This is a genomic window from bacterium (assembly GCA_035505375.1).
In the GTDB taxonomy this organism is placed as follows: domain Bacteria; phylum Hydrothermota; class Tepidihabitantia; order Tepidihabitantales; family Tepidihabitantaceae; genus UBA2258.
In genome coordinates this window covers 1-115343 of sequence record DATJQV010000069.1, presented here as the reverse complement: position 1 = coordinate 115343, position 115343 = coordinate 1, and the positions used below count along the sequence as shown (strand labels likewise).

Genomic DNA, 115343 nt, shown 5'->3' with positions numbered 1-115343 from the left:
GGGCAGCAGACGGGGGAACGAGGAACGACGGCGGTTCGGACCGCGGACATTGTCGTGTATCTGGAGAAACGGTTCGCGCCCCCGCCGGTCGACGAACGGTTGAAGCTGGATGACGAGCCGGGCGATGCAGTAAGTCCAAGCAAGGAAGAAACAACCGCAGATGGCGCAGATGATCACGCGGGGTCCGGATGAATCGGAAGACCAGAATTCAGAATGCGGGACGCCGGACAAGGACATCCACAGATTACACAGATCCGCAACGCGCTCCTCACCCCAACCCTCTCCTCAGCGAGGAGAGGGAGAGGCTGCCCGAGGCTTGTGGCTTCCCTGGCTTGACTTCAGGCCAATGAGCGTTAAGATGGACGCCGAGGAAACTGTCCAATGAAGCCTGACCGCAAACCCATCAGACCGCAGCCGGCTAAGCCGGCACCGAAGAAGCCGCTCCGTCCCATGATCAACCTCAGGAAGAAGAACTATGCCATCATGGGCGCCGGGCTCGCGACTATCATCGTCGGATTCATCACACTCGCATCGGGTTCAATCACGCTGGCGCCGATACTCCTGGTCCTCGGTTACTGCGTCCTGATACCGGTCGGGTTGCTGGTGAAATGACGCGGCGGCTGGCCGACTCCAAGGCAGTCACCGCCCTCGTCACCAAGCTCGCTTCACAGATAGTCCGTCACAATCGCGGAGTCAAAGACCTTGCCCTGGTGGGCATCAAACGCCGGGGAGTGCCGCTGGCCGAGCGGCTCGCCGCGCGGCTGTCGGTCGGGAACAACTCCCGGCGAAAACGGGGACAGTCCCCCGGAGCGCGAGGACGCGCGGTACAGTCCCCATTTTCGCCGATACCGGTCGGGGCGATTGACATCACGCTCTACCGCGATGACCTGCAACTGGTGGCCGAAACACCGATCGTCCGCGGGTCGGAGATAGGCTTCGACATCAACGGCAAGACGCTGGTGCTGGTGGACGACGTGGTCTTCACCGGGCGGACGATTCGGGCGGCACTGAGCGAGCTGCTCGACTTCGGCCGGCCCAGGGCGATACAACTGGCGGTGCTGGTCGACCGCGGGCACCGCGAGCTGCCCATCCAGCCCGATTTCGCAGCCAGAACCATCAAGACCGAGCGGTCTGACCTCGTCGACATCTTCCTGAAGGAAACAGATGGGCGAGATGAGATTGTGCTGACGAGGGTCGGGTCAAGCCAAAAGCCAGAAGCCAAGAGCCAAAAGCCAAGATGAAGCTGAGGTCAAAGCACCTGCTCGGCATCGAGGGTCTTGACCGTTCCGAAATTCTGACAATTCTCGACCAGGCCCGCACATTCCGTCAGGTGCTCGACCGGCCGATTCCAATCGTGCCGGCCCTGCGCGGTCGGACCGTGATCAACCTCTTTTTCGAGGCCTCGACCCGGACTTCCACATCCTTCAACCTCGCCGCGAGCCGCCTGAGCTGCGGCTGCGTCAACTTCTCGAAGGCGACCTCGTCGGTCTCCAAGGGCGAGACGCTGCTCGACACCGCCCGCAACATCGAGGCGATGGGCGTGGACGGCATCATTATCCGGCACTCGTCGCCCGGCGCCCCGCACTTCCTCTCCCGGCACGTGAAAGCCTTCGTGGTCAACGCCGGGGACGGCGCGCACGAGCACCCGACCCAGGCGCTGCTCGATTCCTTCACCCTGCGCGAGAAGCTGGGCAGCCTGGAAGGGAAGCGGGTGCTGATTGTCGGCGACATCGCCCACTCGCGCGTCGCCCATTCCAATCTGCTCGCCTTTGCCAAGCTCGGGGCAAAGGTCGCGGTATGCGGCCCGCCGACTATGCTGCCGTCCGACATCGAGCAGTACGGCTGCGAGGTCTTCTACCGCCTGGACCGGATTCTGTACGAGGTGGACGTGGTGAACATGCTCCGGGTCCAGCTCGAGCGGATAACGTCGTCGAGTTTCCCCACCGTGCGCGAGTACCGCGCGCTCTATGGCCTGACCGCGGAGCGGCTGCGTAAGCTTGCGCCCGAGGTCGTCGTAACGCACCCGGGGCCGGTGAACTGGGGCGTGGAAATGGACTTTGAGGTGGCCGACTTCAGCCGGGCACTGGTGCTCCCGCAGGTCACGAACGGAGTCGCGGTGCGGATGGCGGTGCTGTACCTGTTGGCAGGCGGAGAGCAGGCAGAATGAGGGAGAACCGGATAATCCAGAAACCAGAATCCAGAGTGCAGAAGTGCGGAACGGCCAGCGGTGAACGAGAGACGATGAACGAACAGACTTTGAACCGAGTGCTGCTGCAGGGCGGGACGGTGATTGACCCGGAGACGCTGAAAGAGTCCCGCGCGGATGTGTTAGTGGTCGGTGGCCGAATCGAGAGGGTCGGAGCCGCCATCACCGCGCCTCCCGGCACCGAGGTCATAGACTGCCGCGGCAGGCACATCGCGCCGGGATTCGTCGACATGCACTGCCACCTGCGCGAGCCCGGGCGCGAGGACGAAGAGACAATCGCCAGCGGGACCGCGGCGGCTCTTGCCGGCGGGTTCACGCGCGTCTGCCCGATGCCGAACACCGAACCGCCAATCGACACCGAGGCGCAGGTCCGGTTTGAAATCCGCCGGGCAACCGAAGCCGGATACGCGCGAGTCCATCCCATCGGCTGCTGCACCAAGGCCAGGCAGGGCAAAGAGCTGGCGGAAATCGGCACGATGAAGGAAGCCGGCGCGGTGGGATTCTCCGACGACGGCTCGCCGGTCGCGGACCCGCAGGTGATGCGCCGCGTGCTCGAATACTGCAAAGCGTTCGACGTGCCGGTCATATCCCACTGCGAGGTCAAGGAACTGGTCGAGGGCGTCGCCAACGAAGGGCGAGTCTCGACCCGGCTGGGAATGAAGGCTGGGCCGGACGTAGCCGAGTCGGCGCAGGCGGCGCGTGACGTCCTGCTCGCCGAGTTTACGCACGCGCGGCTTCACATCGCCCATGTGTCGGCGCGGGCAACGGTCGAGATTATTCGCTGGGCCAAGGCACGCGGGGTGCAGGTCACGGCTGAAACCTGCCCGCACTACTTCACCCTGACCGAAGATGCCCTTGCCGACTTCGACTCCAACTACAAGGTCAACCCGCCGCTCCGGACTGAGATCGACCGCCGGGCCGTGATTGCGGGGCTTGCAGATGGGACGATTGACGCCATCGCCACCGACCATGCGCCGCATCTCAAAGGCGAGAAGGACGCCGAGTTCGACGCCGCACCGCCGGGCATCATCGGCTTCGAGACCGCCTTCAGCCTGGGTTACGATCAGCTCGTCCTCGGCAAGGCCCTGTCGCTCGCCGACTACATCGCCCGGTTGACGGTCGCGCCGCGCCGGATCCTGAACCTGCCGCCGGCCTTGATTACCGCCGGCTCCGAAGCTGAGCTGGTCGTGCTCGACCTCAAGGCAGAGTGGACATACGCTCCGGAACGGGTCCTCTCGCTCTCCCGCAACTCGCCCTTCCTCGGCCGGACCATGCGCGGCCGCGTCACGGCCGCCCTGCTCGGCGACAAGCTCTTCCGGGTCTAGCCCCTTCGCACATCCTTCCGCCCGAAAGCACCGCGCCCGCTGACCGCCAACCGCTCTCCGCTTCGGATACCGGTCCGGCAATCTAGAATCGGCAATCGTCAATCGAAAATGGGTTAACCGCCAAGCTCGCCAAGACCGCCAAGGCCTGAGTCAGCTAGTCTACAAATCTAGAATCTAGAATCGGTACGCTGTCAGCCGCAAGCTGACCCGCCCGCGCGCGTCAGGGGCTTCTATGAGTCCCCGGAATTCGTTCGCTACTTGATCGTGGCCGAGGTCAGTTCCTGGTCAAAGATCCGCTCCTTGCCGAGGAAGGTGGCATCGTAGTACGACTTCACCATACCGGTGCCCCGGGCGTACCATTCGTAGATGTCGAAGGTCACCGGGGAATGGACGGTCAGCTTCAGTTTCCACGCCTTCCGGTACGTCCCGGCCGCGACCGTAACGTCCTCCTGGCCGACGACCGTCACCCCGGTGGTGCCTTCCAACCAGGTATCGCCCGCTACCGGGTCCGACATCAGCACGGGTGTGCCGATGGTGTCGTCAAGGCTCTTGTAGGACATGATCGTGTCACCGACTTCAGCCATGTAGTAGTCACCGGTCGCGGAGACGGTCGTGTCCGGTGTCCGGGTGTGGATGGCTGAATCATCCTTGAACTCCACGACCTCTCTGCCATTGGCCAGACTGGCTTTCTGCAGCGCGGTTCGCGTGATGGTGGTTGTCGACACGGTATCCAGCGGCCCGCCGGCGGGCCCGGAGAGCGTAATGGTTGTTGTGTTCCACACGCTGCCGATGGTCATCGGGTGTATGGGAGCGAGCGAAGGACTGCAGTTCGGGCCCAGAAGTGCAGCGCCCGTGACCGCGGCAATAACTAACAAACGTACTTTTGTCATAACAGATTCCTTTCGGACGCAGTCTAGCGGGTGACGACTCTATGTCAATGCCGGTGCGCAGCCTCCGCGCCGCTGTCGGCCGCTGGCCATAAGCTGTTAGCTGTGAGCCGTAAGCTGACCCGCCCGCGCGCGTCAGGAATCGCCTGCTGCATCGCCGGGTTTGCTTCCCCATTTGACCGCCGGGCAGCAGCGACCTATACTGGTCACGATGAAAGCAGCCTATCAGGAATTCGACATCAACTACTTCCAGGATGAGGATGGCGTCTTCACCGCCACGGTGCCAGCGATTCGCGGCTGCGTCGCATCCGGCAAGACGCTGGAGGAAGCCTATCGCAACGCGGTTGACGCCATCGAGAGCTGCCTGGAGGCTCGTCGCAAGGTCGCGGCCCTGAAGCTCAGGCGGGTTCGCTACGGCGGGCTGAACGTGTACCGACGTCCGGTACATGCCTAAGCTCGTCCGCGTCTCCTACCGCGAGCTGGCCGCGAAACTCAGGCGCGCCGGCTACCGGGAAATCCGCACCAGCCGGCACCCGGTCTACTACCTCTCCGAACGCGACATCACCATTCCAGTGCCCCGGCATCCGGGAGACGTCCCAATCGGGACCCTCCGCGCGATTGTACGTGAGATGGGCCTGGGCGTAGAGGAATTCAACAACCTATAGCCGGTTTCCGCTGACCGTCCGCTGTCCGTTCCATGACTCGACTCCTACCAGTTCACTCTAATGAATCGCGGAAGCTTTGGGGTCGGCGGAATTCTGCATTCTGGTCTCTGGTATCTGACTTCTGAATTATCCGGTGCCCGCCGGACTGCCCTTACGGCCCCGCGCGCGTCAGGAATCGCCTGCCGCGTCGCCGGGGACCCGCGGTTCATTTGAATGAACTGCGTGGGATGGGCGGCAGGGACTAGAAACTAAGGAGTGAGGACTGAGGAGTGAGGACCGAGGAGTGCGCCGCGGCAGGAATCGCCTATCGCGTCACCGGGGCTTCGCTCAACTGGTAACTGGAACCTGGCAACCGACTCCGAGTCGCCCTGAGTCAGACGAGAGGGTCTCTCATGACTGGTCACTCGCGGCGAAGCCGCGTTGCGTCTTGACATCGGCCGGAAACAGGGGAATTGTCCCTCGCCGGTCCTCCGTCTTCTGTCCTCAGTCTTGGTTCGTCAAGCGGCGGCGAACTGGCGGACTTCGACCTGCGTGCCGTTGCGCGCGGTCTGCTCGGCTTCCTTGAGCAGCCGGTCCGCCACCGCAGAGTCAACGTATTCCTCGCCGCAGTTGGGGCAGACCTGAGCCGGTACGCCTTTGTAGACGACCGTCAGGCCGCCACGCACAAGCGTGACGGTTGCTGTACCAGACCGGGTCTCTCCCTGTTTGCAGATTACGCACTTCATAGTACCAGTGGTATTATCGGCTCCCGCCTGACAGAGTCAACGGCGCCCTGTCAGAATGGGCACGGGAACTCGCGGCGAAGCCGCGGCCTCGTGCTCCCGAACTCCCGGAAGGGCTCGCGGGAATTCCCCAAACAACAGGGTGACTGTTTCGCCTGCCGCGTCACCGGGGACCCGCGGTTCATTTAAATGAACCGCGTGGGGTGGGCATCGGGCTGATGTTGGGAACGTGAATCACCGGAACTGTGGAATCAGAAGATAGGAGATGGGAACTGGAAGCTGCGCGCATCCTGCGCGCCGCTGTCGGCTGTTAGTCGTCAGATGTCGGAACTGACCTTACGGCCCCGCGCTTCAGGAATCTCTTTCGTCCCCGGAAGTGCTCCAGGTTTACCCTGCCTCAGCATGAGCGTGGTTCGATGGGGGTCGGCACTCCGCTGCCGACGTACATGAGTCCTTGGAGCGTACACGATCCCGTTGCCGAGGTCTTGGGCGACACGAGGACAGCGAGGAGGTTGAGCGATGTTGCACCAGGGACCTCCGACATGGTCTTCCTCACGAGGTTCAGGGCCATAGGCACATCGCGCTGGGTTGGAGCAAATCCTGGGGTCGAGTATACAAAGACTCGGAGTGGGCATGCGGCCACAAGCAGCTTGTTGAGATCCTCATGTATCTTGTTCGGCCACCCGTCCCGGCTGCCGCAGCCCCATTCGCTTTCCAGCGCCAGCACGAGCCCGCGAAACTCCCCTGACCTCGGGTTTCCATCGCACCAGGTGAGGTCGAACAACCACTCTCCTGGGCCAGCGGGAGGTCGCTCTTTCGCGCCCTTGACCCTCCAGTTCACGACATGGCGCCCGTCCGCGAGCGCCTCCATACAGTGGAAGACAGTCTCCGTCCACTTGTTCTCCCTGCTAGTTGGCTTCCACGGTAGATGTGCCTCGGACAGCGCCATGCTCAGGCCATCAAAGATCTGCTCGAATACAATCTGCACCTGTTCGTGAGTCATGTCTTCCTCTGTGGAGGGTCGAGGACATCTAGATCTCGGTGACGAGCATCTGCTTCTGGTTGCATCAAGGCACGGCGGGGTTCGGTGCGCTCGATCATGGCTGGATTGTAGGCCTCGCGGGCGGGCGTGTCAGATGGACGAACGGAATCTGGTGGACTTCACTGTTACGTGTCACTTCGCTTGGCGGAGCGTCCGAAGCGCCATCGTGGCTTCCTGAAACTGCTGGGCGAGTCGCTTGCCCGCACGAAGAACCCCACGCAGGACCAGTTCGTCGGCCACCGACTGAGCCTGTGCCCAGTCGCCAGTTGAGAGCAGCTTGCTCACTTGTCTAAAGCAACGACTCACGTCCTCAGCCGACGCATCAGACACGACAACTGAGACCTTGCGCGCGTCGCGCGGTTCCAACTTCAGCGCTCCTCCCGCGTAGACCCGGCCAGCCAACTCTGCGCTGAGCGAACCAAGGCTGCTCACGACGGACAAGGCTACGAGTTCCGCCTGTGTCGTGGTCATCGGCGGCTTCCAGTTGATCCTGTAGAGCGTATTTGTGCAGTCCAGGCGCCAACCATTCAGGATGAGTCGGGGGTATGGTCCCGAAAGCGGGGTCAGGAACGCATCCGGTGGAACCTGCGGACCAAGGACAAACCAGGGCTCGCGTGCCTTGCACTTGTAGGCTGTCTTCGCGCGCCGGGCCGCTTTCGATTGGAGGTAGACTCGGACCCCTGTCCTTTCATCGCCTTCCCTCAGCAGAAGAAGCTCGCATGGCTCGCCGTTTCGCCGCAGCGCCTCAAACGACTTGCGATCGGCAACAAGGCCTTCCACGCCCCGGACACCGGACAGAATCCTGTGTCTCTGTCTGGGGCGTGCCTTCAACTCACGCATGTGGCTCGAAGGGCGGACGAAGTAGTCGTTGGCTCCGGTAACCACGCCGAGCGAAATGTCTGCAATGTCACCAAGTGAGCGTACATGCGGGTCGGAACGGACTTGTTCCATCAGTTGCGATGAGTTCTCGGCGACAAGCTCACGACGCCACGCGTTCCTGTCGTTGAGCAAGGCGTGACCGTTCCACTTAGCCGGGACTTCGGATACAGCGGCTGACAGCGCATGAGCATCCCGTGCGCGTTCTACCGAAACGCCTTCATGGGCGTTCGACCAGCCATCGGCGAGGACAACGACTGACCGCTCTTCCGCTCCCTCAAAAAGCCTCTGGTCCATGATGATGACCCTGGTCCTGCCGAATCCCTGGAACAGCACAGCTCGCACCGTGTCGGCATAGTCAGTCGTGAGCAGTGACATAGGCAACACGAACGCCAACCTGCCACCCGGCTTGAGGCAGCGGACAGCATGCAACACGAAGTAGCCCCAGTAGCTCGATTTCTCCGACAGGTCGCACCCGCTCGACAGGGCCGCGTCACGGGCAACAATGCGGCGCGCCCCCTTCAATAGGTGATGGCGAACGTATGGCGGGTTGCCCACGACGACGTCGACGACAGGGCACTCATCGCTGCCTGGGGTCGTTGCCAGGAAATCCCGTGGGACGTGGAACCTGCCGGTTGCAGGCTGGCCTCTCATAAGCTGCGTCAACGACGTCAACGCTCGTCTGTCTTTGTCGAAGCCATGCAGGTTCTCGACCGGGCGGCGCGAACCAAGTGCTGCGAGCCGCTCGGCAGCGGCCTCCAAGAACGCGCAACCGCCGAAGCTGGGGTCCAGAACCGTATCCACCTTGCTCCTCACAGCCCACCGGCATAGCGCGGCGGCCACCCCATCTGGCGTGTAGTACCTACCGAGGCGCTTGATGTAGCCGGGCCGAACCGCTGTCACGAAGGTGCTGTGCAACAGAAGGAGTGGAAGCTCTCCGAACCCCGGCCCTGTCGGGTCAGCTCATGTAGCCGCTCCAAGTACTTCCCGAGGTAGGCGTCCTCAGAGGCCCTGAGAGCGATAGCCCAAGAGTCCTCTTCTGCAACGCTGTCATGCACCATCGGGAAGAAATGATACAGCACGAATTCGCATGTCTGGATAAGCCCCATGGGGTGATGGAAGAACCTAGGCAAGGTTTGATCTTCAGGGAACCGGAATTGCTCCTTGCCTTCCCGCCTACTCCCACCAATGTGAAAATGGCTCCAAGGCTCGCGAGCGCTACTGGCGGCGTCGAAGTGGAACCTGTGCATCACACGTCCCATGGCCGGGTCGATCTCGCGATGAATGCAGTTAGCGTCAAGGCTTTCCACAAACCAGACGGACTCGTCCGGCGTCCAGATCCGGACCACCACGCTGTGCCCATCAGCTGGCCTTCCTTCCTTGGGGGCAGGGAACACCCCCGAGATATCGACAGTAGTGTCGAACTTGACGTCTCTACTGTCGGAGGTTGTGCTTCTCCGGAAGCGAAGTGGCCTCTCTTGGGGGATTGTGAAATGCCACTTCTTCGGACTACGACTAACTTCTACCTGCGCGACGATAGAATCCAGGACTAGCCCGGCCGAGCTGTCGAGGACTTCCAACTCTGTCAATCGCTCTCGTATCGCTTTGATCTCTGCAAGCACGAGGGGGCTTGTGTAGCCGCTCACTGCGTCTTGTTGCGGATGTGGTCGATCAGTGACCTTGCATCAGGCGCGACCAGGGAAGGGTCAAACCCCTTGCGGGCCTCCCTGATGGCCCGGTAGGAAACGCGAGCCTCGTCCATAATCGCAGGCCGTGCATCGGGTCGGTAGGGCAGGGAGTACTCGCGTCTGACTGGTTCGCGAAGCACATAGCAGACGCAGTCCGCCGGTTCCTCTCCGGAGGAAGTGCAGTGCGAGAGCTTAGTAGCCCGGTTCTTCCTCCGCCACAGTTGTCCAAACGCCATGGGGGGACCAGGTTCCTTTGCGTCCAGCATGTACGTTGTCGCCTTCCTCAGGAGAAGCGACTTCCACCAACGTTTCGACTCCTCGAAGAACGGACCGCCATAGCGAGCTTCAGCAAAGAACTCGGCGACTTTGCTTGACCCAAATGAGCCCAGCGACAGTCCGAGGAAGCAAGCCGCTGTCAAATCATCATAAAGGATGCCCGGGTAGGCCATCAGCGTATGTCGAACCCACTGTGCGCCTTCGGTCACATCCCACCGGTTGGCGACGAGCGAAGGAGGAGGATCCGCCTTCAACAGCACGTCGAAGTCCGCCTCTCGCGCGCCCAAGAGAGCAAAGAGGCCTTGGCGCGTACGCATCCTCTTGGCGGCAAGCCGGCGATAGCCCGATACAACGGCACATATCTTGGCGACCGTGCCGTCGGGGTCACCGTGAATGTCCTCCTTGATTAGGAGGCCGTCAAAAGAACGCGGGGTGGCTTGGATGTGGATCAGCGGCTCTTCCTTCGTCAGTCTTCCGAGCGAGATCAAGAACACGGGCGTATCCGGCATCCGGTCCTTCTCCTTAAGTAGAGCGGCCAACGAGCTGCCTTGGCTCGGCAATACGTGCTGGCCTCTAGGGGGTCTAACGAGCCTGAAGTCAACAAGGACCACATGCGGCTTCTTGCTCAACGCATCGCGGACTGTCAGCTCCGGGCCGCGGTAGACGACCTCCACGACCGTCAGTCCTCCTATACCTTCCAGTGTCTCACGTATGTCAGCCATTTCGCGCGGCGTGTCCTCGATCAGTACGGCGCGCAGCGTTTCGTCACGGGCATCATGCTTCATATGGGATCCTCGCTTCGACTGCTGTGTTATACCCAGTGTCTGGTTCGACGAACCGGGCTTCTCCGCCGTAGAGCTCCACGAGGTCGCGTACAATTGTGAGCCCCATTCCGGTTCCCGTGCCGAGTTCAATGTTGGGCTCGCTCTCGCTGACGAATGGCATGAAGTAGTCAACCCACTTGTGGGGATCCGCTCCCTTGCCTGTGTCCGAGACACGAAGGACCAAATTGCCGCGGGAATCCTTGGCCGAAACGAACACTTCGCGCCGCTGGGTGTCCAAGACTGCTTTCAGGGCGTTCGTCAGGAGGTTCAACAGAATCGCCCCGAGTTCACACCTGTACATCGGCGGTGACACCAGCTCAGACGGAACCCCATTCTCAAGCGTGACGCCGTGTTCCTTGGCGAATGACTCAAAGGCCGCGAGGAAGTCGCGCACTAGTTCCCTGATGTTGTGAGGGATGCGCTTTGTCCGTGCTTCCTTGCCGGCCATCATCCCGAGAAGGTCGGCGAGCTGCCTAGCGTCGTCTAACCACTTGCCCAGCCCGGTCAGTTCCTTCTCAAGCTCAGGTCTGTAGGATCCCGGCAGGTGTTCAACGAGTCTGCCAAGTCTGTTTGACTTGGCCCGCAGCCCGGTCAGCACCTCAAGTAGCTGGTGGTCGATGACGCTTATCATCGTCCCGGTGGAAGCCAAAACGCGCAACATCTGTATCTCGCCGATCCGTTCCTGTTCCTCCTCGGCAATTGCCTCGGAGGCAGCATCCAATAGGTGCAGAGCCTCGCGCGTCTTTTCTACGCCGATCTTCTCACCTAGCGTCACAAGACTCGTCTTTGTCGTCTCCAGAAGCTGCGCGGGCGACTGCCTTCTCACGCGGCGCTGCACACGGCGTACAGCCCGACGAGCTACACTTCGGCGGGCGTACTGGACCGTAAGCCAGTCGATGCCAAGCCGTACAAACTTCTTGAGTTCCTCGAACGCTGCATCCTCAACCAGACCTTCCCGGTCTGCTGCTATCCTGAACTGCGGATGCTTTTCGCGCAAAAGCTGAACTTGCCCAAACAGCTGCATGTTTCCTGGCAATAGGAGCATCGGACGCTCCAGTCCTTCCACGGTCCCCTCGAGCTCTTCCGGGGTAGTGGTCCACCTTCTGGCTCTGTCCTCGTCTAGGTGGAGCCAGTCATCACCTTTCGTTCCGTATGGTGCTATGCGGAAACGGTCCAGTCGGATGCTCACGCCGCCGTACTCACGACCCAGCAGCCTCGCTTCTGGTAGGCTGAAGGCAGTTTCTTCGTATTCATCAGATGTGAATGCGAAGTAGTATGCCACCAAGTTCACATGCGCTATTCCCGGGTACGTCTGACCTGGCGGAGTCCAAGCGAATTCCTGGGCCTTGATTTCGTCGTGCCCACGTCGGAATGTGACGCGGAATCGAGCTTTCCCGTCCGCATCGACTTCTCCCCTTAGGACCGCCACCGCCATCTTCAGGAATTCCTCGTCTAGGCCTCCAGCGAACTTCGGAAACTCAGGTGCGTCAAATTGAACCGAGAATCCAGGATCCGCCAAACGCCCCGTGGCGTGCGTGGAGATCGGGCCAAACAGAGGATTGACAACACGAAGGACTTCTCGCTGGAGTTCCTTCATCGCATCTTCGGTCCACGCGTCTCGTGCTTCAGTCATCTTGAGAGTCAGCCCCGTAGCCACGTTCGGTTCCACCGATGTTCGTTCGTAGACGACCGGCACGGACTGCACATCCATGCCGGGCTTGAACGCGGCCCAGTCGAAGTGAATGGTGGTCTGCTCGCGGGGTTGGCCTACTCCCGTGTCCACGACGGAAACCAGTTCCAGTTTGTTCGCGAGTCGTCGCGCGGCGAACCTGCCGATGCCCTTGGCACCCGCCCGCGGGCGTTTGTATCGCGGTGACTCGGGGTGGAGTTTCTTGTCGGTCGTGGCGATTCTCATCCAGGTTTCCTGGAGTCGGTCGAATGGTATGCCGCTGCCCTCGTCGACAATTGTAATCTCGCCGCCTGGTCTCTTGACGTTCTTAAACTCGACAATCGCGTACGTGGAATCGGCGTCGTACGAGTTCTTTACCAGCTCGGCCAAAGCCACCCAAGGCTTGCTGACCAGTTCTTCTCCGAGTTGAAGAAGTAGTCCGCTGTCGACCTCAAATCTGAACTCTCCCTGCTTCAATTGAGTGTCCTCTGCCCGCTGGTTTCCGGCAGGGGGTTGCTGTCCTTTCATGCCCCTGATGATATTCGCAGGTCGTGCTGGGTCAAGCGCAGTTCAGGTCAATCATGGAGGATTGGCGGGCGATTCCATCCCTGTCATGGCCGATAGCTGTGTTCAATCGAAGGACCTTAAGTGCCGGACTACGGCCTGAACGCGGGTAGCCAAATCCCTCGGCAATTGTATGGCCATTGCAGAAGTGAGGATAGATAACACGCGGCATAAGTCAAGCGGACGAGGGCAAGACAGCTACCGGCTGACAGCCGACAGCCAGCGGCCGAAGCCAGAGTCAGACATCAGAATGCGGGATTCCGCGATTCTCGGCCAGCCATGTCGCGCGGTTCGTCATGAACCGGGTGCAGTGTGGCGAACCGCGGCACGAGGTTTATATACTTCTTGGGCTACAGGCCGCCGGGACTGACTTCGGGCCGAAAAGAGCAAAAAGAACTGTGGGTTTGGTGATTCTTCCCGGTAGGGCGTAAACTCATCACTCTCAGTCGGTTAAGTCCTGTCGGTTAGCGGAAAGGCCGCATATAGGGGTCGCCTGGGGGCTAGCCTTCCAAGGAGCGTTCGAAGAAGCCCTGAAACAAGCCTTGAAATGAGCTTTGAACTGAGCTTTCAGAAGAGCTTTGACGCGAGCTTTCGACTGAGCTTTGTAGCGAGCCATGTGAGAAGCAATGCGCTGAGCTTTGAGATGAGCGATGCGCGAAGCGATGTGACGAGCATTGAGATGAGCGATGCGCGAAGCGATGCAGTAAGCCTTCGAGTAAGCGTTCTATGGTACTTTCTCGCGAGCTTCCAGACGAGCTTTCTGACGAGCCTTCATCGTAGCTTTGAGCTGTGTGCTTGAGGGTCTAGTGGGCAAGGAATCAAGGACAAGAGGACCCCAGAGACCGGAAGGCGGAAGTGGTAAGTCAGGCGTCTAGGATTCCAGGATTCGAGGGGTCGAGTGAGGGACCAGGGACAAAGGGATGGAGCGGTTGAAGACCGAAGTGCTGGGTCAGCGGCCCGCGCGCGCGGCGTGGGCAAAGTCGTTGAAGCAGGTGCGCCGACGGGCGCGGCTTGACTACGCCGGCATTTAGGCCACAATTCCGTATGGCATCACGAGAGCGAGAATTCGTGTATCGCGACGGCAGACCGGCGGCCGTGATCCTCGACATCGCCGAGTACGAGGAGTTGCTTGAGCGGGCAGAGGACTTGGAGGACCTGCGAGCCCTGAGACGGATGCGTGAGCGTCCGCTGCGGTTCCGCAGCCTGTCCGACGTCCTTGCCCGGTGTCCGCAGGACGATGCCGCCGACTTCACCGCCCGCGACGCGCAGCCGTCGACTCCCCGTGTACGTCGTCCTTCTCGAATCCGCCGCTGAACGCAGCCTGCGGCGTCTCGACTCTTCTGTTTTCCGGCGTGTGGGGAGCGCGCTTCGATCCCTAGCCGACAACCCGCGTCCGCATGGCTGCCGGAAACTCACCGGTTCGCACCGCGACTGGCGCATCCGGGTCGGGGACTACCGTATTGTCTACGAGATAGACGACGACGTGCGCGAAGTCAGGGTAATGCGTATACGTCACCGCCGCGAAGTCTACCGCTAGACCGCAGTCCGTTTCAGAGTCAGGTTGCGGGAGCCCCGTTGGCAGCAGCGACCTGTGCTCATCTGTAGTGGCAGATGGTCCGTGCGGGCTAGAGCGTGGCGAGCTTGGATTCGAAGCCGGCGACGAGGAACTTGCTGCCCTTCTTGACAACCTTGTGGCCTTCAGCGGCAAGGAGTTTCTTCAGGGCCGGGATGCCGCCGGGATACTTGGGGTTCAGCTCGCCGCCGGACTTGAGCGTGCGCCAGTAAGGCGTGATGTCCGTCCGGCCCTCGGCCTTCGCTTCTTCGGCCGCGTGTGCGGCAATCCAGGCGAAGATGCCGGTCGTCATCGGGCAGGCGATGTCGGTGCCGTGCTTCTTTGCGAGGCAGGCACGGATTTCGTTGATGGTCGCGAGTTTGCCCTTCGGCACTCGGCGCATCACCTCGTCTACTTCTGCGGGAGATGGAATGACCATCGTCTTGGGCAGGTCTTTGGCGTCGGCCAGCTTCTCTCGCCAGGTCTTGTTCATCGGTTCATGGTAGGCCGGGCTGGCCCGGATGTCAAATCCGAATACCGGAGACCGAGATTGAACCACCAAGAACGCCAAGGTTCCGAATTCCGCTCCTCAGATTCCTCCTCAGCCCCTAACCTCAGAATCTGCGGATCTCCCATCCCACTCCGGGCCATCTGCGTCATCTGCGGTTGCACAGCCGAACTCGATTCAGCCTTTCCGGCTTCATCCCTGCGGCGGCTCTGCCGTTTGACTCCGCTCAGCCAGCCGGCTATCATCAGATGCGAGCTACTGAGATGAGGAGATATCTTGCCTGAGAACCCGGAAGAGCCCTGTCTGCAGCCCACACCGATGCCGAGTTTCGACCCGTTTGGTTGGCTGAAGGGTCGACGCCAGCTAAGTCGCGTGCGGCACATCGGTGCCGTGCTGGTGCGCTACGGGCTCGCCGAGCTGGCGGCTCGGCTCGGGCTCGAAGGCCGGCTGAAACTGGGGCACAAAGCTTCGCCCGACGTGGCCGTCCTCACTGAGCCGGAGCGACTGGTCAAGGCGCTGGAAGAGCTCGGGCCCACGTTCATCAAGCTCGGACAGATGCTTTCCACCCGACCCGACATCCTGCCTCCCGACTACCTGAAGGCGCTGACGAAACTGCAGGATAACGTCCCGGGTATCTCGTACGAGGAAGTAGAGCGCGTCATCGCCACGGAGGCGTGCCGTCTACCCGCCGATATCTTCGCTGAGTTCGACCGCGCGCCGCTCGCGGCTGCGTCCCTTTCGCAGGTCCACCGCGCGAAGCTCAAGACCGGCGAGGAGGTCGCGGTCAAGGTCCAGCGGCCGGGCATCGCGGCGATGATTGACGGCGACCTCGCCATCCTCGCGTCGGTCGCCAGGTTCATCGAGCGGCATCAGCCCGACCTCGCTGTCCATGACCCAGTTGGCCTTGTCGCCGAGTTCGACCGGAGCATCAGGCTCGAACTCGATTTCGTCCACGAAGGCCAGAACGCCGACATCTGCCGCCGCAACTTTGCCGACGACAAGAGGGTGGCAATACCGAAGGTCTACTGGGACTACACCACGCGTCGGTTGCTCGTGCTGGAGCTCTTCACGGGCGTGAAGGCAACCGACGCGGCCGGACTCCGGCAGGCGGGCGTCGACCGGCACAAACTCGGGCAGTCCGGCGCCAGCGTGTATATGAGGATGATATTTGAGCACGGGTTCTTCCAGTCCGACCCGCACCCCGGCAACCTCGTCGTGATGTCCGACGGCAGGCTGGGCGTGATCGATTACGGTATGTTCAGCCGCATCGACGACGACACGCGCGACCTGCTCGTAGACGTGCTGCTTGCCGCCTACCGGCAGGACAGCAACCGTTTGTTGCGGCTGGTGCTCAAAGTGGGCTCCAAGACCGCGCAGGTCGAAGAATCCGCTCTGCACACCGACATCAAGGACCTGCTCGACCGGTACTACGGCGCGAGTCTGCGCGAACTCTCGTTCGGCCGGGTATTGCGCGAACTGCTCGCCGTCATCCGCCGGCACCGTATTGCGGTCCCGGCCGGGCTCGCGATGGTCGTACGCGGCCTCGCCACGGTCGAAGGGCTCGGCCTGCTCATCGACCCGGATTTCAACTTCGTGGAGGAGATGAAACCGTTCCTCGAACGGCTGGCATGGCGCCGGTTCGGACCGCTGGGCTGGTTCAAGGACCTGCGTCGGTACGAGGCCGACTTCGAATCGCTCGCTCGCGACCTGCCCGCCGACCTGCGCCAGATAAGCGGCTGGCTGAAGAAAGGCGAGATCAAGCTCCAGATCGACCACGAGGAGCTGCGCCAGGTGGCCCGCAACCTGAGCCGTTCCAACAACCAGCTTGCCGCGGCCATCGTGCTGGCGGCGATAATCATCGGCGCGTCGCTGCTCGTGGTGGCGGCGCCGACCGCGCTCAAGTCCCTCGTGCCCGTCATCGGCATCGCGGCTTTCCTCGGAGCGGCCGCCATCGGCGTCTATCTGCTCGTCGCCATAATGCGCCGGTAGAGAACCGCTCTGACAGGAAAAGCGGGAGCTTTCGCTCCCGCACTCCAAAGAAACGCCTTCAGTAACTACTGGATGAAGCCGTGGGCCTTGAAGCGGTTCACGATGGTGTCCTTCGGTACGAGGCCGACGCTGCGGGAGAGTTCGTTGCCCTTGGCGTCGAGGAAGACCAGTGTGGGTATCGCCTGGACGTTGAACTTCTGGGCGAGGTCCTTGTTCTGGTCCACGTCAATCGACTTGATCTCTACTTTACCAGCGTACTCGGTCTCCATGGCCTCGATGGTCGGCTTCAGTTGCCTGCATGGCGGGCACCACGTTGCCCAGAAATCCCAGAGTTTGGGAAGGTCGGTACTCGCCTGGGTCTGAGCAACTGCCTTCGGCTGAGCCTGGGTGGCGGCTTGAGGCTGAGCCGGCGGAGCGGCCGGTGTCTGGGCCTGGGCTTGAGCCGACGGCGGTGTCTGCGGCTGTGACTGGGCCTCAGTCTTGACCGGTGGCTGCGGGGCCGCACTGGAACTCGGTTTTGGGGCACAGCCTATGAGAACGACCGTGGCAAGGACTGCCAAAAGGGTCAACGTACGCATCAAGTTTCTCCTTTGTGAGTGATCTTAGGTCGACAAGAGGGCAATACGGTCAGGACCACGCAGCCGTTAGACGCCATGGGGTGGTGGACGGTTCTATTTCTGCTCCGGCGGCGGCGGGTTGCCCTCCAGCAGGACGGTATTCGAGTGCAGTCCGACCACGGCGAAGAGCGGGATGTTCCACAGCCACTCGTACCAGGTATAATAGCTCTTGACGCGCAACTGACCCAGATTGGCCATGCTGACCCAGGCAGCGGTGTTAACGCTGTTCAGCGGGATGAGTCCCCACAAGAAGGACCACTGCCGGAGCGTTATCTTGACCGTTGCCGGTTCGTTCGACATCAGCGTGACGGTCTTGCCCGGCGGGGCTTTCACGTACACAACGCTGCAGTTGACGAGCAGCAGACAGGCCAACGCGAACAACGCGAGTCGATACATAGAACCTCCTGGAATGTCAGTCTACGCCCGTCGTCCGTGTTGTCAACGGGCAATGACAACACGCGCCGGCAGCCCCGTGCCGGCAGAGCGCACGAAGTAGATTCCGGGCGCGAGCCCGGAGACGTCATTCGGGCCGGGTCTCAGGTCCAGCACCTTCCGCCCTGCGATGTCCAGCAGCTCGCTAGTCGCCATTCGCCGTTCGCCATTCGCCAATCTCAGAACGCCGTGAACTATGGTTGGTCCGACATTCATCATTCGCACTTCGTCATTCGGCATTTCCTCGATGCCGGTCGCCACGTGGCAACTGTCGAGGACCCAGTTGTCAGGGTCGGGCGTGATGCTCAGCGGCTGCGCTGTCAGCACGAAGGTATGGACCGCCACGGTGTCCTGCGGATAGAAGGTGTACATCACGCTCTCACCCGCGCAGTTGAGGCGTACCGGGTACGGCATATGGAACAGCCGGGCCGAGTTGGTGTCGTTGTGCTGGGCCAGCCTGGCGATGACATGCCAGTAGGGGCCGACCAGCTGTTTGTCCCAGGTGATGGTGTACTTCGGATAGCCGCGGTCGTAGACCCATTCGTTGAAGAACCTGGCAAGGCTCTGCCCGTAGAAGTGCTCGTTGATGCGCTCGAAGTCCGCGGTCGAGGCGGTGCCGTACTTGAAGCTGTCCCCGTAGGCGCGCAGGGCCTGGAACATGACGCCGGGGCTCTGCCATGCCGTGTCACCCTCGACGAACTGCAGCATGCGCAGCACCCATGAACCCTTCGAATAGATGACGCCGCTGTTGTAGACGTCGGCCGGAGCCGGGTTGTAAATCGGGAAGTCGCGGCTGCGGTGCTGGTTGAAGTAGTCGGTCGCCTTGGACACGATGTAGGAGTTGAACTGGGAGCGGCTGTTCATGTGGCCATCGTAGAGGCACTCGGCCCAGGTCGCGAACCCTTCGTTGAGCCAGACGTTCGCAAAGTCCACGCAGGTGACCATGTCGCCCCACCACATGTGAGACATCTCGTGGGCCATGCCCACCGGGTCGCCGCTGCGCAGCCATTGGGTGTGGATCATCGTCATGGTCTGGTTCTCCATGCCGCCCCACGGGAATCCGTAGTAGCCCGGGACCATGCCGTACTTCTCAAAGGGGTACGGTCCGAACCGGGTTGAGTCCGAGAAGTAGGTCATCATGTCGGGGACCTTGCCGAAGTTCGTCACGGAGGCACTCGAGTCCTCGGGCCAGATGAAGTACTTGGACGGCAGAGTATCCCCGGTCTGCAAGAGGATGTTCTGCTGCCAGGTAGCGAACCGCGAGGCGGAGAAGACGATGAGGTAGGTCGCGATGCTGTGGGGATGGTGCCAGAACCAGGTCTTCGTGTGTCTGGCGGTGTCGGCCTTTGCCGAGTCGAGCAGGCCGTTGGCGCAGGTCTGGAACGAATCGGGCACGGTGAGGTTCAAGTCGACGCCTCGTTCGGCCTTGTCGCTGGGTTCATCATAGCACGGCATCCAGTAGCGGGCCAGTTCGGGCGCGGTGCAGGTCATACAGTACGCGTGGGTGACGGTTGGCGGCTTGGCGAAGTAGTAGCCGGTGTCGGCGGTGGCGGAATCGCGGTGGTAGAAGATGTCGAGGACAGTGGAGTCGCCGAGGGGAAGCGGATTGTCCAGTTCGACCGCGAGCAGGCCCGCAGGCGTCGTGAAATTGAGCGGTACGCCGAGACGCTTCGCCGAGTCGCAGACGAGGTTCACGAAGTTAAGCGTGCAGACAAGTACCGTCGGCACGTCGCTGCGGATGGAAAGCGCCTCGTGCGCGACGTATGACTGGTTGGTCATCGGCAGGTTGATGTCCAACCGGTAGTGGCGTACGTTGTACGAATGGAGTGACTCCGCAGCCGGGCCAATCCTCGTTTCTCGTTCGTCGTTTGTCGTTCTTCGTTCCACGAGGGCCCCCGGCTTGCCCACGAGCCACGGTTGGTCGAACCAGGCGCCGGACTGGGCAAGCCCTGCTAGTGCCAGCACCGACAGCAACGCCAATGTCCTCATCTCGACTCCTCCCTCCTCACTCCTCTCTGCTCACTTCTCCAGTAGCTCCGCTATCTGCACAGCGTTGGTGGCCGCGCCCTTGCGCAGGTTGTCGGTGACCACCCACATGTTGATTTCCTCCGGCTCAGCGCCCTGGCGAACTCGGCTCACGAAGACGGAGTCGTTGCCGCGACATTCGGCCGGCGTTGTGTAGTCGTGACCCGAGCGCAGAACGACGCCTGGCGCAGACTTGAGAACGCGCGTGGCTTCCTTGTGCTTCACTTCCTGGCTGAACCGGCACGTCACCGCCAGCGAATGTCCGACGGAGACCGGAACGCGCACGCAGGTCGAGTTCACCTTCAGGCCGGGCAGGCCGAGGATCTTGGCCGTTTCCTTGATTGTCTTTGTCTCCTCGCCGGTATTGCCGTGCGAGTCGAAGTCGGCAATCTGCGGGACGATGTTATCCGCGATCTGCGGGCCGAGCGGGCTGTCCTTGGCGTCGGGTTTCTGCTTGAGGGCGACGAACTCGGTCTCATACTGAAGCTGTTCGGCCGCGGCCTTGCCGGCACCGGAAACCGACTGATACGATGCGAGCCAGATTCCCTCAAGTCCGAACTCCTTGTGCAGCGGGTTGACCGCAACCACCAGCGGGATGGTCGTGCAGTTCGGATTGCCGATGATGTTTTCATGCCCCCTTAGCGAGTCGGGGTTGACCTCGGGCACGACCAGCGGCACGGTGGCCTTCAGCCGGAACTCGCTCGACTTGTCGATGACCGGGCAGTGCTTCGCGACCTGCGGCACGAGCTTCCTGGCCAGGTCGGCCTCAAGGCAGAAGAAGGCGACGTCAAGGCCCTTGAACCCGTCCGGGTCGACCTCTCTTACCTCGTACTCCCGGTCACGGAACTTCAGCCTGGTGCCCGCGCTCCTGGCCGAGGCGAAAAGCCGCAGGTCTTCAATCTCGTGCGGACCGGATTCAAGTATGCGCAGCAGCGTCTCGCCCACGAGCCCGGTCGCGCCGGCAATTCCGATTCTCTTCATGCCTGCCTCCAATTCGTAATTGGGAATTGGTACTTGGTCATTCACCTACTCCTCGTATCCTTGTGGGTGTTGCCGGTGCCATTCCCACGCATCGGCAATCATCTGTTCGAGGTTCTTCTCCGGCCTCCAGCCCAACTCGCGGCGTATCTTGTCCGACGACGCGATGAGGACAGGCGGGTCGCCGGGGCGGCGCGGCCCGACCTTTAATGGTAGCTTGCGGCCAATGGCTCTCTCGGCGGCTGCGAAGACCTCGAGGTTCGAATAGCCGTTCTCGCTACCGAGGTTGTAGACGACGCTCCGGTCCTCGATGGCTGCCATCGCCAGTAGGTGGGCGCGCGCGAGGTCGTGGACGTGGATGTAATCGCGGATGTTGGTGCCGTCCCGGGTTGGATAGTCGTCGCCGAACAGCTCGAACGTCTTGCCCGCGTGGAGCGCGCTGTGCAGAATGTCGGGAACAAGGTGCGTCTCCGGTCGGTGGTCCTCCCCGAGGCCCGAGTATGCACCGGCCACGTTGAAGTAGCGGAGCGCGGCGTGGTGCATTCCGTACGCCTTGCCGTACTCCTCAAGCAGGGATTCGAAGACCATCTTCGTGCTGCCATACGGGTTGACGGGCCGAAGCGCGTCTCCTTCGGTGATCGGCGTCCGTTCGGGCGCGCCGTAGACCGCCGCGCTCGAGGAGAAGACGAACCGCTTCACACCCGCGCGGCCGGCGGCGCTCAGCAGGTTCGTGCCGAAGGCGACGTTGTTCTCAAAGTAAAGGTCCGGCTTCCGGACTGACTCGCCGACCTGCGAGAGCGCGGCAAAGTGCATCACACATTCGGGCTGCGCCTCCGCAAAGACGCGGTCCAGCGCCACGCGGTCGCCGACGTCGCCGACAACCAGCCGCGCAGGGGCCGTGACAGCGGCGCGGTGGCCGCGCGAGAGATTGTCGAACACCGTGACATGATGACCGGCTTCAAGCAGCACCTTGGTCGTCACGCTGCCGATGTAGCCGGCCCCGCCGGTAACGAGGACTCTCATCAAGCTAATATACCAATCGGCTCAGGCGCATGCAAGAACCGGGAAAGGAATTAACCACGAAGACACCAAGGCACCAAGCAAAGGCCCTGAGTTCCGGACATCAGCTTCGTGTCTTTGTGCCTTTGTGGTTGAGTCGGGTCAGGTCAGAAGTTGCGGAAGAAGCGGTGGTCGGGCTCGAACGATTCGAGCTTCACGAAAGCAGCGATCTCCGGCCGGTTGGCCAGGGCAGACACGACAACTCCGAACGGCGCTCCGCGCAGCCAGTGCCACTTGGCAGTGACGACCCGGCGCAGCCATTTGAAGAAGCCGGTCTTCGTGCTTGAGCGTACCGGTAGTTCCTTGTACCGCCGATGTGTCGTGATGAACTTGATTACCTTCTGCTTAGACGGCCACGACTGGTCGTGGAGCAGCACGACGCCGCCGGGCCGAAGCATCTTGTCAATGTAGAAGAAGTCGAGCAGGGTGTAGTCGAACGTGTGCCAGCCGTCGATGAAGCCGAGGTCGAGCACAACACCCTTCTCAAGCAGCTTCGGCAACATCAAGTGCGAAGGCCCCTCCAGCAACTCGAAGACTGAGTCCAGCCCGGCCCGCTTCAGACTGGCAAGGGCAGCACCGCCATGAACCGTATTCTGCTCCGGGTCCACGCCGTAGTGCTTGGGGCGAAAACGGGGACTGTCCAGCGCGTCGTTCGTTCCTACGGTGGCGAAGCCACACGCTCCATGTGACTGTCCCCAGTTTTCGCCGCGGACTGTCCCCGATTCTGCGCAATCTGCGGCCGTCTTTCCTTCCGTCAGCGCTTCGCAGATGGCGAGAGTGGAAAGGCCGAACGCCACACCGGTCTCAAGCGTCGTCTTCGCCTTCACGAACTTGACCATCTCCTGCAGGATGAGCGCGTCCTCGCGCGGCACCGCGCCGGTCACCTTGCGCTCCTTGCCCATGAGGTCAACGCACTTGCCCGTGCGATAGATGTCTTCCAGAACGGGATTCACTTGCCCTGAGTATAGGCTGCCGCTTCTGCTTGTCCACATCTCGGCCCGCGGCCCGGAGTCGGCAGATGGCGCTGTCCCGCGCCGAGTCGTGCGTTGCTCTGTGGGACTGTCCCCGCCTTTCGCCAGACTCCGCAACTCGCCGCCGAAGTCACCCTGAGAGCCGCTCTGCGAACCGTCTTGCGAGTCGCTCCGCACACCACGCCGGCAGTGGCTATGAGAATCAGCCGGCAAGCGCCAGTCCGATTCAGTCCGGCAATCGCCTTGGCCGTGCCTTCGCAATTCGCCCGGAAAGTCGCACTCCGTCTCGCGTCCGAAACCACCCGCAGAATCGCCACGGAGGTCTATCTGCAAGTCCCCATCCGAACCACCCCCCGAACCGTTCCCGGAACGGTTCCCAGGGCGACTCCGGAGGCCTCATTTCCAGTCGTTCTCACGGCCTAACGCTATCTAAGTCAGCAACTTAGTCACGGAGAGGCGGAAAATGGGTAGCGTCCCCATTTGTGGTGCTGCGGGGCGCTGTTGATCCCGCATTCCAGAGAGGTTTAGGTTCAGGCCCGGGCGCGGTGGCGGAGAAGCCAGTGGGTCGCGATGAGGATGAGAATGATTGCCAGCAAGCCGGCGACGAACGGCAGGAGCAGGCTCAGAATCGACATCCCGACTGAGCCGCCGGTTTCGAGCGTGGCCGCGAGCGGGTGCGCCAGCCCGGCAGTCGCGTAGGTCGACGCCCGGCGCAGAGCGACCGTGGCAAGCTGGATCGCGGCGGCTACTCCGCCTCCGGCGATTGCCGCAAGGGACCAGCGTAACACCGGGCTCATCCCTGTTACGACCGAAGCCGTGACAACGATGCCGGCGACGATTGCGACAGGCGTCGCCGCGATATCGAGCAGGTGGTCGAGCCAGGGCACGTAATAGGCGACGATTTCGAGTAAGGTTGCGACCCCGAAGATGATGAGCGCGGGCCACGAGCCGAGCCAGGCAAAGTCGGGCGCGAGTCTAAGGTGCCCGGCCAAGGCAGCGATGCTGATTACGAGGAACGGCACGAAGACCCGAAACCCACAGGCTGCGGCAAGGCCGATGCCCAATAGAACGTAGAGCGCGTATTGCATATCCTGCGTGCCAGATTGCCACAGCTTTGCCGCGCTGTCAACCCGCGCGGCTTGAAGACTGCAGGCACAGGACTAGAATAGCCGCATGGCAGCGACCGACGGCGGTCTTGAGCTGAACCGCGTGAGCCTGCGCGAAATCGCGCGGGTGTTTGCGAAGGTTGGGACAGTCGGGTTCGGCGGCGGGGTCGGGATGCTTGCGCTGCTGCGGCAGGAAGTGGTAGAGAAGCGGCAGTGGGTTGACGACGCGGAACTGAGCGTCGCGGTGGCGATGGGACAGATGCTGCCCGGGCCGTTTGTCTCCAACTATGCCGAGTACATCGGCTACGAGTTGCGCGGGTTGAAAGGCATGGTTGTGGCGGTCATCGCGCTGCTGGCGCCATGTTTCGTCCTGATGTGCGGGCTTAGTTTCCTCTATTTCCGGTTCGGCAGCGTGCCGTTGGTGACGAAGCTGTTCGGCGGCGTTCAGCCGGTGGTCGTAGGAATCCTCGCATGGGCGACGTGGTCGATAGGTAAGGCTAACATCAAGACCTGGCAGGCGGTAGTAATCGGCGTCATCGCTGCGGCTGCGCTTTTCTCCAAGGCCGACGTGCTGCTGGTGGTGGTGGGGTGCGGAGTGCTGGGAGTACTGCTGAACAGGACGAAGGCAGAGGCTAGAAGCGAGAGGCTAGAAGCTAGAAGTGACGAGGGAGGGGAGGAGAAGGAAGAAGGCCAAGAACCAAAAGCCAAAAGGCAAAACGGGGGACAGCGAAAGGCGAAGGGCGGGAGGCGAATGGCGTTCGCGCCGTGGATCCCTGCAATCCTGTTTGCCACTGTGGCGGTTGCCGCGGGACCGACGGCGTGGCAGAAGGCGGTCGGGCTTAGCTATGTCTTTCTGAAGGTCGGCACTGTCATCTTTGGCGGCGGGTTTGCGGCTATTCCTTTCCTGCAGCATGAGGTTGTGGAGGTGCATCACTGGCTGTCGATGCGGGAGTTCATCGACGGCGTGGCGCTGGGACAGATTACACCCGGGCCGGTGGCGATTACGGCGGCGTTCATCGGGTACAAGGTGCTGGGTCTCTGGGGTGCGTTGATAGCGGCTCTCGGCACTTTCCTGCCGTCGTCTCTCATGCTCTGGGGCTTGATTCACGTCTACCGTCGCATATCATCTAATCCGCTCGTCCGCGGATTTCTCTCCGGCGTGATGCCGGCAGTGACCGGGATGTTGCTCTCGGCCACGGTGTTTGTGGGCCGGAGCGCGATTCACGGACCGGTTCATGCGGGCCTTGCGGTGGTTGCGCTTTGCCTGCTGCTCTTCGTCAAGGTTGAGCCGGTGTGGCTGGTGCTGGGCGGAGCGGTGGTCGGGATGGTTCTATAGGATCGGGCGAAGTTAGAAGTCAGAAGCTAGATGCTAGATTTCAGAAGTGCGGAGGCGGAGAGGACATAACCGCAGATTACGCAGATGGCGCAGATTCCTGGCCCGGAGCGGCATTCGTCCAGCATCGAGCATAATGCGTCTGGCGTAGTGCATGGGTTTGAGTTTGACTATGGGAGGAGCATGGCATAACATCTCTGTGGTATGACTAACACCGCCCGACGTGTCCGTTCAGTTCTCTTTGTATTCCTCACATCGATTCTGACAGCGGCAGCATTTTCGCCAGTCGCCAATCGCCAGTCGCCAACCGCCAATCCCAAAGCAATGTCGAGTGCGCCCGCCGTCCGGAAGGCGGGCGAGACGAGCAGCGGCTCGAGGTCGCTGAGCAGCGCACAGGCGCAGGCGGTGCAGGTTCTGAGTTCCAGCACACGCGGCGTGGAATTGGAATTTACTGCCGACAGCTTCGGCATGGCCAACACTGCGACGGGGGTGGCGGTTTCGGCTCCGGGCTTTGAGCGGTCAGCCAAGCCCGGCGAACCGGACCTGCCGAGCCGCACAGTCTTTGTCGGAATACCGCAGTCCGGGAACGTGAGGCTCAGCGTTGCGACGGAAGGTGACGAGACGTCGGCGCACGTGCAGGTCAGGCCGGCCGTCGGGTTTTCGGAGCGGAAGCAGGAGACCGGATACAACTTGCAGGCGCGCAACGGGCTGTGGCCCACGGCCACCGCCGAGATCCTGAGCATCGAAACGCTGCGCGGGGTACGGTTTGCCAGGATAAAGGTCAACCCGGCCCAGTATGATGCGGCCTCCGGCACGCTCCGGATGCACCACAGGGTACGTGTGGCTCTTTCGTTCGACAATGCCGCGGTTGCGGTTGACCGGCCGGACGCGCTGGACGGCGTCATCAGCCCCATGCTCGTGAACGGCGCTGACGCCATTCACTGGAAGCTGGACCTGCCGACGCAGGATTCCGTCAACTTCTTCACACGGTCGAACGTCTGGTGCCGGATTAAGACCGAAAGCACGGGCATATACCGCATCAACCCGGCTGACTTGCAGGCGGCCGGGTTCCACCCCGAGTCAATCGCGCCGGCGACGATGAAGCTCTACTCCATCGGCCCGTACACAATCAACGGCCCATACCCGGACACAATGGTCGAGGTCCCGGTATATGTGAAGGACAACGGCGACACGAAGTTCGACAAGGGCGAGTACCTGGCATTCTACGCCGAATCGCCTTCGTACTGGCAGGTCAATGATACGTCCTGGCGCACGAACGACACGCTCTGGCGCACAAACGTGTTCACGGACACCAACTGCTGGTGGCTGACGTGGGGCGGCGAGAACGGCCGCCGCATGGACAGCGTTTCGGGCGCGGGCGCAACCAGCCCTCAGACGGACGCGTACGAGCACGCCCGGCTCGAACTGGACAGCCTGTGCCCGGCCCGTTCCGGCCTGCTCTGGTTGTGGAAGGACATCGTCAAGACCGAGGGTCTGGATACGACCGTCCCAATCCAGCTTGCGATACCGCAACGTGACACCATTCGCTGGCTCAGGGGCCGATTCTACGGCAACAGCGCTTCTGCCGGCGCCCATGCCAATGCCCGGATCTATCTGAATGGCCTGCTGGTCGACTCGCTCAGAGTTGCCGAGGCGCCCAGCACGCCGCCGGCCGTCGACTTCTATATTGACAGCCTGCCGGCAGCGGCAGCCGCGCGCGCGGGACAGTCTGACACGCTGTCTATCGAGCTGTACGGCGATGACGCGGCCGAGGTCTACCTGGACTATCTCGAAGTCGGGTATTCCGAGAAGCTGGCAGTCACCTCGTCCAACCCGCAGCTTGAGTTCCTCGCGGCGGAGGGCAGCGGAGCCCAGTTCGGAATCGATGGCGCGTCCGGCGACGCCCTCATCCTGGACGTGACCAACCCGTTCAGTCCGAACCGTATCACTAATACTGATGTCGCCGGAAGCCGCCGCGGCCTGCGGCTCAGCGCCGGTGGCTTCAGGCGACTGTGGTGCGCGCTGCCTTCGGGCCTGTTCGCACCGCAGGTGGTGCGCCGGACTCCCGGCAACCTCCGGACCGCAGGCGATGCGGATTATTACATCGTCTGCCCCGACGAGTTCTACCAATCCGCGAAGCTGTTTGCCCGGTATCGCGAAGGGAACGTTGCTGGAATACCGAACGCGCGCGTGGGCATCGCGAAGCTGTCCGACGTGTATGACGAGTACGCGTTCGGCATCGCGGAGCCGGGCGCGATAAAGCACCTGCTGCAGGCGAAGCGTCCGGCCTATGTGTTACTTGCCGGCGATGGGACATACGACTACCGGAACAGGCTGTTGCTGCGCACCAGCCCGGTGTTACCTCCACGTGAAATCGGGTACGACATTGACCCGGAGGTGTACGGCGATGCTGCCTATGCGCTCGATGCGTGGTACGCCGACATTGACGGGAGTGGTTCTGCACCGGACCTGATACTCGGCCGGGTCACAGTCAGGAGCGCGGTCGAGTTCCGGCAGTTCCTCGACCGGATCAAACGCTACGAGACGCAGCCGCTCGGGTACTGGGCGAAGCGGTATCTGCTGCTGGGTGACGACGAGATCGAGGGCAGCTACGACCGGCCGGACCCGCTCCGTGATGATCACATCCCCAGCTGCGAAGCCGAGGCGCAACGCGCCGCCGGTCTGCTCGATCCGGTGAAGGTCTACCTGACCGAGTACCCGTTGACCAGCACCAATCTGAAGGCCGAGGCCAGCGCTGAGTTCATCCGGCAGCTCAACGCCGGCGCGCTGCTCTTCTGCTTCTTCGGTCACGGTGCCGGGTTCCAGCTCTGCCACGAGCAGGCGCTGCACATCACGAATACCGTGCCGCTGGTGAACAACGGCTCGCGCAGTCCGCTCGCATTCTACGGCTCATGCGGTGTCGGGCGGTTCGAGGACACGCGCTACGAGGCAATCGCCGAGGAACTGGTACGGAGAGACGGCGGGACGATTGCCGGTGTCGGCGCGACCAAGGCGACATCGTCCGGCACTAACGAAGAGCTGGCCAGACTGATGTTCCAGCGTGTCCGGAATTATCCGGATGACCCGATCGGACCGGCGTTCTTTCAGGCCTACACCCAGGAGAACACGCTGTATCACCTGTTTGGCGACCCGGCGACCGTGCTCAGGATGCCGCGCAGCGCCACTGGCCCCGATGTCCGGCCCGACACCTTCTATCCGGGCGGCAGGAACACTTTTCAGGCGGCCGACAGCGTCCACCGGAAGGGTTCGTACGAGGTCTCCGCGCACGAAGCGACGTGGCACCGCTATTATCACTCGACATTCACGGATGGCGAAACTTGGTCAGTGAACTATAACCTGCCTGGATACGAAATCCACCGCGCGGCGGGCACGTTCGACTCAAGCAAGATCGTCGGGTCTTTCATCGTGCCGAGGATTCCTTACCCGGAAACGACCTATGTCGCCAACGGGTGGTACGCTCGTCTGCCCAGCACGGGCCGCGTGAGCCTGCTGAGCTACGCCGGTACAATCGGCCTGTCCTTCGAGCACGACTCAATTCCGCTCGATACTGCGGTCACTACCACGGATAACCAGCCGCCGCAAGTGGGTCTCTACGCGGACAACATCAGGTTGGTGCCGGGCGACACTAACCGCGTTCCCAGCAGCTTCAACCTGATCGGGCGCCTCAGCGATGCCTCAGGCATCTTGATCGTGCCGGTCGTCCCGGGCACGGACCCCGCAGTCCAGGACGTCGCGTTGAGCATGAAGATGGAAGGTACGACCACACCGCTCTCCAGCTACTTCCGCTACGACGACAACTCGACCACCAGCGGCCGGTTCACCTACCCGCTCACGATGCAGAACGCGCTCGACTCGCTGATGGTGACTGCGTCGGACAACATGGTGGACCCGAACAACCCGGCACGGAACCGCACGCGCGTGACGGTGCTGCTCAACTCGGACTCCAGCAATACGCTAAAGCTGACCAACTGCCTGGTCTATCCCAGCCCGACCACCGGCGCCGCCAAGTTCACGTTCAACCTGAGCCGCGCCGCGTTGGTGTCGGTCAGGATATACACGATTGCCGGTCGGCTGGTTCGCGTCCTGCAGCCGATTCCCTGCGGGTTTGACTACAACCAGATTCAATGGGACGGACTGGACAAAGACGGTGTGCCGCTGGCTAACGGTGTATATCTCTACAAGCTGGATGCCGAGGCGACCGAGGTGTCAGCCTCCGGCTCCCAGTCTTCTTCGGCCTCTTTCCGGGACAAGTTTATCATACATCGGTAGCCGCGGCTTCGCCGCGAGTGACCAGTGACCAGTTTGCAGTTCCCAGTGTCGGCACTTCTGCATTCTGACTTCTGGTATCTGACATCTGACTTCGGCTGGCTTTCTTGACTCCGACCCTCATCCGGCTAGACTAGCCAGCGTGGAACGTCTCCAGGTTCTGGTTGCCCTGAAGCGTCGCAACAGGTTTCTGAACCTGTCCGTTCCCGCTCACGCCATCTACCTCGGTATCGCCGGGGTGGTGGCGCTCCTCGTTTGTGGGTCGCTCCTCGGGTCGTTCGCCGTGTCGAGCCTGACCGACAGCGGCCGAGCCGGACGTCTCGCCCGCGAGAACACCAGCCTCAAGGCACAGGTTGCCGCCTATGCCGCAGCGATGGACACGTTCCGCCAGTTCGTCGTCAAAACCGAGCAGATGGACAACGTGTTGAGGGCGTCGGTGAATCTGCCGCTGATCCCCGGCGACATCCGATTGATGGGCATCGGCGGAAGCGTGCCAACCACCCCGGCGCCGCAGGTTGACGCAATGCTGCGGCGGGTGCGGTTCGAGCAGCAGTCGCTGGCCGACATCGAGGGCGCGGTGAAGCAACAGGAAGCGCGCCTCCAGAACGTGCCTTCCATCTGGCCGGTGCAGGGCTGGGTTGCGTCAGGGTATGGTTACCGGCCCGACCCGTTCACCGGCGCGCGGACCCTGCATCCCGGCTTGGACATCGTCGCGCCGCCCGGGACGCCGGTCGAAGCGACCGCAGCCGGACGTGTCACCTTCGCCGGCTGGAAGAGCGACTGGGGTCGGTGCGTCGAGATCGACCACGGCGGCGGCATCAGGACGTTCTACGCGCACTGCCGGACGCTCAAGGTGAGCGACGGTCAGAAGGTGTCGAGAGGCGATGTCATCGCCACCGTGGGCAATTCCGGGCGTTCGACCGGAACCCACCTTCACTACGGTGTTCTCGCCGGCGGCAACTGGGTGAATCCGGAAAACTACGTCCTCACCCAACTCAGCGCGAACTAGCCCTTACTTCCGCAACAACACAACCGGCAGCTTCTCGGTACGGCTCGTCCCGCTGCTGCTGTACTCGACCCAGACCGCATAGATGCCGATTGGTGCCCGCGCACCGGATGAGCTGAGCCCGTTCCAGTAGACCACGCCGTTCTGGTTGGGCGGACGGCCGCTGAAGAGCGTTGTGACCTGCCTGCCGCCGAGGTCGAAGACCGTCACCTTGAGCGTTCCGTTCGCAGCGGGTACGCGGTAGATAACGGCGAGGGTGTCTTCGAAGCCGTCGCCGTTCGGGCTGAAACTCGACCGGTTGAGGTCGAACAGCCGCTGGGCTCCGCCGGGCATGATGGTCAGCCTCGCGAAGTTGTTGGTCGAGTCGCCGTCAGTGTTCGGCAGTCGAGCGCAGAGGTCGGACGTCAAAGAAGGACAGACCAGGCGGACCTGCAGCGAAGTGTCACGCCCTCGCGACAAAGGGTGACCGGCCACTCTTGTCTCAAATTGGCCGACATCGGGTCTTGCGTCGCCATTGCGGTCGAGGAACACCGAGATACTCCACGTGTCGGCTTGCTTGAAGCCGGCATTTGTCACCTTGATGTCGGCGACGAGGGTGTCGCCCGGCTTTCGTGTCGACGTGTCCGCGAGCGTGATGCCCGTGACGGCCAGATCGAGGAATGTCGTGGTGCTATTAGCGGCTCCGGGAGTGCAGCCGGCCGTGTCGCGGCAAGGAACCCAGTTGCTGACCGTATCCGGGCCGGCCAAATCGATCCTCTCCCACGAGATTCCATCGCCGGCGTCGTGCGGGAAAGAGTCGTTCGGGTCCCACGGCGTGCCGAAGGTGCTCGTGTCAGCGAATCCGTACGCGGCCGATGCCGCAAGCGTTACCGGGTCGTTACTCTGGAGTTCGTCTCCAATCGTGGTATTACCCACCGTGAGAATCAGGGCATTCGCTCCGAAATGGTACGGCTGGACATAGCCACCAAGCGGCATCGTGTCGGTGTATTCCGGGTCGAGAATCACGGCGTAGCAATGCGGGTCCAGCAATGTCGTGCCCAGACGCAGCGACCCGGGGTTCAGGATTGAGGAGTCGGTCCAGGCGCGGATCTTGTCTACGGCGTCGCCGTCATCTATTGTCCAGTCGAGCAGGTCAATCGCGGTGTCGCCCGCGTTGTAGAGCTCGACGAACTCATTTCGGTCTTCGGGGTAGTGAGAACCGGTGATGCCCCTGGGGTCGGCCATGACCTCGGTGATGGCAATGCGGCCGCCGGCCACGAGCGCCAGAAGCAGGGCTATTCCCACTCGGGAGGATAGATACGGTAGACCCTGTTGTCAACAGCCGCGCCGACAACGTGAAGGCCCTCAACAACGCCCGGGCTCCAACCTGCCGCCGGTTCGACCCCTCCGGCTCTCGCGGCAGCCCGCCTGCCGCTGGGCCGGAGCTTCAGCAGACTAGGGCTTGGCGGTCGGCGAAGATGGCGGTGCGTTACGCTTCAGGAAATCCAGCAGCGCACGGCGCCCGGCAGGAGTGGTCACGTCCCGGTAGAAGTTGTTTCCCAGGGTCTTGCCGGCGCCGGTCGGCACGACGTAGTTGTTGATGATGGTCACCAGGTCCCACTGGCCCGGTTTCCCTGCATAATCCGGGTAGCGCTGCTGCTTAAGCTGGTCGGCGGACATAGTCTGAGCGTCGTTGAAAGCGCCGGTTATGTAGACGCACTGGCTGTCGTTCGCGCACTTCATCGTGGCTCCGTCGAAGTAGGCAACCACCGCGTTTGTCTTCGACTGGCACCCACTCATCGCTACCGCGACCAGCAAGACGACGGCCCCAATCGCCGCGAATCTCCCAGCCGCTCGTTCAAGACGATTCATCTTGCCCGCCGTTTGTATGTTGAGTTCTAACACGACGCCTCCTTTGCCAACTTAACTTGCCTTTCGACATATGCAACCTTGCTCTTTCTCTTACGCCGTTCGTTCAACCCTACCACCACTTTAGACGCTACCGGCGGCGCGGCGGTTCCTGGTCCATCTGCCTCCCGGCACGCCTTGACACGGTCGCGCCCTTTGGTATTATTGACTCCGCTGGGAGCCGCCAACCCCAACAGCAGAAACCCGTTCGGCTTGAAGCCTGCCAACACGTCATCCGGGCGACTGCAGGTCACAAGTAGAGATTTATCAAGGAGATAGCAGTATGGCAACAAAGAAGCCGGCCAAGAAGGCCGCAAAGAAGCCGGTGAAAAGACCGGTGAAGAAACTGGTCAAGAAGGCGCCCAAGAAGGGCTCCAACTTCATGCCCACGCCGGGCAAAGTCGGCAAGGCCGCCGACCTCGCGGGCCCGGGAATCAGCACCTACGAGGCTGTTGACAAGGTGCTGCCGGTTAACTACCGGCCGATTCTCGACAACAAAGAAACCCAGCGCGCGCTCTACGCCGTGAAGCGCTACATCGAGGACGGCCTCGCCGAGGCCCTGAACCTGCAGCTCGTGCAGGTGCCGCTCATCGTCGAGAAAGAAAGCGGCATGAACGACAACCTCGACCGCGACGGCTCGCGCACGCCGGTCGACTTCCCCTGCGGGCTCGGCATCAGCCCGAGGATGAACGCACAGGTCGTGCAGGCGGCGACGAAGTGGAAGAGGTTCGCCCTGAAGCAGTACGGCTGCAACGTCGGCGAAGGTATCAACACCGACATGCGCGCGGTCCGCAAGGACTACTTCCTCGACCACGACCACAGTTCCTACGTCGACCAGTGGGACTGGGAGCGCGTCATCACCGCCGAAGACCGGAACCTCGAATTCCTCAAGATGATCGTCCGGAAGATCTGGAAGGTCATCACCGGGGCCGAGGACTTTGTGCAGCAGATGTACCCGCAGCTCAAGGACCCGCGGTTCCCGAACCTGCCCAAAGACCTGCCCTTCATCCACGCCGAGGAAATCCTCGAGCGTTACCCGGACCTGCCGCGCAAACAGCGCGAGACCCGCATCCTGAAGGACTACTCGCCGGCCGTGTTCATCATCGGCATCGGCTGGGTCCTCAAGGACGGCTACCCGCACGAAATGCGCGCCGCGGACTACGACGACTGGGTCACGCCCACCTCGCAGTGGACCGGCAAGGACACGCACGGTCTGAACGGCGACATCCTGGTCTGGAACCACCTGACCCAGCGCCGGCACGAGCTTTCCTCGATGGGCATCCGTGTGACCAAGGAGACCCTGAAGGAACAGCTCAAGCTGTCGGGCCAGCTCGACCGGCTCACTCTGCCCTACCACAGCATGATAATGAAGGACCAGATTCCGCTGTCCGTCGGCGGCGGCATCGGCCAGGGGCGCGTGCAGCAGCTGCTGCTGCGCAAGGCGCACATCGGAGAAGTGACGGTCACGGTGTGGCCGAAGCAGCTCCACGACGTCTGCGAGAAGCACAACATCTTCGTGCTGAAGTAGAGACAGCATTCTCCACTCACAAGGGGCGGCTTCGGCCGCCCCTTCTCCTTCCACCTCGTCCATTCGGCTTCGGACACTTCTGACTTCACCTGCCCCGCAGGCGGCGATGCCGCCCCTCGCTTCGCCTCGGCGTGGACGGACCCGCCGGTGTCTACGGCGCATCTCACTCGGCTGAACATAAAGCTGGACATCTCTCGTGGCTTCCATCAGAATAACCTCGTCTGGCTGTCCTGTTCAGCAGTCAGCCGGATCAGCGGGTCCTCATATAGGAATTCTACGCGGCGCCGTTGTTCGCCCCACGAAGCCGGGCTCAAAGGTCGCCGTCCGTCGACAAGAAGCACAGGAGAAGAAACAGGATGAAAAGAGTACAAGCCCTGGCGCTGGCCGCAGTCGCCGTGCTGCTGATAGTTGTTGCCTGCAAGCTGCCGGATACGGCGCCGCCGACGGTGAGCATTACGTATCCGGCCCACGGGGCGCCGCTCGCCAAGGACACGATTCGAATCAAGGCCTACGCAACCGACAATGTCGGGGTCACGAGGGTCGAGTTCAGCGTCGATGGTTCGCTCCTGGACACGCGAACCAGCGGCAGTGACGACACGTTCAGCTACCTCTGGGACGCGACCTCGGCCGCAGCCGGTGGGCATGGCCTGGTCGCCACCGCCTATGACGCCGCGAACAACCACAGTCGGGATTCGGTCTATGTCACCATCCAGTCGTCCGATACGGTTCTACCGACTGTCACTATCACCTATCCCGCCAACGGCGAAACGCTGTCGAAGGGAGCGATAGCCGTCAAGGCGCACGCGACCGACAACGTCGGCATCACCAAGGTCGTATTCAAGGTGGACACCACGACTATCGCCACGGTGACATCGGGTGCGAACGACACTTTCACGACGAGCTGGGATGCTGGGAGCGCCGCGTCCGGGGGCCATGCGATTACGGCGAAGGCCTATGACGCCGCCAACAACACAAAGCAGGATTCTATCTACGTTACTCTGACCGGGGGCGGTGGCGCGGGGACCCACCACGCCGGCGAGATCAGCGCCAGTGAGACCTGGTACCGCGCCGGCAACCCGCACTTCATCGACGACGACGTCTACGTGGACAACAACGCCACCCTGACCATCCAACCCGGCTGCACCGTCAAATTCACATCCGGCACCCAGCTCTATTGCGGCGACGCCAGCGCGGGCGCGATTGTCGCGGTCGGCAAGACGGACTCGACCATCCTGTTCACGTCCAACGCCACGTCGCCTGCGCCCGGCGACTGGAGCCGGATCAGCTTCTACGACAACACCATGCCGGCCACGCGATTCCTCTACTGCACGATTGAATACGGCGGCCCTCCCGGTTCCGGCCGCGGCGAGCTGTACGTGTCGGGTTGCCGGGCAGCCCGGGTCGACGGCTGCAAGATCTGGAAGAGCGGGGACGATGGAATCGTCTGCGCTACGAGCGGTTCCAGCTTCACGTCGTGGACCAGTGACACGATCACAGCCTGCGCCCTGTATCCGATTGACGTCTGGCCCAATGACGTCAAAGACATCGGCGCCGGCAACGTTCTGACTGGCAACACGAGTAACGCCATCTATGTCGAGGGCGGGATCCGCACAAACGCCATCGTGAGCAACGGGACCTGGAGGAACTTAGGCGTACCCTACATTCTGTCGGGTGACGTTGAGGTCGCTGCCCCGACGGGTCCGGTGCTGACCATCGAAGCCGGCGATACCATCAAGCTGGCCAGCGGGGTCGAGCTCTATTGCGGAAACACGAACCCCGGCGCCATCGCCGCCGTGGGCACGGTAACATCGCCGATTATCTTCACCAGCGCGGTGCCCTCGTCTCAGTTCGGCGACTGGAGGGACATCGGGCTGTACTCCGGCACTACCAATGCGACTCGGTTCGTATACTGCAATTTCACCTACGGCGGCGAAGCCGGTTCGGGCCATGGCGAAATCTACATAGAAGGCAACACCAACGCTACGATGGACCACTGCGACATTCGCTACAGCGCCGACTACGGAATAGCCTGCGGCACGAACGGCTCCTGCTTCAAAACACTTACCAATACGTACATCGGATACAACCTATCGTATCCGATTGACATCTGGCCCAACGACATCCGGCATCTGGATACGACCGACGTAGTACAATTCAACAATGGGCACAATGGCGTCTGGGTGGAAGAGGGAAACGGTTCAAACGCCATCACAACCAGCGAGACTTGGCCCCTGGTCCGGACGATGGATGGCTACGAGCTGTCGGGCGACATCGAGGTCGCCGGTCCGACGGGGCCGACCCTGACCCTCAAACCAGGCACGACGGTCATGATGGCGAACGATGTCGAGCTTTACTGCGGCTACACCGATGCGGGCGCCATCAACGCCGTCGGGACCCCAACCGCGCCGATCAAGTTCACCAGCATCTTGGCATCGCCATCTCCGGGCAGTTGGAAGGACGTCGGGTTCTACGACGGGTCCACGAACCGGTGCAGCCTGGCGTATTGCACCATCAAGTACGGCGGCAGTGAATCCTCCTTCGATGGCGACGTCCACATTGAAAACACGATCCTGCCGGTAGTCCAGCATGACTCCATCGAGAACAGCGCGGGCTTCGGTATCTACCTCGACGGTCTGTCGTATCCGGACACGTCCCTGCTCAGATCCACCAACACTTTCATCAACGACCCGAGCGGCGATATCCACATTCCATAAGCACGATTCGACTCTCTTTGCGGGGCGGCGCAAGCCGCCCCTTGCGTTTACGTCGCGGACGCGAAGACCCAATGTGCGGTTTCCCGGAAAGCTACCGGGCGGGCAACTCCGCAGGTAATCCGGAAAGCAACGGCCGGGGCTACCTCGGGAGCAACGAGGACAGCAACCCGCGGAGCTACTCGGACCGCAACCTTCCGACCAACCCGGAGAGCAACGGACGGACTAACCCGGAAAGCAACTCGGACAGCAACCGGCGAAGCAACCCGGCAAATTGCGGACAGGGTTCATTGGGGAATTGCGGTGGAGATAGCCCTCCGAACGATGTGCGGAGCAACCCTGTCCGCAATCTCCTCAACGACGTGGGGGGCTATCCCCTAGGCGGGGGTGCATGTTGGCCAGCGACAAGCCGAAAGCACCAAGCCACAAGCAGATAGACCTGAAGACCCGCTCCCGACGAATGATACAAATCCGACTCATCGCCGGTCCGCAGCCGTGGCAAATCTCCAATCGACAATCCAAAATCCAAAATGGCCATCGTGCCCGCTATCAGCCGCGTCCAATCCGCAATCGACAATCTAAAATCTAAGATGACCATTGTGTCCGCCCTCAGCCCTGCCCAATCTGCAATCGACAATCTTCAATCTAGACTCGCCGGTGCGCCCGTCCGCAGCCACGCACGATCTTCATTCGACGACCTGCATTGCACAATGATGCGCCGGTGGACCGGCCCCGCAGTGGCTGCGCTCACTTGACTATGCGCGGCACGCGCCTAACATTCTCGCACCCATGGGCAAGCTGAATGGCGCGAATGGAAAGCAGAGCAGGCCGACGCGCGAGAAGGTTGCGCGTGAGTCTTCTGCAATTGTCCCGGAGCAGGTTGAGAAGCTGAAGGAGCTGTTTCCGGAGGCGGTCAGCGAGGGCAATGTTGACTTCGACAAGCTCAGGCAGACGCTGGGCGATGAGGTTGACGCCGGGCCGGAACGTTACTCGTTCACGTGGGCCGGGAAGCGCGACTCCATCAAGCTACTTCAGGTCCCCAGCCGCGCCACGCTTGTGCCTAGCCCTGACGAATCCATCGACTGGGACACGACCAACAACGTCTTCATCGAGGGTGAGAACCTCGAAGTCCTGAAGCTACTCTACAAGGCCTACTACGGCCGGGTGAAGATGATATACATCGACCCGCCGTACAACACCGGCAAGGACTTCATCTACCCGGACAACTTCGCCGACCCGCTCGACACCTACCTGCGTCTGACCGGCCAGAAGGACTCGGAAGGCAACGTCCTCACCAGCAACCCGGAAACCAGCGGCCGCTATCACTCGTCGTGGCTCTCGATGATGTACCCGCGCCTGTTCGTGGCCCGTCAACTCCTCCGCGACGACGGCGTCATCTTCGTCAGCATAGACGACAACGAAGTCTACAACCTCCGCGCGGCCATGAACGAGGTCTTCGGAGAAGAGAACTTCATCGCCACGGTCATATGGCAGAAGGTCTACGCACCCAAGAATACCGCGCGTCATTTCTCTGAGGATCACGACTACGTTGTTGTCTACGCCCGGGACGGAGCGTACTGGCGTCCTGGCCTTCTGCCTCGAACAGCGGCGGCGGACGCCAGGTACATCAACCCAGACAACGACCCGAGGGGTTTGTGGAAACCCAGCGACCTCACCGCCCGTAACTACTACAGCAAGGGCAAGTACGAGGTGAAAGGCCCCACCGGCAAGAAGTTCACGTCGGGCATGGGGACCTACTGGCGGCAGACCTACGAGAAGTTCCTGGAACTCGACAGAGACAAGCGCATCTGGTGGGGTTCAGGCGGAACTAACATGCCTGCGCTGAAGCGCTTCTTGACTGAGGTACAGGCCGGTATCGTGCCACAAACCCTCTGGACCTACGACGAGGTCGGGCACACGCAAGAGGCAAAGAAGGAGCTTCTGGAGTTCGTGAAGTTCGAGGATACGGACAATGTGCTTGACACGGTGAAGCCGACGCGGCTGTTGCAGCGGATGCTGAAGCTGACGACAAGCCCGACTGAGTTCGACATTGTCGTAGACTTCTTCTCAGGCAGCGGACCACTTGCGCACGCGGTGATGAAGCAGAATGCCGAGGACGGAGGGAACCGTCGCTACGTATGCGCGCAGTTACCCGAGCCGTTGCCAACGCCGGAGAAGCGGCTCAAGACCATCGCCGACATCGGCAAGGAGCGGATTCGGAGGGTAATTGCGAAGATGAAGAATGAGCAGGCCGTGAAGCTCGCTAGCGATGGGCCGCAGGACTTGGGGTTCCGGGTCTACAAGTTGGCCGAGAGCAACATGAAGCCGTGGAAGGGCACGGATGAGAAAGACCCGGAGAAGTACGCCAAGACGATGGAGATGTTCCTTGACCCGCTGGTTGAGAGATGGAGACCGGAGAACGTGATAGCGGAAGTCGCGCTGAAGGAAGCCGGGTTCGGCCTGAACTGCCGGGTCGAGGCAGCAAAACCACAGATGAACACGGATGAACACAGATCGGTTGAGGCGCGGAAGGACAATCGGAACGCCGGCAAGAAGGACAAGGAGCCGGACGTCTTCAAGGTGACGGACGAGGACAAGGAACAGTTCTTCTACATCTGCCTCGACGACAAGGTCAGGTTGGAGGACGTGAAGTTCCTGAACCTGACCCGCGACATGCTCTTCGTCTGCCGCGACGTGGCCCTGGACGACGAAACTGCAGCCAACCTGGCCCTGCAGTGCAGGTTGAGGACGATATGAAGACAACAAGACAACTATCGAAGAAGACCGATTCTTCTGCAAGACCGCTGTTGTACCGACTGAAGGTCACGCTGCTGGACTCGAAGCCACCGATATGGCGGCGGCTGCTGGTCCGGGGCGACACAACGCTCGGGCGTCTGCATAGGATTGTCCAAGAGGCGATGGGTTGGTATGACGGTCATCTGCACACTTTCACCGTCCGTGGGAATACCTACTCGATGCCTGACCCGGAGTGGATGGAGCCGATGCGAGACGAGCGGAAGGCGACACTGGTGGGCCTCAGACTCACGCCGCGGAGCCGATTCCGGTATGAGTACGACATGGGCGATGGTTGGGAGCACGAGATTCTCGTTGAGGCAGTGACCGAGGCCGAGTCATCACGGCCTCGCCGTGCGGTCTGCCTTGACGGGAAGCGGGCATGTCCGCCCGAGGACGTCGGCGGGACCGGCGGGTACGAGTACTTCCTTGAGGCAATCCGCGACCCGAAGCACAAGGAGCACAAGGATATGCTGGAGTGGATTGGCCGCGAGTTCGACCCCGAGGCGTTCAGTGTCGCAGAGACGGATGAAGCATTGAAGGGCCTGTAGCCGGGCGGCGAAGCTGGCGGTGAAGCTGTACACAGAGTTGGTCGGCGCTCAGATGCTCTTCCGCTTCGACGCGAATCATGAATACCAGCTACAGGCGATGTCTGCTGCGGCTGGCCTGGTTCTGCGGTGCACGTTGAGGACGACATGAAGCTGCCGACGAGTGACCATCGCGCACCGCGGAATCGTACTCTGACCCTGACCGAACAGGAGCGGCTTGGACTCCTTCCAAGGCTTGTCAGGCTGAGTGGCCCGGTGGAGTTCGACGGGATTCAGAACCGGACAATCAATCAGGACCTGACTGACGTCTTAGCCTGGCTGCCGGCTCATTTCGTAGACCTTCTGTTCCTCGACCCGCCGTACAACCTGACCAAGTCGTACAACGGGAACACGTTCTCAAGACAGGCGGCCAACGAGTATCGGGCATGGTTTGAGTCCTGGTTCGTGCCGCTGCTGAGGACGCTGAAGAGCAGTGCCTCGGTCTATGTCTGCGCCGATTGGCGCTCATCCGGCATCGTTCAGTCCGTCTTGGAGACGCATCTCAAGGTACACAGCCGCATAACCTGGGAACGTGAGAAGGGCAGGGGGGCTCGAACGAACTGGAAGAACTGCGTTGAGGACATCTGGTTCGGGACAGTCTCGGACGATTACTACTTCAATGTGGACGCAGTCAAGCTGCGGCGTCGCGTGATTGCACCGTACAGGGATTCGGAAGGACGTCCCAGAGACTGGACTGCAGACCCGACCGGTGGTACGCGCGATACGCATCCGTCGAATATCTGGACGGACATGACAGTCCCGTTCTGGTCCATGCCCGAGAACACGGACCATCCCACACAGAAGCCGGAGAAGCTCCTGGCGAAGATAGTACTTGCCAGCAGTCCTCCCGATGGAGTCGTCCTCGATCCATTCCTCGGTTCCGGTACCACGTCGGTGGTGGCGAAGAAGCTCGGCCGGCGCTATGTCGGCATTGAACAGGACGCCGACTACTGCTGCCTGGCTGAGAAGCGGCTGGCACTCGCCGAACGTGACCACACCATCCAGGGTTATGCGGGAGGCGTGTTCTGGGAACGGAACTCGGCTCCGGCCGCGCGTAGAACTACGCTGTACAGGCAGCCAGCCGACATGCCTCTTATGTTCGATGCCAGAGCGAAGGAGCCCCATGATGGAAAGAAGTAAGGTGTTCGCCCCGCAGGAGCACCGTCGGATCGAGAGAGCCGTCGTCAAGTTGCTTAACTCGCAGCCCGATTTCCTGTCGCCACGGACCGCAGAAAGCACGCGGGCGGTAGGTGACGCCATCCAGAACATCTTGTCTGAGCAGTTCCAGACGCTGCTGGGCAAGCACTGCGCGGAGTACTCGGCTCAGTTCGCCCGTCGAGCCATGGCCGACCTGGCATTCAAGGACTGCGACGGCTTCTACCATGTCGTTGACGTTAAGACCCATCGGCTCGGGACGCAGTTCAACATGCCCAACCTTACGTCGGTCGAGCGTTTGGCTCGGTTCTACGAGGACGACCACAACTACTTCGTCTTGTTGCTGGTTAAGTACGCCGTGACCGACGTGCGTTTCCGTGCGGAGGAAGTGCACTTCGTCCCCATCGAGTTTCTGTCCTGGGACTGCCTGACCCTCGGCGCGTTAGGCTGGGGTCAGGTCCAAATCGCCAACGCCAACGTGATCAAGGTCAACGAGGGTTACTCGCGGAGGAAGTGGATGCTCCAACTCTGTGACGCTTTGCTGGAGTTCTATCCTCGTGAGATTGGCAAGGTGAAGGAACGAATCGAGCACTTCAAGCGCGTTCGCAGCGCGTGGGAAAACAAGCCCGAAGACTAGGTCGCCTCTATCAGCCTGACAAACACCAATTCTGGCACGAACGCGAAGGCGTTTCGTTCAAGCGGCAGGCGCTGAGGGGCGATAGTGCTCTTCCGCTTCGACGCCAATCAGGAATACCAACTTCAGGCCATAGCCGCGGTGGTTGATCTGTTCGAGGGCCAGATGCGCGTGGAGAAGGACCTGTCGTTCGAGTTGGGTGCGACTTTCCCTGCCGTACCGAACCGGCTGGAGTTGGACGAGGCTGCGGTGCTCGCCAACCTGCAGAAGGTGCAGGTCGTGAACGGGCTGAAGCCGGACGAGCGGCTGGAGTTGATAGAGGAGTCGATTGAGGCCGTGTCCGGGCCGAAGCAGGCTCGGTTCGGGAACTTCTCGGTCGAGATGGAGACCGGCACGGGCAAGACGTACGTTTACATCAGAACAGCGTTGGAGTTGTACCACCGATACGGAATGAGGAAGTTCGTCGTGGTCGTGCCGTCAGTGGCCATCCGCGAGGGCGTGCTCAAGACGTTTGAGGTCACCCGGACGCATTTGCGCGACCTCTATCAGAACGTACCGTACCGATTCAGCGTCTACGACTCGGCCAGCTTGGCACAGGTGCGACAGTTCGCGGTGTCGGACTCGGTCGAGTTCATGGTGATGACCATAGACTCGTTCAACAAGACCTCGAACGTGATTCGGCAGAGCCGGGACCAGTTGAGCGGAGAAGTGCCGCTGCACATGATTCAGGCGGCAAGACCGATTCTCATTCTCGATGAGCCGCAGAACATGGAGAGCGAGTTGAGCGTGCGGTCACTGGCTGCGCTTGACCCGCTGTTTGCCCTGCGCTACAGCGCCACGCACCGGAATCCATACAACCTCGTCCACCGCCTGACGCCTTTCGAGGCGTACCGGCAGGGCCTGGTGAAACGAATCGAGGTGGCGGGCGTCGAGCAGATAGACGACGCCAATCTGCCCTACCTGCGACTTGAGGGCATCCGCACCGAGAAGACCCGGCTGTCGGCCCGCATTGCCGTGCAGAGGCTGATGGCCGACAAGTCGGTCAAGGAGAAGGTCCTCACGGTCCGGCCGGACGACAACCTGAAGGAACTGACGGGCCGGGATGACTATGCCGGGTTCGCAGTCGATGAGATAACGAGCCGGTATGTCCGGTTCGGGAACGGCATTGAGTTGAAGCCGGGCGAGTCGCAAGGCGCGGACCGCGAGGCCATCTTCGCGGCCCAGATCGAGGATACGATTAAGGAGCACTTCCGGAAGCAGCGCCGGCTCCGGGACAAGGGTATTAAGGTGCTTTCGCTATTCTTCATTGACCGCGTGGACAACTACCAGAGCGAGAATGGCGTCATCCGCAGGCTGTTCAACCAGACGTTCGAGCGGCTAAAGGCTGAGCATCCTGACTGGCGCGACACGAAGGTGGAGGACGTGCAGGCTGCGTACTTCGCCCAGCGCCGGCATCGGGGCGGCGACATAGAGTTGCAGGACTCGACGTCGGGCAGGTCCAAGGCGGACGAGGAAGCCTACGACCTGATAATGAAGGACAAGGAGTCGCTGCTGTCGTTCCCGTTGCCAGAGGACAGCGAGGAGGCCAGGCGGCGCAAGCAGGTCAGTTTCATCTTCTCGCATTCGGCCTTGCGCGAGGGCTGGGACAACCCGAACGTGTTCCAGATATGCACGCTCAACCAGACCGCGTCGGAGATCAAGAAGCGACAAGAGGTCGGACGGGGCGTGCGACTGGCGGTGAATCAGGCCGGAGAGCGTGTACGGGATGAGGACGTGAACGTGCTGACGGTCGTGGCGAACGAGAGCTACGAGAAGTACGTGGCGAGCCTGCAGCGCGAGACCGAAGAGGAGTATGGCAAGGATGGCCTTCCGCCCAAGCCGCCGAATGCCCGGCGTCGGACCGTGGCCAAGCTGCGCAAGGCGCACATGCTGAAGCCGGAGTTCAAGGAGCTTTGGGAGCAGATCAAGCACAAGACCCGGTACAGCGTTGGCATTGATACGGAGCGACTTATCTCCGAAGTCGTTGCAGAGCTAGACCAAGTTGTAATTCGCAGGCCGCGGATCGCCATAACCAAGGTAGAACTGAAAGCCGAGAAAGTAGGACAGGGAGACGAGTTCCGATCGCTGGTGACGAGTGGAGCACAGACGCTTGTTGATTTGTCCGGTCGTTATCCGCTGCCCAACCTCGTGGCCAAGATGTCGGAGTTACTGGAGGGGATGACACCACCAGTCAGAATGACGCGAGGGACGTTGCTGGCTGTCCTCCGGCGCACGGCACAGAAGCAGGCGGCGGTAGACAATCCGCACGAGTTCGCCACAGTGGCAGTGCGCATCATCATGGCTAGGTTGGCTGACATGCTGGTCGCCGGCATCAAGTACCTGAAGGACGGCACATGGTACGACATGAAGCTGTTCTACGATGACGAGGAGGTCGCAGCGTGGGAAGACAACACGGTTCCGGCTGGCGAGTCCAGCCTGTATGACCGGGTTGTCTTCGAGTCGGACATCGAGCGCAAGTTCGCAGAAGACCTCGACGGGATGGACCAGGTCAAGCTCTATGTGAAGCTGCCAAAGTGGTTCAAGGTCCAGACGCCGGTTGGCGAGTACAACCCGGACTGGGCCATAGTCTGGGAGTCCCGTGATTCGACAGGAGAGCCTACAGCCGACCCACGGCTGTATCTCGTGCGCGAGACCAAGGACCCCGGTTGGCCCGCGCATGCCAGGCAGGAGGAGGTACGCAAAGTCAGGTGTGGCGAGGCGCACTTCAAGCACGCCTTAGGCGTTGACTATGATGTGGTGTCCACGGCGAACCAACTTCCGCGAAAGTAGTGCGAAGGGTCGTGGTGAGACAACACTAAGTACCGTCTGCCAAGGGCGCTGACTGTGGTTTCCGGTGACTTGACGGTTCGTATCATCGGGCATGGCGCCGCAACGCGGGATTTCAGATTTTCGATTGTCGATTGCAGATTGTGAGGTCCGGGTGATATGACAGTCTCGATTCTGGCTGTAGTTGCGTTGCTCGGAGCCGCCGGGGATGGGGCTACGTACATTCGTGCCGGGAACGTGTTCGACGGGGAGAGGTTCATCGGCAGTCGGGTGATAGTTGTCGAGGACGGTCGGATAGCGGCGGTCGAGGAAAGCGGGTTCGTTATTCCGGCCGGCGCTGAGACGATAGACGCCACCGACGCTACGGTCATGCCCGGGTTGATTGATGGTCACTGTCACTTCATGGAGCCACCGAAACCATACACTGACAACCTCGAGAGATACGGTCGGGGCAGGCTGGAGGCCGAGGCGATGTCGGCTTTCGCTAGCAGCCGCCGGCACTTGTTGCTGAATGGCGTGACCACGATAGCTGACATGGGTGGTTCACTCTCCGCTTACCAAGGGCTGCGGGCAGCCTTGGACAAGGGGAGAATCACCGGGCCCGAGCTCTATTTCTCCGGGCCGCAGATAACCGCACCCGGTGGCCATCCGGCCGGCACGACATACAGGGGCGAGCATGATCTGATTGACTTGGCAACGTTCCAGACGAACGACACAGCGGCAGTGCGCAAGAAGGTCGCGGCAATGGCAAGCGAGGGTGTGGACTTCATCGCGATTGTCTATGATGGGGAGGGCGAAAAAGGGGACAGTCCCTCGGAGCAGCTCACCGAGTTCGCTGCGGTACAGTCCCCATTTTCGGTGCGGAGGGTTCCGCGGTTGAAGCTGGAGGTCGCGCGCGCAGCGATTGCCGAAGCGCACCGGCACGCGCTCAGGGTGTTTGCCCGGGTGGGTTCGCAATCGGAAGCGCTTGACATGGTCAACGCCGGAGCGGATGGCATCGAGCAGGGATTCGAGACTGTGACCGAGAGTCTGTTTGTGGCGATGGCCGCGCGCGGCGTCTACTTGACTCCGGCTTTCTGGGCCGGGTTCAGGCGCACGCCGTCAGAGGGCGTACACATGCAGTATGCCATCAGGCATGCGTCGAAGGCGGGCGTGCCGCTCTGCATCGGCACCGACTTCCCGGAATCACACGAGACCCACTGCGGCGATGACGTTCTTGCTGAGATGCGGATATTCGAGATCGTCGGGGTTCCGCGCCCGGTGGTCATTACTGCCGCGACGGCCGTCAATGCGAGGAAGCTTGGCCGAGAGAATGAGCTGGGTCGAGTTGCGCCCGGGTATCGTGCCAACCTCGTCTTCATGCGCGGTTCGGTTGACACGGGAGAGCTGAGCGCGAACCGAATCGAGCGAGTGATGCTGCACGGCCAGACTGTGGTGCAGAACGGGCGGGTGTGCGCAGACTGCGAGAGCCGGTTCCGCGAGAACTCGCTTTCGTACCTGGGTTATCCCTACTGGGACCCGCTGCTGTCGTGGATGGCCGGCGGGACCGCGACCGACTACGATTTCCTCCGAACCGGCATCACTGCCGAGGCCGACTTCATGTACAGCATCCGCAATATGTGGTTCGCGAACACGGTGCTCGACCTGCCCAGCCCCATTCCGCGCACGGCGCTGCGCGCCGGCATGCACTTTGACGACGAGAACCGGCTGTTCTACGGCCTCGGCAACGACACGCGACTGGACGAGACGACTGAGTACTCGAATTTCATCTTCAGAGAGTGGGCCAGCAGCAGGATGCGGATTTCCGGACCGTGGAAGGCACTGAGCTACCTTGTATTCGACCAGACGGCGGTCCGCCCCTATCCCGGAACCGACATCGGAGCCACGAAGACACGAAATGACACGAAACTGATTGGTGATGACGGTCAGCACACCGTCACATTGCCGGGAGCAGGCCAGGTCTTGCCCGACACGTTGGCCGGACACAACGGGGGAAACGAGATTGCATTGACGCTGACCCTGGCCCACGATACTCGGGACCATCAGGACAATCCGTGGTACGGCCACTATGTCGGTCTCGGCGCGCAGGTTGCGCCCAAGCTGCTGCCGAACAGCCACAGTTTCGAGAAGGTTATCTTCGACGCGAGGGGATATGTGTCAGCCGCGCACAGGCACATCCTGGCGGGCAGGCTGCTGTGCCAGCAGGCGTTCGGGGACGTGCCATTCTACTACCTGCCCGAGTTCGGCGGGGACACGCTGGGACGCGGCTACATGCCTTTCCGGTTCCGCGACCGGGCATCGGTCATCGGGCAACTGGAATACCGGTTTCCGATATGGTCACTTGTGAGCGGCGTGGTCTTTGCTGACTTCGGCCAGTTTCAGCCTTCATTCAGCCGGATGAACTTGGGCGGCTTCCATCCATCGGTTGGGTTCGGGCCGAGTTTCAGCTTCGGACCAAACGAGAGCCAGATTGTGGGCGTAGATGTCGGGTTCACGCCTGACGGTTGGAACCTGGTCATGCACAGCGGCCACGTGTTCTAGGAGAGGGATGGAATGATCGAGGGATAGAGTGAGTTTTCAGACGGAGTCAGAAGTCAGAAGCTAGATGTAAGAAGTCAGACGTGCGGAGGGAAGGGAAGGGGCGGCGCGTGCCGCCCCTTGCTATCGAGAACGGATACTAGCCGCGGGTCGTGAAGCTGATGTTGTCGAGCAACAGGGCCGGGAACCGACCCATCGGCGCGTCGTGGACGGTGTCCTCGACCGCGACGACATTCTTCATGTCTTCGTAGACGTTACCTGAAACCATCGAGTCCTTGACCACGCCGACAATCTTACCGTCCTCGACCCAGAGCCCGGGTGCAAGCCCGACCGAGTAGTCGCCGTGGAGACGGTTGCCGGAGTGCGCTCCCATCACGTCGGATGCGATGACCCCACGACCGAGGAGCTTCACCATCTGCGCGAGCGAGTGCTCGCCGGGGGAAATCGTGGCGTGCTCGAGCGACGGCGACGGCGGCGAAGTGATTCCGCCACGATATCCGTGCCCGGTCGGCGCCGCGCCCGTCTTATGTGCGTAGAACCGGTCATTGTAGAAGCTCTTCAGCACACCATGCTCGAACAGTGCCAGGTCGCGACAGGGCGTGCCTTCGTCGTCGAGTGAGCGCGCGCCGGGCAGGCTGTCGTTCAAGGGCTCGTCCTTGAGTGTCAGCCTGTCGCTGAGCACCTGCTCGCCGATGCGGCCGGCGAGCGGCGACACCTTTTCGTACACGAAGCGGGCGTTGGTCGCCGTGAGCAGGCGCCAGGCCAGCGCGAAGACGGCGTTCGGCAGGAAGAGCACACGGGTTCTACCGGAGACACCCTTCGCCTCCTTTTCCGACGCGTTGTAGATGTCGGCAATGAACCGGAGGTCTTCTTCGGCAAACGGGACCGGTGCCTTGGCAGAGAGTACGCGCCTGACTCCCGAGTAGGAGCCGGGGTACAGGACACCGGCCATGGCGAAGTAACTCGTCTGATGCGTGGACGCATCCACGCCGCTGCTCGTCATTACGCGCAGGTCGCGGGTGCTGTGGGCAGCCATCACGTTGACCTGGCCCTTCACCCGTCCTGACAGCCACTCGGTCATCCGGCGGCATTCCTCGGCCAGCGCCGCATTGCCGCCGGCAGCCTCCTGCGCCGTGGCGAGCTTCGGCAGCTTCACCGGCTTCGGCAGTTCGCCGGGAGCCTCGACTCCGCCGGCCAGTGCGGCCAGGGCGTCGCGCACAAGGCCTTCGCGGTCAATCAGGTTGCGAGTGTATGCGAGCCCTTGCTTCCCTTCCTTGACCAGGGTCAGCGCCGTGCCGGAACTGAGACTGGTGTCCGCGGCCTTGAGCCGGCCGTTCTCGAACTCCACCCCGTCACTTGTGTCGCTCGTGCCGAACACGGTCGCGGCATCGGCATTCTTGCGGGCGATTTCCAGCAGTCGTTCCATTATCTGCCTCCCACTACCAGGCTTTCCACGAGCACGTGGGGCGCGCCGTTGCAGGACCGGTTGTTCGTCTGTCCCTTGCCGCAACCGCCGACCTCGCGCAGGGTCAGGTCATTCCCCACCGCGCTGATGTTCTTCAGGGTTGCATACAGGTTGCCCGAGATGTTGATGTCGCGGAGCATCTTGCCCGGTTTGCCGTCCTTCACCTCGTAGCCGAACTGGGCTCCGAAAGTGAAATTCTCGCCGGTAGTCTGGCCGCCCATGTGGTTGCAGAGGTACAGTCCGTCGCCAAGTCGGGACAACAGCTCATCCTTGGGCTTGTCGCGCGGCTCGATGAAGATGCAGCCCATCCGGATGATGGGAGGGTAGCGGTAGTCCTCAGCCACGCAGTGGCCGGTAATCGGCTCGCCGAACTCGGCAGCGGTCCGGCGTGAGTGGAGCCGGCCCGTGAGTACGCCGTCCTTCATTAAGGTAACGGGCCGGGCCGCCACGCCTTCGTCGTCGTAGCGGTAGAATCCAAGCTGGCCGGGTCGGGTCGGGTCGTCGGTTATCGAGAGCACGTCGTTGCCGAGTTTCGCGCCGATCGTCATCTTCTCGCGCATCGTCGGCGAATCCTCGATGAGGTCGGCCTCGGAAAAGTGGCCGAACGCCTCATGGGTGAAAACGCCGGCGAGCGACTGGTCGAGCACCGCGCGGTACTCCCCGGCCTTGACCGGCTCGGCTTTGAGCAGGTCGACGCATATCTTCACGCGGTCGGCCATTTCGGCTTCCCGTCCGCGCAGGCGCGCCATCCCGTCGCTGCCGCCGAACCCGAACCGCACGGTCTGAGTCAGGCTGCCTTCCTTGGTTACTATCGAGCCGAGGATTCGCGCGGTCACCAGTTCCTCGCGCAGGCGTGCGCCCTCGGTCGACACGAAATACTTGTCGCGGATCAGGTCCCAGTAGCCGGCCTGGGTCGTGGCCACCTTCGGGTGCTCGAACGCGATGTCGTTGTAGCGCCGCACAAGTCCCAGCTTTTCCTCAATCGGAACCGAACGCGGGTCTTCGTTCAGCTTCGGGTGGAATTCGTCTCTGGCCGGCGGGGCCGGTGCCAGCCGTACCGGCCTCGCACCGCCGCGGGACAGGACTTCCGCATTCTCAAGGGCCGAGCGGCAGGCCCGTTCCGCGTCCTCAGGTTTGGTGAACGAGACCTGAGACCAGCCGCCGTCCTTCAGGACGCGCCACACAAAGCCGTCGGTCGAGCTCGCCGACAGCCCGGTCAGCTCGCGGCCGCTGAAATCGATGCTGGTTTCGCGCACGAGTTCGTAGCGCAGGTCGGCATAGTCGGCGCGGACGAGCCCGAGCATTCTCTGCAATTCGTCAAACACGCAACCTCCTCAGAACTTGGTTTGCACAGGATAGAACGCGGCGAGGCGGAGTCAAGTTACGCCCGCGGCGACGAGCCGGCCGAGGCCGGACGATACTGTCCTTGACCCGTCCATGGCAGTTGCCTACAATCCCGCGATGATACCGTCTAGCGGTGAACTCTGCGTAGATAGTTTAAGACGACCGAAGCGATGAGGAGAAGAATGTGAACGAAGCGAAGACGGGTGCAGGGAAGATAATACTGACAGTAGTGGTGGCGGGATTGTGGGTCGGGCTGTGCGAGTTCGTGCGGAACCAGCTCGTGCTCGTGTCAAAGTGGCAGAACTACTACCGGGGCATGGGACTTGAGTTCCCGTCCAAGCCGGTGAACGGGATGATGTGGATGGTCTGGTCGTTCCTGATGTCAGGTACGACCTTCGCCATTTCCCGGCGGTTCAATCTGCCGCAGACTACGCTCATCGCGTGGGTGATGGGCTACGTGATGATGTGGGTCGTCATCGGGAATCTCTCGGTTCTGCCCGTCAGCATCCTGCCCATCGCGGTTCCGTTCAGTTTCGTCGAGGCGCTGGGCGCCGCGTTCATCTGCCGCAAGCTGGCCAGACCGAATCAACCTTGAGCCGCGCGGGGGCCGGCCGGCGAGTGGTCGTCAATGACCTGATGCAAAAGGGGTATGTATACCATCTCACCGAGCCGGCCGGCAGGAACTTCCACCCCGAGTTCAAGCCCGAGCTGACCCCGAGGAGGATGCTCGAACTGGGTGTGTTCGGCGGCAAGTACATGACCGACTGCCGGGCCGAGTTCCCGAAGAGCTGGTTTGCGCGAGCCCGACTCTGCTCCGAGCAACACAAGCCGGAGCTGAACTTCTTCAACGTCAATGCCTCGCAGCCGCTCTCAGTTTGGCGGAAGAAAGGCTGGATTCACCCGGATGACCCGCGCGGTTGGTTCCAGTGGTACTGCCGCTATTACATGGGCCGTCGCGGACCTGACGACGATCGGCAAATCGGACGCTGGAAGGCGATGACGCGGCACATCGCCCAGCTCACGAAGCACTGTCCTAGGGCCGACCTGACCTGCAGGCCTCGACAGCGACAGGCATTGCTCAACTGGGCATATGACAGCCGTCGTCTATAGCCCCAGTCGAGCGACACCGTCCCGTCATCAAGACGCTGACCGGTTGAGCCGGTCGGGAGGCCGGGGTTCCCGCTGCGCACGCGGCGGCGCTCGTCCTTGACCTTCAGGCTGGAGTTCCTATACTGACTGACCGGTCAGTTTCCTTGACCGTCAACGTCGGACTTCAACCGGGTCGGACTAGAAGCGGCCAGTTCCTCCGGGAGTCGGGCGGGCGACGCGACCGGCGGTAGGCTCCTGACCGCCGTTTGGTCCAAGAGCAGGAGATCCGGGACCGGAGCCGAACAAGCAACACAGGCCGGCATGCGAATCATTGGTCAGAATGCGGTAGTCGAAAGAAGGCAGACTATGAGAATTACGTCGATTGCAGTTTGCGTCGGGATGGTGCTGACTTTGACTGCTTGTTCAAGGTCAGGCGAGACGGCCAGCGTCCGCGCTTCCGGGACGATTGAGGCGACCGAGGTGAATGTGGCCGCACAAGTGACCGGACAGGTGCGCGAGTTGCGGGTGGATGAGGGTAGCGATGTGCAGCCGGGCGAAACACTCGCCCTGATTGACCGTATCGCGCCCTCCGCGTCGGTAAGTCAGGCGAAGGCAAATCTTGATCTGGCGCAGGCCGATGCCCGTCGGGTGGACGCGCTGTTCGCGTCCGGTAGCGCGACAAAGCAGGAGAAGGACAATGCCGATACCCGAGTTGCTCAGGCCCAGGCAGCCCTTGTCCTCGCTCAGAAAACCCTCGACAACACATACGTCATATCGCCGCTGAGCGGTACCGTGACCAGCAAAGCCGTCGAGGTCGGGGATCTGGCGACTCCGGGCGCGGTTATCGTCTCGGTGAGCAAGCTGGATACGGTGAAGCTCACAATCTACGTGAGTGAGACGGAACTGCCGAAGGTGAAGCTCGGGGCGGCGGCGGAAGTCAGGATTGATGCCGCCTCAAAGCAGGTCTTCCCGGGCAGAGTGACGTTCATCTCTCCCACTGCCGAGTTCACGCCCAAGAACATCCAGACCCGCGAGGATCGGGTGAAACTGGTGTTCGGGGTGAGAATCGAGATTCCAAATCCGGACGGCACGCTCAAGCCCGGGCTGCCGGCCGACGCCACCATCAAAGTCGCACCCGCAGAAGGGATGAAGGCGAAGGGATGAATGATGAACGTCCCGCCCCGACCTTCCTGATTCAGCCTTTCCGATTTCATCCCTTTCCCTTTTGTGCCTGACAACGTAATCGAGACCCGGCATCTGGCCAAGTCCTTCGAGACAATCGAGGCGGTCGCCGACCTGAACCTGGAGGTGCGGCGCGGGGAGATGTTCAGCCTGGTCGGGCCGGACGGCGCGGGTAAGAGCACTGCCCTGCGGATGCTGTGCGGACTGGTGAAACCGACCGGGGGTTCGGCCACCGTCCTGGGTCGTGATCTTGTGTCCGGGCTGCGCTACATCAAACAGAAGGTCGGGTACTTCTCTCAACAGTTCACTCTCTACGGCGACCTGTCAGTGGACGAGAACATCCAGTTCTTCGCCGAGATTCATGACGTTCCGAATTTCAAGGCCCGGCGCGAAGAGCTGCTCCAGTTCACCCGCCTGACACCGTTCCGTAAACGCCTGGCCGAGCAACTATCCGGCGGCATGAAACAGAAGCTGGCCCTGGCCTGCACGCTGGTTCACACTCCGGAGATAATCCTCCTGGATGAACCTACTACCGGCGTTGACCCGGTTTCGCGCCGGGACTTCTGGGTCATCTTGTCCGACCTCCTGAAGCAGGGGACCACGATTCTCCTGACTACGCCCTACCTCGATGAGGCTGAACGCAGCAGCCGCGTCGGGATGATAAACCAGGGCAGGCTTCTCGTTGCGGACACGCCGAAGAACATCAAGAACCTCATGAAGGGCGCAGTGATTGAGATCGTCGCACCCGAGATAAGGCGGGTTCGCGATATCGTGCGCCGGGTCCCCGGGGCCGACGTGCAGATGTTCGGGGACCGGCTGAACGTGGTGGTGCCGGACCTTGAACCTGATTCGGCCCGCATCCGTGGGTGCCTGGTCGAAGCCGGCATCGACGTCACGAGCTGGCGCGTCACCCCGCCTTCACTGGAGAACGTCTTCATATCCCTCCTGGAGAAAGGGGTCTAGGAATCAAAGATTCCAGTCCGGACACTCGCCCCCCGGAATCCTCGAATCCTGGAAGCCAGTCCGCTGCATTGAACACGATTGAGGTCCTGGGTCTGACCAAGCGGTTCGGCCGGTTCACCGCGGTGGACGACGTCACGTTCAACGTCGCACGGGGGGAAATCCTCGGATTCCTCGGCGCAAACGGCGCGGGCAAGACGACCATCATCCGAATGCTGTGCGGGCTCTTGAGCCCGAGCTCGGGCCGGGCCACGGTGGGCGGCTTCGACGTGGCCCGTCAATCGGAACAGGTGAAGCGGAACATCGGCTACATGTCGCAGAAGTTCTCGCTCTACCCGGACCTGACCGTGATGGAGAACCTGACATTCTTCGGCGGTGTGTATGGGATTCCCATCCCGAAGCTGCGGGAGCGGGCCGCGTGGGCGCTGGACATGGCCGGGCTTCACGGTCGGGAGAAGAGCCTGACATCCGAGCTTTCCGGCGGCTGGCGTCAGCGCCTGGCGCTCGGCTGCGCGATTCTCCACGAGCCGAAAATCATCTTTCTGGACGAGCCGACGAGCGGAGTTGATCCGGTCTCGCGGCGCCGGTTCTGGGAGTTGATTGACCGGCTGGCCGAAGCCGGCACGACGGTCTTCGTCACGACGCACTACCTCGACGAAGCCGAGTACTGTAATCATGTCATGCTGATTCACGCCGGCCGGCTGATTGCCGGCGGCAGCCCCCAGGAGCTGAAGGCGCGCACGTTCAAGACGCCGATTCTCGAGGTGCGATGCGACCGGCTCATCGACGCGCTCGCCGTGCTGCAGGAACAGCCGTGGGCGCTGGAGACAGCGGTATTCGGCGACGCGCTGCACGTCCGGGTCGAGGACGAAGCGGGCGGCACCGAACGCATCCGTACTACTCTCGCGGGCCGTGGCATCGCGGTTGAGCGCGTCGGCAGGATAGTGCCGTCCCTGCAGGACGTGTTCATTGACCTGGTTGAGCACCAAACGCAGAAAGGGTGAAAGTGGAAGGGATGAAACGGGAAAGGATGAATCAGGAAAGTCCGAAGTCCGAAGTCGGAAATCGGGCTTCATCCTTCCGCCTTCATCCCCCATCCTTCATCCTTGCGCCGGAGACTGAGTATGCCCAGTAGGCTTGTCAATCGCGTGCGCCGCGTGCGCCCGGTCGCAGTCAAGGAAGTGCGCCAGATGCTGCGCGACCGGCGCACGCTGGCGGTGCTGCTCGGTTTCCCGATATTCATGATGCTGCTTTTCGGGTACGCTCTGAACTTCGACGTCAAACACATCCCGCTGGCTGTGCTCGACAATGACCACACCAGCCGGAGCCGCGACTTCGCCCAGAGCTTCCTGCACTCGGGGTATTTCGACCTCAGCCGATACCTGTCCAGCGAACGGGGCGTTGACGAGGTGCTCGACGGCGGGCTGGCGCAGGTCGTGCTCGTGGTGCCGGCCGGCTTCGCGGACAGCCTCGCGCGCGGCAGCAACGTGGCCGTCCAGTTAGCCGTTGACGGTTCCAACTCCAACACCGCCTCGACCGTAATCGGCTATTCCGGGGCAATCATGCAGGCCTACTCCGAGCAACTCACGACCGCGGCGCTGGTGCGCATCGGCCGGACCAACCTGGCCCTGCCGATCGACTACCGGCCGCGGGTCTGGTACAACCCGGAACTCAACAGCGCCAGCTTTCTGATTCCCGGTATCATCGTCCAGATTCTTCTGCTCATGACCGTGACCTCGACTTCGCTTTCGGTTGTCCGGGAAAAGGAACGGGGCACCATGGAGCAACTCGTGGTCTCGCCGCTGCACCCGTTGCAGGTAATCCTCGGCAAGAGCGTGCCCTACATCGTCCTTTCCCTCATCGGCGCGACCGTCATCGTGCTCTGTGGCTGGCTTCTTTTCGGCGTTGCGGTGAAAGGAAGCTGGCTCCTGCTCTTCCTTGCGACCGGGCTTTTCCTCGCGGGCGGGCTGGGCATGGGGCTCCTGATATCCACCATCGCCGGCACGCAGCGAATGGCGTACCAGTTCTCCGGGCTGCTGACGATGCTGCCTTCGTTCCTTCTTTCCGGCTGGATCTTCCCGCTGCGCAACATGCCGATTCCGGTCCAGGTCGTGAGCTACATCATTCCGGCCCGGTACTTCCTTCCGATTCTGCGGGCGATCATCATCAAGGGCGTCGGGCTCTCGACCTTCTGGCCGCAGATGGTATTTCTGCTCGTGTTCGCGGTGGCGACAATCAGCCTGAGCACGGCCCGACTGAGAAGGCAGATGTCGTGAGGACCGAACGAAATCAGAATTCAGAAACCAGAAACCAGAACTCAGAAGTCCGGATTTCGGACGCTCTGAATTCTGGACTCTGGATTCTGGAATCTAAATTCTCCGGAGGTTTGTCGTGAGGACCATCCTCCACATCATGCGCAAGGAGTTCATCCAGATCCGGCGCGACCGCCGTATGTTCATCATGTCCTTCCTCTCGCCGGTGATTCAGCTTGTCATCCTGGGCTATGCCGCCAACCTCGACGTCAACAACATCCCCCTGCTCGTCTGCGACCAGGACCGAACCGTCGCCAGCCGTCAGTTTGTCGAACGGTTCACAAGCTCGGGTCAGTTCCGCCTGGTCGGCTACGTTCAGTCGCCCAATGACATTGACCGGCCCATGGACAAGGGCTCGGCATCGCTCGCGCTGGTCCTGCCGCCGGGCTTCCAGAGCGGCATCCTGGCGCACCGCACGGTGCAGGTTCAGGCGATTGCCGACGGATCGGAAAGCAACTCGGCCGGCATCGGCCTCGGCTACGCGGCGCTCATTGTCGGGCAATACTCGCAGCAGGTACTGCTGGCGGCTTTCAGCCGAAGCGGCGCCAGCCTGAAACTGCCGTCCATCAATCCCCAGATCCGGGTCTGGTACAACCCGACCCTGCGCAGCCGCAACTACATGGTGCCCGCGGTGCTGGCGATGGTGCTCCTGATGATGACGATGATGTTCACGGGCCTCGCCATCGTGCGTGAAAAGGAAGCCGGCACCATGGAGCAACTCATCGTCACACCCATCCGGCCCTACGAGCTCATCATCGGCAAACTCGCGCCGTTCGCGGTCTTGAGCCTTGTCGACGTCGTGCTGGTCCTGGTCGTCGCCACGCTCTGGTTCCATGTTCCGCTGAAAGGGAGCATCCCGCTTCTATTCGGCCTCTGCCTCGTGTTCGAGATTGCCACGCTCGGACTGGGGCTGCTCATCTCCACCCTCGCCAAGACCCAGCAGGAAGCGACGATGACCACGCAGTTCTTTATCATGCAGCCGATGATGCAACTCTCCGGCTTTGCTTTCCCGATAGCCAACATGCCGGTGATCGTGCAGTTTGTCACGTATTTCCTGCCCCTGCGCTACTTCATGACCATCATCCGGGGTATCTTCCTCAAAGGTGTGGGCATGGCGAGTCTCTGGCGTGATGCCCTCTCGCTCTTCGTGCTCGGGTGCGTGATACTCGGTATCGCCATCTCCCGCTTCCGCAAGCGACTCGGCTGATCCGGCGCACAGCAGCCGGGTTCTGGGGCCAGGGGTTCTGGCCGGCCAATCTGCGCCATCTGCGTAATCTGCGGATGTCCTTTCCGAATCCTCAATTCTGCATTCTGCTTTCTGATCTCTGATTTCTGGATTATCCGGGTCCTGTATCCGTGTCCATCTGCGTTTATCCGTGGTTGCCCAGTCCGGTCCGCAATTCTGAATTCTGACTCGTCCAGTTCTGTGAATCCTTGACTTCCGGCGGTTTCCGCCGATTCTATCCAATGGCTAGACAGATGATTGCCTACTGCGGCATTGACTGTGCGAAGTGCCCGGGTTACAGGTTTCCGCGGCTGGGCGAGAAGCTGCACATGAAGGGCCTCTTCCAGGCGATGCTGAAGTCCGGTATGAAGCGGGCGCGCAAGCAGCGACAGCCCAAGCTGGCCGAAGGTCAGAAGGTAGAGGACCTCTACGAAGACCTGAGTCGCGACATCATCTGCGACGGGTGCGCGACGATTGATGCGAGGTGCCTGAAGGGGTGCCTGCAGTGTCCCGTGCGTTGCTGCGCGATGGAGATGGGCGTCGCAAACTGTGGGCGCTGTCCGAAGTATCCGTGCGAACAACTGCAGTCGGCCTGGAAGTCGTCGGTGTTCAAGGGCCAGCGGGAGCGGCTGGAGAAGCTGCGAGCGAAGCAGGGCTCGTCAGCCAGGTGAAGGAGACATGGGTGGAGAAGATGACGGGTTACTGCGGGTACAACTGCGACCTGTGTGCGGCGCGGTCGGATGACCCGGCCGTGCGGCAGAAGCTGGTTGACGGCTGGCGCAAGCTGTTCGGCCATCAGATGTACACTGTCGAGAACGTCCGCTGCGACGGGTGCCGCAGCGACGGCAGGCTGGCCGACAAGTCGTGCACGGCCCGGCCATGCGCGAAGGAAAATGGCGTCGAGAGTTGCGGTCTGTGTGCTGATTTCCCGTGCAAGAACGTGAGACCACTGATGGGCAACAAAGAAGGCCTGTTGCTCTACTGCTATCCGCGCACCGCTGACCTGACTGAGGAGGAATACGAACTCTGCATGCGCCAGTTCGCGGGCATGGAGAACCTGATTCGCATTATGGTCGAGAACGGACGGCTGCCCGCATGGCTTACGCAGAGGCGCGATGTTTGAGCTTCCCGAGTGCGCGACGCTTGCCCGGCAGATGAGCGAGACCCTGCGCGGCAAGATCGTCGAGCGAGGACGGCTCGGTAACTCGCCGCACAAGTTCGTCTGGTACAACCGCAAACCGGCCGAGTTCGAGCGCCTGACCAAGGGAAAGAGAGTCGGCTCCGCCAGCGCCCGGGGACGCTGGATGATGGTCCCGCTCGAACCGGGCTATGTTCTCGTGCTCGGCGAGTGTGGCGGCCGTCTGCTGTACCACGAGCCCGGCGCGGACCTGCCGGGGAAGTACCACCTGCTGCTTCAGTTCGAGGACGCGTCGGCCCTTTCGGTCACGACCCAGATGTGGGGCGCGATGGAGCTGTTCGAGCAAGGCAAGGAGCGGGAGCGGAAGTACATCAAAGGGATGCGGCGCACGCCGGCGGACAAGGAATTCACGTTCGCCTACTTCACCGGGCTGGTGGACGAGCTGCTTGAAGGCGAGAAGCGAAGCGTGAAAGGGCTGCTCACGCAGGAGCAGTTGATACCGGGTCTGGGCAATTCGGTGGCGCAGGACATCATGTTCCGGGCCGGGCTGCACCCGCGTCATGCGCTTGCCGAGCTATCGCCGGCGCAGCGCCGCACGCTGCACGATGCCATCATCAAGACCGTGCGCGAGGTCATCGCCAAAGGCGGTAGGTCCGACGAGCTCGACCTGTTCGGCCGCCCGGGCCGATACGAGCGCATCATGTCGGCTGACACCGCAGGAGAACCCTGCCCCCAATGCGGTAAGAAGATCGAGAAGATTGCCTATCTCGGAGGAGCGTGCTACCTCTGCCCGAAGTGCCAGGCGTAGGATGGCGGCGGAAATGATAGAGCTTGACGACAGCCTTGTCTCCTGGGTTAGGAATCTCAGGCGCTGGTTCCACCACCATCCGGAGCCGAGCTTCGATGAACACAAGACGCAGGACAAGATCGTGGAAATATTGAACGGGCTTGGCATCGAGAATCGTCGGGCAGGCCAGACCGGCGTGATTGCCGACATCCGCGGCAATGGAACCGGAAGGACAGATGAACCACCGATGCACTGCCTGACAGGGGCCTCGGGGGCCAACACGGATAACCGGGCAGATGTCCCCGACAAAGCCATCTGTGTTCATCAGTGTCCATCCGTGGTTAGTCGGTCGCGTCGTATCGCGCTCCGTGCCGACATGGACGCGCTCCGGATTCAGGAGGCCGAAACCAGTCTGAACCGCGATTACCGTTCGGAGAACGCGGGCGTGATGCATGCCTGCGGACATGACGGGCACATGGCGATTCTCTTGGGCGCGGCGCGCTGGCTGCAGGAACACCGGGACAAGCTCGCGGGCAACGTCCGGCTCATCTTCCAGCCGGCCGAGGAAGTGCCGCCGGGAGGCGCGGGCCGGATGATCGAGGCAGGCTGTCTGGACGACGTCGATGCAATCATCGCGGTCCACATCTTCGGAAACATGCCGCTGTCGCGAATCGGATTCCGTGCCGGGCCGTTCATGGCCGCGACCCGCACATTCAAGGTGACCATCAAGGGCAAGCCCGGACATCACATGTGCCCGCAAGACAACATTGACCCCATACAGATTGCAGCCCGCTTCATCAGCACGATCCAGACCGACATTCGTCAGCGGCTCAGCCCCAACTCGCGTTACGTGCTCGGATTCGGGGAGGTCCATTCCGGCATGCAGCATAACCAGACTCCGGGCGAGGCCAAGGTTGTTGGAACATTCCGGGCCTATGACGTGCGCGACTCGGAAACAATCGCCGCTGCCATCCGGTCAAATCTCGACGGCCTGATGCTCGTCTATGGCCGCGAAAATGGGGAAGGTACCACGCAGACTTGGGGACAGACCCGCGCCGAGTCCGACGCAGGCGCTTCGTCGGCCTGTCCCCGGCCTCCCAGCTACACACTTGACGCGGAACCCGCCTACCCGCCGCTGGTCAACAACCCGGTGTTTACGAAGCACGCGGCCGAGGTCCTGAAGGCGCATTTTGCGAGCGTTGACGACGACATGGAGCCGAACCTCGGCGGCGAGGATTTCGCCTGCTACGTCGAGCGCGTTCCGGGCATGTTCCTGTTCCTCGGCGGCGGCAACCCCGCTCGCGGCATCACCGCCATGAACCACTCCGACCGTTTCGATATGGACGAAGCCGTGCTGCCCACCGGCATCAAGGTCCTGCTGACCGTCACCACCGATTTCCTGCACAATCCCGCGCCGTATCTGGGCGAATAGTCGCCCCGCGGCCGACCGGCCGGCACTCAGGCTTGACATCACACCAGCACTCGTTACACTTCCCCCAAAGGAGGTCCCATGCCTGTGAAACGTCTGTATGCCCTCGCGGCGGTCGCAGCCGTCGCCCTGCTGAGCACGAGCTGCAACTCCAAGGCCGGTTCCGTGTTTCCCTTAACCGTCGGTAACGTGTGGAACTTCTCGACGTACATGCTATCCGGAACCACGGGAAGCCTCGACACCGCGTCCACCGGCACCACAGTCCTGACCGCGCTGCAAAACGCCACCCTCGTAAACGGCAAAGCGGTCGTGAAGTTCAAGCAGGACATCTCGACGCACACGAAGACGCCCGACACGACCACCACCACGACCGTCTACCTCTATGTGGCCGAGGTGAACGACACCATACGGGTCTTCGTGGACACCACCGACACGACCGGCACACCCTTGATCACCTCGGACCCGGCTGCCGGCCAGACGTGGTCTGAGGGCGGTTCGACAGCCACGGTCGTCGGCCAGGAAGACGTGACGGTGACTGCCGGAACCTACAAGGGAGCATGGAAGGTGAAACTGAGCAACAGCGGCTTTGACACTTACCAGTGGTTCGCAAATGGCACCGGACTGGTCAGGACCTACTACGACCATACGGTCGGCAACGCGGAGACGGTTTCCGACCAGGAACTCACCTCGGCTACCATCAAGTAGCTACGGCTGCTCCCGGCTCGACGCCCTCTCTAACCAGGAGGGCGTTTTTTGCAGCCGGTATGAGCCGACTCCGCCGGTTCGACATCGACTTCCTCGGCAACTCCGGGCCGTACGTCGCCCGGCAGTCGCCGCTGGAGGCAGCCGATGAGAAGGAAGCGCCCTACCGGCGCGATTGGATGTCCGTCCCCGCGAGAGATGCGGCGCGGTGGTGTGTCTACTAGATTGTGAACGAGATGGATGACGGGCAACTGGTCGCGCAGGCGCAGGCCGGGGACCTGTCGGCGTTTGACGAACTGGTCCGTCGGCACCACGTTTCGGTCTACTGTTACCTGTATCGGACGTGCCGGAACGGCGCCGAAGCCGAGGAGATGACTCAGGTTGCGTTTGTCAAGGCATGGGAAGCACTTAGGGGATTCAGGGGTCAGGCGAGTTTCAAGACCTGGCTGTTCCGGATTGCGACCAATCTCTGTATCAACCGGCTTTCGCGCCGCAAGCCGTCGGACCCGGTGTCTGAGGAAATACCGGCTCCGCGTCGTGATGAGCCGGAAGAGGCACTGAGGCAGCGCCTGCTCTCGGAGCGCATCGGCCGCGCGCTCGAGGCTTTGCCCGCAGACCAGCGTTCGGCCCTCGTGCTTTCCATCTACGAAGAGATGAGCCACGAAGAGATTGCCGCGGCGATGGGCCGCAGCCCGGCCTCGGTGAATTCGCTGCTGTACCGGGCGAGGATTGGAGTCAGACGGGCGCTTGAGGACGTGCATGCCCGGGACCTGACACGGACGTCGGCGATAGACAATCGGGAGTCGTGTGTCTACGAATGTGAAGAACATGAAGTGTGATAAAGAGAAGCTCGTAAGCCTGGCCGACCGCTGCCTGAGCGAACACGAAGCCCGGGCAGTCGAAGAGCATGTGGCCGGGTGCGCTAACTGCAGGCAGGAGCTGGAGTTGCTGAAGAGCGACGCCGCAATGCTCCGCCAGGAACCGAAACCGGAAGTACCTGCTTATCTTGCGACCCGCATCATAGCCGGGGTCAGACAGCGCCAGGTGCAGGCCGGGCCGTGGTTGATTGCGACCCCGGTCGGACAGCGCGGGCTGAGCCGGATTTGGGCAAGGGCCGCGGCAGTCGTGCTGGTCGCGCTCGGGGTCTGGCTCGGGACCGCGCTCGCCCGCGCGACGGTCGGTCCGCAGCAGAGCTTCGCCGACCGGCTCGCGCAGGTCGGCCTTGAATTGCCAAACGGGGAGGACAAGTGAAACATCGATGGCTCTATCTCTTGCTCGTGCTGTCGCTTGCCGTCAATGCCGGCGTGCTGGGGTTCTACGGTCTGGAGAAGTACCGGGACTGGCGGATCGACCAGCAGAGTATGGCCAGGATCTTCAAGCCCGGCACCACAAGACGCCAGGTCTGGGGGGCGCTTGCCGACTTTGAGAAGGCCCGTGCGCCATGGTACGATACCATGAGCGCGGCGACCAAGGAACTGGGGTTTCTTGCCGAAGAACCGAACCCGGACTCCGTGCGGGTGAGTAACGTGCTCGACCGGATCGCCAGGTCCCACCGGGAAGTGAGCAGGTTGCTGCACGAATTCGAGCGGGGGACCACCCGCCTTCTGCGCCAAGACCAATTCGAGCTCGAGCGGAAGATGGAGCGGGCGTATCTCGACTCCATGCTCATGGCGGAGTCGAGCGGGGTCACGAAAGATGGAGGTGCGAGGTGAGACCGAGATGGGTAATGGTTCTGCTCGTGGTTTCGCTGGCCGGGAACGTGGCGGAGCTGGGCGTTTACGCCTGGGCCCAGTGGCAGCGCCTGCACAAATGGGACCGTTTCTATGCATCGCTCCAGAAGGACGCGCCAACGTGGAGCCGGATGGTGGTCGTGGACAGCTTCCGGCCGGAGATGAGGCGGCTGGAGAACCACATAAGCAGATGGTCCGTGGAATCTAGCTGGCAGAACTTCCAGCAGCCGCCGGACACGGCGATTGACCGGACAGCGCTCGACAGCATCGCGAGCCTCACCCGACAGGAGTACTACCTGATGTACCAATCGCGCCGAGCATTACCGGGGGTCGGAGACGAGAAACTCCGACAGCGGATGGAGAAACGCTGGCGCGGACAGATGGGCCTCGGCAACTGACCGACCCGAGAACGCCGCGCAGTGCGTGCAGAGCAACGAAGATGGCAGCTCCGGAAGCAATCCTCCGAGCAAACCGGAGAGCAACGGTCAGAGCTGCCTCGGGAGTAACCCGGACGGGAACCCACGGACTTACTCGGGCCGTAACGCTCCGACCAACCCGGAGAGGAACCGGTGGAGCAACGGGTAGACTAACCCTGAGAGCAAACCGGAGGGCAACCGGTGAAGCAACCCGGCGAATTCCGGTGGAGGTTCATCCGGGAATTGCGGTGGAGATAACCCCCCTGTCTACTGTCTACTGAATCCTGTCTACTATCTGCAGGGTAATCCCCCGGGCGGGGGAGGAGATCTTGGGCGAAATGGGGCTAGGGACTTGAGATTACGTAGCTTAGGACGGATTTCGGCCGCGCGTAGAATGATACTGATTCGACTCATTGCCGACCGGCGCGGCGCTTGGCGCCTCCGGATCCTGTCTCTCGACTTACCTCGGCAGCTCCGATGCCGGGTTTCTGACTTCTGATTCATCCGGCGTCCGCACTCTCACGCTGGCAAAACTTAACTTGACATGGATGAATTTTCGGTTAATATCAGCAGTCGGTCGCAACCGGGGCCTCGCCGCCGACGTAATGTAAGACATGGCCCCACAGCCGCTTGTGTCCCGTTCCGGTCCTGTGAGTTCGTGAGCTTCGTTTCACCGCTCTCCTAGATCCAGACGATTCCCAAGCACAACAAGTTCGGAGGTTCTATAATGGGTACGCGCGTTTTCATAGGGAATCTTCCCTTCAGCGCAACCGAAGACCAGCTCCGCCAGCTCTTCTCGACGCATGGCGAAGTGTCGTCAGTCAGCATAGTGAAAGACAAGTTCACGGACCGTTCCCGGGGATTTGCATTCGTGGAGATGAGCAACGCCGACGCGGCCACCGCCGCGATTGCGGCCCTGGCCAACCATTCGATGGACAACCGTCCGCTCACCATCAACATTGCGCGCGAGCGCACTGAGGGCGGTTCACGCGGCGGTTACGGCGGGCGCTCGCAAGACCGCTCCAGCGGCTCCGGCACGCGCTGGTAATACCAGCCGGATTTCAATCAGACGGGCGGGGCAACCCGCCCGTTTCGCTTCGCGCGCGGGCCAACCGCCGGCGGGAAGCCGCCGGCCACTATGGCGGAACCGACAGCTACACCAAGACACAGAGACACCAGGAGGGCTAACCACAGATGAACACGGATGAACACAGATTCTCAGAGCCGATCACTCGACCACCTGACCACTGGACCACTAACTCTTGCCCACTGCACTCTGCCATCTGGACACTCATCACTGCCGCCGAAGGCGGCCCCTGAACCTATGATCGCGCAAGCCTGTTTCGTCCCACATTGACTTCTGTCGGATGAATAGCTACACTGAGGCATGAGTCCGAAACTGAGGTTTGACCGACAGAAGATTGCCGAGTTGTGCCGGCGCTACGGCGTGGCCGAGTTGGCGTTGTTCGGCTCGGTGCTGCGCGACGACTTCCGAGCCGACAGTGACGTCGACATACTGGTGTCGTTCGGCACGGAGGTCCATCCCAGCCTGCTTGAGTTGGTCGAACTGCGTGAGGACCTTAAGGACATCTTCGGCCGGGAAGTCGACCTGGTTGAGCGTGCCGGCCTGCGCAACCCGTTCCGCCGGCGGGCGATTCTCTCGACGGCGGAGGTCGTATATGCTTCCTGAAGACCGGGACGTCGCCCTGCTTTGGGACATGCGTGAAGCCTGTCGTTCGGTTGCGGAATTCGTCGCCGGCGCCTGATCCGACCTGACCTTCCTTCGGCCCACCGCCGTCCGCGCACTCTGTCCCTGGGTCTCTCGATCCCTTTCCTTGGCACTTCTGCCATCTAACATCTCTCATCTAACATCTCACTTCGTCGGTAGTCCCTCCGCCGCTGGAATCCTGGAATCCTCGACCCCTGGACCCCTCGCCGTCCCTGCGCACTTTCCTTGACAGCCGTCTTGAACCCGGCGATACTCTACTCAGGATGAATGCCATGAAGGCCGACAATGACAGACTCATCGTTTCCGACCCGAGCATCATGATGGGGAAGCTGGTCATTGCCGGTACGCGTATCACGGTCGAGCTGATTCTCGAAAAGCTCGCAGCGGGCGAAACGGTCGATGATATCCTGACGGCGTACCCGCGGCTGACCGCTGATGCGATCAGGGCGGCCCTTTCCTTTGCCGCCGCGGCCCTGCGCGCCGACGTTGTCTACCCCCTGGCCCCGGCCGTGTCTTGATGCTGCTCACCGACGAGAGACTGGAGCGTGAATGAAGATTGAGATAGATCGAGAAGACGACGGACGCTGGCTAGCCGAGGTCCCCGACCTGCCCGGCGTCATGGCGTACGGTCCGGACCGGGCGACGGTGATAGCCAACGTCAAGGCGCTGGCCCTGCGGGTTCTTGCCGACAGAATTGAACACGGCGAGGAAATCCCGGCGCTCCGGGAAGTATTCGCCGTGCCTGCATGAGCGCTTGGCCTTCAACCAAGGCCAATCGGGTCCTCGCCGGATTGCTTCGCATCGGGTGGGTCATCAAACGACAATCGGGAACGTCTCAGCGCGTGCTCAGCCGACCCGGCTGGCCTGACTTCCTGTTCGCTTTCCACGACCAAGAGGAAATCGGCCCGCGGATGCTGGCCCGAATCGCCAAACACAGCGGCCTCACTCCCGAAGACCTCTGAAGTGCTATGAAGTGCGTCGTGTGCAAACAAGCCGAGACCCGGCCGGGAACGGCCACTGCCACGCTGGAACGCGACGGCCTCACGGTCGTCCTCAAGGGCGTTCCGGCTCAAGTCTGTCCCAACTGCGGTGAGGACTACGTCGAGCAGGCCATTGCCGACCGGCTGCTCAAAGAGGCGGAACAGACCGCGCGCAACAGCACCCAGGTCGAAGTCCGCCAGTTTGCAGCGGCCTAACCGCCCACCGCCGTACATCGTTCTCACGTCCATCGTTGCTCGTTCCCGTCGGGACTGCTGACTTCCAGCGTCTGACATCTGAGTTCTGCGCTACGCCTCACCGCCGTTTTGCCTTTTGGCCTTTGGCCTTTGCCTTTTGGCTTCGCTCTGCACTCTAGCTTCTCGCCTCTGGCTTCTCGCTTCGCCCGCTTCCTTCCACTCGATCCCTCAATCTCTCTATCCCTCTATCCCTTTCCTCTCCACTTCTGCATTCTGGTTTCTGGTCTCTGGCTTCTGAATTCGATTGTCCTTCGCACGACCCCCAAGCACGTAGCTCAAAGCCGTGCTGAAAGCTCGTCAGAAAGCTCATCGGAAAGCTCCTCAAGAAGCTCCCCCGAAAGCTCAGTCGAAAGCTTCTTCGAAAGCTCATTCCATCGCTCATTTTAGAGCTCGCCTCATCGCTTCGTGCATTGCTTACGTCAAAGCTCAACGCATCGCTTCTCACATTGCTTGCTTCAAAGTTCAGTCGAAAGCTCGCGTCAAAGCTCCTCTCAATGCTCCCTTCAAATCTGCTTCTTAACCTTAGCCTTAACCTTAGCCTATTCCTTCTTCGAAGGCTAGCCCCCAGGCGACCCCTATGTGCGGATTCTCCGTGACCCGATAGTGCCTAACCGACCGAGAGTAATTGAGTTACGCTCGGTTGGCGAGAGTCATTAAACCTTCAGTTCTTTTCGCCCTCTCGGTGAACCCGGAGTCCGTCCGTTCGTCGTTCCACGTCCCCGGTTCTGACTCTTGGCTCTTGGCCTCTGTCTTTTGACTTCGTCCCCGCCGTCGTGTCCCAAGTCGTTCCCGTTCGGGCATTTCTGGTTTCTGAATTCTGGTTTCTGAATTGTCCGGTCTTCTCTGTCCCCTGGACGGCTGGGGGAGTCCTTGCCCCTTGTGCGGCACCCGTCCCAGCCCTCGTTTCCGCACGTGTCACAGCACCTGTTCCGACCCTCGTCCTCGCACCTGTTACAGCGCCCGTTTCTGCCCTCGTTCCTGCGTCTGTTACAGCGCCTGTCCCAGCCCTCGTTTCCGCACCTGCAACAGCCACCGTTCCAGCCCCTGTCCCGGCACCCGTAACAGCACCCGGCCCTGCTGCCGCAACGGCTTCCGTGCCTGCGTCCGTAACAGCGCCAGTTCCAGGCCCCGAAACAGCGTCCGTTCCGGCCCACGTTCCCGCACTCGTAACAGCCGCAGTTCCTGTCTCTGAAACGGTATCCAGCCCTGCGCCAGACCCATCTTTCCAGCGCCCCGCCGTTCGACCACTACCTGTAGATGCCCGCCAACCATCGCAAGGTCGCCCTCCCGCAGTTCTGCATTCTGCTTTCCGCTCTCTGAATTCTGAATTATCCCTCGCCGCCGCCCTGCCTTCTGGCTTGCTCCATCTTGCTCCTTGCTCCGCCACGCCCGGCTTTCTGATATCTGGTTTCTGGTCTCTGATCTCTGACTTATCCCGGTTCTTAGGTATGCTACTTCTATAGTGTAGACTTCTAAGCTGCCTCGTGGTACGATCCCGGCGTGCCTACGCACAAAGGAGAATGCATGCATGGAACCGTGATCGTGGAGTCCCTGTATCACAGGGACCAGTTTGACGACTGGGTAGGCGGAGGAGAACTGCGCGTCGGTTCATCAATTTGTCGCTGGAGTGCCTACAACAGCATGAATGGTTTCGGCTGGGACATTGAACCCGTTGCCGAGGAACACGGTTGGTCTGACCTATCTGAAGAGGAAGCCGAAAGAGCGGTAGCGGCGATAGAGCACGTTCTGCAAACGCACAGGTACGAGTACGCGGTCTGAGCCAACGAGCCGGATTCAGCGTTGATTGACGCAAGGAGGACTTCTGTGAGCAAGCCCGAACGAGCTTTCATCTTCCTGACATTAGAGGGGTACACGTATCAGCCAGGCTCCGAATCTGCCATGCCGGACGTTGAGAACGTCCAGATGCTCGGAATCGCCTCCGGCCCACAGGCCTCGGCCGCGTTCGAACGTTTGGCCGAAGAAAACCCGTGGCTGCGCGATACGTCGTTCGACGAGGTCTACTGCTACGAGCTTGCCCGTGACTTCGCGGCCAGTAGGGCCGAGTTCAGCCTGGATGCTGCATACCAACGTCAGAAGGCGCAGACGTGATGCGAGTAGCTTTGGAACCAATCGTCACAGCCGACTTCTATCACCTGGAGGAGTGGCGGCTGGCGCGCGGCGCGGCGCGCAAGAACCGCACCAGCATCTACTCGTGGAAGACTTCGGGTCGCGCCAACTGGCTTGAACGCGGGTACTCCTGCGTGGACTGCCTCGGTCTTGTCGAACTGCCGCAGGGCCTGCCGGACGAAATCCCGATGCTCGACGACGGGCCGGCATAACTGCGGACCTCCCTTCCCGCCTAGCTTGACTGTTACCGTTCGCGGCCTAGATTTGACCGTGGCCGAGACACAAGTCCGAAGGCCGGCCAGAACGGAGGACCGATGAAGACGCAGATTGACGCAGTTGCCGAGGCAATGAGGCGTAATGGCGGGTTCGCAACGTTGCGCTACCTTTACGAACACGCGCTGGAGGTCGAGGACGTTAAGTGGAAGACCAAGACCCCATTTGCGTCCATGCGGCGCATCGTGCAGCAGTCCGAGTTGTTCTTCAAGGTCAAACCCGGCCTCTGGGCGCTGTGTGAGTGCCGCGACCGCCTGCCGCAGGACATCCGTGCGATGATGCAGAATCCCGATGACAGAACCACGCAAGGCGCAGAGCTTTCCCATTCCTACTATCAAGGACTTGCTCTGGAGCTTGGACATCTCAAAGGCCATCAGACTTACGTCCCCGCGCAGGATGGAAACCGTCTCTGCGCCGGACGTCCGCTGAAGGAAATCGCCGACACGACGAGCATCCCTGAGTTCACCTATGACCGCGTCCTACGTTCCGTCCGTATGATCGACGCCGTGTGGTTCAACTCCCGAGGGTTTCCCGCCAGCGTCATCGAAATCGAGCATACGACCGACTTCCGGGGAGCATTCGAGAAGTTCTCGGAGTTGGTTGACTTCCGCGTAGACATGATTGCCGTGGGGCACTCTGCCCGACGGCGCCAGTTCGAAGACGTCATCGGCCGCACAGTGTATGAGCCGCTACGGACCCGCGTGCGTTACCTGGACTACGAACACCTGGCCATGTTACACTCAAGTACGCTGAGCCTTTCGGAAGTCGAGAAGAACACATAGTCGGGATGTCTCAAACGCGGATGCCCATTTGACACGCCCGGCTAAGCCGCTACCATGTCCGATGGAACCCGGACCCTCGGCTCTGACGGAGATAGCGTGGTAAGATGTCTCCGAAACTCCCCCGTGCTACGCATCCCATCGCGCGCCATTCAAGGAGGTAATTGACATGGGTCGGAATGTAGTCGCCGTAATGCTCATGTTAGCGGCCGTCTCTACGACTCGGGCCAAGTTGTACGAAGGCGCAGGCATCGTCGTCGGTGCAGGGCTCTCGTCTCTGAACACTCCACTCGCAGATGATTACCACAGACGTCTGGGTCCACAGGCCGGCGTGATGGTGGACCTCGCGTCCTCATACCTGCGAGTTGAACTTCACTACCTGCAACGGGGCCAGTACGTAGAAACGGATGTGGTGAACGAGAACGGCGATTTCTTGGGCCGCTACCGCGATGACATGTGGGCTGACTACTTGACCGTGCCGGTTATGGTGCGGTTCATTGCCAACTTGAAGCTAGCGAACCTCTTCATCACTGCCGGTCCAAGGATGGATATCCTGCTCGGCTATGCGCAATCGTCCGGGGTCTACACGGTGCTGCTGGATGAAAGCCACTTCCAACCGGTGAATGTCGGCGGTAACTGGGGTATCGGTGCCATCGTCCATCTGCACGATGTCACGGTTGTCCCCGAGGTACGCATGTCGTATACCTTCAATGATGCGTATCGGTCACAGGCGGTGTCGCTGTACCCATCGGCAATTGAGGCGGTCTTGGGCATCCGGTTCTAGCTCGGCTGGTTGGCGAGAAGAAGCCAGACACGGCGCAGCAGTAAGCGGACCCCTAGGGGTGTGTCGGAGAACCTCGGCTCAGCGACTCGGGACCACCACCCGTCGCAGCCTACCTCCCTCGGGAAAAAGAGGGACACTGAGCTTGTCCCAAAACCCCGAGCTGTGCCTGCCTTGCTACAACCTGTAGCGGTCGTCTGACGCGGATGACGCCTTCGATGGTAGTGTCGCGCCGCCGAGTCTGAGTTCTTGTACAAGCTCCGCATGGAAGATTCCTGCCGCGCTACTGCCCGCCCGTTTGACACGCCCAGCTTCCCGGCTTGGATTCCAGCCCGAGGACAAGCCAAGTCCGACATTGTCGAACGTGGAACAAGATGTCCCGAAAACCCCCCGGCCGGCGATCATGCAGACCTAACCGAGCCGAAGCGGGATAATGCTTCGTGTTCGGGAAAACTGCAAGCGGCCACTTCGGCATACCGTCTAGCGCTCGAACTGCCTGTGGCTGCGTGGGTTAGGCATTGCGCGCCAGAGAAGAGCCCTCCGAACCGCTGGTCTGGCGGCGCGGCTGTTCCTCTATATGGTCCCGCGTCCGGACTGGTCACTACGTGATCCTCAGTCGACAGGAGTCGCGGGCAGATACCTAAACCAAACCTAGAGCGCTCAGCAGAATAGGGAGAGACACATGACCTTTCAGATGGAGGAATTGGAGAGACTTGCAGATCAGTTGCGGAGAAAGACAATCAGGGGCAATCGCCGAGAGATAGCCGTCACATGCTGCTTGTTTGTGCCTGTCAATGACGAGCTAGTAGAAGGTGTGTACGTATCATCAGACAAGATCATCGCTCGGATGCTCCTCGTGTCGGATCCAATCATGGCCTTTCGAGAACACATTCCACATGTTCCTAGGCGAGAAGACAGAATCTGTGTATATCGAGCTAGGCATGCTGATGATGATGGAGGAGTAGTCGCTCATGGATGTGTAGTGACGAGCCCCAGCGCCGCAGATGCTAGGCACCCAAACAACCCGCATCCTGATACGTATCCGCGTGTCTGTCGCCTTAGAGATGTGGACGTATACCTGAAAGAGCCGGTTCGGGTACAGCCGTACTACGACGCGCTGGACTTCTTCGGTCAGCACCCAGAGGCCCGCCTCAACCCGGGGCTGCGTTTCTTTGGGCACACCCACGAGATCACTGAGCATGACTTCATGTTGTTGACGCGACGTCCTGGCGTGCATTAGTATTGCTGGAAGATGAATCCCGACTCGGTTGAGTTCAGGCCGAGCGTCCTCCAAGATATGTGTTGGTGGACACTGTGCGGCGTGATGAGAAGGCGCAGACAGGAGCGCGTCGGGTTTCTTTTCGGCCGCGTGAGAAAGGAACGTCACATCGTGGTGGAGCGGGCAGCGTTGTACCGGGGCGGGAGGCGGGCAAGTCACCACGCCGACGTCAAAGTCGTGAAGATGGCGGATCGGAGGTACGAGCTTGGGCTTAAGTTACATCTCCAAGTACTCGGCACGTTCCACTCGCACATCTCCGACGTCGACGAGTTAGCGCACGGCGTGTCGCCTGACGACCGGCTGGCATTCGCGGACGACATCTTTGCGCCCATTGCCGTGATTGTCGCGGTGCGTCCCGCTGTCCGCACGCCCAACCGGACGTCGAAACGGGCGCTCATCGGCTACGAACCCCGGCTCGGCTGTTCGTTCAACATCCGCGCCTACTCAATCTCCGAACCGAGAATCAGGATGCTACCGGTGAACGCAACGGATTGAGCGTGAATAGGAGGAGACGATGGCCATGTCAGTTATCTTGATAGGTCCAAAGCAGCTCGGTGAAGACCACGCACAGTACTGCCGTGAGCATGGCAGCACGGCGATCCAGTACTCGGCAAGCGTGCAAGGCTGGGTTGTCAGGAGGCTCCAAGAGATGCCGCGTCCATTCAACCTCTACATCTACGTGCCCAAGCGATACACGTGCAATGGACGGGCAGAGCACTCTTCCTGGGGTGTGGGTTGGATCGAATACCGCGCAGAGATTGTCGACTTCTCGGTGGACCGTAATCGTCAGGCGAGTCCATGGCCGACGATAGCTGGCCCCAATTGGTACGACAAACACCAAGATCGCGGATTCCGCTACGAGTACTGGTTCAAAGCCAAAGCGGTCGTGACAGAGCGCCACCAGTCCGAAGAGTTTGATGTGGAGCTGAAGGATCGCACGACGCGACGCTACTGCGGAGGCTCGTTCGGAAGCACGTGGAGGAGGGGGGCGATAGTCTTCGCTCGTACACCGTAAAGGTCGAATCGGGGCCTTCACACAATTTCTCCCTCACAATTTGACACGCCACGCCCGAGAGTCCTAGAATCCGGCCGTGAGATGAAGAGCCCTTCTCCGAATCCCCCGGTCATCTCCTAAGTCTGTCCCAACATCTGTACTATTCGGTCACGCTGCGGTCCGGCTGAGCGCGGGGCTCTGGCGGAATCACTGGGATGCAGGCTGGTCGAGATGCCGGCGGACTTCATCAAGAACAACCGCGAGGTCAGGTTTAGCGGTTTGCAGATGTCCTCGCGAGGAGTCTGCTTGACGCACGACTCTGAACGGCTAGAATTGAATCGTGAGTAGGTCTCTGAGTCAACGCACGAGGGCCATCAGGCTGAGCGGCAAGCCCGGCTATTGGGTTGCCCTTGACCCGCGCAGCAACCGGCGGGTCGCTGAGGGTCGGACGCTCAAGGCTGCGGCCCAGCGTGCAGACAAGGCCGGCGTGAAGGATCCGGTCTTTACCCAGATTCCATTGGAATCGTGCGCCCTCGTGATGTAGCCGGGGCGTGAAGTCACTCCCACTTCAATTCTACGAGTTCGAGGCTGAGCCCTGCCGGGCGTTTCCAGCCGGCCGCAGGGTTCAGCGACCGATGGTGCCGTTCCGCTTGAGCTGGGGCGACCGGACTACCGCGACTTTGCTCGGGCTGCTCGATTCCGGCTCGGATGACTGCGTCTTCCACTTCAGTCTGGCCGAGGAGCTCGGCATCGACTGGCGCCGATGCCCGACCGCGGGGTTCCACAGTGCGAGCGGAAAGATGTCGAAGTTGCACTATCACATGGTGACGATGGCGGTCTGGGGTGCGCGCGGCCCTTTCTTTTCCTATCAGATGTACGCAGGGTTCACCGGGCTTCCGGCCGGGAGTAAAGGCCTTCTCGGACAGACCGGCTTTCTCGACCGCTTTGATGTCAGCCTCAGCCGCTCGCGCGGCACCGGGCGCCTGACCCTGCCGATTCACTGAACCCGGAGAACCGCGCGGGACACTTCGCGTGTTTCTGAGCGATGTCAACGGCGTAGAGATCACGGTGACGCGGTAGCGGATTCCCGACGCGCGGATGCCCATCTGACACACCCCGTCTTGGAATTCACGATTCTGGATTGCTGATTTTGGATTGGTCGAGCCCGAGGCAGGTTGACATCCCGGCCCAAGGCATTGCAGATTCTAGATTGTCGATTGCAGATTGGCCGACCGCGTGGCAAATTGACTCGCCCGCGAGCCCACTCGCTCGTCCAGTAAGCGTCGTTGTCCCTTGACCCCCTGAACGAGGGGCCAGGGGTTACGCCTGGCCCCGACGAGGAGCTTGCCCGATGCAGGCATTTGGAGTAACCTGTAGTGGTGACCGATACTCTGGAGCAGATTGCTGCCCTTGTTGCCAAGGGTGAAGTGCGGGTGTCCGAGCATGGCTACGATGAGCTGGCGGCGGACGGGATACTGCTGCGGGACTTGGTCGCGGGCATGCCCGCCGCCGAGCCTGTCGAGGACTACCCGGCGTTTGCCAAGGGGCCATGCGTGCTCGTGCTGCAGCGTGACCGCGACGGCAATCCAGTGCATGTGCTCTGGGGAATCCCGCAAGGCGAGAAGAGTCCCGCCGTTCTGGTCACAGCCTATCGTCCGGACCCAAAGCGATGGGACGTTGGCCTGAAGAGGAGGTTGACATGAGAACCCGACATCGAACCAAGCTGGTGCACGAAGGTGAGTACGTGGCTGAGGTTGACGTCGAACTGGTTGAGACGGACCATGGCTGGTCACCCTACCTCACCCTGGAGGACGCCTACAAGCTGGATGACGTGCGCGAGGCGCTAAGGTCCGGCGACGTCAGGGCCGCCGCACGCCTCGCCCGAGTCTACACCCTGATACCGGTTCCGGCGTAGACCACCGCGGAGGGTGCGTCGCGCCGGCAGTCCAGCGGCGCTGACCCGACTTGCCGCCCCTTTGACCCGCCCCGTCCAGGGAATTCACGATTCTAGATTGCTGATTCTGGATTGGCCGAGCCCGAGGCAGGTTGACATCCCGGCCAAAGGCATTTCGGATTCTAGATTCTCGATTGTAGATTGGCCGAACCCGAGGCAGATTGACACAACGGCCGAAGGCATTGCAGATTCTGGATTGTCGATTGTAGATTGGCGGCGGCGACTACCGTCGCAGTTCAAGCGCAAGCTCAAGCACAAGCGGCTGGTGGCTCAAGGCCGGAGCCGCGGTCACCTCGATTTGACGGCGTTCACTTTATGCGTACAATTGTTCGCACTATGAGAACAGAGCCGGCCGGCCCGGGTGAGGTCCTCTTCGGTGTGGCTCGGCGGAGGGTGCTGGCGCTATTGTTCGGCCACTCCGACGAGGCATATCATCTGCGCCAGATCGTCCGCGAGACCGGTCTCAGCCCGAGTGGCGTGCACCGCGAGCTCGCGCAACTGGCCGAGGCGGGCATCGTGACGCGCAGGCAGCAAGGTCGGCAGGTCTACTTTCAGGCCAATTCCGCGAGTCCGATATTCAACGAACTCAAGAGTCTGGTTGTGAAGACGGCCGGGGTCACCGACGTCCTGCGCGAGGCGCTCGCGCCGCTGGCCGCCGACATCGACGTGGCGTTCGTGTACGGCTCGGTAGCACGGGGCGAGGAACGCCGCGCGAGCGACGTCGATCTGCTGGTCGTCGGCGATGCGTCGTTCGCGGCGTTGTCGCAGACTTTGGCTCCGGCACAGCGCAGGCTTAGCCGGGAGGTGAACCCGACCGTGTACACATCGGCGGAGTTCCGCCGGAAGCTGGCTGCCGGCAACCACTTTGTCCGCAGCGTGACGGGGCGCGAGAAGCTGTTCCTATTCGGCAATGAGCACGACCTTAGACGGCTGGGTAAGTAGCGGCTCGCTGCAGCGGCACGAGACCAGTCCGGAGGAGATCGCCGACCTGTTGTCCGTGGTCGAACGCGACATCGCGGCCGCCCAGACCCCGGGTCTGTCCGACGACTGGAAGTTGGCGATTGCGTACAATGCGGCTCTTCAGGCAGCAAAGGCAGCCCTGGCCGCTGCCGGCTTCCGCGTGTCGCCGAGCGAGAAGGGACACCATTACCGCCTCGTTGAGTCGTTGCGCCACACGATCGAGGCGCCGGGGCGGGACGTGGACCTCTTGCAGCGGATGAAGAAGAAGCGGCATGTGAGCGATTACGAGGTCGCGGGCGCGGTGTCGGAGCGCGAGGCGCTGGAAATGCACGAATTGGCGGTTCGCGTCCGCGAACTGGTGGTTCACTGGCTACGCGCGCAGCACCCGGACCTGCTGAAGACCTGGCCCGCCAGGCACAGTCAACCGATTCGCCGCCCGTCCGCCTAACTCGCCCCGTCCAGGGAATTCACGATTCTAGATTGCTGATTTTGGATTGGCCGACCCCGAGGGAGGTTGACATCCCGGCCCAAGGCATTGCAGATTCTAGATTGTCGATTGCAGATTAGCTGTGGCCTCGCCGCGAGTTTCCGGAGCGAAGCCCTTCCGTCAGCGTCGGAGCCTGCGCTGTGTTGATACCGAGGAGGAACCGGTCAGGGTTTCTCGGCGACTACCTTGCCGTTCCGCCAGACGTAGAGCGGCGTGCCGTAGGCGCGCGCGGTGCGACGGGCCTGTCGAGCGGCTCGGCGCAGGGCGCGGCCTACACGTATGGCGAACTCCTTCGATTGTGCGCTGCTTTTGCTCTTGTTCTTCACGGTCCCCTCTCCAATAATCGGGGCGCGTCCCCGGAGTTGTCATAGACTGCCCAGGCATCGGCAAGCGGCCGATAGACCGAACAGAAGTTGCGCCAGCCACGCTCGAAGCGCCTGACGATGTCGTCGCGGGGCACGTCATGGCCGCCCTGCCGAACTCGGGCGGCGACGCGGCGTACTGCGAGCTGCGGGCTACTCAGTTGCAGAAAGATGATTTCGATGCGGTAGCCGCCGGACTTCCAGTGTCTGAGCCGTGACACAAGCACTAGACCGCTGAGAGTCGTCTCGAAGGCGAAGTCGAGTCCGGCCCGGGCGAGCCGGTCAAGTTCGGCTAGATACAGACGCCCGGCCGCCAGTGCGGCCAAGCCCGGTCTCAGTGGCGACAGGCCGGCAGCGATCAGGTCTACATTGGCAAAGTGTACGATGCCGGCGTCACGCGGAAGAAACTCGCGCGCAAAGGTAGTCTTGCCCGCACCGTTCGGACCCGCAATGACGATGCAGCGTCGTTGTCCTGGAGCTCTGGAACCGATGGCCACAGGTTTGAGCTTATTCAAGCACTGCGAGGAAGTCAAACTCCGAGTCGGAGAACGGTCGCGAGTCAGACACGCCCGCCCGCGAACCGTTTGTCCGCGGTCAGCATCTTGTTAGTTGAGAGCACGGCATTCCGGTATCGTTAAACGGCTCGGTCATAGACATTGTCGTGATACTGGGTTGATCGTGACTGTCTTTTTGTCGGACTCTTGAAGGATAGCCGCCGAATCCCGCCCGCCCGCGAAACCCATTGTTGATTCCGGATTGGCGATTGCACATTGACGCTGCCATCCACCTTGACCGGCGCGCGCTGCTCCGGTATCATGATGGATGAGTAGCGTAGCGCGAATGACGAAGGAGCAGCTTCGGGAGATGATTGGCGAGACGGTCGAGGAGAAGCTGATAGAGCTGCTCGGTGACCCAGATGAAGGACTCACCGTCAAGCGGGCGCTTCATGCGCGGCTTCTGCGCCAACGGCGCAAGGTGGCGAGCGGCGAGCGAGGCGAGACGCTCGACGACGTTGCTCGGAGACTCGGCCTGCACTAGGCGTGGCGTTCCGGGCTCGCCTCCTGGATGCCGCGGCCCGCGACTTGGCGCGGCTGGATAGGCCTGAAGCGCGTCGGATCGTTCAACGCATCAACTGGCTGGCGTCGAATCTCGGCACAATCCGACCGGAGGCCTTGGGCGGCGACCTCGCCGGTTTGTACAAGTTGAGGGTCGGTGACTATCGGGTCATCTACGAGCTGCTTGATGGTGACCAGATACTGCTGGTTCACGTCATCGGCCACCGCCGCGAAATCTACCGCAGGCGCTGATGGCGCCTTCTTTGTCCCTGGTCCATAGTTTGCACAGCCCACATCACGCGGTACACTAAAATGAAGGGACAGGGAGCAGGTCAATTTCAGATTGTAGATTGCTGATTCCAGATTGTCCCTCGGTTTGACATGCCTGCCCGCAAGTCCTAGAATCCAGCCATGCATAACACCGGATCTTTCCCGTTATTGACGGAAGATCGAGACACGGGGAAGGACCGGCTTCTGCCGAGGCATGAATAGACAAGCACCATTAGCTATCGACCGGATACTCGCGTTGGGCGAGAAGGCATCCCGCTACAACGAAGCCGCACTTGCCCGGAAAGTCGGAGTGTCGCGCGAGCGTGTCCGGCAACTGAGGGCCCAACTGCCCTACAAGCCGGTCAACACCAGGATGGCCAGTGTTCCCGGCTACACCATCAAAGTGGAGCGCGCGTTCTACACCGCAATGTGCCGGGGCATCGACAAGCTGGTCGCACTCGTTGACGTGCGTGGTGACGACGAGTGCTGGCCCTGGTTGGGCCACAAGGTCAGAGGCTACGGGTTTTTCGGGCATGGCATCCGCTATGTCCACCGGCGGGTGTACATACGCGAGCACGGGCCAATCCCCAAGGGAATGGTGGTCATCCACAAGCTCGCCGGTCCTCCGTGCTGCAACCCGCGGCACCTGGAGCTGGCGACGAGACGCGATACGGCGTGGCGAGCTCTCCGGGACGGGACTCGGGCTAAAGTGTCCGACGAGCTTCGCATGTTGACCCCGGCCCAGGTGCGGGCCATTCGACGCGCCTACGCGAGACTGCCGAAGGTGAGGGTGTGCCGGCGCGGACAGACGTATGAGCAGGTTCCCCGCGGATGCGTCAAAGCCCTGGTCAGGCGGTTCGGGATGAAGGACGGGAAGCTGCTCGTCCATGTAGCGACTGGGAAGTCCGGTTGCTGGATACTGTCGAAGGAGTCCTGATTCATAAATCGCACAGCGGACCCCCGATGCCGCCCGCGAACCGTTTGTCCGCTCTCAGCGTCTTACTAATTGAGAGCACGGCAGCTCGGTATCGTTAAACGGCTCGGTCATAGACATTGTCGTGATACTGGGTTGATCGTGACTCTCTTTTTTGGGAACCGCCGGGAACTAATCCATGGTCCTTCGTCCTTGGTCCTTTGTCTGCAGAGCCCAAGTCACGCGGTTGACATCCACGCCCGCTAATCCCGGTCACGCAGGTTATTCCTCACGCGGACGCCCATTCGACGCACCCGGCGTGGGGAGCTGACCGGATACCCCCCTCGCCGGATTGACTCTCGGGCCGCCCGGCCCATAATGAGCTATGCCGGTAGTCGAACTGAGTTTCCCCGTCCGCGGGACGCCGCTTCCCGTCGATAATGGTTATATCGTGTACCGGGCTGTGGCGCGCGCCGTGCCGTGGGTGGCAGCGGAGGCCCAGGTGGGATTGGCGATTGTCCCGATTCAGGGCAACCCTCACCGCGGCTTTCTCGACCTGACGCCAGGTTCCCGCCTCACGTTCCGCGTTGGGGCCGAGGCTTTGCCGATGCTTGAGCCGCTGGCCGGTCAGTGTCTCGTGTTCGGCAGCGCGACGCTGATACTCGGCCAGCCGACCCGGTCCGAATTGAGACCGGCCGCGAGTCTCGTGAGCGCTTTCGTGGTCGTCGAGCAGTGCCGCTACAGCGATGAGGTGGAAGAGTGGCTGGCCGCTCAGTTCCGCGCCCTGGGCATCAGGGCGGTTCCGGCCCTGCGCCGGAAGCAGGTGAATGAGCACGCAGGCCCGTCCGACACCGGACGCCCCGCCTCAGGCTGCCCTTATGTGCGGCGCTTCCGGCAGATCGGCGAGACTGCGGTTGTCGGCTGGGAAGTGCTGGCGCGGGGGCTATCTCCGGAGGAGTCGCTGAGGCTGCAGGAGCTTGGGGTAGGGCCCGGCCGCCGCATGGGTTGCGGTGTGTTCGTGCCCGAGCGGGGCGCAGTCGGTCGTTCCGCGCCGAGGCGGCACAGCACCGGAGTCTGGTTTCCCGAGGATTGAAATCCCTGCCCGCCCGCGAACCATTTGCCCGCCGGCTGCGTCTTACATGTTGAGAGCACGGTAGTTCGGTATCACTTAACCGGCAATCTGTTAATGCCGAGATACTGAACTGATCGTGACTCTCTTTTGTTGAGGCCTGCCGCCCCGCCCATCAATCCATTTTAGATTCTGGATTGCAGATTTTAGATTGGCCGCGGCTGCGCCGCGAACCGACCAGCCATCCCATTGCAGATTCTCGATTGTAGATTCCAGATTGGCCGCGGCGAAGCGCGGGCTTGAAAAAGAGGGGCGGGCCAAGCGCCCGCCCCTGAGTGTAAGTTAGTCTCCCGTTACCGCCGTACGACGAGTTTCTGCGTGGAGAGGAGGTCGTCGGCTTTGAGACGGCAGTAGTAGACGCCGGCCGGAACCAGGCGTCCTTCGTCGTCGGTGCCGTCCCAGTTCAGCCGGTATTGTCCGGCGGCAGTGTTGCCGCGGCGGAGCTGGCGGACCAGCGCACCGGTCGCGTCATAGAGGGCCAGCGAGACGTCGGCCGGACGCGGGAGCGCAAAGGCAACGGCCACGTTCCGGCTGAGGACGCTCGGGCGCGGGAGTTCGAGCCGGAATCCGTTCGGCGCCGATTTCCCCTCGGCTATGCCCGCGACCTGCACGTCAACCTGGCGGCTCATCGTGTCGTTGGCAGGTACGGCGTCGCCGGCCATGGACAGCGAGCACCGGGCCATGTGGCTGCCGACGAGTTTGGGAACCCAGGTGGCGAAGGTGATTGGTATTCCCTGATGAGAGGGAATCGATACCTGCGAGACACGCGAGTAGCCATCGTCGGGAATGCGGAACGTCGCCATGACGGCCTCGGTCTGCGTGCCGTAGTTCCAGACCTGGATTTGAGGATGGACGACGAATCCCGAGTCGACCGTGTCGCCGGGCGAGATGATCCGGGTCACGCCCACGTCGTGGTATCTGGCCCAGGCCACCGCGGTGGTCAGGTCATTCTGATGGTTCTCGTCCCCGGTAAGAGCGGTCGAGCACCGGACCGCGGCGGTGCAGCGCGGAGGAACCACCCAGGGTAAGAAGGCAATCGTATCCGCCTGGCCGTGCGCGAGGTTCGTCACCTGCACCGTGTCCGCGTAGCCGGTGCTGATGGTGAGCCGGACCGGGAACGTGACGGCGTTCTGGCCGTTGTTCCGGACCTCGACTCGCGGCACGTAGGAGCTTTCCGGCTCGACGATCCCGGTCGGCGAGAATATCCAGTCGGCAGTAACGTCCTTGTTGGTCTCCCAGATTCGGTGGCCGGCGGCCAGCACTCTCCCGTCATCCCAGATGGTGAGAGGAGTAGATCCCGAGTTGAAGATTGTGCCCCAGTCAAGGTACTGAACCGAGGAGCTGGCAACGGCGCCGGAGTCGCCGTACCCGGTGGAATCCCACGCGATGAAGTAGATGGAGTCGGTCTGGCCGTTCTTGATGTACGATGAGCCGTCGGTGAGGTCGAATACCATGTTATTGGCCGGGAACGGATGGTCGGTCTTGGCGTTGCGCCACTTGCGGAACGTCTTCGTCCAGAGGGGATTCGTGCGGGTGCCGATGGTGTACTTGAGCCCCACCTTGTCGCGGGCCGGGTAGTTGATCTGAACGCGCGCAACCAGCTTCGGTACGTACCCGACCGTGTCGGTCAGGTAGCCGACCGCCCGTCCGCTGAGGAAGCTGTCCATAACCGCCTGGTAGGACATCCAGAAGTAGCCGGCCTGACCCCAGCCCGTGCCCCAGGAGTTGACCATCCTGAACGCGCCGGTCCCGTCGTGCGTCGGCAGCGTATCGTTGTAGCCGACAAACGTTATCATGTGTCCGCCCCGGTTCGTGCCCTCCCGGTCGGACGCGCAGTACATGTAGTTGTACGAGGCGATGTTGTCGAAGTTGCCCCAGACACCGATGGCGAGGGACGCGGTGCTGCCGTTGACGAGCAGTTGCTTTATCATGTTGATGCCGGTCGTGTCGTAGGTGTGGAACCATGCCCACGTCTTGGTGCGGAAAGGAAGTGCGTGCGAGTACGCCGACTCCGAGGGCCAACTGGTGCAGTCGCCGTCATTGTAGGGGCAGTCGACCAGGCTCGACACTCCCTGGTCGCAGATGAGCGGCAGGATGTTGTTGAAACCCGAGCCGTTGTCGCCGCCGCCGTTGACCTGGTTGTAGACGAAAGCCGGGCTGAACTGGTGATTCGGGTCGGTCAGGTCCCAGTGCCGTTCGTGGTACTCGATCTGGGTCCGGTGATAGTAAACGCAGGACCAGCAGGCGCAGGAGCCCTGCTGCTGCTGGTCTCCGACCGGCGGCATCTGGCTGGTCAGGTCCACCACCTTCTGGCTATAGTGAGACGCAGCACCCAGCGGCACCGGTATGCTCTTGACCTGATGCTCAGGCGCGAGCTTGTCGAGGTCCTCGTGGATGTACCCGAGGCGGTGTAACTCGGCCCGGGCAGTCGCGGCTCCGAGCAGAACCCAGCAGCATAGCAATACAGTTAATCTTTGTGGCATTGTTTCTCCTTATGGGGAATGGCTGCGGGCCGGCGCGACCGTAAATGCACGGCTCAGCCGGCCCGGAACCATTACTAATGAGTGTATTTGCCGCCTGCCGTAAGTCAAGCCGTTCGGGCGGCCTTCAGGATGCGGGCAGCCTGCGGCCCGGCGGCCACTGTTCGAGCGCGGCGGACTGATGCCCGTTTCCAGCTGCGTTCGTCACTGTCGGGTGGGCCGGCGTGCAATTCTGCACACGGTTCTCTCCGTTCCCAGTCGCGCTCTTTCGTGCCACTCTTGACACCCAGCCGTGGTCGGAGGTAGCATTATGCCGGTGTGGGCAGGAGCACGGGTCGCCGTTGTCCTGCTGCCTCTCGGTCCTGGCACAGGTTCGTTTCCGTGCTCTTGATGGTCGCAGCCGGTATTGGTACCTTCCGCATCCGGTCTCCTCATGGTCAACATGGACTCCGCGACACGGGATAGCCGATGAGTCCCGGCAGGTAGCTATTTCCCTAAGGCTGACCGCGGAGGTCGCCCGTTTACGGGCAGCGCCCCGAGAATCGGGGCAACCGAGGCGGTCGTTAGCCGCTGGACCGAGCCAAACAGAGCGGGCGGGTGCCATGCACCCGCCCGCCACGTCACAACATGCCTGTCCCTGAATCAGTCGGCCACGACGACACGCGCTGGACCCGAAGTCCGATTCAAGCCCGAAGCCTGAGCCACTGGTCATTCGCGCCGCAATCGTCATCCGGACTTCGAGCTTCGACCCTGATTCCATGGTGCTTCCGTGGCGCCAATGCCCGTTTCAGCGGGCCTCTTCCTGAGTTGACTTCCGGTGTTACAGCACTACCATTGTATGTAACCGATGAATAGGTCAACACATCCCGGAAAGAAATCTGCAACCAGCCCGGCGCCCGTCTGGACCGAGGCCGAACTGCGAGTGCTGGACCGGTACGTTCGACTGGTCATCGCCGGCAAACTGGCGTCGCCGCGGTACGCGGCCACCGTCTGCCTGCCCGAGATCGAGCGCATTCGCGCGAGCACGGGCAGCGGTCACGCGCGTACCTGGGAGGCGACATACCGGGCGCTGCTGGCACGAATACCACCGCGCTTCCGGTCGCGGTACCGTCGCCCGCCGAGCTGGACTCCGGCGGAGATGCGGATCATCAACCGGTACGCGCAGGCGGTCGCCGATGGCAAGCACAAGAACGCCGCCGCCGCAGCCGAGGCGTGCCTCGCACCGCTCGCCAAGCTTCGGCGCAGCATGGAAGGGCCGCGGCCCATCTACCCGGTGCGGCGTTCGATGGCATCGATCTACGGCCGGATCCGTGCCCAGGCGCGCGCGCTTGGGGTCAAGGCGGCCTGGAGCCACTCGAGCCCGGTGGAGCGGAAGGTCGTACTGGAGTGGGTGGAGCGCTACTGGCGGACGCGCGACGTGAAGCCGGCTTGGTACATCATTGACCTTGCCGATCTGATGAGGACCGAACTCGAACAGAAGGGCTTCCATCGCGACCAGGGCTTCTGCGAGCGAACTCTGTCCCGCCGCATCCGACTCAGCCGCCGCGAGCGCTCAGCCGAAGTCTGACCCACCCCGTCTGTGTCCGAGTTGACTCGCGGCCAGACACCCACCCGACCGCCGTCAGGAGCGGCACCCTCATGGCAATGACAAAGCCGGCAGTCTTCGCCGTCGCGGCCATTGCCTTTCTGGGCATGAGCTGTACTTCCCCAACCGGTCCGATATACCCGATGACTGTCGGCAGCGCCTGGAACATGTCCGAATGCACTCTGCACGGTACCACCAGTGCGTCCCTCGACACTTCGATAACCGGCACCCAGACCACGACCGCACTGGGAAAGGCCAACCTGTTCAACGGCAGGGAGGTCACGAAGTTCAGGGATGACGCGACGGACCATTACCGGGCACCGGACACGATCATCACCACGACCAGCTACTTCTGCGTGACCGAGGTCGGTGATACCATCTTTTCGTACGCAGACCTCAGCGACACTGTCGGAGTGCCGATGATGAGATCGACACCGGCTGAGGGTCAGACGTGGACACAAGGTTCCGCGACCGCGACGGTCGTCGGCCAGGAGGACGTCAGGGTGCCGGCCGGGGTCTACCGGGACGCATGGAAGGTGAAGTTGACCTCAAGCGCAGGGGGCGTGACCGAAGACGTCTACGAGTGGTTTGCCCGGGGCACCGGTATGGTCAAGGTGTCCTATGATTACACGGCGAATGGCAAGAGGACGGTCTACGACGCGGCACTGACTTCCGCCACGATAAAGTAGTCCGAGCCGCTCAAGCGCTGGTGCCCTCTCCCGAGGGTGCCTTCTGTTACGCAGTGTGGGAGCATCGCTCCCGCGGTCCCAATGTCCTAGAAGACCGATAGCTGGCTGGACTTGTAGTATCTGGCGGCGCGGCCCCAGCCGCGCAGGACGAGCCGCTTCTTCTTGACCAGGCTCGACAGCAGGTAGCCGGCCTGGGCCGGGCTTACCCGCAGGAGCGTGCGGACGATTTCGTTGGTGATGAACCGCTTATCCTCCGGCCCCGGAAGGTCCTCAAGGTAGCCCATGATTGCGGTCTCGGCAAACGCCGCCTCGGCCCGGCGGAAGAGCGAATAACTCACGCTCTTCTTGAGCTGGTTATAGACTGCCTTGGACAGGCGATAGACACGGCCCTTCTTCTGCCCAAACGGCTCCAGCAGCCCGCGCAGGACCATCGAACTAAGGGTCTCGCGTGCCTCGTTCTCGCTGCGCTGGAGTATCCGTTCCGCATCCGCGAGGTCGATTTCGCGGTTGCGCTTGAGGAACGAGAATACCAGCAGGTCATGCAGCGTAAGCTCGCGGCCCTCCTGGTGGCGGTTGACCACGAAGCGGGCGAAGTCCTCGTCGATTCCCGCCTCGTCACGATTCCCCTGCGCGGACTCGATTCGGCCGCTGCGCAGGGTCAGGCGCACGAAGTCGGGCCCGGATTCGTAACTCGGCGGCTCCTTGCCGTACGACAGCAGAATGTGGTACATCCGTTTGACGCCCATGCCGGCGCGTTCGACCATCCGGGCCTTCTGCAGACTCTCGGCCAGCAGGCGGTTGCGCGATACCGGCTCGTGCCCGAGTATGTTCTGCGGGTTGACGTCGCCGAAGAATCCACCCGGGCTCGATATCTCGAGCCGGTCCTGGAAATGGCGGAGGTAGATCGGGCCGGTCAGGTTGTAGTCGCGGTGGACGAACGCGTTGAGCAGCGCCTCGCGCAGGACATCATCCGGAAAGTCGGGAATCTCGAAGTGAAACAGCCCCAGTTTCAGCGTGTAGATGCGGTTGCAGGATTCGAGCGCCTGCGTGAACTGCTCGAGTATCGCGAGCAACGGACGGGCCGAGTCTACCCGCTTGTCGTACTCGGTGTCGCTCTTCATATGCAGGTAAATGGCCTCGTGCCCGGGCAGTTGCTGGCGGAGCACGTCCTCCCGGCCGACGAGCAACAGACCGGCGACCGTCAGCCGCGGTCCGCCGTTGCGCACCAGCACACCGAGCCGCTCCAGCAGGTCTTCGCTCGACAGCGCCAGCAGAGACGATGCCGGTTCTTTGGCCGCCAGGATGCGGCGCAGCCGCTCCACCTCAAGGCCGTCCACCACCTCCGGGCCAAGGTCAAGAGTTCGTGCGGAGAAGTCCGGATTAGACTCGAACATCGCGTCCATCTTAGTCCTGCTGGCTCTCGGGTCAAGCGGCTGCAATCCGCTCCGGCCGTGCGGCTAGACCACAACTGCGACCGGGTGTAGAATCTCGCGAGCTAATACCGCGTGCGCTACGTCGGCAACATCTTCCGACCGCCCTCTGAGGCCGATTCCCTGCTGCTGCAGGTCACCATCGGCTGCTCGCACAACCGCTGCACGTTCTGCGCCATGTACCGGGACAAGCAGTTCCGCGTGCGACCGCTCAAGGAGGTCCTCGAAGATATCGCCGCCGCGCGCAAGTACTACGGCGCCGATGTCAGGCGCGTGTTCCTCTGCGACGGCAACGCGCTCATCCTGCCGATGCCGCACCTGCTCAAGATTCTCACCACCATCGAGCAGACGTTCCCGGACCTGCAGCGCGTTGGTGTGTATGCCAACGCCCGTGACCTTGTCTCGAAGTCCATCGCGGAGTTGGAGGAACTCGTGGCTCACCGGCTCTCGATATTCTACCTCGGGCTTGAATCCGGCTCGGATGCGATCCTAAAGCAGATAGACAAAGGAGCCACCGCCGACGAAATGGTAGCCGGTGTCCGGCACGGCATGTCAGCCGGCATGAAGTCATCGGTCATCTTCCTGCTCGGGCTCGGCGGCCGAAAACACTGGCGGGAGAACGCAGTCGAGTCCGCCAAAGCTGTGTCGCAGATGAACCCCAACTACATGTCAGCCCTGACTGTAACCGTTGTTCCCGGCACGCCGCTTGCCCGGCAGCTTGAGTCCGGCGAGTTCGAGTTGCCCGAGCCGGCAGAATTCGCAGCCGAGCTCAGGCTGTTCCTGGAGAACGTCGAAGTGAAAGCGACGGTCTTCCGCTCCAACCACGCCTCGAACTACGTGCCGCTCGCCGGCCGCCTGCCCAAAGACAAGGAACGACTGGTCGACGAATTGACTCAGGCAATCCGGCGTCATCGTTTCAAGCCCGAGTACCTGCGCGGGTTGTAGGTGATTTGACACCGCCGCGATGCCGTCCTAAGATTTCACGCTGTCGTCTTGCGAAAGGAAACCTGTCTTGAGAACCATCGTCGTATTCGCTTCCCTTGCCGTCGTGCTGGCGTGCCCTGCCCTTGCTACGAACTGGCCGCTTGTACCGCTGGACTCGGTCCACCCGCTCGGTAACAACTGGGGCAACTACCAGCACTACGACACGGTCAGCACCAGTGCGTACTTCCACAACGGCATTGACGTTATCACGCCCGGCGCGCAGGGCCGCCGGGTCAGCGCGGTCAGACACGGCTGGGTCAAGGCATGGGGTACCATTCAGGCCGAATACCACTACCGCCTTGCCATCTGCGACACCAATTCCAGCTTCACCGGCCGAGCCGAGGGCTGGCTCTACGCCCACATCGATTCGACCCGCTGGCACCGCAACCTCGGCGACGAAGTCCAGGCAGGCGACTCCATCGGGTATCTCGTGCCGTGGCCGGTAACCGGATTCGACCACTGCCACTTCGCGCGCATTTCCGATACCGGTGCGACCTGGCAGCGGTTTCCAAATCCCACCTGGTCGTTCATCCAGAACCCGCTGACCATCATTCGGCCCAACACCGACACGGTAGCCCCGGTAATCGAGAACGCCCGCACGAGCCAGAAATTCGCTTTCTGCCGGGACAACCGGAACAACAGCTACGTCAGCCCCGACAGCCTGGTCGGCAAGGTGGACATCATCGCCAAGGCATACGACAAGACCGGCACGACGACCGGCAACGCGACCTGGGACAAACTCGCGCCCTACGAAATCGACTACTCAATCAAGCGGGAAGACGGGCTGGTCGTGGTCCCGTGGAGAATCGGCGTGCAGTTCTCGAATACGCTCGACGGTTCCCTGGTCAACGTCGTTTACAAGGCCGACAACACCTGCAAGTCGCAGGGCGACTACGACTACCGCGCGTACTATTTCATCGTCACCAACACCGACGGCGACTCGATTATCGATGCTGCCGACACGAGCGGCAACTGGGATACCGGCCTGGTGGGCGACACGACCTACTGGGTTTACGTACGCGCGAGCGATATCACCGGCAACACGAAGATTGACTCGATGCAGGTCAGGACCCGTAACGGACTCGCAGTTGAGGCGCCGCCGTACGCGGTGCTGTCACGGCCGCTGCGCGCGGCGCTGACCGTTGGCCGCGGCGGGCTGATCAGTTTCGGTACTGCCGGCTCTGGTGCGGCCACGCTGCGGGTGTATGACCAGACTGGCCGGGTGGTGACGAATCTGGCGGATGGCAGGCTTGGCCCGGGCGAGCACCGCTTCACCTTTGCTCCACCTGTCGCCGGCGTCTACTTCGTCAAGCTGACCCTCGACGGCAGGGACACCTACAACACGAAGCTGGTCGTCCTCAGGTAGCGGAGGGACATGACCGAATTGCTCCGTGCAATTCGGATCGTGTCCCGAGCTTGACTACGGCCGTGTGTCTCCGTGTCCCAGCCTGGATGCGGCCGATTCCGCGGCCTGAATGCCTGTCGCCCAGGCAAAGTGCAGGTTGTAACCGCCGGTTTCAGCCCAGACGTCAAGCACCTCACCGGCAAAGTAGAGACCCGGAAAACGTCGCGCCTCCATCGTCTTCAGGTCGACTTCACCCAGGTCCGCGCCGCCCCCGGTGACCGTGGCGCGCTCCATCGGCTCGGTGCCGACAATGGAGAACTCGGTCGAGCAGAGCTGCTGGATGATGCTCTGCTGCTCTTGCCGGCTCAGGTCCGTGAGCATGCGGACGGCCGGAACCCCGGCGAGAGCGCAAAGTCTGGCGGCGAGCCGCCGCGCCACGAACGCGCCGAGGAATGTCCCAAGCTGCTTCTTCGGGTGGCCTACCCGCGCGGTGGCGAAGTCATCAGCCAGCTCTGAAGTACTCCTGCCCGGAACCCAGTTGACCCGCAGAACTACGTGCTTCTGCTCGGCCAGGGCTCGCGCTGCGTACCCGCAGAGGTTGAGTACGCTCGACCCGGATACATGGACGTGGGCGAATATGAAGTGGCCGGTCGCGGTTCGGGGTTCGCGGCCTTCCACTGACAGAGTCATCTCGACGCGAGGCTGCGTGACCCCGGCCAGTTCGCTCAAGTCTTCCTGCGTCCGGAGCGACGCCAGGGCCGGGAACCACTCCACCGTCTTCAGGCCAAGTTTCCGACACAGCCCAAGACCGTCCCCGGTCGAGCCGGTGCGCGGATAGCTTGCCCCGCCAGTCGCAAGGCAGACGTTCCGCGCAGTCACCGTACCGCCATCGGCCATGCGGACCTGCCACCCTGGCTCAAGACCGACTACCCGGCAGGAGGTTCTCAACACGCCCCCTTTCGCCGCTATTTCACGCAGAAGCGCATCCCTGATCCCGGCCGCGTCAGTTCCATTGGGCCAAACGCAGCCCTCTTCGTCGGTCCGGGCCTGGATTCCAAGGCCCGCGAAGAACTTCACCACGCGTTGATACGGAAACTTACGCAGCAGCGGCATCAGGAGCCGGATGTCGCAGTCGAAGCGGTCGGCCATCTGTCGCGGCGATTCGGCGTGGGTGAAGTTGCCCTTTCCGCCACCGGTCACGGTTAGCTTGTTGCCGCACCGGTCGGTTCGCTCCAGAACGACCGCGCGGAGGCCCAGCCGGCCTGCAGCCACGGCGCAGGCCAAGCCCGCAGCCCCGCCGCCAACTACCGCAATATCCGTAACTTCTGACATTATATGAACTTGGCCATATTGTGGCTGGGGCCCGAATACGGTGGCGCTAGAATCAGCGCAACCTTTTGAGCCTTGGTGTGTCTAAGATATTCGAGAGCACGAAAGTTCGGTATCATAAACCGGCTCGGTCAAAACATTGCCGCGACACTGAGCTTCTCGTGACTCTCTTTTTCTTTTGTCCCGACGTATTCCAAGTATCGCAACGGTGCACATACGTGTTCATCCGTGGTCAACTATTTCCGCGTCCGCACTTCTGCATTCTGGTATCTGACTTCTGAATTCTGGTCTATCGGGTTCCTCAGTTAACTACTCGCCGACGACCGTCACCACCAACTTTCGGTGGCGCGGTCGGTTATCGAAATCGAGGAAGACAACCTGCTGCCACGTCCCAAGCGCTATCGCGCCGTCCCTGACCGGGAACGACTGCGACGCACCGACCAAAGCGCTCCGCACGTGGGCGAAGCCATTGCCGTCATCCCATGTATCGTTGTGATGGTAGCGCGCCTTCTCGGGCGCGAGTTTCTCAAGTGCTGCCTTCAGGTCCGCGACCGCGCCAGGCTCAAACTCGATGGTTGTGATGCCGGCGGTAGAACCCGGGTTCGCAATGCAGACGACGCCGTTCCTGATACCGGACTTCTCGACGATGGCCGCGATCTGGGGTGTGACGTCAACGACGTCGCAGAAGCCCTGAGTGGAAACCTCAAACGTCGCGCTAAGCACCATCAGGTGGATTGTGTTGGGGTGAATACTCAGTCGAGCTGAGGGTGTCGGAACTTCCAGCTTCTGACATCTAGCCTCTAGCTTCTGAACTCGCTCGGGCCGAAAAGAAAGAGGGTCACCTCTGGTCGCGAGTCTGGCTGCAATCTTCGCAATGTGACCGAGCCTATAACGATTACGCTTCCAGCGTGCCCGGCGGAACAATAGCAACCCCCTTCCCGATGTCAAGCAGATTCAACTATCCCTGAATCCTCTATCGGTTCCGGGGAGGCGATCTCAGCGTCCCTTGCGGCTCGCCGGTCCGGCCTGCGCGGTTTGACTTCCGGGGCTTGCCACATAGCATCACGCCATGGACTACCGACTGCTCTGCCTCATCGCCCTGGTTGCCTGGGGTTTCTGGAGTTTCCTAAGCAAGCTCGCTACCAGGACGGCGTCCGACCATAACGTCGCGTTCTGGACGACTCTCGCCGGCCTCCTGCCGATAGCCGCATACTCGCTGACCGCGCGGACCCGCAGTGAGATGAAGCCGGCGGCGCTCCCGGTTGTCGCCGGTGTCCTGGCCGGAATCGCGACCGTGGCCTACTACCTGGCCCTGCGCCGCGGACCGGCGTCGGTCGTCGTGCCCCTGTCAGGCATGTACATCCTCCTGCCGGCCGTGCTCGGGTTTATCTTCCTCAAAGAGCCGCTCACGATGACTCACGTCATTGGCTTGGGCTGCGCGGGCCTCGCGGTTCTATTCCTAAGCCTCTAGGCCCGGCATGGCGACCACCACGCCGGCCGTCCTTCTGCGGCGCGAACGGGCCAAGCGATACACGTGCAGAGCAACGAGAGAGCAACTCCGGAAGCATTTCGCAGAGCAATCCGGAGAGCAACGGCCGGAGCTGCCTCGGGACCAGCGAGGACGGCAACCCGCGGAGTTAGCCGGGCCGCAACGCTCCGACCAACCCGGAGAGGAACCGGTGGAGCAACCCGTAGACTAACCCGGAAAGCTAACCGGAGAGCAACCGGTAGACCAACCCGGCGAATTCCGGTGGAGGTTCATCCGGGAATTGCGGTGGAGGTAACCTCCCGAACGATGCACGAAGCAACCCTGTCCGTAGTCTCCTGAACGGTGTGGGGGGTGAGGGGGTGGGTTTGCGAGCTACAGGCCTAACGCCTAGCGTCTCAGGCGGATAGGCCAGAAGTCCGCCTCGGCGGCTTTTAGCCTAATTCATATACAAGCCTCCCCAGCCTCCAGTTGATAATCTGCACTCCGAAACGGCCTATGTGGCCGCTGCTGTGCAGAACCGTACACCGGCAGCGCCAATGAAGCGCCCTTCCCTGCTCTTGACTCGCGTAGTGCCGCCTCTATTCTTTTGCCGCAATGGGCCCGATTGCACCGAAGCAAGTCAGCGACCCGGTGGAGCGGTTCGACCGCGACCGCAAGGTCTTCCTGTCCCCTGACTACAAAGAAGAACAACTACGCTCCGAGCTCCTCAACCCCTTCTTCGAATCCCTCGGCTGGGACGTCGCCAACACGGCCGGTCTGACCGGGGCCTGCCCTGAGCGTAGTCGAAGGGTCTTCAAGCCGGTCATCCGCGAAGAGTCGATCAAGATAGCGGGCGTGACTACGCCCAGTTCAGCCGAAGGGCTAGACGACATCTTCGCTTCCGAAAGCATGGTCACCTCAACTGGCCGCAGCGGTGGGTACTAGGTTCTGTTGACATGATTGGCGAAGCCAAAGGCGGATCCAGCGCACGTATCAAACAGCTGCGACGCAGTGCTCAACCTTCGTGGCTGAGGCGAGCATGGATGCACTGGTATCTACCCAAGCCTGAGTCCACCGCCATGATTGCTGCTCTCTCTGTGGGTATCCTAGTGTTGACGCTTTGGTATCGACTAACGGAGAACGCCGCGTGGATCAACACATGGTCAGCAGCACCAGTGCTCGGGCTGATTGTGCGAGTACTGCAGTCGATCGCTACGTGGGTGAATGGGATCATCGACAGTCAAACGTTGATGGCCATTCACTCGGCGCTGACCGGAACCGTCTTTGCTCTTCTCATAGCCATCTCCGTTGGGATGCGCCGAGAGGAGGAAAGCGACAAGACGCGTGTGCTTCTGAGGGCTGGATCCGTGTATCCACTTGCACTTTGGGCGGTGCTGGGATTCCCCACCCTCATGGTTCAAGGCAACGTTCCCTACAAGGTGCTTCCTCCGCTGGCACTCGCCCTGTTCATGGTCCCGTCTCTGTACCGACTTCTGCTAATCCTCCTAGACGGGAATCGCCTCCGTGCGGAACGAACCGCGCTCTTGAAGGACATCCTGAAGCGGCACATGAATGTATCAGAGGATAGGCGTCTAGCGATGTTGAATCTGCAGGACAGCCTGGATGCATCGGGCATAGAACTGGTCTACTTCCGGCATGCTCCGAAAGGAACAGCCTATCACAATGTCTATGCTCCTGAGAGGGGACTTGTGACCAAGCTGGACTTCGGCGTCTTGAAGGAACTGGCTGGGGTAATTGAGGAAGCAGCCAACGATGCGGAATTCACCTTTCGCGCGGTCGAGTCGAGTCCGGAACCGCAGAAGGCATCCGGCTCCACTCCCGGTACCAGCCAGGGCCGCAGGCTGGCCGAGAACAGACGAAGGTACCTAAGGGCGGGATACGGAGACATTGTACACGAAGCTAGCCCAGTCATTAGCTTCGACCAAGACTTGGTTCGCGATCCCCGTGCGTTGGCCGAGGTGCGGAGACTAGCCCGGCGGGCATTCAAGCTAGACCCGAGGTACGAGAACTTGACCTCAGAGCTCAGGCCAGCTCTCGAGAGACTCCGAGACCAGCTTGCGGAAGCAGTTCGCAATAGTGCCCAGAGCAGAATTGACGAATGCGTCAGCACGTATGTCGAGCTAGGATCCGCGTTCACTGAATACGCATTGGACTGGGAGAAAGATAACCTCCAGCGAGATGGATCAGACAAGTCAGAGCCAGCGATGCACGAGACCGAGTGGATACTGCATGACATTCGGCGCGTCGTCGACGAGGCAATCCTCACCAGGTCCCCCGAGAGCATCTACAAGACTGGATTCCTGGGTGTGACGATCATCCTAAGTAGTGGCATGTTCAAGACTCCCTCTCTCTTTCTGTCATTCCTGAACGAACCCCTTCGCGCTTTGCTGGACTCTGCCTCTCAACGACTGGACAACGAAACACGGCGACAGGTGATTGACGCAATCGCGGGGTGGATCAAGCAGGTGATGTGGGCACTCTCTGGGCGCGTGACCGCCGCACTGGACGACACCGGGACTATCCCGGAGGCGCTCACAAGGTCGATTAGGAGCACGCTCAACGTGACTCAGAATCTGCTCAGGTCAGCCTGCAATTACAGACACAAGGATGACATCGTGGACCTGCTCAACGCTGCCGACGGTCTCCACACACACGTCGCGGACGACTCACCATACGGCGAGGAGGAACTTGAACTGGAGTTGAACTATGCGAACCCATCAGTTGAGCGAAATGCCAGCCTGCAGCGGACCAAGGCGCGCCTGCATGCCCTGAAGAACCTACGGAGGGACTTACGTGGACGCACAGAAGTAATGCATCTCTGGATGGGGGGTTGGCTGTTAGAGCGTCGGCAACGCGAACGCGATGAGACTCTGTGGGCCGATCTGTACGGCGAAATCGAGAACCGCCTACCTTCGCAGTTGTCAGAGCTTGCAGACGCGTACCTGCGTGCGAGCAGGGCGGAGTTTCCTGGCACTTGGGATACGCTCCTGTGGAGAGAGCCACCACATCACGTCGGTCGAACAGAGTCCATAGACAGGGTATTTTGCATGAAGGCACTTCGGCTCACTGCCGAAGGTCAAGGTGGGGAGGCGGGGCTGAAGCCCGTCGCTGAGCTCGCGTGGGCCGTGTCGGGTGAGCACGGCTTGCTTCAGATGCTCGACGAGATGGCACGGGCTGGTGCCGCGGGGGAAAGTCTATTAGGGGATAGACAGAGGGCGGCGATACCAACTCTGAAGCAGGCGTTTGAGCGCGTGAAGAAGGAGTTCGAGGACAGCGAACTCGCACGAATCACCGGTGCGCCCATCCCGGCCAGTCGTGTGGTCGCGCTCGCGGCCGGCGTCGCCGAAGGCTTCGCCGACGGGGGCTGGTTCCGTCCACTGTTGAAGAAACTAGGCAAACATGAAGAGCGGTTGACCGAGACCCCATCGGACAAGGCTGACACTTTCTTTGGTTTCAGTGAACTCCGCGACAAACAGGAGTTCGTTGACCGCACCGACAGCGATGCCCGGCAGAGGGGGAAGGCCGTGGGCGAGGCAGTGGCCGGCGGAGAAGATGCGTTTCTCGCCAAGCGTCTTCTCGACTGGTGCACGGAAGTCTCCGTCGGCAGCGTAGATGCCCTGATCGCCCAGTTCGGCACCAAACGCGACCTGGCTAAGGCGGTCCTTCTGACGACCTACACAAGCATGGCAGAGTACGTCCGGGACAATCCATCTTACGTACCGCGCTACAGTGACCCGCAGCGCGAGCCCCTCGTCCAGCGGCAAATCGGCTGGATACGACGCGGAGACGTGTACGTGCCGGTTGTCCCAGTCCACGTCGAAAGTCCATCCAAGGACAGGGGAGGGGAAACCCTCGCGGTCATTGATGCTGCGAGCATCGGTCTTCTCATGCAGTACAGCCCACTCCCAGTCGGCGGCGATTCTTCGAAGATACGCGGACAGTGGTACGTGGACGTCAGGTCAATGAACGATCTGCCCGCACAGGTTGAGGAGTTCCTGAAGAATGCTCCTGACTGGCTCAGCAAGAATCGCGACCAACCTGAACAGGAACGTCATCTCAAGTCCCTGGTCTGGTTTCAGGTGCTTGAGCGGTTCACATTCGACAAGCCTGATGACTTCCTTGGCCTGAGACTGGTGCTATCGGGTGCAAAGGAGAATGACACAGGCACCTCAGGCCCGACTACGCTCAGCGAAAGCGAGGATGCTGGCCGCGCGGCATGACAGAATGGTTGAACTGGTGGAGCGGATGCTCGACCCTTCGGCAGGCTCAGGGCAGGCTCTGCACAAGCAGTTGCCCAAGGCCAAGACTCCGCATGAGCAGGAATCACTCCAGCGCCAAACCGCAACCACCGACAGTGCCATCGACACGCTGGTGTACGAGTTGTACGGACTGACGGAAGAAGAGATTCAGATATTGGAGAAGACAGGATGACTGAGATTGAATTACCGCAAACAAAGGAGACATGACATGATGAGACAGGCCCTGATAACCGCTCTCGCGCTGTTGGCGACGCTGTCTTTCGGCCAGACGGCGGGCACGCCGGCCGTGACGCCAGAGCAGGAACATGCCGCACTGTTCCACGTCTGTGACAGCTTGAGGTGCGGCTACATTGACGCGAACGGTAAGCTGACTATCGCCCTGAAGTTCGCCGGCGCCAGGGGCTTCTCTGAAGGATTGGCAGCGGTCAATGTCGGTGGGAAGTCTGACAAGTGGGGCAACGCTACGGGTGGGAAGTGGGGCTATGTCGACAGGACCGGCACTTTCGTCATCAAGCCACAGTTTGACGGCGCCGAGGACTTCTCTGAAGGTCTGGCAGCGGTCAACGTTGGCGGAAATTCGGGCGAGTTCGAGGGCGGCATCGTTGCGGGTGGGAAGTGGGGCTACATTGACAAGACCGGCAACCCTGTAGTCAACCCGCAGTTCGCCGGCGCCAGAGACTTCTCTGAAGGGCTGGCAGCGGTGAACGTCGGTGGAGAGACGCATTCCGTATTTGGCGTCGAAGGTGGCAAGTGGGGTTACATCGACAAGACCGGCAAACTCGTCATCGAGCCGCAGTTCGACAAGGCCGAAGACCTCCGCGAGGGGTTGGCGATGGTAAACGTGGGCGCGAAGTCGGACACGGAGGGCTTCTTTGCAGGAGGAAAGTGGGGCTACGTTGACAAGAGCGGTGAGTTCGTCGTCAAGCCGCGGTTTGACGATGCCAAGCACTTTTCCGAAGGACTGGCAGCGGTCAACGTTGGTGCGAAGGACAAGTACGGCGGCGCTGTAGGTGGGAAGTGGGGCTTTGTTGACGCGACCGGCAAGCTCGTCATCGAGCGGCAGTTCGACGAGACCGACGACTTCCACGAAGGGCTGGCGCCGGTAGGGCTGGACGGAAAAGAAGGCTACATTGACAAGACCGGCGAGTTCGTCATCAAGCCGCGGTTTGGCAAGGCCAAGCACTTTTCCGAAGGACTGGCAGCGGTCAACGTTGGCGGGAAGTTGGACGAGTACGGCTACGGCTCGGTTGACGGTGGGACGTGGGGCTATGTCGACAAGACCGGCAAACTCGTCATCGAGCCGCAGAGCGAGGAGGCCAACGATTTCCACGAGGGGTTGGCGCCGGTCGGGCATGGCGGGAACCAAGGCTACATCGACAAGACCGGCAAGCTCGTCTGGAAGCCTTCGAACCTCAAGAACGACTAGCTTCAGGCGGGCGATGAGCGCGACCTCATGGGCCAAAGGGCCAAGTCCCATGTTTATGAGCGATGTCAGGGCGCAGCGCGGCTTCGCCGCGAGTGACCAGTTTGCAGGTTCCAGTTCCCAGTTGATAGCACGGCAGACGATGATGACAGCCGATGGCTTGCGGCTAACAGCTTGCGCCCCATGACCCCGTTCGGGCAGGGCGTAGATCGTTTGATGAGGTAGCAGGTGAGTGGTAGTGTGATGAGACCGAGCAATGGACACGCGTCGCCGTTTGAGCAGATTCGCCGGACGACTGCTGCTGGCGCTGAGTTCTGGTCGAGCCGGGAAGGACCATTTCGTTGACCTCACCGAATTGATCGAGATGGCAAAGACGGTCAATTGGCAAAGTCATGCCCGAGAACCTGCCTGCGGCCGAGAACATCAAGAAGGTCGAATCTCGGAAACGCAAGGCGCTGCGGCACAAGCCGAAGGCTGAATGACACTGCCAAGACGCGGCGAGGGTCAATTCATTCTAGATTGATGATTCCAGATTGCAGATTGGCGGAGGCGGACTGCAAGCGGAGGATGCCGGCAGCAAGGCGCGGCGCCGCTTGTCGGTCTGACCGAACGGGGCTTGACTTCGACTTTGGCAGGAGGCATATTGATAACATGAGGAGTTGCCGCCCATGCCGATAAGACCGAAGCACACGCCGAGCGAAAGCCGGCCGGTGGCGGCGCGCCAGTTCACGGACCGGGAAGACTTCATCGCCGCGTTCCGGCGCGTTCTCGCCGAGCACCGTCCTGATGCCAACACGGTCCTGGTCTATTTCGGCGTGGGCGGCATCGGCAAGACCAGCCTGCGCCGGGAGCTGCAACGGCTGATTGACGGCCGGTCGGACGTGTTAGCTGCCGCGCTCGATTTCGACCTGGCCCAGTACCGTGACCAGGAGACGGCGCTGTTCGCCCTGCGCAAGGAACTCCAGCGTAAGTACAAGGTCGGCTTCCCGACCTTTGACATCGCCTATGCCGTGTACTGGCAGAAGACCCATCCTCAGACACCGATGAGCAAGAACAACTTCCCATTCCTGGAAGACAGCGTGCATCTGCTGGACATTATTCATCTGGCAAAGGACCTGCCGTTTATCGGAATCGTCGCCCGGCTGGGCGTGCTGACGGTCAGAGGCAGCCTGCTGGTCAAGGACTGGTGGGAGAAACGGGGCCACCAGGAACTGAAGGGTCTGGTCGGGATGGAACCTTTGGACATTGCCGGACGCCTGCCGATGTACTGGGCATCAGATGTAAGAGCAGCTCTTGCCGGCAAATCGGCCGTCGTCTTCCTGGATACCTATGATGCGCTATCCGGGTCCGAACGAGTGGAAGGCAAGCTGCGGGAGCGGGAGGCCTGGGTAAGGGAACTGGTGGCGCAACTGCCCGAGGTGCTCTGGGTCATTTTCGGGCGGGAGCAGCTCCGCTGGGCAGAGGCGGACGAGGAGTGGGCCGGCGCCCTTCAGCAGCACCTGGTCGGCGGCCTGGGTGACAGCGATGCCCGGCGATTCCTGGCCGCCTGCGGGGTCGACGACCCCGCGATTCAGAGCACAATCGTGACCAGCAGCCAGGGCGTGCCGTACTTTCTTGACCTGGCCGTCGACACCTGGGTTGAAATCAAGGAACGGCACAATCGTACTCCGCAGCCGGATGACTTCGCCCACACCCGGCTGGAGATGTTTGACCGCTTCCTGCGCCACCTGACTCAGCCTGAAGTCGAAACGCTCAAGGTGCTTTCCACGCCGAGGTTCTGGGATTACGAGCTGTTCAAGGCGCTGGTGAGTGAGTACCACACCGGCTATTCGCTTACTGCCTTTGCCGACCTGTGCCGCTTCTCGTTCATTGACCAGGACCCGGCGTCGGGGCATTGGCGAATGCACCAGCTCATGCGCCAGAGCCTGCAGGAGCACCAGGCCCCGGAGTTGAGAGAGCAAGTGCATCTGTTTCTCTTGAACTACTACGCTCGGCAACTCAAGGACATCGCGCCAAACAATGTGACTGAGGCACACATCCGCGCTTTCGCCGAAGCAAATCATCACGGCAGTCTGGCGGCCGAACCAGAGAGCTTCACGGAATGGTGCAACAGCATACTGGTGAATATCGAGCGGACCGGGCGGTGGCAGCAACTCCAGCTTTCGCTGACCCGGGAGCGATATCAATCGTTCGTTGCGCGCCTGGGACCGGACCACCCGGCGGCAGTGCGAACGCTGGGCTACCTTGCGGGGTGCGAAGTGAAAATCGGGGATCTTCGCTCGGCCGAATCGCTCCTTCAGGAGGCACTGGCGCGTGGTGAGAAGGTCCTGGGTAAGGACTCGATACCGTACGTGCGTATCCTGGTGCGGCTTGCCGTCCTGTTCTATGATCAGGCTCGTCTCAGCGAGGCCGAGCCCCTGCTCGATCAAGCGATCAAGACTCTGCGCAGCACGACTAAGCCGGACCGAATATTGCTGGCCAACGCACTTGCCACTCTCGCCGGAGTCTGCCATTTCGGCGCCCGCTACCGCGATGCTGACGCGCTGTTCTGTGAGGCCATCGCCACACTGCGGGCGGCAGGCGAATCCGACCCGAAGGGAAGTCTCGGGTCGGTCGAAATCGCATTGTCGGAGGCGCTGCTCAACTACGGGGATTTCTGTCAGGAACAGGACCGGTTGCCGGAAGCGGAACACCTGTTCCGCGAAGCATTGGAGATTGCCGAACGCGCGCGCGCGCCCGACAATATCGTGGCCAGCCGTCTCGACGCGCTGGGCTGGCACCTCCTCCGCACCGGGCGTTACTCTGACGCCGAGCCGTTCCTGCACCGGGCATTCACGTTGATGGAGAGCATGGTCGGGCCCGACGACATCAATCTGGCCCGTGGCCCGATGCACAGCGTGGCCGAACTCTACCGGCTGCAGGGGCATCTTGCCGAGTCCGAACAGCTACATCAGCGCTCACTGGCTATCATTGAAAACGCCGTCGGGCCTGAGCATCAGGATGTCGCGTTCCCGTTGTACGGCCTGGCTGAGCTGCGCCTGGCCACGGGCAAGTACGGTGAAGCCGAAGCTTTCTACCACCGGGCGCTGGCAGTCCGTGACAGAGCGCTCGGCCCGGAGCATCCGGAGACCGCGCGAGTCCTCGACGGCCTGGCCCGGCTCTGCGAACAGACCAACCGCACGGCCGAAGCGCAGGTCTGGCGCGGCCGGCTGCAGGCAATCAAGGACAAGAGGGAGTCCGAGCGTGTCGTGCCCGCGGCTTGAACTGGGCGGAGGGCGGAGACCGATACGAAAGGAAGCCCGGACTGCCGGAGGAGCGAGGCGGCGATGAACCGAAAGACGAGCAGACCTGCGCCGATGATGTTGATTGTCGTGGCGGCTGTCGTCACGGCAGTCGAGGCCTGGGGGAGTCCGGCCGCCGTGCTGCCAACCAGCACTTTCGTTAGCGACCCTGATTTCTGGCTGGCGACGTCGACCAACCTGGTCGGCACTGGATACTTTATCACGCGCGTTCACGCGCCTGCTGCAGCACCGTATCTGGGCGCGGGAACAGAGTTAGTGGGAATTCCGATTCTGGCTTCGAGCATTGTGGACCTCTCTCACAAGAAGAGCGATTTCAGCACTTGGGCAGGAATCGGTTATGCCACGTGGGCCTTGGGGGCCGCGACAATAGACCATGTGCTGAAGGTTGAGTACCGCAGCCCTGCCAGGCCCGCGATTCTCATACCCTATGTTGCCGGCTACTATGCGGCTATAGGGTGCCTCTCTGCTGCTCAGTACCATAACGGCTACCTGCCATGGGCGATTGCGGGTGGCACCTGTCTTCTCACCTTGGCGAGTTCATTCTACGCCCGTGCAAAGGAGACCGAACGAGCGAAGAGATGACACACCCGGCGCGGCATGACAAGATGGTCGGGTTCAGGCGGAGAGTGATGAACGATAAGCGATGAGTGATGGGTGCGGAACGAGGGGCGAAGAGCGGCTCGGATGAGGATGAGATCCGACGCGGACGCGACTCTGAGGGAATGAGTGACACCACCCCGCAACCGATGAGCCTGGTCATCAGGCAGTTTGCTCCGGCTGACTACGCGGCCCTGGCCGAGATATGGAATGCCAATTACCCGGACTATCCGACGACGCCGGGCGAGCTGCAGATCGATGACCGGGATCGCGAGAAACGGTGCCGACGGGAGCGCTGGGTCGGAGAAGTCGGCGGCCGCGTGGTCGGCTTCGGCTGCTTCGACCAACCGGCAACATCGTATCATCCGCGGCGGTACTCGCTCACGCTGAGCGTGCTGCCCGATTTCCAGCGCCGGGGCATCGGTTCCGCGCTCTACGAGTGCGTGGCGCGTGAGGTCGCGCAGTACGACCCGCTCTCGCTGCGAGCGATTGCCGGTGAGGACATGGCCGGCCGTATCCGGTTCCTGGAAGCTCGGGGTTTCCGGGATGAGTCCCGCTGCTGGGAGTCGGAACTGGACGTGTCGAGGTTCGACTCGGCGCCGTTTACCGGTGTCGAAGAGCGCATCCAGATTCAGGGCATCGGAATCCGGACCATGCGCGAGCTGGAAACAGAACCCGACCGGGACCGTAAGCTGCACGAACTGATCTCGGATGTCCAGGCCGACATGCCCAGCCCGGAGCCGTACACGAGACTCAGCTACGAAGCATTCCTCAAGCGGATGCGCGGGGACGAGAATCTGCTGCCGGATGCCTTCTTTGTTGCCGTTGATGGTGGCGACTATGTGGGGGTTCATTTCCTGCGCCAGGTGCCGGGCAGCCGGGCACTCATGACCGGGGACACGGGCGTAACAAGGACGCATCGCCGGCGGGGACTGGCGCTTGCGCTAAAGCTCCGGGGCATCGGGTACGCGAGGGCACACGGCCATCCGTTCATCAGGACCCTGAACGATTCTTCGAACCAGTCGATCCTTGCCCTGAACCACCGACTCGGTTTCAGGCGCAGCCTGGCATGGGTGGGCTTCATCAAGGAGTTCACCGGGCCTTCGACCGGAACCGGCGGAGTATGATGGATAGCCGCCTATTACGGGACGATGTCAAGGCGCGGCGAGATTTCGTGTATCGTTGAATCGAAGGATTCGTACATCGTCCGACATGATAGTGCTCGTGGCGGTAGGCTTGCGGCTGCACATAATGACCTCGACCGGCTGGGCTGGTTTGACTTATTCCATTGCTCGGCATATAGTTGAGCGATGACCGACAGAGAACGGCTGTTGCTCCGGAAGTTGAAAGCCAGGATAGCGGAAAGGCTCGTGCTGGTTCGGCTCGTCCTTTTTGGGTCGCGCGCACGCGGCGACAACGAACCGGATTCGGACTTTGACGTGCTGGTCGTCCTCGAAGGTCCAGTTTCGCGCGAGTCCGAGGAGTATGTCCGGTTCTGCGCTTGGGAGCTGGGCTACGAGAACGGGCTTGTCATTTTCCCGCTCGTGGTTTCGCGCACAGAATGGGAGGAAGGCCCTTCCAGCGCCTCGACGCTCGCATTGGCTGTCGAGGCCGAAGGTGTCGAGGTTTGAGGCCGGAGCACGTTTCCGAGCTGGTCAGCCTGCGCCTGCAGCAGGCCAGGGAGACCCTCGCCGATGCGCACGTCCTGCTTGACGCCGGGCGGACTCCCCGGAGTGTTGTGAATCGGGCGTATTACGCGATGTTCTATGCAGTGCTGGCATTGTTGCAGAACGTCGGCAGGGCGTCATCAAAACACGCCGGGGTCATCAGCCTTTTCGATAAGGAGTTCGTGCATGGTGGCGCGTTCCCGACCGAGATGTCTCGCTCCCTGCATCGGGCTTTCGACGAGCGTCACGAATCCGACTACGAGACAGTCAAGACCGCGACACGGGAAGAGGCCATGGAGTTGCTCGTCGAAGCCGAGCAGTTCGTGCAGCGGGTGGTCGAATTCCTCAAGACTCCCGTAGCGAAGTAACTCCGCCGACTGCGAGGACCTTCTCCCCGAAGAATCAGTGACATCCACCTGTCTCTGAGCGATGTCAAGGTGCGGCGGGGAGGGCTGACGGCTCACAGCCGACAGCTTGCGGCTTGCAGCCTACCGCACGGACAAGATAGGACTCGCATCGTTGAATGCGCCGCTAACGGCTGACGGCCCGGCCTCTCTTGCCTGCCGGCCGACTGTCGTCTGCGGCTAGGATTTCTTCAGTTTCAATCCCACGCTGAGGGAACGCCCGGGCATTCGGTACAGACCCGCCTGCGACCCGGGCACGTTTACGTACTCGTCGTAGGACCGGTTGAGCAGGTTCTCGACCGAGGCAAACACCCCGAGCCAGGACAGCAGTCCGTATTCGGCCCGCAGGTTGAAGGTGTAGTACGCGGGGATGGGTGACTGCGAGCTATCGGCCGCAAAGTAGCGGGCGACATGCTGGAATGTCAGGTCGAGGTCGAGCCGCTTGATGGTCGCGCCGGCGGAGACGTCCAGTTTGGAGCCGGGGCGGTCGAGGGTGTTCACCCCGAAGTCCGTGAACGTGTAGGAGATATTGCCGCGCCACGGCCCGGTGCGCAGTTGCAGGCCGGCCTCGATTCCCCTGAATGCGAAGCTGCCTTTGTTCTGGAACTCCACCGGCGGCACGCGGCCTGGAACGTACGCCACATCAATCAGATTCGACCCCCGCAGGATGAACCCCGCCAGGTCGGCGCTCAATCCTTCGGCCACGCGTTGGTTCACGCCTAACTCGTAGTTCCACGATACTTCGGGCTTCAGGCTCTCGTTCTTGGGTGGGAAGACCGAGGTGTAATTGAGGGGCGCGTAGCGGAACCCGCGGCCGACATTGGCCCGCACGGTTGTGTTGTCCGATGCGTGACCCACGACGCCGAACTTGGGGCAGAGGATCGGACCGCTGATGTCGTCGTATTCGTAGCGCAGTCCGGCGTTGGCCGTGACCGGACCGAGGGTCTGCTCGTCCTGGGCGAACACGCCCGCCTGCTGACGATCCCAGGTGGGCTTGGCGGTGTCGGACTGAATCCAGGTGCCGGAAAGCAGGCTGCCCTCGAGCCCGGCTTGGACCAGATTGCCGAACGCGAACCGCCGCTGGCCGTGAATAATCACGCCATCGGTGTAATCGGTGGAGTGCCAGCCATCCGTCGGGTCAAAGAGGTTCATGCCGAAAGTCCGGTAGACTTTGGCGAATCCGCCGAACGTCTCCGAGCCCAGCGTGCCAGTGAGGTCCAGGCCGGCGCGGTCGTACTTGTTCCAGCCGGTCGCGACAGCGGTGTCCGGCGCGGTCGCGAGTTTGGGTTCGTGCTTCACGCCGGTGTAGTACTTGCCCGTAAAGTCGAGCCGGAACGCGGAGGAAAAGTCGTAACCGGACCGCAGGGAAACGTCATTCCCGTTGTACTGCGAGTTGGGCAGATTGCCGTCGGACATCGCCTTGTCCACGGACAGCAGTGCGTCAAACCCGCCCTGCTTCATGCCGGCGCTGGCCATTGCGTGACGGGTGTTGAACGAGCCATAGTCGAACTGCGCCCCGAGTTCCAGCGGCTTCTCGGCCCGACGTGTCACGATGTTCACCACGCCGGCCATCGCATCCGAGCCGTAGAGCACCGAAAGCGGCCCGCGGACCACCTCGATGCGCTCGACGTTGTTCAAGGGCAGCGTGTTGGTGATGGTGCAGCCGTAGATGGGCATCTTCTCGGGACGGCCGTCAACCAGCACGAGGACCCGGGTGCCGTTGTCTCCGACGCCGCGGATATCGATATCGGTGCGACCGAACTGACCGGTGTGCTCGACGAAGACGCCGGGCATGCCGTCTAGCGCCATCGTCGCGGTGCGGGCGGTCGTCCGCTCAAGATCAAGGGCAGTGGCGACACTGATCGAAGCAGCCACGTCGCGCACCGGCATGCGTACGCGGTCCGCGGTCACCACAACCTCGTCAATGGTCAGGACGGAAGAGTCCCCGGACGCGCCGCCGGGAACGGTAAGCAGGGATAGAACGAGAAGCAGGGTCATCGGCAGTTCCTTTCCAGGTTAGCGATTCGCGGACCAGTAGGTAGACATCACGCCGGTAGCGGGTCTCCCAGTGTTACGGATTCAGGAATCGTAACACCGGAAGAGTTGCCGGTCAAGCGGGGCGGTGCCTGCCCCGCATTTTCACGCTTGAACCGACGGCCATTCCGAATACCATCTGACGCTCACATGGAATCGAAGCACCCCAGCCTCGCCGCCGCGGCCCGGTTCCACGGCCATCTGGGGCCGTGGCTTGCGCTCGGGCTCAAGGCCGGGTTGCGCGCCCGCCGGGAACTGGGCGCTTCCCCGTTCGAGCTTACCGCCCACGTCTTCTGTCCGGCACGGACGCCCTATAGTTGTTTCATCGACGGCGTGCAGGTTGGGTCGGGCTGCACGCTGGGCAAGGGGAACATAAGCTACGTCCGGGCTTCCGGCTGTCGGGTGGAATTCCGGCGCGGCGGCGGCCGGAGCTCACCGGTACGCGCGCGCCGCGTCGAGCCGGCCGGACTGGTCTATCGCCTCCGGTCTGAGGTATGGGATGAACTGCACGACGGCAAGGAAGACGGATGGGAAGCGGGAGCCCGGCTCGGAAGGCAGATATACCGCCGTCCCTTCGAGGCCCTGTTCGGGATCCACAGACGTTAGGTTCGCAGCCGGGCATCGGCGATGGTCACCTTCTTTGACAATGGCAGCAAAGCGCGGCGAGAGAGGGCGATGAGCTTGGTTGGACGGACAAGGGCCGACGGCTCACGGTTGTCAGCGTGCGGCCCTGTCCCTAAGGCGGCACATGCTATCGAAGGGGATAGCGCGTGAGGAAACGACGCACGGTTGCGATTCTGCTCTTCGACGGAGTGGAGCTGCTCGACTTCACCGGCCCGGCGGAGGTCTTCATTGTCGCCGCCGAGGGCAAGGCGTTCCGGGTCATCACGGTTGCCGAGCACGTGAAGCCAGTTCACACCATGGGCGGCTTGCGAGTTCTGCCTGACTTCGACATCACGACAGCCCCACGGGCGGACATCGTCGTCGTTCCCGGCGGCGCGACGGAGAATGTCGGCCGCGCGGGACTGGACTGGATTCGGCGAGCGGCCGCGCGCGCGGACATCGTGATGTCGGTCTGCATGGGCGCGTTCGTACTCGCACGTGCCGGGCTGCTGGACGGCGTCAGAGCCACCACGCATCACTGGGGTGTCAAGCGACTCAAATCCGCTGCCCCGTCGTGTCGGGTAGTGCGGGGCGAGCGCTTCGTCGACTGCGGCCACATTATCACAACCGCCGGCGTCACCGCGGGGATTGATGGGGCGTTGCACATCGTCGAGCGACTGCTCGGCCGTGCGTCCAGGCGCTGGACGGCGCGGTCGTGGATGGAGCATGAAGGGCAGTCGTGCCGCTGATGACGGCGGCAAGGACAGCCGGATTCGACTTTACCGGGGGCTGCCTCAGCAGGCCTCCGATGTCCCCGGTGGTTGACTTCCGCAAGCGGTCACACTAGCATCACGCCATGGACTACCGACTTCTGTCCGTGTTCGCGCTAGTGCTGTGGGGAACCTGGGGCTTCCTTGCCAAGATCATCTCAAGCAGCGTCTCGCCGCAGAGTCTGGCGTTCTGGAGTACCATCGCCACCGTGATTCCGGTCGCCGTTTTCGCGCTCACCGACGGCAGCGGGAAGTGGCTCCGCCCGCACCCGATGGCGCTCGGGGCCGGTCTCGCCTATGGCCTCGCCCTGGTGTTCTTCTTCATCGCGCTTCGGCGTGGGCCAGCGTCAGTGGTCGTGCCCTTGTCCGGCATGTACATATTGCTGCCGGCGGTTCTCGGGTTCATCTTCTTGAAGGAACCGCTCACGAAGACGCACGTCCTTGGTTTGGCTTGCGCCGGCCTCGCGGTCCTCTTCCTGAGTCTGTAGGCCCGCGCTGCATGTAGCTTGACAAGGTCGGGGCAAGGTCTATCATCGTATCGGTGACTGCCGACCGGTCAGCCGTCGTGTACCCAAGAGACTCAAGGCAGATGTCGGCACACACCCTGGGAGTCTAACCGTCGGAAGACAACAGGAGGAGCTGTGGCCAAGTATATCATAGTCCTGAAACCCATGACCGCCGAGGCGGTGAAGACCGCCTGCGCGTCCGTCATCGCGGCGGCGGCCGGTACCGGCATAACACTGGACTGGGCCTACGTCGACCGGATGACCCACCAGCCGATTTGCTGCTGGGAAGCACCTGACCGCAAGAACATTGAGGGTCTGTTCATGCGCGCCGGCCAGCAGATAGAGAGTCTGCGCGACGTGGAAACCTACAAGGCGCCCCGCGGGTAGAGGTACCGGAGCGGGAGGCCGGCGGCGCTCGCTTGACTTGGTCGGGTCGGGTCATATGATTATTGATGGCAAGCATGATGTTCTGTGAGCCCGTGAGGCCGATACCATGACTCGGTCGAGCCGCTGGGGCCGTGTGCCCCGGAGACCGAGCGAGAAGGACTCAGTTACCAGTTACCAGTTACCAGTTTCCAGTCACGGAGCCCAGCTAACAACCCAAGCTAGACAAGCGGCATGATTGACCGGCTTTGTGCCGGCAGTTTGCCGGCTAAGAATCGAAGAATAGGTCCAACAGGACCTATACTGACGGAGGCATAATGCAGAAGCGTTACGATTACACGGGCAAGGACGTTCAGGACGTTTACGACGGGCCGGGCGGCTTGCTGTGGGAAGCAGTGATGTCCGAGCAGATACACTCGGGCAAGGACGAAGTGACAGACCGGATGGCTGCGGCGGTTGGTCTGAAGCCGGGGATGCACGTGCTCGACGTGTGCTCGGCTCTGGGCGCGCCGGCGCGCCACATCGCGAAGAAATATGGCGTGAAGGTGACCGGCCTCGACTTCACGAAGACGATGCTGACCAAGGCCATCGAGCGGACCAAGGCTGCGGGGCTCGACAACCTCGTCACGTTCGTCGAGGGCAACGCCATGGACATGCCGTTCAAGAAAGACACGTTCTGCGTGGTCTGGGGCCAGGAAGCGTGGTGCTACGTTGCGAACAAAGATCAGCTCATGGAGGAGGCGTACCGGGTGCTGGCCCCGGGCGGGAAGATAATCTTCACCGACTGGGTCATCACCGGTAAGGTCGACGAGCCGCTGCTGGCGAAGCTGTACGAGTCGATGGCGTTCCCATACATGGAGACGCTGCAGGGCTGGGGCGACCTGATGAAGAAGTACGGATTCAAGAACATCACAGTTGAGGACCAGACCGCGGAGTACGCGAAGTGCTTCGACGAGTACAAGACGATGGTCGAGGTGGACCTGAAGCCGACCATCCTGAAGAACTTCGGGCCGGACCTGTTCGGGTTCGCGACCGGGCTCGTGAACCTGTGGCGCGATGCGGCGCACGCGCACCAGGTCGGGCGTGGTTGGTACGTTGGAGAGAAGCCTAAGTAACCGAGACCGAGCCAGACGAGCGGGCGGCAGATGAGATGCCTGCCGCCCGCCGCCACCTGAGCAAGGAGGCAGGCATGCCGGAACACAACACGTTGCTCGCAGAACTCGGGCTGGACGTGCCGCTGCACGATGAGCTGTCGCAGGCCACCGAGCGGTCGTTCCAGCGCACCATCGGCTCGCAGCAGAACCGGCCAAAGGCGATGGCCTACTTCGACGGGGTTCTGCACGGCGCGCACGGCGGCCGCATCGCCGAGCTGGTGGAGGCGCGCAAGGCCGGCCGCAAGGTCGTTGGTACGTTCTGCGTCTATGTGCCCGAGGAAGTGGTGATGGCGGTTGACGCCATACCGATTGCGCTCTGCGGCGGGTCGCAGTTCACGGTTCCCTTTGCGGAGAAGACGTTCCCGCGTGACATCTGTCCGCTGGTGAAGTCCACGCTCGGGATGGCGTTCTCCAAGACCTGTCCCTACGGGCCGATTCTGGACATGATGGTCGGCGAGACGACCTGCGACGTGAAGAAGAAGACGTGGGAGATTCTCGCGGACCCGACTTTCCATGTGATGGAAGTCCCGCAGAAGAAGGAAGCGATTGACATCGAGCTTTGGCGCAGGTCGGTGCGTGAGTTCAGGGACAAGACCGAGGAGATTACCGGCCGGAAGGTGGAACCGGGAAAGCTCGCCGCCTCAATCAAGGTGATGAACGCGAAGCGCCGAGCGCTCCAGCGGCTCGGAGAACTGCGCCGGAGCGACCCACCGCCGATCAGCGGGTTGGATGCGGTGGCCGTGATGCAGGGCGCGCTAAACGACGAGCCGGTTCGCTTCACTGAGCATCTGAACATCCTGAACTCCGAGCTTGAACAGCGGGTCGCGGCCGGCATCTCGCCGTTTGCGAAGAGTGCGAAGCGAGTCATGATGTCGGGCTGCCCGTCGGTCATGGGCAATTGGAAGGTGCACCACTTGGTCGAGTCGTCGGGCGCCGCGATTGTCGCCGATGAGACCTGTACCGGTTCGCGCTACTTCGAGAACCTGGTTGACGAGACTGCGACAGACCTCGACGGCCAGTTGTCCGCGCTGGCCGATCGCTACCTCAAGGTCAATTGCTCCTGCTTCACGCCGAACTTCGAGCGGCTCGACGCGGTTAAGCGGATGGCTGGGGAGTCTGCGGTGGACGGAGTGGTGCAGTACGTGCTCCAGTACTGCCACACCTACAACGTGGAGGCGATGCGGGTGGAAGGCGCGCTGAAGGGAATCGGGAAACCGTCCCTGAAGATTGTGACCGACTATTCAGAGGAAGATACGGGCCAGTTGCGCACGCGGATTGAGGCGTTCGTCGAGCAACTGGGCTAGGAGCCGCAAATCCTGACCACCGGGCTCGATATCGGCTCGCGCACGACCAAGGTTGCCGTGGTCGAGGACGGCAGGCTTGTGCACAGCCGGGTCGTGGATACCGGCACTGACCCGCTGGCCCGTGCGCGGGAACTACTCGACGGCCACGACGGCTTGACCGTCGCGACCGGATACGGTCGCCATCTTGCGCGGGAGAAGCTCGGGCTGCCGGTTATCACCGAAATCAAGGCCCACGCGCTCGGGGCAAGCCGTCTGTTCCCGCAGTGCCGTACGGTCATTGACATCGGCGGCCAGGACTCCAAGGTCATACGAGTCGAAAAGGAGCGACAGGTGAACTTCGAGATGAACGACCGGTGCGCGGCAGGGACCGGCCGCTTCCTTGAGGTCATGGCGATGACGTTGGGGTATACGCTGGCCGAGTTCGGTTCTGAGGCGCTGAAGGCGCAGGAGTCGGCGAACATCAACTCGATGTGCACGGTCTTTTCCGAGTCCGAGGTCGTGTCGCTCATCGCCGCCGGTAAGAGCAAGCAGAGTATTGCGCTCGGCCTCCACGAGTCAATCGTCAACCGGCTGCTGGCGCTGGTCGGCCGTGTGGGCGCGGAACAGCAGGTTGTTATTACCGGTGGCGTAGCGCTGAATCCATGTATCCGGACCCTGCTGGAGCGGAGGCTCGGCCTCCGGCTGCTGGTGCCGGAAGGACCGCAGATTGTTGGCGCGCTCGGCGCAGCGCTCAGCGTCCGTAACGGGAGCGCCCATTAGCCAGCTCATCAGTTTGGCCAGGCAGGCGGTGCGTCATGACTTAGGAGCTTGGAGGAGATTGACAGTCTCACCTCCAATACCACCTGCCTGGCCTTTGATCTGTGCACATGCGGGTCGCGCAGAGTGACGTCTGGTTTTGCGGTGTCATGCTGCTGAAAGGAGGTCATACGAAGCGACGTCTGGCTTTCGCGATACTGCTGACCGTGGCGGTCCTTGCGCTCACGGTTGGCGTTATCCGCGGAAACCCCGAAACGATTCACCGGTTCGCAGCGCAGATATGACTGTCCTGCATGGGCCTGGTCTAGGCCCGTTTGGTGACGGTGCGGGCACGTGCCTGCACATAGTCAGAAGTGTCCGTCAAAGTCCGAAACCAAGGAGGTCCGTATGAAACGTCTGTCAGTGCTGGCGCTAGCGCTGCTGGTCCCATTGGCGATGCAAGCGAGCCAGCGGGTGATGGTCTTCGAAGACATCACCGCCACCTGGTGCACTTACTGCCCAGGTGCAGCCCGCGGAATTGACGAGCTCAACTTCCGCACGAATGACTCGGTAGTCGCGATTGCGTACCATGCGTCGAACTCGGGCGACGCGTACTATACTGCCGACGCGGCCACCCGGGGAAGCTACTATTCGTTCTCGGGGTATCCGACTGTAATAATGGATGGTTCAAACCAGTCGGTCGGCGGTCTGCATACCGGAACGATGTACCCGACTTACCTGAACTACTACCGCACTCGCATCGCGGTATCCAGTCCTTTGACCATAGCGCTCTCGATAACCTACGACACTACCGCGCGCACCGGCACGGTCACCATCAAGATGCACAATACCAGCAGCGGCTCGGTCAGCGGGCAGCTCCAAACGGTGCTTACCGAGAGCCATATCTACTACCCGTGGCAGGGAGACGATAGCCTGCAGTTCGTGGAGCGGCTGATGCTTCCCTCCGCCTCGGGCGAGGCGGTGACTATCGCCGCCGGCGACTCCCTGACAAAGACGCGTGACTTCACCGTCAATGCGGCCTGGGTGGCGAAGAACTGCGACTTCATCGTGTTCGTACAGGACAACTCCTCGAAGGAGATTTACCAGGGTGCGCGCGTCTCCGTCATTGACGTCCCCGCACTCGCGTACTACGGCTATCAGTCGGCGAATCCGGTTCCGAACGGCGACGCCAACCTGACCGTGGGCCTGCGGAACATGGGCTCCGGCCTCGGGCAGAGCATCGCGGCGACCTTGTCCACGTCGGACTCCTACATCACGGTAACGACCCCGACGGCCAACTTCGCCAACATTGCGGCCGGCGGCGTCGGCTACTCCAGCACGCCGTTCCAGATCCACGTGTCCGCTAACTGCCCAAACCCGCATCTGGCCACCATGAACCTCGCGGTCACCGCGACCGGCGCGGCGGCTGCCAACCTGAGCTTTCCGCTGAACGTCACCACGACACCCGGGTTCACCGACAACATGGAAAGCGGTGTCGGCGGCTGGACGCACGGAGGTATCAGAGACAACTGGCACCAGACTACATATAACTCCTACTCGCCGTCCACAAGCTGGTACTGCGGCCTTGAGGGCAGCTACCAGTACACAAACGAAAACGACGCCCGGCTGATGACGCCGTTCTTCACCATCGGCAGCGACACAACCCTGAAATACTTCGTATACTACGAGCTGGGGAGCGACAACGGTGTCGTTGAGATAGACAACGGCTCGGGGTTCTGGCAATCGCTGATTGACTACTTCGGGTCGAGCTCGGGCTGGTATCAAGAGGACATAGGCTTGGGCGCGTACTCCGGACAGACCGTGCAGCTCCGGTTCCGCTTCATCAGCGACTACAGCGGCACTGCCGAGGGTTGGTACATCGACAACCTCGAGGCAGGTGCTCGGCTCGGCGTCGCCGAGAAGCCCGTGACCTCGGGGTGGCGAATCACGCCCTCCGCGAGCATCGTGACGACTACGGCGCGCGTGAACTACGAGGTCCCGATCGGCGTCACCGGGAACCTGTCCGTGTACGACGTGGACGGGCGACTCGTGCAACGGTTGGGCGGCAACCTTGCCGGCAGCGGGTGGGTAGCCTGGAACCTGAACAACGCGAGCGGGCACGCGGTCAAGGCAGGCACGTACTTCGTTCGCCTGTCGTCGGACCGTGGCGGAACCACCAGCAAGATCGTTGTGACTCGGTAGGTGAAGGCACCTTCGTTAAGCTTCATGTCCCGGGCCGCAAGCCTCGTGCTTGCGGCCTGGGGCCTGGGGTTCCTCGCCGGCTGCTCTGACGCGCCGATCATGCAGTTGAGGCCGACCAACCGGGTCGTGCTGGCCGAGATATTCACGTGGATGCGCTGCGGCTATTGTCCTTACGCCGCGCGAGCCTTGGACAGCGTGGCCGCTGACTTCCCCGACAGCATGGTCGTTGTTGCCTACCACCGCCGTGTAGCCGGCGACACGCTCAGCCCGCCCTACTCGGAAACCCGCATGGGCGTGTACTACAGCTCGGGCGGCGAGCCCGCAACCAGCTTCGACGGCGGGAATGTCGTTAGGACCTCGGGGCCGAGTGACAACTACCCGACGTTCCACGCGATGGCCCTGGCCGCCAAGAACGTCGTGCCCGAGGCCCAGTTGAGCGTGAGCGCAACGGCCGACGACAGCAGCGGAACGGTTACGGTCCGGGCAACGGGCGTCACCGCGACGCCGACCGATACCCTCAGGCTGTTTGTGGTGTTGACAGAGGACAGCGTGCGCGCCTACCTCTCGGGTGAGACCGACTCGGTGTTCCGACACTTAATGAGGCAGATGCTGCCCGGCGTTGACGGCGATTCGGTGAACCTGACGGCAGGCGACACGGTGGTGAAGGAGTACGACTTTCAGGTTCAGCCGTTCTGGAACCGCTCCCGGCTGGGGGTAGTTGCCTTTGTGCAGGACATCGAGACCCGTGAGGTTCTGCAGACGGCATACCTGAACAACATAGAAACTAAGGAGAAGTTACGATGAACGCGGAAACACGCAGTGGTCGCGGGCGGATTTGCTCCGCAACGGTCTGCGCTATTCTCGCCGCCCTTGCCGGCCCGGCACTGGCCGGCTACGGGTTCACCTTGGTTCCACGCGGCGACACGGTCCAACATGTCGGCCAGAACGGGACAGCGGTGTTTCTGTTCACCCTTGCCAACACGGGGACATCTCCCGATGTCTTTCGCTTCGACTGTCGTGTTGTGTCGGGCCCGACCGCCTGGGCCGTCGCGTGTTGCGATCGAGGCCAATGTCACCAACCCGGTGATGCGATATACGACACTCTCGCGGCCGGGGCCAGCGACACAACGCCCGACATCACGGTCTACACCGACACAACACAGGGAGAGGAAGTCGTCGCCCTGCGGGTGCGCTCGATGGCTGATTCGTCGCTGGCCGAGTCAATCGCAACTCACACGCTGATGACGTCCGGCATCGAGGAAGCGCCGCAGAATCCGCCGAGAGTCCTTTTCCATGTCTCACCCCAGCCGGTAGGGCGAGGCAGGCAGGCGACGGTAGCCTTCTCGACCTCAGGACCAGCCAGATTCAGTCTGGACCTCTATGACGCCGTCGGCAATTGGGTCAGCACCCTCGCCCAAGGAATCGCATTCGGTGGCAACCACACATTGCCCTTCGAGCCGGCTCCCAACCTGCCCACCGGCGTGTACCTGATTCGGCTCGCCGTCGGCAACCAGACCGCGACCAGCAAACTCATTATCGACTAGCCAGTCAAAGCCCACCAACCAGGCTGAGTCGGCCCGACTCGAATCCGCGTGTCCTCGCGTTCTGTTCTCCACTGGAAACTGGCACTTGGAAACTGGTCACTGGTTCTGCAATCGGCCTCGCCTCGCGAGTAGCTGTCAAAGTCGCCCTGCGAGTCCCTCCGCAAGCCAACTCGCGAGTCGCTTTCCCAGCCGCGTCCAGAGTGCCTTGCGGGGTCGGCCTGCAAGTCTCCGTCCGAATCGGCCGGAAAGTCGCCCTGCCAGTGCCTCCGCAATTCACGCCGCAGGTCGCCGTCCTGTCCGCCTCGCAGACCGCGTTCAGAATCGCCAGGGAAACCGGCCTACGAGTCCCTCCGCGAACCGCCCCCCGAACCGTTCCCGGAACGGTTCCCAGGGCGATTCGCACCGCGATACCTCAAGCGCACACCATGGCATCTAACGATGTGATTTTCAGTTACTTAAACAGATTGAGACTGGTCTGACTGGAGCAAGGTGCACCAAAGACGCCTTTCGCCAGCTCTCACCTACCGACCAAACCACTCAAACGTGGCTGGAAGGCCAGACCGCAGTTGCCTGTCCTGCGCTGGCCTACACCTACCGAGTAAGGACGACCTTGGTGACGGCCAACGGCTGACGGCTAACGGCTGACGGGTCGGCTCGGACGAAGTAGACACCGGGAGCCAGCGCCCGCACGACATTCGCGCCCGGCGCGAGGTCCATCACTCTCCTTCCACAAATGTCGAGCAGGCAGCTTGTGGCTTGTGGTTTGAGGCTTGAGGCTTCGGGCAGGAATAGCACGTTGCGGATGATGGTCGCAGATTGCTGTGGGCGAATGGAGTGCCGCTGTGGTTCTTCAGCGATGCCTGCCGGAGCGTTGGTCGCGAACCAGATCTCACCGGAACTTGGGGGGTTGGTCATCCATACCACATAGGCATTTCCAGACGAGTCGGCGGCGATGTCTGGATAGTCAATATCTTGAGTGTTGTCGTCGCTCACCAACTCCGTGTCGGACCACGAGGCACCGTGGTCGGAAGAGTATGCATAGTAGGCGCGGTAGTTCCCGCTATCGACCTTGACGATCATCAACGCCGCGTGTATGCGCCCGTCAGCCGAGATGGCAAGCTTGGAGCCGTGGTAATATATGTCGTAGGAGGAATCGAGTTCGGCGACACGCACGCCGGTGCCCCATGTATCGGGCGGCTCATAATAGGTCCGAGCACCAGTGATCAAACGACTAGGGACTCCCCTCTGGCCTGTGTAGTCGCAGATTATGTGTTGCTCATCAGCAACGACATGCGGCTCGAATGCGCCGCCGAGGGAGTCGAGCTGGACTCCCGGCTCGAAGGTTCGGCCCATGTTGGTGGAACGGTACTGGTATGCGTGAAAGGACACGTAATTGCCGCTGTGATGATAAGGAGCCGACGCGACCACGAGGTAGTGATTCGTACCAGGCTGTACATAGGCATCTGCGTCGTAGCATTCTACCCGCACCGTGTCGTCGTCCACGCGGACCCGTGGGCTCCAGGTAATACCCTTGTCGGTTGACACAGATGAATAGACGTGTCCTTGTGCCCAGACTACGAACAGGTTGCCGGCCGAGTCCAGCGCGACATGCGCCCAGCCGTAACTCCTGCCATGGATACAGACGGGGGAGCCCCAGGTGGAACCGCCGTCGTTTGAACGGATACAACTATACCAGTAGGACGCGCTGTCGGGATTGTCCTCGTAGACAATGTATATGTCGCCTTCCGAATC

General features: G+C 61.7%; 116 protein-coding genes (1 of these 116 running past the window's edge). 87 read left to right on the top strand and 29 right to left on the bottom strand.

Annotated elements, in window-relative coordinates; all coding sequences use genetic code 11:
* The 5 genes from VMH22_11250 to VMH22_11230 form a co-directional block, all read left to right on the top strand.
* On the top strand, nt 1-192 hold the end of the coding sequence (locus VMH22_11250) for a YcxB family protein (protein HTW92274.1). The gene continues 399 nt to the left of window position 1, outside the view; only the last 192 of its 591 coding nucleotides appear in the window; the start codon falls outside the window, past its left edge; the stop codon is at nt 190-192.
* Nucleotides 193-381: 189 nt separating this feature from the next.
* The gene (locus tag VMH22_11245) at nt 382-612 is read left to right on the top strand and encodes a hypothetical protein (GenBank protein ID HTW92273.1); all 231 of its coding nucleotides are present in this window, start codon (nt 382-384) and stop codon (nt 610-612) included.
* Nucleotides 609-1241 (top strand): bifunctional pyr operon transcriptional regulator/uracil phosphoribosyltransferase PyrR, encoded by a 633-nt coding sequence (gene pyrR / locus VMH22_11240; GenBank protein HTW92272.1) that lies wholly within the window; start codon nt 609-611, stop codon nt 1239-1241. Before VMH22_11245 ends, pyrR begins: the two co-directional genes overlap by 4 nt.
* A complete protein-coding gene (locus VMH22_11235) occupies nt 1238-2167 on the top strand; it encodes an aspartate carbamoyltransferase catalytic subunit (GenBank protein ID HTW92271.1) in 930 nt (309 codons plus the stop codon). Before pyrR ends, VMH22_11235 begins: the two co-directional genes overlap by 4 nt.
* On the top strand, nt 2164-3531 hold the full coding sequence (locus VMH22_11230) for a dihydroorotase (protein ID HTW92270.1): 1368 nt from the start codon (nt 2164-2166) through the stop codon (nt 3529-3531). The genes VMH22_11235 and VMH22_11230 overlap by 4 nt, the downstream gene beginning before the upstream one ends.
* A 254-nt stretch (nt 3532-3785) precedes the next feature.
* Here VMH22_11230 and VMH22_11225 read toward each other — a convergent pair whose 3' ends face one another.
* A complete protein-coding gene (locus VMH22_11225) occupies nt 3786-4421 on the bottom strand; it encodes a hypothetical protein (protein HTW92269.1) in 636 nt (211 codons plus the stop codon).
* Nucleotides 4422-4629: 208 nt separating this feature from the next.
* Here VMH22_11225 and VMH22_11220 point away from each other — a divergent pair, with 208 nt between their 5' ends.
* Nucleotides 4630-4872 (top strand): type II toxin-antitoxin system HicB family antitoxin, encoded by a 243-nt coding sequence (locus VMH22_11220; GenBank protein HTW92268.1) that lies wholly within the window; start codon nt 4630-4632, stop codon nt 4870-4872.
* Nucleotides 4865-5083 (top strand): type II toxin-antitoxin system HicA family toxin, encoded by a 219-nt coding sequence (locus tag VMH22_11215; GenBank protein HTW92267.1) that lies wholly within the window; start codon nt 4865-4867, stop codon nt 5081-5083. The genes VMH22_11220 and VMH22_11215 overlap by 8 nt, the downstream gene beginning before the upstream one ends.
* 497 nt (nt 5084-5580) lie before the next feature.
* Here VMH22_11215 and VMH22_11210 read toward each other — a convergent pair whose 3' ends face one another.
* From VMH22_11210 to VMH22_11185, 6 genes are all read right to left on the bottom strand, one after another.
* Nucleotides 5581-5808, bottom strand: a complete 228-nt coding sequence (locus VMH22_11210) for a type II toxin-antitoxin system MqsA family antitoxin (GenBank protein HTW92266.1) — start codon at nt 5806-5808, stop codon at nt 5581-5583.
* 394 nt (nt 5809-6202) lie between these two features.
* Nucleotides 6203-6808, bottom strand: a complete 606-nt coding sequence (locus tag VMH22_11205; GenBank protein HTW92265.1) for a hypothetical protein — start codon at nt 6806-6808, stop codon at nt 6203-6205.
* A 171-nt stretch (nt 6809-6979) separates the two neighbouring features.
* Nucleotides 6980-8641 (bottom strand): N-6 DNA methylase, encoded by a 1662-nt coding sequence (locus tag VMH22_11200; protein HTW92264.1) that lies wholly within the window; start codon nt 8639-8641, stop codon nt 6980-6982.
* Nucleotides 8623-9369 carry a hypothetical protein gene (locus VMH22_11195; protein ID HTW92263.1) on the bottom strand — a complete coding sequence of 249 codons (747 nt, stop codon included), beginning with the start codon at nt 9367-9369 and terminating at the stop codon, nt 8623-8625. Before VMH22_11195 ends, VMH22_11200 begins: the two co-directional genes overlap by 19 nt.
* On the bottom strand, nt 9366-10472 hold the full coding sequence (locus VMH22_11190; GenBank protein HTW92262.1) for a hypothetical protein: 1107 nt from the start codon (nt 10470-10472) through the stop codon (nt 9366-9368). Before VMH22_11190 ends, VMH22_11195 begins: the two co-directional genes overlap by 4 nt.
* Entirely contained in the window at nt 10462-12708 is a 2247-nt protein-coding gene (locus VMH22_11185; GenBank protein HTW92261.1) for a sensor histidine kinase, read from the bottom strand. Before VMH22_11185 ends, VMH22_11190 begins: the two co-directional genes overlap by 11 nt.
* Before the next feature lie 1080 nt (nt 12709-13788).
* On the opposite strand from VMH22_11185, the gene VMH22_11180 reads away from it, so the two are divergent.
* Both VMH22_11180 and VMH22_11175 read left to right on the top strand, forming a co-directional pair.
* Nucleotides 13789-14058 carry a type II toxin-antitoxin system Phd/YefM family antitoxin gene (locus tag VMH22_11180; protein ID HTW92260.1) on the top strand — a complete coding sequence of 90 codons (270 nt, stop codon included), beginning with the start codon at nt 13789-13791 and terminating at the stop codon, nt 14056-14058.
* On the top strand, nt 13982-14281 hold the full coding sequence (locus VMH22_11175; GenBank protein HTW92259.1) for a type II toxin-antitoxin system RelE/ParE family toxin: 300 nt from the start codon (nt 13982-13984) through the stop codon (nt 14279-14281). The genes VMH22_11180 and VMH22_11175 overlap by 77 nt, the downstream gene beginning before the upstream one ends.
* 88 nt (nt 14282-14369) lie before the next feature.
* On the opposite strand, the gene VMH22_11170 is transcribed toward VMH22_11175, so the two are convergent.
* A complete protein-coding gene (locus VMH22_11170; GenBank protein HTW92258.1) occupies nt 14370-14789 on the bottom strand; it encodes a hypothetical protein in 420 nt (139 codons plus the stop codon).
* A gap of 291 nt (nt 14790-15080) precedes the next feature.
* Between VMH22_11170 and VMH22_11165 the strand changes: the two genes are divergently transcribed.
* Complete coding sequence (locus VMH22_11165) at nt 15081-16793, top strand: AarF/ABC1/UbiB kinase family protein (protein HTW92257.1); 1713 nt, start codon at nt 15081-15083, stop codon at nt 16791-16793.
* 65 nt (nt 16794-16858) lie between these two features.
* Here VMH22_11165 and VMH22_11160 read toward each other — a convergent pair whose 3' ends face one another.
* From VMH22_11160 to VMH22_11130, 7 genes are all read right to left on the bottom strand, one after another.
* Nucleotides 16859-17371 (bottom strand): thioredoxin domain-containing protein, encoded by a 513-nt coding sequence (locus VMH22_11160; GenBank protein HTW92256.1) that lies wholly within the window; start codon nt 17369-17371, stop codon nt 16859-16861.
* A 93-nt stretch (nt 17372-17464) separates the two neighbouring features.
* Nucleotides 17465-17806, bottom strand: a complete 342-nt coding sequence (locus tag VMH22_11155; protein ID HTW92255.1) for a hypothetical protein — start codon at nt 17804-17806, stop codon at nt 17465-17467.
* A 42-nt stretch (nt 17807-17848) separates the two neighbouring features.
* Nucleotides 17849-19831, bottom strand: coding sequence for a M1 family metallopeptidase (locus tag VMH22_11150; GenBank protein HTW92254.1), 1983 nt, complete (start codon nt 19829-19831; stop codon nt 17849-17851).
* A 30-nt stretch (nt 19832-19861) separates the two neighbouring features.
* Complete coding sequence (locus tag VMH22_11145; protein HTW92253.1) at nt 19862-20848, bottom strand: aspartate-semialdehyde dehydrogenase; 987 nt, start codon at nt 20846-20848, stop codon at nt 19862-19864.
* A 45-nt stretch (nt 20849-20893) separates the two neighbouring features.
* Nucleotides 20894-21868, bottom strand: coding sequence for a UDP-glucose 4-epimerase GalE (gene galE / locus VMH22_11140; protein ID HTW92252.1), 975 nt, complete (start codon nt 21866-21868; stop codon nt 20894-20896).
* 143 nt (nt 21869-22011) lie between these two features.
* Nucleotides 22012-22857, bottom strand: a complete 846-nt coding sequence (locus VMH22_11135; protein HTW92251.1) for a class I SAM-dependent methyltransferase — start codon at nt 22855-22857, stop codon at nt 22012-22014.
* A 548-nt stretch (nt 22858-23405) separates the two neighbouring features.
* Nucleotides 23406-23963 carry a DUF4126 domain-containing protein gene (locus tag VMH22_11130; GenBank protein ID HTW92250.1) on the bottom strand — a complete coding sequence of 186 codons (558 nt, stop codon included), beginning with the start codon at nt 23961-23963 and terminating at the stop codon, nt 23406-23408.
* Between the two features lie 85 nt (nt 23964-24048).
* On the opposite strand from VMH22_11130, the gene chrA reads away from it, so the two are divergent.
* The 3 genes from chrA to VMH22_11115 all read left to right on the top strand — a co-directional run bounded on the left by chrA (nt 24049) and on the right by VMH22_11115 (nt 30610).
* A complete protein-coding gene (gene chrA / locus VMH22_11125) occupies nt 24049-25317 on the top strand; it encodes a chromate efflux transporter (GenBank protein ID HTW92249.1) in 1269 nt (422 codons plus the stop codon).
* Between the two features lie 201 nt (nt 25318-25518).
* Entirely contained in the window at nt 25519-29604 is a 4086-nt protein-coding gene (locus VMH22_11120; protein ID HTW92248.1) for a C25 family cysteine peptidase, read from the top strand.
* 139 nt (nt 29605-29743) lie between these two features.
* Nucleotides 29744-30610, top strand: a complete 867-nt coding sequence (locus VMH22_11115; protein ID HTW92247.1) for a M23 family metallopeptidase — start codon at nt 29744-29746, stop codon at nt 30608-30610.
* A 3-nt stretch (nt 30611-30613) separates the two neighbouring features.
* Here VMH22_11115 and VMH22_11110 read toward each other — a convergent pair whose 3' ends face one another.
* Nucleotides 30614-31891: a lamin tail domain-containing protein gene (locus VMH22_11110; GenBank protein HTW92246.1), complete on the bottom strand. Its 1278-nt coding sequence runs from the start codon at nt 31889-31891 to the stop codon at nt 30614-30616.
* Between the two features lie 150 nt (nt 31892-32041).
* A complete protein-coding gene (locus VMH22_11105) occupies nt 32042-32491 on the bottom strand; it encodes a hypothetical protein (protein HTW92245.1) in 450 nt (149 codons plus the stop codon).
* A 286-nt stretch (nt 32492-32777) separates the two neighbouring features.
* On the opposite strand from VMH22_11105, the gene asnA reads away from it, so the two are divergent.
* From asnA to VMH22_11060, 9 genes are all read left to right on the top strand, one after another.
* The gene (asnA, locus tag VMH22_11100) at nt 32778-34022 is read left to right on the top strand and encodes an aspartate--ammonia ligase (protein HTW92244.1); all 1245 of its coding nucleotides are present in this window, start codon (nt 32778-32780) and stop codon (nt 34020-34022) included.
* Between the two features lie 356 nt (nt 34023-34378).
* Nucleotides 34379-36736, top strand: a complete 2358-nt coding sequence (locus tag VMH22_11095) for an Ig-like domain-containing protein (GenBank protein HTW92243.1) — start codon at nt 34379-34381, stop codon at nt 36734-36736.
* Nucleotides 36737-37522: 786 nt separating this feature from the next.
* Nucleotides 37523-39490 (top strand): site-specific DNA-methyltransferase, encoded by a 1968-nt coding sequence (locus tag VMH22_11090; protein HTW92242.1) that lies wholly within the window; start codon nt 37523-37525, stop codon nt 39488-39490.
* Nucleotides 39487-40077 (top strand): plasmid pRiA4b ORF-3 family protein, encoded by a 591-nt coding sequence (locus VMH22_11085; GenBank protein HTW92241.1) that lies wholly within the window; start codon nt 39487-39489, stop codon nt 40075-40077. Before VMH22_11090 ends, VMH22_11085 begins: the two co-directional genes overlap by 4 nt.
* 19 nt (nt 40078-40096) lie before the next feature.
* The gene (locus tag VMH22_11080) at nt 40097-40225 is read left to right on the top strand and encodes a hypothetical protein (protein HTW92240.1); all 129 of its coding nucleotides are present in this window, start codon (nt 40097-40099) and stop codon (nt 40223-40225) included.
* Nucleotides 40222-41253, top strand: coding sequence for a site-specific DNA-methyltransferase (locus tag VMH22_11075; protein HTW92239.1), 1032 nt, complete (start codon nt 40222-40224; stop codon nt 41251-41253). Before VMH22_11080 ends, VMH22_11075 begins: the two co-directional genes overlap by 4 nt.
* Nucleotides 41240-41905 (top strand): hypothetical protein, encoded by a 666-nt coding sequence (locus VMH22_11070; GenBank protein ID HTW92238.1) that lies wholly within the window; start codon nt 41240-41242, stop codon nt 41903-41905. The genes VMH22_11075 and VMH22_11070 overlap by 14 nt, the downstream gene beginning before the upstream one ends.
* An 84-nt stretch (nt 41906-41989) precedes the next feature.
* The gene (locus VMH22_11065) at nt 41990-44731 is read left to right on the top strand and encodes a DEAD/DEAH box helicase family protein (protein HTW92237.1); all 2742 of its coding nucleotides are present in this window, start codon (nt 41990-41992) and stop codon (nt 44729-44731) included.
* 156 nt (nt 44732-44887) lie between these two features.
* Nucleotides 44888-47269 (top strand): amidohydrolase family protein, encoded by a 2382-nt coding sequence (locus VMH22_11060; GenBank protein ID HTW92236.1) that lies wholly within the window; start codon nt 44888-44890, stop codon nt 47267-47269.
* A 136-nt stretch (nt 47270-47405) separates the two neighbouring features.
* Here the strand turns inward: VMH22_11060 and VMH22_11055 are convergent, their stop codons facing one another.
* The gene (locus VMH22_11055; GenBank protein HTW92235.1) at nt 47406-48692 is read right to left on the bottom strand and encodes a metallopeptidase TldD-related protein; all 1287 of its coding nucleotides are present in this window, start codon (nt 48690-48692) and stop codon (nt 47406-47408) included.
* The gene (locus VMH22_11050; protein HTW92234.1) at nt 48692-50056 is read right to left on the bottom strand and encodes a TldD/PmbA family protein; all 1365 of its coding nucleotides are present in this window, start codon (nt 50054-50056) and stop codon (nt 48692-48694) included. The genes VMH22_11055 and VMH22_11050 overlap by 1 nt, the downstream gene beginning before the upstream one ends.
* Before the next feature lie 203 nt (nt 50057-50259).
* Here VMH22_11050 and VMH22_11045 point away from each other — a divergent pair, with 203 nt between their 5' ends.
* The 23 genes from VMH22_11045 to VMH22_10935 all read left to right on the top strand — a co-directional run bounded on the left by VMH22_11045 (nt 50260) and on the right by VMH22_10935 (nt 65970).
* Nucleotides 50260-50670: a hypothetical protein gene (locus VMH22_11045; GenBank protein ID HTW92233.1), complete on the top strand. Its 411-nt coding sequence runs from the start codon at nt 50260-50262 to the stop codon at nt 50668-50670.
* Nucleotides 50671-50711: 41 nt separating this feature from the next.
* Nucleotides 50712-51185, top strand: coding sequence for a hypothetical protein (locus VMH22_11040; GenBank protein ID HTW92232.1), 474 nt, complete (start codon nt 50712-50714; stop codon nt 51183-51185).
* A 345-nt stretch (nt 51186-51530) separates the two neighbouring features.
* A complete protein-coding gene (locus VMH22_11035) occupies nt 51531-52328 on the top strand; it encodes an efflux RND transporter periplasmic adaptor subunit (GenBank protein ID HTW92231.1) in 798 nt (265 codons plus the stop codon).
* A gap of 63 nt (nt 52329-52391) precedes the next feature.
* Nucleotides 52392-53309, top strand: coding sequence for an ABC transporter ATP-binding protein (locus VMH22_11030; GenBank protein HTW92230.1), 918 nt, complete (start codon nt 52392-52394; stop codon nt 53307-53309).
* Nucleotides 53310-53377: 68 nt separating this feature from the next.
* Nucleotides 53378-54310, top strand: coding sequence for an ABC transporter ATP-binding protein (locus VMH22_11025; protein HTW92229.1), 933 nt, complete (start codon nt 53378-53380; stop codon nt 54308-54310).
* Between the two features lie 120 nt (nt 54311-54430).
* Complete coding sequence (locus VMH22_11020) at nt 54431-55582, top strand: ABC transporter permease (protein ID HTW92228.1); 1152 nt, start codon at nt 54431-54433, stop codon at nt 55580-55582.
* 115 nt (nt 55583-55697) lie between these two features.
* Nucleotides 55698-56825, top strand: a complete 1128-nt coding sequence (locus VMH22_11015; GenBank protein HTW92227.1) for an ABC transporter permease — start codon at nt 55698-55700, stop codon at nt 56823-56825.
* 260 nt (nt 56826-57085) lie between these two features.
* Nucleotides 57086-57514, top strand: coding sequence for a DUF3795 domain-containing protein (locus VMH22_11010; GenBank protein ID HTW92226.1), 429 nt, complete (start codon nt 57086-57088; stop codon nt 57512-57514).
* 20 nt (nt 57515-57534) lie between these two features.
* Nucleotides 57535-57966, top strand: coding sequence for a DUF3795 domain-containing protein (locus tag VMH22_11005; protein HTW92225.1), 432 nt, complete (start codon nt 57535-57537; stop codon nt 57964-57966).
* Nucleotides 57959-58789: a DNA-formamidopyrimidine glycosylase family protein gene (locus VMH22_11000; protein ID HTW92224.1), complete on the top strand. Its 831-nt coding sequence runs from the start codon at nt 57959-57961 to the stop codon at nt 58787-58789. The genes VMH22_11005 and VMH22_11000 overlap by 8 nt, the downstream gene beginning before the upstream one ends.
* Before the next feature lie 13 nt (nt 58790-58802).
* Nucleotides 58803-60200, top strand: coding sequence for an amidohydrolase (locus tag VMH22_10995; GenBank protein ID HTW92223.1), 1398 nt, complete (start codon nt 58803-58805; stop codon nt 60198-60200).
* Nucleotides 60201-60278: 78 nt separating this feature from the next.
* Nucleotides 60279-60902 (top strand): hypothetical protein, encoded by a 624-nt coding sequence (locus VMH22_10990; protein ID HTW92222.1) that lies wholly within the window; start codon nt 60279-60281, stop codon nt 60900-60902.
* 59 nt (nt 60903-60961) lie between these two features.
* Nucleotides 60962-61123 carry a hypothetical protein gene (locus tag VMH22_10985; protein HTW92221.1) on the top strand — a complete coding sequence of 54 codons (162 nt, stop codon included), beginning with the start codon at nt 60962-60964 and terminating at the stop codon, nt 61121-61123.
* Between the two features lie 12 nt (nt 61124-61135).
* On the top strand, nt 61136-61738 hold the full coding sequence (locus VMH22_10980; GenBank protein HTW92220.1) for a sigma-70 family RNA polymerase sigma factor: 603 nt from the start codon (nt 61136-61138) through the stop codon (nt 61736-61738).
* A complete protein-coding gene (locus tag VMH22_10975) occupies nt 61728-62150 on the top strand; it encodes a zf-HC2 domain-containing protein (GenBank protein ID HTW92219.1) in 423 nt (140 codons plus the stop codon). The genes VMH22_10980 and VMH22_10975 overlap by 11 nt, the downstream gene beginning before the upstream one ends.
* Nucleotides 62147-62611, top strand: a complete 465-nt coding sequence (locus VMH22_10970; protein ID HTW92218.1) for a hypothetical protein — start codon at nt 62147-62149, stop codon at nt 62609-62611. Before VMH22_10975 ends, VMH22_10970 begins: the two co-directional genes overlap by 4 nt.
* Entirely contained in the window at nt 62608-63027 is a 420-nt protein-coding gene (locus VMH22_10965) for a hypothetical protein (GenBank protein HTW92217.1), read from the top strand. Before VMH22_10970 ends, VMH22_10965 begins: the two co-directional genes overlap by 4 nt.
* A 745-nt stretch (nt 63028-63772) precedes the next feature.
* A complete protein-coding gene (locus VMH22_10960) occupies nt 63773-64093 on the top strand; it encodes an RNA-binding protein (protein HTW92216.1) in 321 nt (106 codons plus the stop codon).
* Nucleotides 64094-64432: 339 nt separating this feature from the next.
* Nucleotides 64433-64735 carry a nucleotidyltransferase family protein gene (locus tag VMH22_10955; protein HTW92215.1) on the top strand — a complete coding sequence of 101 codons (303 nt, stop codon included), beginning with the start codon at nt 64433-64435 and terminating at the stop codon, nt 64733-64735.
* A 311-nt stretch (nt 64736-65046) separates the two neighbouring features.
* Nucleotides 65047-65292, top strand: a complete 246-nt coding sequence (locus VMH22_10950) for a DUF433 domain-containing protein (protein ID HTW92214.1) — start codon at nt 65047-65049, stop codon at nt 65290-65292.
* 31 nt (nt 65293-65323) lie between these two features.
* Entirely contained in the window at nt 65324-65524 is a 201-nt protein-coding gene (locus tag VMH22_10945; protein HTW92213.1) for a type II toxin-antitoxin system HicB family antitoxin, read from the top strand.
* Nucleotides 65521-65736, top strand: coding sequence for a type II toxin-antitoxin system HicA family toxin (locus VMH22_10940; GenBank protein ID HTW92212.1), 216 nt, complete (start codon nt 65521-65523; stop codon nt 65734-65736). The genes VMH22_10945 and VMH22_10940 overlap by 4 nt, the downstream gene beginning before the upstream one ends.
* 6 nt (nt 65737-65742) lie before the next feature.
* Nucleotides 65743-65970, top strand: a complete 228-nt coding sequence (locus tag VMH22_10935; protein ID HTW92211.1) for a type II toxin-antitoxin system MqsA family antitoxin — start codon at nt 65743-65745, stop codon at nt 65968-65970.
* Between the two features lie 1026 nt (nt 65971-66996).
* Here VMH22_10935 and VMH22_10930 read toward each other — a convergent pair.
* Nucleotides 66997-67281 (bottom strand): hypothetical protein, encoded by a 285-nt coding sequence (locus VMH22_10930; GenBank protein HTW92210.1) that lies wholly within the window; start codon nt 67279-67281, stop codon nt 66997-66999.
* A 252-nt stretch (nt 67282-67533) separates the two neighbouring features.
* Here VMH22_10930 and VMH22_10925 point away from each other — a divergent pair, with 252 nt between their 5' ends.
* From VMH22_10925 to VMH22_10905, 5 genes are all read left to right on the top strand, one after another.
* On the top strand, nt 67534-67788 hold the full coding sequence (locus tag VMH22_10925; GenBank protein ID HTW92209.1) for a hypothetical protein: 255 nt from the start codon (nt 67534-67536) through the stop codon (nt 67786-67788).
* Between the two features lie 45 nt (nt 67789-67833).
* The gene (locus tag VMH22_10920; GenBank protein ID HTW92208.1) at nt 67834-68118 is read left to right on the top strand and encodes a hypothetical protein; all 285 of its coding nucleotides are present in this window, start codon (nt 67834-67836) and stop codon (nt 68116-68118) included.
* Entirely contained in the window at nt 68115-68348 is a 234-nt protein-coding gene (locus VMH22_10915) for a hypothetical protein (GenBank protein ID HTW92207.1), read from the top strand. Before VMH22_10920 ends, VMH22_10915 begins: the two co-directional genes overlap by 4 nt.
* A 102-nt stretch (nt 68349-68450) precedes the next feature.
* Nucleotides 68451-69191, top strand: coding sequence for a hypothetical protein (locus VMH22_10910; protein ID HTW92206.1), 741 nt, complete (start codon nt 68451-68453; stop codon nt 69189-69191).
* A 196-nt stretch (nt 69192-69387) separates the two neighbouring features.
* On the top strand, nt 69388-69972 hold the full coding sequence (locus VMH22_10905; protein HTW92205.1) for an outer membrane beta-barrel protein: 585 nt from the start codon (nt 69388-69390) through the stop codon (nt 69970-69972).
* A gap of 823 nt (nt 69973-70795) precedes the next feature.
* Here the strand turns inward: VMH22_10905 and VMH22_10900 are convergent.
* Complete coding sequence (locus tag VMH22_10900) at nt 70796-71170, bottom strand: hypothetical protein (protein ID HTW92204.1); 375 nt, start codon at nt 71168-71170, stop codon at nt 70796-70798.
* Between the two features lie 123 nt (nt 71171-71293).
* Between VMH22_10900 and VMH22_10895 the strand changes: the two genes are divergently transcribed.
* From VMH22_10895 to VMH22_10860, 8 genes are all read left to right on the top strand, one after another.
* Entirely contained in the window at nt 71294-71743 is a 450-nt protein-coding gene (locus tag VMH22_10895; protein HTW92203.1) for a hypothetical protein, read from the top strand.
* Nucleotides 71744-71762: 19 nt separating this feature from the next.
* The gene (locus tag VMH22_10890; GenBank protein HTW92202.1) at nt 71763-72263 is read left to right on the top strand and encodes a hypothetical protein; all 501 of its coding nucleotides are present in this window, start codon (nt 71763-71765) and stop codon (nt 72261-72263) included.
* A gap of 319 nt (nt 72264-72582) precedes the next feature.
* Nucleotides 72583-72786, top strand: coding sequence for a hypothetical protein (locus VMH22_10885; GenBank protein ID HTW92201.1), 204 nt, complete (start codon nt 72583-72585; stop codon nt 72784-72786).
* Between the two features lie 7 nt (nt 72787-72793).
* Nucleotides 72794-73246 (top strand): hypothetical protein, encoded by a 453-nt coding sequence (locus VMH22_10880; GenBank protein HTW92200.1) that lies wholly within the window; start codon nt 72794-72796, stop codon nt 73244-73246.
* Between the two features lie 375 nt (nt 73247-73621).
* Nucleotides 73622-73945, top strand: a complete 324-nt coding sequence (locus VMH22_10875) for a DUF4258 domain-containing protein (GenBank protein ID HTW92199.1) — start codon at nt 73622-73624, stop codon at nt 73943-73945.
* Nucleotides 73942-74157, top strand: coding sequence for a hypothetical protein (locus VMH22_10870; GenBank protein ID HTW92198.1), 216 nt, complete (start codon nt 73942-73944; stop codon nt 74155-74157). Before VMH22_10875 ends, VMH22_10870 begins: the two co-directional genes overlap by 4 nt.
* A gap of 375 nt (nt 74158-74532) precedes the next feature.
* Nucleotides 74533-75138: a nucleotidyltransferase domain-containing protein gene (locus tag VMH22_10865; protein ID HTW92197.1), complete on the top strand. Its 606-nt coding sequence runs from the start codon at nt 74533-74535 to the stop codon at nt 75136-75138.
* The gene (locus VMH22_10860; protein HTW92196.1) at nt 75107-75604 is read left to right on the top strand and encodes a HEPN domain-containing protein; all 498 of its coding nucleotides are present in this window, start codon (nt 75107-75109) and stop codon (nt 75602-75604) included. The genes VMH22_10865 and VMH22_10860 overlap by 32 nt, the downstream gene beginning before the upstream one ends.
* Before the next feature lie 203 nt (nt 75605-75807).
* On the opposite strand, the gene VMH22_10855 is transcribed toward VMH22_10860, so the two are convergent.
* On the bottom strand, nt 75808-75969 hold the full coding sequence (locus VMH22_10855) for a hypothetical protein (protein ID HTW92195.1): 162 nt from the start codon (nt 75967-75969) through the stop codon (nt 75808-75810).
* The gene (locus VMH22_10850; protein HTW92194.1) at nt 75966-76502 is read right to left on the bottom strand and encodes a zeta toxin family protein; all 537 of its coding nucleotides are present in this window, start codon (nt 76500-76502) and stop codon (nt 75966-75968) included. The genes VMH22_10855 and VMH22_10850 overlap by 4 nt, the downstream gene beginning before the upstream one ends.
* A gap of 325 nt (nt 76503-76827) precedes the next feature.
* Here VMH22_10850 and VMH22_10845 point away from each other — a divergent pair, with 325 nt between their 5' ends.
* The 4 genes from VMH22_10845 to cas6 all read left to right on the top strand — a co-directional run bounded on the left by VMH22_10845 (nt 76828) and on the right by cas6 (nt 79336).
* Nucleotides 76828-77043: a hypothetical protein gene (locus tag VMH22_10845; protein ID HTW92193.1), complete on the top strand. Its 216-nt coding sequence runs from the start codon at nt 76828-76830 to the stop codon at nt 77041-77043.
* A gap of 2 nt (nt 77044-77045) precedes the next feature.
* Nucleotides 77046-77312 carry a type II toxin-antitoxin system RelE/ParE family toxin gene (locus VMH22_10840; GenBank protein ID HTW92192.1) on the top strand — a complete coding sequence of 89 codons (267 nt, stop codon included), beginning with the start codon at nt 77046-77048 and terminating at the stop codon, nt 77310-77312.
* A 232-nt stretch (nt 77313-77544) separates the two neighbouring features.
* Nucleotides 77545-78267 carry an HNH endonuclease signature motif containing protein gene (locus VMH22_10835; GenBank protein HTW92191.1) on the top strand — a complete coding sequence of 241 codons (723 nt, stop codon included), beginning with the start codon at nt 77545-77547 and terminating at the stop codon, nt 78265-78267.
* 361 nt (nt 78268-78628) lie between these two features.
* On the top strand, nt 78629-79336 hold the full coding sequence (cas6, locus tag VMH22_10830) for a type I-MYXAN CRISPR-associated protein Cas6/Cmx6 (protein ID HTW92190.1): 708 nt from the start codon (nt 78629-78631) through the stop codon (nt 79334-79336).
* 329 nt (nt 79337-79665) lie between these two features.
* Here the strand turns inward: cas6 and VMH22_10825 are convergent, their stop codons facing one another.
* On the bottom strand, nt 79666-81855 hold the full coding sequence (locus VMH22_10825) for a FlgD immunoglobulin-like domain containing protein (GenBank protein HTW92189.1): 2190 nt from the start codon (nt 81853-81855) through the stop codon (nt 79666-79668).
* A gap of 844 nt (nt 81856-82699) precedes the next feature.
* Between VMH22_10825 and VMH22_10820 the strand changes: the two genes are divergently transcribed.
* Complete coding sequence (locus VMH22_10820) at nt 82700-83419, top strand: hypothetical protein (GenBank protein ID HTW92188.1); 720 nt, start codon at nt 82700-82702, stop codon at nt 83417-83419.
* Between the two features lie 71 nt (nt 83420-83490).
* Nucleotides 83491-84126, top strand: coding sequence for a hypothetical protein (locus tag VMH22_10815; GenBank protein HTW92187.1), 636 nt, complete (start codon nt 83491-83493; stop codon nt 84124-84126).
* 86 nt (nt 84127-84212) lie between these two features.
* On the opposite strand, the gene VMH22_10810 is transcribed toward VMH22_10815, so the two are convergent.
* Nucleotides 84213-85520 (bottom strand): ATP-binding protein, encoded by a 1308-nt coding sequence (locus VMH22_10810; protein ID HTW92186.1) that lies wholly within the window; start codon nt 85518-85520, stop codon nt 84213-84215.
* Nucleotides 85521-85631: 111 nt separating this feature from the next.
* On the opposite strand from VMH22_10810, the gene VMH22_10805 reads away from it, so the two are divergent.
* Together VMH22_10805 and VMH22_10800 are read left to right on the top strand one after the other, a co-directional pair.
* Nucleotides 85632-86501 (top strand): radical SAM protein, encoded by an 870-nt coding sequence (locus VMH22_10805; GenBank protein ID HTW92185.1) that lies wholly within the window; start codon nt 85632-85634, stop codon nt 86499-86501.
* A gap of 67 nt (nt 86502-86568) precedes the next feature.
* The gene (locus tag VMH22_10800; protein ID HTW92184.1) at nt 86569-87906 is read left to right on the top strand and encodes a T9SS type A sorting domain-containing protein; all 1338 of its coding nucleotides are present in this window, start codon (nt 86569-86571) and stop codon (nt 87904-87906) included.
* 54 nt (nt 87907-87960) lie between these two features.
* On the opposite strand, the gene VMH22_10795 is transcribed toward VMH22_10800, so the two are convergent.
* Together VMH22_10795 and VMH22_10790 are read right to left on the bottom strand one after the other, a co-directional pair.
* Complete coding sequence (locus tag VMH22_10795) at nt 87961-89217, bottom strand: aminoacetone oxidase family FAD-binding enzyme (protein ID HTW92183.1); 1257 nt, start codon at nt 89215-89217, stop codon at nt 87961-87963.
* Nucleotides 89218-89523: 306 nt separating this feature from the next.
* Nucleotides 89524-89940 carry a secondary thiamine-phosphate synthase enzyme YjbQ gene (locus VMH22_10790; protein ID HTW92182.1) on the bottom strand — a complete coding sequence of 139 codons (417 nt, stop codon included), beginning with the start codon at nt 89938-89940 and terminating at the stop codon, nt 89524-89526.
* A 343-nt stretch (nt 89941-90283) separates the two neighbouring features.
* On the opposite strand from VMH22_10790, the gene VMH22_10785 reads away from it, so the two are divergent.
* The 10 genes from VMH22_10785 to VMH22_10740 all read left to right on the top strand — a co-directional run bounded on the left by VMH22_10785 (nt 90284) and on the right by VMH22_10740 (nt 102319).
* Complete coding sequence (locus VMH22_10785; GenBank protein HTW92181.1) at nt 90284-90685, top strand: EamA family transporter; 402 nt, start codon at nt 90284-90286, stop codon at nt 90683-90685.
* Between the two features lie 612 nt (nt 90686-91297).
* Nucleotides 91298-91627 (top strand): hypothetical protein, encoded by a 330-nt coding sequence (locus VMH22_10780; GenBank protein ID HTW92180.1) that lies wholly within the window; start codon nt 91298-91300, stop codon nt 91625-91627.
* A 230-nt stretch (nt 91628-91857) separates the two neighbouring features.
* Nucleotides 91858-94923 carry a hypothetical protein gene (locus VMH22_10775; protein ID HTW92179.1) on the top strand — a complete coding sequence of 1022 codons (3066 nt, stop codon included), beginning with the start codon at nt 91858-91860 and terminating at the stop codon, nt 94921-94923.
* Nucleotides 94924-94927: 4 nt separating this feature from the next.
* On the top strand, nt 94928-95134 hold the full coding sequence (locus VMH22_10770; protein ID HTW92178.1) for a hypothetical protein: 207 nt from the start codon (nt 94928-94930) through the stop codon (nt 95132-95134).
* A 36-nt stretch (nt 95135-95170) separates the two neighbouring features.
* Nucleotides 95171-96388: a WG repeat-containing protein gene (locus VMH22_10765; GenBank protein ID HTW92177.1), complete on the top strand. Its 1218-nt coding sequence runs from the start codon at nt 95171-95173 to the stop codon at nt 96386-96388.
* A 665-nt stretch (nt 96389-97053) separates the two neighbouring features.
* Nucleotides 97054-99648, top strand: coding sequence for a tetratricopeptide repeat protein (locus VMH22_10760; protein ID HTW92176.1), 2595 nt, complete (start codon nt 97054-97056; stop codon nt 99646-99648).
* Nucleotides 99649-99711: 63 nt separating this feature from the next.
* A complete protein-coding gene (locus VMH22_10755) occupies nt 99712-100269 on the top strand; it encodes a hypothetical protein (protein HTW92175.1) in 558 nt (185 codons plus the stop codon).
* A 68-nt stretch (nt 100270-100337) separates the two neighbouring features.
* Nucleotides 100338-101411: a GNAT family N-acetyltransferase gene (locus VMH22_10750; protein ID HTW92174.1), complete on the top strand. Its 1074-nt coding sequence runs from the start codon at nt 100338-100340 to the stop codon at nt 101409-101411.
* 183 nt (nt 101412-101594) lie between these two features.
* Entirely contained in the window at nt 101595-101915 is a 321-nt protein-coding gene (locus tag VMH22_10745) for a nucleotidyltransferase domain-containing protein (GenBank protein HTW92173.1), read from the top strand.
* Nucleotides 101912-102319, top strand: a complete 408-nt coding sequence (locus tag VMH22_10740; protein ID HTW92172.1) for a HEPN domain-containing protein — start codon at nt 101912-101914, stop codon at nt 102317-102319. Before VMH22_10745 ends, VMH22_10740 begins: the two co-directional genes overlap by 4 nt.
* 216 nt (nt 102320-102535) lie before the next feature.
* Here VMH22_10740 and VMH22_10735 read toward each other — a convergent pair whose 3' ends face one another.
* On the bottom strand, nt 102536-104353 hold the full coding sequence (locus VMH22_10735) for a TonB-dependent receptor (GenBank protein HTW92171.1): 1818 nt from the start codon (nt 104351-104353) through the stop codon (nt 102536-102538).
* A 186-nt stretch (nt 104354-104539) separates the two neighbouring features.
* Between VMH22_10735 and VMH22_10730 the strand changes: the two genes are divergently transcribed.
* From VMH22_10730 to VMH22_10680, 11 genes are all read left to right on the top strand, one after another.
* A complete protein-coding gene (locus VMH22_10730) occupies nt 104540-104995 on the top strand; it encodes a formylmethanofuran dehydrogenase subunit E family protein (protein HTW92170.1) in 456 nt (151 codons plus the stop codon).
* A gap of 164 nt (nt 104996-105159) precedes the next feature.
* Nucleotides 105160-105741 carry a DJ-1/PfpI family protein gene (locus VMH22_10725; protein HTW92169.1) on the top strand — a complete coding sequence of 194 codons (582 nt, stop codon included), beginning with the start codon at nt 105160-105162 and terminating at the stop codon, nt 105739-105741.
* Between the two features lie 107 nt (nt 105742-105848).
* Complete coding sequence (locus VMH22_10720; protein ID HTW92168.1) at nt 105849-106250, top strand: DMT family transporter; 402 nt, start codon at nt 105849-105851, stop codon at nt 106248-106250.
* A 153-nt stretch (nt 106251-106403) separates the two neighbouring features.
* Nucleotides 106404-106655, top strand: coding sequence for a hypothetical protein (locus tag VMH22_10715; GenBank protein ID HTW92167.1), 252 nt, complete (start codon nt 106404-106406; stop codon nt 106653-106655).
* Between the two features lie 314 nt (nt 106656-106969).
* Nucleotides 106970-107767 (top strand): methyltransferase domain-containing protein, encoded by a 798-nt coding sequence (locus VMH22_10710; GenBank protein ID HTW92166.1) that lies wholly within the window; start codon nt 106970-106972, stop codon nt 107765-107767.
* Nucleotides 107768-107841: 74 nt separating this feature from the next.
* On the top strand, nt 107842-109110 hold the full coding sequence (locus VMH22_10705) for a double-cubane-cluster-containing anaerobic reductase (GenBank protein HTW92165.1): 1269 nt from the start codon (nt 107842-107844) through the stop codon (nt 109108-109110).
* A gap of 9 nt (nt 109111-109119) precedes the next feature.
* Nucleotides 109120-109869 (top strand): acyl-CoA dehydratase activase, encoded by a 750-nt coding sequence (locus tag VMH22_10700; GenBank protein HTW92164.1) that lies wholly within the window; start codon nt 109120-109122, stop codon nt 109867-109869.
* A gap of 107 nt (nt 109870-109976) precedes the next feature.
* On the top strand, nt 109977-110150 hold the full coding sequence (locus VMH22_10695; protein HTW92163.1) for a hypothetical protein: 174 nt from the start codon (nt 109977-109979) through the stop codon (nt 110148-110150).
* Between the two features lie 103 nt (nt 110151-110253).
* On the top strand, nt 110254-112047 hold the full coding sequence (locus VMH22_10690; GenBank protein ID HTW92162.1) for an Omp28-related outer membrane protein: 1794 nt from the start codon (nt 110254-110256) through the stop codon (nt 112045-112047).
* Between the two features lie 24 nt (nt 112048-112071).
* Nucleotides 112072-112851 (top strand): Omp28-related outer membrane protein, encoded by a 780-nt coding sequence (locus VMH22_10685; GenBank protein HTW92161.1) that lies wholly within the window; start codon nt 112072-112074, stop codon nt 112849-112851.
* Nucleotides 112848-113591 carry a T9SS type A sorting domain-containing protein gene (locus VMH22_10680; protein HTW92160.1) on the top strand — a complete coding sequence of 248 codons (744 nt, stop codon included), beginning with the start codon at nt 112848-112850 and terminating at the stop codon, nt 113589-113591. Before VMH22_10685 ends, VMH22_10680 begins: the two co-directional genes overlap by 4 nt.
* A gap of 591 nt (nt 113592-114182) precedes the next feature.
* Here the strand turns inward: VMH22_10680 and VMH22_10675 are convergent.
* Nucleotides 114183-115343: sialidase family protein (locus VMH22_10675; GenBank protein HTW92159.1), on the bottom strand; the 1161-nt coding region annotated here is incomplete at its 5' end.

Bases quoted from the DNA above. Each gene is read 5' to 3' on its own strand.
- VMH22_11010 (HTW92226.1), top strand. From the start codon at position 57,086: ATGGCTAGACAGATGATTGCCTACTGCGGCATTGACTGTGCGAAGTGC.
- VMH22_10720 (HTW92168.1), top strand. From the start codon at position 105,849: ATGGACTACCGACTTCTGTCCGTGTTCGCGCTAGTGCTGTGGGGAACC.
- VMH22_10975 (HTW92219.1), top strand. From the start codon at position 61,728: ATGAAGTGTGATAAAGAGAAGCTCGTAAGCCTGGCCGACCGCTGCCTG.
- VMH22_11155 (HTW92255.1), bottom strand. From the start codon at position 17,806: ATGTATCGACTCGCGTTGTTCGCGTTGGCCTGTCTGCTGCTCGTCAAC.
- VMH22_10955 (HTW92215.1), top strand. From the start codon at position 64,433: ATGAGTCCGAAACTGAGGTTTGACCGACAGAAGATTGCCGAGTTGTGC.
- VMH22_10890 (HTW92202.1), top strand. From the start codon at position 71,763: ATGGCCATGTCAGTTATCTTGATAGGTCCAAAGCAGCTCGGTGAAGAC.
- VMH22_10745 (HTW92173.1), top strand. From the start codon at position 101,595: ATGACCGACAGAGAACGGCTGTTGCTCCGGAAGTTGAAAGCCAGGATA.
- VMH22_10990 (HTW92222.1), top strand. From the start codon at position 60,279: ATGCCTGTGAAACGTCTGTATGCCCTCGCGGCGGTCGCAGCCGTCGCC.
- VMH22_10870 (HTW92198.1), top strand. From the start codon at position 73,942: ATGAGAACCCGACATCGAACCAAGCTGGTGCACGAAGGTGAGTACGTG.
- VMH22_10985 (HTW92221.1), top strand. From the start codon at position 60,962: ATGAGCCGACTCCGCCGGTTCGACATCGACTTCCTCGGCAACTCCGGG.
- VMH22_11000 (HTW92224.1), top strand. From the start codon at position 57,959: ATGTTTGAGCTTCCCGAGTGCGCGACGCTTGCCCGGCAGATGAGCGAG.
- chrA (HTW92249.1), top strand. From the start codon at position 24,049: ATGGCAGCGACCGACGGCGGTCTTGAGCTGAACCGCGTGAGCCTGCGC.
- VMH22_11005 (HTW92225.1), top strand. From the start codon at position 57,535: ATGACGGGTTACTGCGGGTACAACTGCGACCTGTGTGCGGCGCGGTCG.
- VMH22_10845 (HTW92193.1), top strand. From the start codon at position 76,828: ATGAGTAGCGTAGCGCGAATGACGAAGGAGCAGCTTCGGGAGATGATT.
- VMH22_10950 (HTW92214.1), top strand. From the start codon at position 65,047: ATGAAGGCCGACAATGACAGACTCATCGTTTCCGACCCGAGCATCATG.
- VMH22_11020 (HTW92228.1), top strand. From the start codon at position 54,431: ATGCCCAGTAGGCTTGTCAATCGCGTGCGCCGCGTGCGCCCGGTCGCA.
- VMH22_10705 (HTW92165.1), top strand. From the start codon at position 107,842: ATGCCGGAACACAACACGTTGCTCGCAGAACTCGGGCTGGACGTGCCG.
- VMH22_11095 (HTW92243.1), top strand. From the start codon at position 34,379: ATGAAAAGAGTACAAGCCCTGGCGCTGGCCGCAGTCGCCGTGCTGCTG.
- pyrR (HTW92272.1), top strand. From the start codon at position 609: ATGACGCGGCGGCTGGCCGACTCCAAGGCAGTCACCGCCCTCGTCACC.
- VMH22_10685 (HTW92161.1), top strand. From the start codon at position 112,072: ATGTCCCGGGCCGCAAGCCTCGTGCTTGCGGCCTGGGGCCTGGGGTTC.
- VMH22_10980 (HTW92220.1), top strand. From the start codon at position 61,136: ATGGATGACGGGCAACTGGTCGCGCAGGCGCAGGCCGGGGACCTGTCG.
- VMH22_11235 (HTW92271.1), top strand. From the start codon at position 1,238: ATGAAGCTGAGGTCAAAGCACCTGCTCGGCATCGAGGGTCTTGACCGT.
- VMH22_10680 (HTW92160.1), top strand. From the start codon at position 112,848: ATGAACGCGGAAACACGCAGTGGTCGCGGGCGGATTTGCTCCGCAACG.
- VMH22_11190 (HTW92262.1), bottom strand. From the start codon at position 10,472: ATGAAGCATGATGCCCGTGACGAAACGCTGCGCGCCGTACTGATCGAG.
- VMH22_10785 (HTW92181.1), top strand. From the start codon at position 90,284: ATGGACTACCGACTGCTCTGCCTCATCGCCCTGGTTGCCTGGGGTTTC.
- VMH22_10795 (HTW92183.1), bottom strand. From the start codon at position 89,217: ATGTCAGAAGTTACGGATATTGCGGTAGTTGGCGGCGGGGCTGCGGGC.
- VMH22_10750 (HTW92174.1), top strand. From the start codon at position 100,338: ATGGGTGCGGAACGAGGGGCGAAGAGCGGCTCGGATGAGGATGAGATC.
- VMH22_11130 (HTW92250.1), bottom strand. From the start codon at position 23,963: ATGCAATACGCGCTCTACGTTCTATTGGGCATCGGCCTTGCCGCAGCC.
- VMH22_11055 (HTW92235.1), bottom strand. From the start codon at position 48,692: ATGGAACGACTGCTGGAAATCGCCCGCAAGAATGCCGATGCCGCGACC.
- VMH22_10995 (HTW92223.1), top strand. From the start codon at position 58,803: ATGATAGAGCTTGACGACAGCCTTGTCTCCTGGGTTAGGAATCTCAGG.
- VMH22_10835 (HTW92191.1), top strand. From the start codon at position 77,545: ATGAATAGACAAGCACCATTAGCTATCGACCGGATACTCGCGTTGGGC.
- VMH22_11210 (HTW92266.1), bottom strand. From the start codon at position 5,808: ATGAAGTGCGTAATCTGCAAACAGGGAGAGACCCGGTCTGGTACAGCA.
- VMH22_11180 (HTW92260.1), top strand. From the start codon at position 13,789: ATGGCATCACGAGAGCGAGAATTCGTGTATCGCGACGGCAGACCGGCG.
- galE (HTW92252.1), bottom strand. From the start codon at position 21,868: ATGAGAGTCCTCGTTACCGGCGGGGCCGGCTACATCGGCAGCGTGACG.
- VMH22_10770 (HTW92178.1), top strand. From the start codon at position 94,928: ATGGTTGAACTGGTGGAGCGGATGCTCGACCCTTCGGCAGGCTCAGGG.
- VMH22_11220 (HTW92268.1), top strand. From the start codon at position 4,630: ATGAAAGCAGCCTATCAGGAATTCGACATCAACTACTTCCAGGATGAG.
- VMH22_11185 (HTW92261.1), bottom strand. From the start codon at position 12,708: ATGAAAGGACAGCAACCCCCTGCCGGAAACCAGCGGGCAGAGGACACT.
- VMH22_10730 (HTW92170.1), top strand. From the start codon at position 104,540: ATGGAATCGAAGCACCCCAGCCTCGCCGCCGCGGCCCGGTTCCACGGC.
- VMH22_10860 (HTW92196.1), top strand. From the start codon at position 75,107: ATGAGCACGACCTTAGACGGCTGGGTAAGTAGCGGCTCGCTGCAGCGG.
- VMH22_11085 (HTW92241.1), top strand. From the start codon at position 39,487: ATGAAGACAACAAGACAACTATCGAAGAAGACCGATTCTTCTGCAAGA.
- VMH22_11075 (HTW92239.1), top strand. From the start codon at position 40,222: ATGAAGCTGCCGACGAGTGACCATCGCGCACCGCGGAATCGTACTCTG.
- VMH22_10940 (HTW92212.1), top strand. From the start codon at position 65,521: ATGAGCGCTTGGCCTTCAACCAAGGCCAATCGGGTCCTCGCCGGATTG.
- VMH22_11035 (HTW92231.1), top strand. From the start codon at position 51,531: ATGAGAATTACGTCGATTGCAGTTTGCGTCGGGATGGTGCTGACTTTG.
- VMH22_11205 (HTW92265.1), bottom strand. From the start codon at position 6,808: ATGACTCACGAACAGGTGCAGATTGTATTCGAGCAGATCTTTGATGGC.
- VMH22_10780 (HTW92180.1), top strand. From the start codon at position 91,298: ATGGGCCCGATTGCACCGAAGCAAGTCAGCGACCCGGTGGAGCGGTTC.
- cas6 (HTW92190.1), top strand. From the start codon at position 78,629: ATGCCGGTAGTCGAACTGAGTTTCCCCGTCCGCGGGACGCCGCTTCCC.
- VMH22_11060 (HTW92236.1), top strand. From the start codon at position 44,888: ATGACAGTCTCGATTCTGGCTGTAGTTGCGTTGCTCGGAGCCGCCGGG.
- VMH22_10735 (HTW92171.1), bottom strand. From the start codon at position 104,353: ATGACCCTGCTTCTCGTTCTATCCCTGCTTACCGTTCCCGGCGGCGCG.
- VMH22_11225 (HTW92269.1), bottom strand. From the start codon at position 4,421: ATGACAAAAGTACGTTTGTTAGTTATTGCCGCGGTCACGGGCGCTGCA.
- VMH22_10865 (HTW92197.1), top strand. From the start codon at position 74,533: ATGAGAACAGAGCCGGCCGGCCCGGGTGAGGTCCTCTTCGGTGTGGCT.
- VMH22_10710 (HTW92166.1), top strand. From the start codon at position 106,970: ATGCAGAAGCGTTACGATTACACGGGCAAGGACGTTCAGGACGTTTAC.
- VMH22_10930 (HTW92210.1), bottom strand. From the start codon at position 67,281: ATGGTTGGCGGGCATCTACAGGTAGTGGTCGAACGGCGGGGCGCTGGA.
- VMH22_10895 (HTW92203.1), top strand. From the start codon at position 71,294: ATGAGAAGGCGCAGACAGGAGCGCGTCGGGTTTCTTTTCGGCCGCGTG.
- VMH22_10960 (HTW92216.1), top strand. From the start codon at position 63,773: ATGGGTACGCGCGTTTTCATAGGGAATCTTCCCTTCAGCGCAACCGAA.
- VMH22_10695 (HTW92163.1), top strand. From the start codon at position 109,977: ATGCGGGTCGCGCAGAGTGACGTCTGGTTTTGCGGTGTCATGCTGCTG.
- asnA (HTW92244.1), top strand. From the start codon at position 32,778: ATGGCAACAAAGAAGCCGGCCAAGAAGGCCGCAAAGAAGCCGGTGAAA.
- VMH22_11245 (HTW92273.1), top strand. From the start codon at position 382: ATGAAGCCTGACCGCAAACCCATCAGACCGCAGCCGGCTAAGCCGGCA.
- VMH22_10790 (HTW92182.1), bottom strand. From the start codon at position 89,940: ATGGTGCTTAGCGCGACGTTTGAGGTTTCCACTCAGGGCTTCTGCGAC.
- VMH22_11145 (HTW92253.1), bottom strand. From the start codon at position 20,848: ATGAAGAGAATCGGAATTGCCGGCGCGACCGGGCTCGTGGGCGAGACG.
- VMH22_10690 (HTW92162.1), top strand. From the start codon at position 110,254: ATGAAACGTCTGTCAGTGCTGGCGCTAGCGCTGCTGGTCCCATTGGCG.
- VMH22_10810 (HTW92186.1), bottom strand. From the start codon at position 85,520: ATGTTCGAGTCTAATCCGGACTTCTCCGCACGAACTCTTGACCTTGGC.
- VMH22_10910 (HTW92206.1), top strand. From the start codon at position 68,451: ATGAAGACGCAGATTGACGCAGTTGCCGAGGCAATGAGGCGTAATGGC.
- VMH22_10815 (HTW92187.1), top strand. From the start codon at position 83,491: ATGGCAATGACAAAGCCGGCAGTCTTCGCCGTCGCGGCCATTGCCTTT.
- VMH22_10935 (HTW92211.1), top strand. From the start codon at position 65,743: ATGAAGTGCGTCGTGTGCAAACAAGCCGAGACCCGGCCGGGAACGGCC.
- VMH22_10905 (HTW92205.1), top strand. From the start codon at position 69,388: ATGTTAGCGGCCGTCTCTACGACTCGGGCCAAGTTGTACGAAGGCGCA.
- VMH22_10825 (HTW92189.1), bottom strand. From the start codon at position 81,855: ATGCCACAAAGATTAACTGTATTGCTATGCTGCTGGGTTCTGCTCGGA.
- VMH22_10760 (HTW92176.1), top strand. From the start codon at position 97,054: ATGCCGATAAGACCGAAGCACACGCCGAGCGAAAGCCGGCCGGTGGCG.
- VMH22_10925 (HTW92209.1), top strand. From the start codon at position 67,534: ATGCATGGAACCGTGATCGTGGAGTCCCTGTATCACAGGGACCAGTTT.
- VMH22_10765 (HTW92177.1), top strand. From the start codon at position 95,171: ATGATGAGACAGGCCCTGATAACCGCTCTCGCGCTGTTGGCGACGCTG.
- VMH22_10820 (HTW92188.1), top strand. From the start codon at position 82,700: ATGAATAGGTCAACACATCCCGGAAAGAAATCTGCAACCAGCCCGGCG.
- VMH22_10900 (HTW92204.1), bottom strand. From the start codon at position 71,170: ATGCTCAGTGATCTCGTGGGTGTGCCCAAAGAAACGCAGCCCCGGGTT.
- VMH22_10755 (HTW92175.1), top strand. From the start codon at position 99,712: ATGAACCGAAAGACGAGCAGACCTGCGCCGATGATGTTGATTGTCGTG.
- VMH22_11175 (HTW92259.1), top strand. From the start codon at position 13,982: ATGCCGCCGACTTCACCGCCCGCGACGCGCAGCCGTCGACTCCCCGTG.
- VMH22_11170 (HTW92258.1), bottom strand. From the start codon at position 14,789: ATGAACAAGACCTGGCGAGAGAAGCTGGCCGACGCCAAAGACCTGCCC.
- VMH22_11120 (HTW92248.1), top strand. From the start codon at position 25,519: ATGACTAACACCGCCCGACGTGTCCGTTCAGTTCTCTTTGTATTCCTC.
- VMH22_11150 (HTW92254.1), bottom strand. From the start codon at position 19,831: ATGAGGACATTGGCGTTGCTGTCGGTGCTGGCACTAGCAGGGCTTGCC.
- VMH22_11070 (HTW92238.1), top strand. From the start codon at position 41,240: ATGGAAAGAAGTAAGGTGTTCGCCCCGCAGGAGCACCGTCGGATCGAG.
- VMH22_11230 (HTW92270.1), top strand. From the start codon at position 2,164: ATGAGGGAGAACCGGATAATCCAGAAACCAGAATCCAGAGTGCAGAAG.
- VMH22_10945 (HTW92213.1), top strand. From the start codon at position 65,324: ATGAAGATTGAGATAGATCGAGAAGACGACGGACGCTGGCTAGCCGAG.
- VMH22_11090 (HTW92242.1), top strand. From the start codon at position 37,523: ATGGGCAAGCTGAATGGCGCGAATGGAAAGCAGAGCAGGCCGACGCGC.
- VMH22_11215 (HTW92267.1), top strand. From the start codon at position 4,865: ATGCCTAAGCTCGTCCGCGTCTCCTACCGCGAGCTGGCCGCGAAACTC.
- VMH22_11160 (HTW92256.1), bottom strand. From the start codon at position 17,371: ATGCGTACGTTGACCCTTTTGGCAGTCCTTGCCACGGTCGTTCTCATA.
- VMH22_11040 (HTW92232.1), top strand. From the start codon at position 50,712: ATGCAAAAGGGGTATGTATACCATCTCACCGAGCCGGCCGGCAGGAAC.